The sequence below is a fragment of the Streptomyces sp. NPDC088124 genome, assembly GCF_040685895.1.
Classification (GTDB): domain Bacteria; phylum Actinomycetota; class Actinomycetes; order Streptomycetales; family Streptomycetaceae; genus Streptomyces.
This window is the reverse complement of the sequence record NZ_JBFBJB010000017.1, coordinates 57,672-162,825: the sequence shown is the minus strand read 5'-3', so window position 1 is coordinate 162,825 and position 105,154 is coordinate 57,672. Positions and strand designations below refer to the sequence as shown.

91 protein-coding genes and 4 pseudogenes (1 of these 95 running past the window's edge) are annotated in these 105,154 nt (G+C 71.4%); 39 read left to right on the top strand and 56 right to left on the bottom strand.

Features of this window, described 5'->3' with window-relative positions:
* On the bottom strand, nt 1–1,246 hold a 1,246-nt coding region (locus AB0P17_RS16630), incomplete at its 3' end, for a UvrD-helicase domain-containing protein (RefSeq protein ID WP_365811530.1).
* Nucleotides 1,247–1,570: 324 nt separating this feature from the next.
* Between AB0P17_RS16630 and AB0P17_RS16625 the strand changes: the two genes are divergently transcribed.
* Nucleotides 1,571–2,089: a hypothetical protein gene (locus AB0P17_RS16625; protein ID WP_365811528.1), complete on the top strand. Its 519-nt coding sequence runs from the start codon at nt 1,571–1,573 to the stop codon at nt 2,087–2,089.
* Between the two features lie 78 nt (nt 2,090–2,167).
* Here the strand turns inward: AB0P17_RS16625 and AB0P17_RS16620 are convergent, their stop codons facing one another.
* From AB0P17_RS16620 to AB0P17_RS16590, 7 genes are all read right to left on the bottom strand, one after another.
* Complete coding sequence (locus AB0P17_RS16620) at nt 2,168–3,526, bottom strand: FAD/NAD(P)-binding oxidoreductase (protein ID WP_365811526.1); 1,359 nt, start codon at nt 3,524–3,526, stop codon at nt 2,168–2,170.
* Nucleotides 3,523–5,109, bottom strand: a complete 1,587-nt coding sequence (locus AB0P17_RS16615) for an NAD(P)/FAD-dependent oxidoreductase (RefSeq protein ID WP_365811524.1) — start codon at nt 5,107–5,109, stop codon at nt 3,523–3,525. Before AB0P17_RS16615 ends, AB0P17_RS16620 begins: the two co-directional genes overlap by 4 nt.
* Complete coding sequence (locus tag AB0P17_RS16610; RefSeq protein WP_365811523.1) at nt 5,106–6,551, bottom strand: FGGY family carbohydrate kinase; 1,446 nt, start codon at nt 6,549–6,551, stop codon at nt 5,106–5,108. The genes AB0P17_RS16615 and AB0P17_RS16610 overlap by 4 nt, the downstream gene beginning before the upstream one ends.
* Nucleotides 6,548–8,140, bottom strand: a complete 1,593-nt coding sequence (locus AB0P17_RS16605) for an amino acid permease (protein ID WP_365811521.1) — start codon at nt 8,138–8,140, stop codon at nt 6,548–6,550. The genes AB0P17_RS16610 and AB0P17_RS16605 overlap by 4 nt, the downstream gene beginning before the upstream one ends.
* Before the next feature lie 136 nt (nt 8,141–8,276).
* Nucleotides 8,277–9,041 (bottom strand): DeoR/GlpR family DNA-binding transcription regulator, encoded by a 765-nt coding sequence (locus AB0P17_RS16600; RefSeq protein ID WP_365811520.1) that lies wholly within the window; start codon nt 9,039–9,041, stop codon nt 8,277–8,279.
* Nucleotides 9,042–9,330: 289 nt separating this feature from the next.
* Nucleotides 9,331–9,681, bottom strand: coding sequence for a thioredoxin domain-containing protein (locus tag AB0P17_RS16595; RefSeq protein WP_365811519.1), 351 nt, complete (start codon nt 9,679–9,681; stop codon nt 9,331–9,333).
* On the bottom strand, nt 9,678–10,139 hold the full coding sequence (locus tag AB0P17_RS16590) for a MerR family transcriptional regulator (RefSeq protein ID WP_365811518.1): 462 nt from the start codon (nt 10,137–10,139) through the stop codon (nt 9,678–9,680). The genes AB0P17_RS16595 and AB0P17_RS16590 overlap by 4 nt, the downstream gene beginning before the upstream one ends.
* 218 nt (nt 10,140–10,357) lie before the next feature.
* On the opposite strand from AB0P17_RS16590, the gene AB0P17_RS16585 reads away from it, so the two are divergent.
* Complete coding sequence (locus AB0P17_RS16585; protein WP_365811516.1) at nt 10,358–11,815, top strand: glycoside hydrolase family 16 protein; 1,458 nt, start codon at nt 10,358–10,360, stop codon at nt 11,813–11,815.
* 185 nt (nt 11,816–12,000) lie between these two features.
* Here the strand turns inward: AB0P17_RS16585 and AB0P17_RS16580 are convergent.
* The 11 genes and pseudogenes from AB0P17_RS16580 to AB0P17_RS16530 form a co-directional block, all read right to left on the bottom strand.
* Nucleotides 12,001–12,144, bottom strand: a pseudogene (locus tag AB0P17_RS16580) (AraC family transcriptional regulator); the annotation flags it as partial.
* A gap of 693 nt (nt 12,145–12,837) precedes the next feature.
* Nucleotides 12,838–13,512: a GntR family transcriptional regulator gene (locus AB0P17_RS16575; RefSeq protein ID WP_365811514.1), complete on the bottom strand. Its 675-nt coding sequence runs from the start codon at nt 13,510–13,512 to the stop codon at nt 12,838–12,840.
* Between the two features lie 37 nt (nt 13,513–13,549).
* On the bottom strand, nt 13,550–14,518 hold the full coding sequence (locus AB0P17_RS16570; protein WP_365811512.1) for a D-glycerate dehydrogenase: 969 nt from the start codon (nt 14,516–14,518) through the stop codon (nt 13,550–13,552).
* Nucleotides 14,511–15,422 (bottom strand): CoA ester lyase, encoded by a 912-nt coding sequence (locus AB0P17_RS16565; RefSeq protein WP_365811510.1) that lies wholly within the window; start codon nt 15,420–15,422, stop codon nt 14,511–14,513. Before AB0P17_RS16565 ends, AB0P17_RS16570 begins: the two co-directional genes overlap by 8 nt.
* A gap of 67 nt (nt 15,423–15,489) precedes the next feature.
* Nucleotides 15,490–16,836, bottom strand: coding sequence for a CoA transferase (locus AB0P17_RS16560; RefSeq protein ID WP_365811508.1), 1,347 nt, complete (start codon nt 16,834–16,836; stop codon nt 15,490–15,492).
* 55 nt (nt 16,837–16,891) lie between these two features.
* Complete coding sequence (locus tag AB0P17_RS16555) at nt 16,892–18,280, bottom strand: gluconate:H+ symporter (RefSeq protein ID WP_365811506.1); 1,389 nt, start codon at nt 18,278–18,280, stop codon at nt 16,892–16,894.
* Nucleotides 18,281–18,898: 618 nt separating this feature from the next.
* A pseudogene (locus tag AB0P17_RS16550) lies at nt 18,899–19,117 on the bottom strand (IS110 family transposase); the annotation flags it as partial.
* A gap of 250 nt (nt 19,118–19,367) precedes the next feature.
* Nucleotides 19,368–20,185: pseudogene (locus AB0P17_RS16545) on the bottom strand (AraC family transcriptional regulator); the annotation flags it as partial.
* A gap of 51 nt (nt 20,186–20,236) precedes the next feature.
* Nucleotides 20,237–21,925, bottom strand: coding sequence for a serine/threonine-protein kinase (locus tag AB0P17_RS16540; RefSeq protein WP_365811504.1), 1,689 nt, complete (start codon nt 21,923–21,925; stop codon nt 20,237–20,239).
* Between the two features lie 51 nt (nt 21,926–21,976).
* Entirely contained in the window at nt 21,977–22,168 is a 192-nt protein-coding gene (locus AB0P17_RS16535; RefSeq protein ID WP_365811502.1) for a DUF397 domain-containing protein, read from the bottom strand.
* Nucleotides 22,168–23,046 carry a helix-turn-helix transcriptional regulator gene (locus AB0P17_RS16530; RefSeq protein ID WP_365811500.1) on the bottom strand — a complete coding sequence of 293 codons (879 nt, stop codon included), beginning with the start codon at nt 23,044–23,046 and terminating at the stop codon, nt 22,168–22,170. Before AB0P17_RS16530 ends, AB0P17_RS16535 begins: the two co-directional genes overlap by 1 nt.
* 256 nt (nt 23,047–23,302) lie before the next feature.
* On the opposite strand from AB0P17_RS16530, the pseudogene AB0P17_RS16525 reads away from it, so the two are divergent.
* From AB0P17_RS16525 to AB0P17_RS16515, 3 genes and pseudogenes are all read left to right on the top strand, one after another.
* Nucleotides 23,303–23,578 (top strand): annotated as a pseudogene (locus AB0P17_RS16525) (ATP-binding protein); the annotation flags it as partial.
* Nucleotides 23,579–23,741: 163 nt separating this feature from the next.
* On the top strand, nt 23,742–24,056 hold the full coding sequence (locus AB0P17_RS16520) for a DUF6415 family natural product biosynthesis protein (RefSeq protein ID WP_365811498.1): 315 nt from the start codon (nt 23,742–23,744) through the stop codon (nt 24,054–24,056).
* A 463-nt stretch (nt 24,057–24,519) separates the two neighbouring features.
* Nucleotides 24,520–25,092, top strand: coding sequence for a TetR family transcriptional regulator (locus AB0P17_RS16515; RefSeq protein WP_365811497.1), 573 nt, complete (start codon nt 24,520–24,522; stop codon nt 25,090–25,092).
* A 63-nt stretch (nt 25,093–25,155) separates the two neighbouring features.
* On the opposite strand, the gene AB0P17_RS16510 is transcribed toward AB0P17_RS16515, so the two are convergent.
* Nucleotides 25,156–26,202 (bottom strand): alcohol dehydrogenase catalytic domain-containing protein, encoded by a 1,047-nt coding sequence (locus tag AB0P17_RS16510; protein ID WP_365811495.1) that lies wholly within the window; start codon nt 26,200–26,202, stop codon nt 25,156–25,158.
* Nucleotides 26,203–26,620: 418 nt separating this feature from the next.
* Here AB0P17_RS16510 and AB0P17_RS16505 point away from each other — a divergent pair, with 418 nt between their 5' ends.
* A complete protein-coding gene (locus tag AB0P17_RS16505) occupies nt 26,621–27,799 on the top strand; it encodes a Cmx/CmrA family chloramphenicol efflux MFS transporter (RefSeq protein WP_365811493.1) in 1,179 nt (392 codons plus the stop codon).
* Between the two features lie 90 nt (nt 27,800–27,889).
* Here the strand turns inward: AB0P17_RS16505 and AB0P17_RS16500 are convergent, their stop codons facing one another.
* Both AB0P17_RS16500 and AB0P17_RS16495 read right to left on the bottom strand, forming a co-directional pair.
* Nucleotides 27,890–28,528, bottom strand: a complete 639-nt coding sequence (locus AB0P17_RS16500) for a class I SAM-dependent methyltransferase (protein ID WP_365811491.1) — start codon at nt 28,526–28,528, stop codon at nt 27,890–27,892.
* A 64-nt stretch (nt 28,529–28,592) separates the two neighbouring features.
* On the bottom strand, nt 28,593–29,636 hold the full coding sequence (locus AB0P17_RS16495; protein WP_365811489.1) for an NAD(P)/FAD-dependent oxidoreductase: 1,044 nt from the start codon (nt 29,634–29,636) through the stop codon (nt 28,593–28,595).
* Nucleotides 29,637–29,823: 187 nt separating this feature from the next.
* Here AB0P17_RS16495 and AB0P17_RS16490 point away from each other — a divergent pair, with 187 nt between their 5' ends.
* Entirely contained in the window at nt 29,824–31,062 is a 1,239-nt protein-coding gene (locus AB0P17_RS16490; protein ID WP_365811487.1) for a cytochrome P450, read from the top strand.
* A 67-nt stretch (nt 31,063–31,129) separates the two neighbouring features.
* On the opposite strand, the gene AB0P17_RS16485 is transcribed toward AB0P17_RS16490, so the two are convergent.
* Nucleotides 31,130–31,762, bottom strand: a complete 633-nt coding sequence (locus AB0P17_RS16485; RefSeq protein ID WP_365811485.1) for a TetR/AcrR family transcriptional regulator C-terminal domain-containing protein — start codon at nt 31,760–31,762, stop codon at nt 31,130–31,132.
* 55 nt (nt 31,763–31,817) lie between these two features.
* Between AB0P17_RS16485 and AB0P17_RS16480 the strand changes: the two genes are divergently transcribed.
* Nucleotides 31,818–33,362, top strand: coding sequence for an FAD-dependent monooxygenase (locus tag AB0P17_RS16480; RefSeq protein ID WP_365811483.1), 1,545 nt, complete (start codon nt 31,818–31,820; stop codon nt 33,360–33,362).
* A 133-nt stretch (nt 33,363–33,495) separates the two neighbouring features.
* On the opposite strand, the gene AB0P17_RS16475 is transcribed toward AB0P17_RS16480, so the two are convergent.
* Nucleotides 33,496–34,881, bottom strand: coding sequence for a cation:dicarboxylase symporter family transporter (locus AB0P17_RS16475; protein WP_365811481.1), 1,386 nt, complete (start codon nt 34,879–34,881; stop codon nt 33,496–33,498).
* A gap of 131 nt (nt 34,882–35,012) precedes the next feature.
* On the opposite strand from AB0P17_RS16475, the gene AB0P17_RS16470 reads away from it, so the two are divergent.
* The 5 genes from AB0P17_RS16470 (at nt 35,013) to AB0P17_RS16450 (ending at nt 40,857) form a co-directional block, all read left to right on the top strand.
* The gene (locus AB0P17_RS16470; protein ID WP_365811480.1) at nt 35,013–36,686 is read left to right on the top strand and encodes a sensor histidine kinase; all 1,674 of its coding nucleotides are present in this window, start codon (nt 35,013–35,015) and stop codon (nt 36,684–36,686) included.
* A gap of 5 nt (nt 36,687–36,691) precedes the next feature.
* Complete coding sequence (locus tag AB0P17_RS16465; RefSeq protein ID WP_365811548.1) at nt 36,692–37,393, top strand: response regulator; 702 nt, start codon at nt 36,692–36,694, stop codon at nt 37,391–37,393.
* Nucleotides 37,394–37,646: 253 nt separating this feature from the next.
* Nucleotides 37,647–39,026, top strand: coding sequence for an extracellular solute-binding protein (locus AB0P17_RS16460; RefSeq protein ID WP_365811478.1), 1,380 nt, complete (start codon nt 37,647–37,649; stop codon nt 39,024–39,026).
* Between the two features lie 113 nt (nt 39,027–39,139).
* Nucleotides 39,140–39,973, top strand: a complete 834-nt coding sequence (locus AB0P17_RS16455) for a sugar ABC transporter permease (protein ID WP_365811547.1) — start codon at nt 39,140–39,142, stop codon at nt 39,971–39,973.
* Entirely contained in the window at nt 39,973–40,857 is an 885-nt protein-coding gene (locus AB0P17_RS16450; protein WP_365811476.1) for a carbohydrate ABC transporter permease, read from the top strand. Before AB0P17_RS16455 ends, AB0P17_RS16450 begins: the two co-directional genes overlap by 1 nt.
* A 72-nt stretch (nt 40,858–40,929) precedes the next feature.
* Here the strand turns inward: AB0P17_RS16450 and AB0P17_RS16445 are convergent, their stop codons facing one another.
* Nucleotides 40,930–42,303, bottom strand: a complete 1,374-nt coding sequence (locus AB0P17_RS16445; RefSeq protein ID WP_365811475.1) for an aspartate aminotransferase family protein — start codon at nt 42,301–42,303, stop codon at nt 40,930–40,932.
* A 90-nt stretch (nt 42,304–42,393) separates the two neighbouring features.
* Between AB0P17_RS16445 and AB0P17_RS16440 the strand changes: the two genes are divergently transcribed.
* The gene (locus tag AB0P17_RS16440) at nt 42,394–43,305 is read left to right on the top strand and encodes a LysR substrate-binding domain-containing protein (RefSeq protein WP_365811545.1); all 912 of its coding nucleotides are present in this window, start codon (nt 42,394–42,396) and stop codon (nt 43,303–43,305) included.
* A 16-nt stretch (nt 43,306–43,321) separates the two neighbouring features.
* Here the strand turns inward: AB0P17_RS16440 and AB0P17_RS16435 are convergent, their stop codons facing one another.
* Nucleotides 43,322–44,347, bottom strand: coding sequence for an ATP-dependent 6-phosphofructokinase (locus tag AB0P17_RS16435; RefSeq protein ID WP_365811474.1), 1,026 nt, complete (start codon nt 44,345–44,347; stop codon nt 43,322–43,324).
* A 523-nt stretch (nt 44,348–44,870) separates the two neighbouring features.
* Here AB0P17_RS16435 and pta point away from each other — a divergent pair.
* The 3 genes from pta (at nt 44,871) to pyk (ending at nt 49,796) form a co-directional block, all read left to right on the top strand.
* On the top strand, nt 44,871–46,946 hold the full coding sequence (gene pta, locus AB0P17_RS16430) for a phosphate acetyltransferase (protein WP_365811473.1): 2,076 nt from the start codon (nt 44,871–44,873) through the stop codon (nt 46,944–46,946).
* Nucleotides 46,947–47,025: 79 nt separating this feature from the next.
* Entirely contained in the window at nt 47,026–48,294 is a 1,269-nt protein-coding gene (locus AB0P17_RS16425; RefSeq protein WP_365811472.1) for an acetate kinase, read from the top strand.
* A gap of 74 nt (nt 48,295–48,368) precedes the next feature.
* Complete coding sequence (gene pyk / locus AB0P17_RS16420; protein WP_365811471.1) at nt 48,369–49,796, top strand: pyruvate kinase; 1,428 nt, start codon at nt 48,369–48,371, stop codon at nt 49,794–49,796.
* A gap of 97 nt (nt 49,797–49,893) precedes the next feature.
* Here the strand turns inward: pyk and AB0P17_RS16415 are convergent, their stop codons facing one another.
* The 4 genes from AB0P17_RS16415 to AB0P17_RS16400 all read right to left on the bottom strand — a co-directional run bounded on the left by AB0P17_RS16415 (nt 49,894) and on the right by AB0P17_RS16400 (nt 54,357).
* Complete coding sequence (locus AB0P17_RS16415) at nt 49,894–51,390, bottom strand: hypothetical protein (protein ID WP_365811469.1); 1,497 nt, start codon at nt 51,388–51,390, stop codon at nt 49,894–49,896.
* Entirely contained in the window at nt 51,380–51,958 is a 579-nt protein-coding gene (locus AB0P17_RS16410; protein ID WP_365811468.1) for a DUF6114 domain-containing protein, read from the bottom strand. Before AB0P17_RS16410 ends, AB0P17_RS16415 begins: the two co-directional genes overlap by 11 nt.
* A gap of 97 nt (nt 51,959–52,055) precedes the next feature.
* Entirely contained in the window at nt 52,056–52,694 is a 639-nt protein-coding gene (locus AB0P17_RS16405; RefSeq protein WP_365811467.1) for a DUF6230 family protein, read from the bottom strand.
* A 679-nt stretch (nt 52,695–53,373) separates the two neighbouring features.
* Entirely contained in the window at nt 53,374–54,357 is a 984-nt protein-coding gene (locus AB0P17_RS16400; RefSeq protein WP_365811465.1) for a tetratricopeptide repeat protein, read from the bottom strand.
* Nucleotides 54,358–54,587: 230 nt separating this feature from the next.
* Between AB0P17_RS16400 and AB0P17_RS16395 the strand changes: the two genes are divergently transcribed.
* On the top strand, nt 54,588–55,238 hold the full coding sequence (locus tag AB0P17_RS16395) for a TetR/AcrR family transcriptional regulator (RefSeq protein WP_365811463.1): 651 nt from the start codon (nt 54,588–54,590) through the stop codon (nt 55,236–55,238).
* Nucleotides 55,239–55,307: 69 nt separating this feature from the next.
* Here AB0P17_RS16395 and AB0P17_RS16390 read toward each other — a convergent pair whose 3' ends face one another.
* The 5 genes from AB0P17_RS16390 to AB0P17_RS16370 form a co-directional block, all read right to left on the bottom strand.
* Nucleotides 55,308–55,886, bottom strand: coding sequence for an ABC transporter permease (locus AB0P17_RS16390; RefSeq protein ID WP_365811462.1), 579 nt, complete (start codon nt 55,884–55,886; stop codon nt 55,308–55,310).
* A 68-nt stretch (nt 55,887–55,954) separates the two neighbouring features.
* Nucleotides 55,955–57,691 carry a methylmalonyl-CoA mutase family protein gene (locus AB0P17_RS16385; RefSeq protein WP_365811460.1) on the bottom strand — a complete coding sequence of 579 codons (1,737 nt, stop codon included), beginning with the start codon at nt 57,689–57,691 and terminating at the stop codon, nt 55,955–55,957.
* A gap of 263 nt (nt 57,692–57,954) precedes the next feature.
* A complete protein-coding gene (locus AB0P17_RS16380; RefSeq protein WP_365811458.1) occupies nt 57,955–58,281 on the bottom strand; it encodes a DUF3817 domain-containing protein in 327 nt (108 codons plus the stop codon).
* A gap of 55 nt (nt 58,282–58,336) precedes the next feature.
* Complete coding sequence (locus AB0P17_RS16375; protein WP_365811456.1) at nt 58,337–58,843, bottom strand: MarR family transcriptional regulator; 507 nt, start codon at nt 58,841–58,843, stop codon at nt 58,337–58,339.
* A gap of 21 nt (nt 58,844–58,864) precedes the next feature.
* Nucleotides 58,865–60,202: an MFS transporter gene (locus AB0P17_RS16370; protein WP_365811454.1), complete on the bottom strand. Its 1,338-nt coding sequence runs from the start codon at nt 60,200–60,202 to the stop codon at nt 58,865–58,867.
* A gap of 166 nt (nt 60,203–60,368) precedes the next feature.
* Between AB0P17_RS16370 and AB0P17_RS16365 the strand changes: the two genes are divergently transcribed.
* Nucleotides 60,369–61,409, top strand: coding sequence for a DUF5937 family protein (locus AB0P17_RS16365; protein WP_365811453.1), 1,041 nt, complete (start codon nt 60,369–60,371; stop codon nt 61,407–61,409).
* A 262-nt stretch (nt 61,410–61,671) separates the two neighbouring features.
* Nucleotides 61,672–62,607, top strand: a complete 936-nt coding sequence (locus AB0P17_RS16360; RefSeq protein ID WP_365811543.1) for a glycoside hydrolase family 6 protein — start codon at nt 61,672–61,674, stop codon at nt 62,605–62,607.
* Between the two features lie 81 nt (nt 62,608–62,688).
* On the opposite strand, the gene AB0P17_RS16355 is transcribed toward AB0P17_RS16360, so the two are convergent.
* Nucleotides 62,689–63,693, bottom strand: coding sequence for a helix-turn-helix domain-containing protein (locus AB0P17_RS16355; RefSeq protein WP_365811451.1), 1,005 nt, complete (start codon nt 63,691–63,693; stop codon nt 62,689–62,691).
* Nucleotides 63,694–63,886: 193 nt separating this feature from the next.
* Here AB0P17_RS16355 and AB0P17_RS16350 point away from each other — a divergent pair, with 193 nt between their 5' ends.
* A complete protein-coding gene (locus tag AB0P17_RS16350) occupies nt 63,887–64,318 on the top strand; it encodes a Rid family hydrolase (protein WP_365811449.1) in 432 nt (143 codons plus the stop codon).
* A gap of 36 nt (nt 64,319–64,354) precedes the next feature.
* Here the strand turns inward: AB0P17_RS16350 and AB0P17_RS16345 are convergent, their stop codons facing one another.
* The 6 genes from AB0P17_RS16345 to AB0P17_RS16320 form a co-directional block, all read right to left on the bottom strand.
* Nucleotides 64,355–64,900, bottom strand: coding sequence for a TetR-like C-terminal domain-containing protein (locus AB0P17_RS16345; protein ID WP_365811541.1), 546 nt, complete (start codon nt 64,898–64,900; stop codon nt 64,355–64,357).
* 22 nt (nt 64,901–64,922) lie between these two features.
* Nucleotides 64,923–65,768: an alpha/beta hydrolase gene (locus tag AB0P17_RS16340; protein WP_365811447.1), complete on the bottom strand. Its 846-nt coding sequence runs from the start codon at nt 65,766–65,768 to the stop codon at nt 64,923–64,925.
* 164 nt (nt 65,769–65,932) lie between these two features.
* Nucleotides 65,933–67,912 carry a kelch motif-containing protein gene (locus tag AB0P17_RS16335; RefSeq protein ID WP_365811445.1) on the bottom strand — a complete coding sequence of 660 codons (1,980 nt, stop codon included), beginning with the start codon at nt 67,910–67,912 and terminating at the stop codon, nt 65,933–65,935.
* Nucleotides 67,913–67,915: 3 nt separating this feature from the next.
* The gene (locus AB0P17_RS16330; RefSeq protein WP_365811540.1) at nt 67,916–69,667 is read right to left on the bottom strand and encodes a cellulose synthase catalytic subunit; all 1,752 of its coding nucleotides are present in this window, start codon (nt 69,665–69,667) and stop codon (nt 67,916–67,918) included.
* Nucleotides 69,668–69,868: 201 nt separating this feature from the next.
* On the bottom strand, nt 69,869–70,162 hold the full coding sequence (locus AB0P17_RS16325; protein WP_365811444.1) for an MTH1187 family thiamine-binding protein: 294 nt from the start codon (nt 70,160–70,162) through the stop codon (nt 69,869–69,871).
* Nucleotides 70,159–70,503: a DUF3817 domain-containing protein gene (locus tag AB0P17_RS16320; RefSeq protein WP_365811442.1), complete on the bottom strand. Its 345-nt coding sequence runs from the start codon at nt 70,501–70,503 to the stop codon at nt 70,159–70,161. The genes AB0P17_RS16325 and AB0P17_RS16320 overlap by 4 nt, the downstream gene beginning before the upstream one ends.
* Before the next feature lie 264 nt (nt 70,504–70,767).
* Between AB0P17_RS16320 and AB0P17_RS16315 the strand changes: the two genes are divergently transcribed.
* From AB0P17_RS16315 to AB0P17_RS16300, 4 genes are all read left to right on the top strand, one after another.
* Nucleotides 70,768–71,406, top strand: coding sequence for an AIM24 family protein (locus AB0P17_RS16315; RefSeq protein ID WP_365811441.1), 639 nt, complete (start codon nt 70,768–70,770; stop codon nt 71,404–71,406).
* A complete protein-coding gene (locus tag AB0P17_RS16310) occupies nt 71,406–72,056 on the top strand; it encodes an AIM24 family protein (RefSeq protein ID WP_365811439.1) in 651 nt (216 codons plus the stop codon). The genes AB0P17_RS16315 and AB0P17_RS16310 overlap by 1 nt, the downstream gene beginning before the upstream one ends.
* A gap of 29 nt (nt 72,057–72,085) precedes the next feature.
* Nucleotides 72,086–72,847 (top strand): AIM24 family protein, encoded by a 762-nt coding sequence (locus AB0P17_RS16305; protein WP_365811538.1) that lies wholly within the window; start codon nt 72,086–72,088, stop codon nt 72,845–72,847.
* Between the two features lie 140 nt (nt 72,848–72,987).
* A complete protein-coding gene (locus AB0P17_RS16300; protein WP_365811437.1) occupies nt 72,988–73,464 on the top strand; it encodes a MarR family transcriptional regulator in 477 nt (158 codons plus the stop codon).
* Nucleotides 73,465–73,518: 54 nt separating this feature from the next.
* On the opposite strand, the gene AB0P17_RS16295 is transcribed toward AB0P17_RS16300, so the two are convergent.
* Together AB0P17_RS16295 and AB0P17_RS16290 are read right to left on the bottom strand one after the other, a co-directional pair.
* Nucleotides 73,519–75,063, bottom strand: coding sequence for a HAMP domain-containing sensor histidine kinase (locus AB0P17_RS16295; protein WP_365811435.1), 1,545 nt, complete (start codon nt 75,061–75,063; stop codon nt 73,519–73,521).
* Nucleotides 75,060–75,722, bottom strand: coding sequence for a response regulator transcription factor (locus AB0P17_RS16290; protein ID WP_365811433.1), 663 nt, complete (start codon nt 75,720–75,722; stop codon nt 75,060–75,062). Before AB0P17_RS16290 ends, AB0P17_RS16295 begins: the two co-directional genes overlap by 4 nt.
* 116 nt (nt 75,723–75,838) lie before the next feature.
* Here AB0P17_RS16290 and AB0P17_RS16285 point away from each other — a divergent pair, with 116 nt between their 5' ends.
* Complete coding sequence (locus tag AB0P17_RS16285; RefSeq protein WP_365811431.1) at nt 75,839–76,567, top strand: PepSY domain-containing protein; 729 nt, start codon at nt 75,839–75,841, stop codon at nt 76,565–76,567.
* Nucleotides 76,568–76,699: 132 nt separating this feature from the next.
* On the opposite strand, the gene meaB is transcribed toward AB0P17_RS16285, so the two are convergent.
* Entirely contained in the window at nt 76,700–77,653 is a 954-nt protein-coding gene (meaB, locus tag AB0P17_RS16280) for a methylmalonyl Co-A mutase-associated GTPase MeaB (RefSeq protein ID WP_365811430.1), read from the bottom strand.
* A gap of 103 nt (nt 77,654–77,756) precedes the next feature.
* Nucleotides 77,757–78,959 carry an acetyl-CoA C-acetyltransferase gene (locus tag AB0P17_RS16275; protein ID WP_365811428.1) on the bottom strand — a complete coding sequence of 401 codons (1,203 nt, stop codon included), beginning with the start codon at nt 78,957–78,959 and terminating at the stop codon, nt 77,757–77,759.
* Between the two features lie 222 nt (nt 78,960–79,181).
* Here AB0P17_RS16275 and mce point away from each other — a divergent pair, with 222 nt between their 5' ends.
* The 7 genes from mce to AB0P17_RS16240 all read left to right on the top strand — a co-directional run bounded on the left by mce (nt 79,182) and on the right by AB0P17_RS16240 (nt 88,786).
* Nucleotides 79,182–79,610 (top strand): methylmalonyl-CoA epimerase, encoded by a 429-nt coding sequence (gene mce / locus AB0P17_RS16270; RefSeq protein ID WP_365811426.1) that lies wholly within the window; start codon nt 79,182–79,184, stop codon nt 79,608–79,610.
* 159 nt (nt 79,611–79,769) lie between these two features.
* Nucleotides 79,770–83,492 carry a polarized growth protein Scy gene (gene scy / locus AB0P17_RS16265; protein ID WP_365811424.1) on the top strand — a complete coding sequence of 1,241 codons (3,723 nt, stop codon included), beginning with the start codon at nt 79,770–79,772 and terminating at the stop codon, nt 83,490–83,492.
* A 134-nt stretch (nt 83,493–83,626) separates the two neighbouring features.
* Nucleotides 83,627–84,565: a cellulose-binding protein gene (locus AB0P17_RS16260; RefSeq protein ID WP_365811422.1), complete on the top strand. Its 939-nt coding sequence runs from the start codon at nt 83,627–83,629 to the stop codon at nt 84,563–84,565.
* A 252-nt stretch (nt 84,566–84,817) separates the two neighbouring features.
* On the top strand, nt 84,818–85,738 hold the full coding sequence (locus AB0P17_RS16255; RefSeq protein ID WP_365811421.1) for an ATP-binding cassette domain-containing protein: 921 nt from the start codon (nt 84,818–84,820) through the stop codon (nt 85,736–85,738).
* 2 nt (nt 85,739–85,740) lie between these two features.
* Nucleotides 85,741–86,520, top strand: a complete 780-nt coding sequence (locus AB0P17_RS16250) for an ABC transporter permease subunit (RefSeq protein WP_365811419.1) — start codon at nt 85,741–85,743, stop codon at nt 86,518–86,520.
* 158 nt (nt 86,521–86,678) lie between these two features.
* Entirely contained in the window at nt 86,679–87,833 is a 1,155-nt protein-coding gene (locus AB0P17_RS16245) for an ABC transporter ATP-binding protein (RefSeq protein ID WP_365811417.1), read from the top strand.
* Complete coding sequence (locus AB0P17_RS16240; protein WP_365811416.1) at nt 87,830–88,786, top strand: ABC transporter permease; 957 nt, start codon at nt 87,830–87,832, stop codon at nt 88,784–88,786. Before AB0P17_RS16245 ends, AB0P17_RS16240 begins: the two co-directional genes overlap by 4 nt.
* Before the next feature lie 55 nt (nt 88,787–88,841).
* Here AB0P17_RS16240 and AB0P17_RS16235 read toward each other — a convergent pair whose 3' ends face one another.
* Complete coding sequence (locus AB0P17_RS16235; protein ID WP_365811414.1) at nt 88,842–89,171, bottom strand: ATP/GTP-binding protein; 330 nt, start codon at nt 89,169–89,171, stop codon at nt 88,842–88,844.
* A 210-nt stretch (nt 89,172–89,381) separates the two neighbouring features.
* Here AB0P17_RS16235 and AB0P17_RS16230 point away from each other — a divergent pair, with 210 nt between their 5' ends.
* Nucleotides 89,382–90,410: an LLM class flavin-dependent oxidoreductase gene (locus AB0P17_RS16230; protein ID WP_365811412.1), complete on the top strand. Its 1,029-nt coding sequence runs from the start codon at nt 89,382–89,384 to the stop codon at nt 90,408–90,410.
* A gap of 148 nt (nt 90,411–90,558) precedes the next feature.
* Here the strand turns inward: AB0P17_RS16230 and AB0P17_RS16225 are convergent, their stop codons facing one another.
* Nucleotides 90,559–90,951, bottom strand: coding sequence for an SCO5389 family protein (locus AB0P17_RS16225; protein WP_365811410.1), 393 nt, complete (start codon nt 90,949–90,951; stop codon nt 90,559–90,561).
* 214 nt (nt 90,952–91,165) lie between these two features.
* On the opposite strand from AB0P17_RS16225, the gene nucS reads away from it, so the two are divergent.
* A complete protein-coding gene (nucS, locus tag AB0P17_RS16220) occupies nt 91,166–91,837 on the top strand; it encodes an endonuclease NucS (protein WP_365811408.1) in 672 nt (223 codons plus the stop codon).
* Between the two features lie 162 nt (nt 91,838–91,999).
* On the opposite strand, the gene AB0P17_RS16215 is transcribed toward nucS, so the two are convergent.
* The 3 genes from AB0P17_RS16215 to AB0P17_RS16205 all read right to left on the bottom strand — a co-directional run bounded on the left by AB0P17_RS16215 (nt 92,000) and on the right by AB0P17_RS16205 (nt 96,606).
* Nucleotides 92,000–94,867, bottom strand: coding sequence for an ATP-binding protein (locus AB0P17_RS16215; protein WP_365811406.1), 2,868 nt, complete (start codon nt 94,865–94,867; stop codon nt 92,000–92,002).
* A 248-nt stretch (nt 94,868–95,115) separates the two neighbouring features.
* Complete coding sequence (locus tag AB0P17_RS16210; protein ID WP_066956508.1) at nt 95,116–95,439, bottom strand: STAS domain-containing protein; 324 nt, start codon at nt 95,437–95,439, stop codon at nt 95,116–95,118.
* Nucleotides 95,440–95,757: 318 nt separating this feature from the next.
* On the bottom strand, nt 95,758–96,606 hold the full coding sequence (locus tag AB0P17_RS16205; protein WP_365811404.1) for a 3-hydroxyacyl-CoA dehydrogenase family protein: 849 nt from the start codon (nt 96,604–96,606) through the stop codon (nt 95,758–95,760).
* A 258-nt stretch (nt 96,607–96,864) separates the two neighbouring features.
* Between AB0P17_RS16205 and AB0P17_RS16200 the strand changes: the two genes are divergently transcribed.
* Complete coding sequence (locus AB0P17_RS16200) at nt 96,865–97,437, top strand: cob(I)yrinic acid a,c-diamide adenosyltransferase (protein ID WP_365811402.1); 573 nt, start codon at nt 96,865–96,867, stop codon at nt 97,435–97,437.
* Between the two features lie 12 nt (nt 97,438–97,449).
* On the opposite strand, the gene AB0P17_RS16195 is transcribed toward AB0P17_RS16200, so the two are convergent.
* Nucleotides 97,450–98,037 (bottom strand): hypothetical protein, encoded by a 588-nt coding sequence (locus tag AB0P17_RS16195; RefSeq protein WP_365811400.1) that lies wholly within the window; start codon nt 98,035–98,037, stop codon nt 97,450–97,452.
* A gap of 242 nt (nt 98,038–98,279) precedes the next feature.
* Here AB0P17_RS16195 and AB0P17_RS16190 point away from each other — a divergent pair, with 242 nt between their 5' ends.
* The 3 genes from AB0P17_RS16190 to AB0P17_RS16180 all read left to right on the top strand — a co-directional run bounded on the left by AB0P17_RS16190 (nt 98,280) and on the right by AB0P17_RS16180 (nt 102,189).
* Entirely contained in the window at nt 98,280–99,497 is a 1,218-nt protein-coding gene (locus tag AB0P17_RS16190; RefSeq protein ID WP_365811536.1) for a histidine kinase, read from the top strand.
* Nucleotides 99,494–100,144 carry a response regulator transcription factor gene (locus tag AB0P17_RS16185; RefSeq protein WP_365811398.1) on the top strand — a complete coding sequence of 217 codons (651 nt, stop codon included), beginning with the start codon at nt 99,494–99,496 and terminating at the stop codon, nt 100,142–100,144. Before AB0P17_RS16190 ends, AB0P17_RS16185 begins: the two co-directional genes overlap by 4 nt.
* A gap of 251 nt (nt 100,145–100,395) precedes the next feature.
* Nucleotides 100,396–102,189, top strand: a complete 1,794-nt coding sequence (locus AB0P17_RS16180) for a glycoside hydrolase family 18 chitinase (protein WP_365811535.1) — start codon at nt 100,396–100,398, stop codon at nt 102,187–102,189.
* Nucleotides 102,190–102,345: 156 nt separating this feature from the next.
* Here AB0P17_RS16180 and AB0P17_RS16175 read toward each other — a convergent pair whose 3' ends face one another.
* The 4 genes from AB0P17_RS16175 to AB0P17_RS16160 all read right to left on the bottom strand — a co-directional run.
* Nucleotides 102,346–102,792, bottom strand: a complete 447-nt coding sequence (locus AB0P17_RS16175) for a DUF2550 domain-containing protein (protein ID WP_365811397.1) — start codon at nt 102,790–102,792, stop codon at nt 102,346–102,348.
* A 142-nt stretch (nt 102,793–102,934) separates the two neighbouring features.
* A complete protein-coding gene (locus tag AB0P17_RS16170) occupies nt 102,935–103,309 on the bottom strand; it encodes a F0F1 ATP synthase subunit epsilon (RefSeq protein WP_365811395.1) in 375 nt (124 codons plus the stop codon).
* 122 nt (nt 103,310–103,431) lie between these two features.
* Nucleotides 103,432–104,886: a F0F1 ATP synthase subunit beta gene (gene atpD, locus AB0P17_RS16165; protein WP_365811393.1), complete on the bottom strand. Its 1,455-nt coding sequence runs from the start codon at nt 104,884–104,886 to the stop codon at nt 103,432–103,434.
* A protein-coding gene (locus AB0P17_RS16160; protein WP_365811391.1) for a F0F1 ATP synthase subunit gamma crosses the window boundary here: on the bottom strand, nt 104,886–105,154 show its final stretch. The gene runs 664 nt beyond the window's last position; the window shows 269 of its 933 coding nt (coding positions 665–933); the start codon falls outside the window, past its right edge — the gene reads right to left on this strand; it ends in the stop codon at nt 104,886–104,888. The genes atpD and AB0P17_RS16160 overlap by 1 nt, the downstream gene beginning before the upstream one ends.

The window sequence follows — 105,154 nt, the reverse complement described above, 5'->3', positions numbered from 1 at the left end:
CTCCCGCAACCGCCCGTCGAACACCTTCCGGTCGAGATGCCACCCGGGGCCCTGCGGATCGTTGACGAAGTCCACCGCGCGCAGCTCGTACGAACAGATCGGCGCCGATCCGCTCCGCCAGCTGGGCCGTCAGCGCATCGATGATCCGGAAGGCGAAGGTTGGCCGGGCCAGGTTGTGCGGCAGGCCGGTGTCCCGGGCGCGCTGCCTGGCCTCGTACGCCGTGTCCCGGTCGAGCAGCAGCGTGCCGTGCTCCTCGTGCCGGATCTCCAGGACGGGGTCCGGCAGGGTCTGCCGGTCGCGCAGCTCCTCGGCCAGGACCCGCGCCATCCCGGCCCGGCCCTTGACCTCGGCCGCCTCCGGGGTGTCCGTACCGGTGGCGCGTACGCCGGGGAACAGCTCCCCGGTCGTCGCCAGCAGCACACCGGTCTCGCCGAGCGAGGGCAGCACCTCGCCGATGTACCCGAGGAAGGCCGGGTTCGGGCCGACGATCAGCACGGCGCGCCGGGCGAGCTGCTCGCGGTGCGCGTAGAGGAGGTACGCGGCGCGGTGCAGAGCGACGGCGGTCTTGCCGGTGCCGGGACCGCCCTCCACCACGAGGACGCCGCGGTGCGGGGCGCGGATGACGCGGTCCTGCTCGGCCTGGATGGTCTGGACGATGTCGCTCATCCGGCCCGTACGCGCGGAGTTCAGCGCGGAGAGGAGGACGGCGTCGCCGTCCGGGTCCTCGTACCCGGTGCGGGTGGTGTCGTTGAGATCCATGATCTCGTCGTGGAGCGCGGTGACCGTGCGCCCCTGGGTGGTGATGTGGCGTCGGCGGCGCAGCCCCATCGGGGTGTGTCCGGTGGCGAGATAGAAGGGGCGCGCCACGGGAGCCCGCCAGTCGATCAGCAGCGGCGTCCGCTCGTCGTCGTCACGGCGCATTCCGATGCGTCCGATGTGGTGGGTCACGGTGGACGCGTCGGGGGAATTCCCGGTCGCGGTGGACCCGGCGGGCATGGCGGACGTCTCGTCGTGGAGATCGTTCCGGTCGTGGAGATCGATCCGGCCGAAGCACAGACCGGACTCGACCGCATTCAGGGTGGACAGCCGGCCGGAGTGCTCCGCGACGCGTACGTCCCGCTCGACCCTGGCCTGCCGTACGGTGCTGACCTGGCCGATCGACGCGTCCATGGCCGACTCGGCCTGCTCCCTCAGGGTGTCGAGCCGGTCGTAGAGGAGGGAGACGAATTGCTGCTCGTTCCGCAATTCCTCGGATGATTCGTCGGTTGACAATTCAGCCCCCGTTCGATACGGTGATTCTTGTGAATGTGAATTGATTCCCGCCTCCCGTTCACACGCAAGACACGGAAACAATCAATATACCCAGACTCGCACCCCGGCCGTCAATTCGGTTCCGGGGTATTTTTGTGCCCGCACTCCGGGCCGGTTGGAGCGCCTGACGGACGACCGGCGCCGCATGCGGTTACATCTCTCGAAGCGGATGATCCACCCCCTTCCCCGGCTTTCCCCGGGCTTCCCGGTTCTTCCCGGTTTTTCCCCGGTCCCGCGATCCCTTCGAGAGGCGGCCCCGTGTCCACCAGAGCCCCCGGACCGCTCCCGCCCCGGCGCCGCGGGGAGCCGCTGCAGCGGCTGCTGTTCGGCGGTGTGTACGGGACCGTGCTCGCCAGCGTGCTGGTGGCGGCCCTGGGCCACGACACCGGGCCGACGAGTCCCGGGTACGACGCGGTATGGGTGCTGCTGGCGGCGCTCGCCTCGGCGGCGGCGCACGGTTACGCACACGCCATCGCGCACCGGGCGCCCGGCGAGACCACGGTCACCGTCGGCACCGCGCGCTCGGTGCTGACCGAGTGGCCGCTGGTGGCCGCCGTGGTCCCGACGGTGGCCGTACTGCTCGGCGCGTACGCCGCGTGGTGGAGCGAGGCCACCGCGATCGATGTGGCGCTGTTCCTCAACACGGCCGCCCTGTTCGGGTGGGGGCTGTGGGGAGCGCGGGCGGCGGGGAGCGGGTGGGCGTCGTCCTGCCGGGCCGGCGGGGTGGACATGCTGCTCGGCTTCCTCATCGTGGGCGCGAACGTACTGATCAAGTAGCGCGCCGCGGCTCCCCGTTCCCGTGCCCTCCCGCCGAGTTCCCGTGCCCCCCTCCGGGCGCGTCGCGTCCGCTCCCCCTCAGAGTCCGATCCGTACGGGACCGTTCCGGGGGTCGATGCCGCGCAGCAGGCTCCACGGCACCCGGAACACCCGCCCCGGTGACGCGGGCCAGGGCACCAGCCGCTGGTTGAGGACGCGGGAGCCCTGCCGGACCGTCACCCGGGGCGCCCGGACCAGCCGGTCCGTCCAGAGCAGCAGACGGCCGCGCGGCGGCGCCGGGTCACCGACCCGCAGCAGTCCGGGCGCCACCCAGCGGAACGGCTCGTCGGCGACGATCGGCACGGTGACCGCGGCCGGCACGAGCCCGTCCAGCCAGAGCCGTACCTGCCGGGCGACATGGCTCCCGTCGAGCGCGGCGATGTCGGCGGTGTCGACCGCGTGCAGCAGGTTCCCGGCGGCGAACACCCCCGGGCGGCTGGTCCGCAGCGCGGTGTCCACCAGCGGCCCCTTCGTCCCCGGGTCGAGGTCGAGCCCGGCGGAGCGGGCGAGTTCGTGGTCGGGGATCCAGTCACCGGTGAGGATCAGGGTGTCGCAGGCGACGGTACGGCGCCGGCCGGTGGCGATCTCCTCGATCTCGACCGCCCGCAGCCTGCCGTGCCCGATGATCCGGGTGACCCGGGTGCCGGTCGCCACCGGCACCCCCAGCAGCGCCCGTCCCGGCAGGTGGAACGCCGCGTACGAGTCGGGGGTCGGGTACGTGGTGGTCATCAGCGCCGTACGGCAGCCCGCCTCGCGCAGCGTGAGCACGGCGGACCAGCTCACCGGCTCCGCGCCGACGACGACGGCCCGCCGGCCGACCTCGCGGTGGTGCAGGTGCACGAGGTTCTGGAGCTGCCCCGTGGTGTACACACCGGCGGGCCGGTCCCCGGGGATGAGCCGCGCGGAGCGGGGCCGCTCCCGGGCGCCGGTGGCGAGGACGACCGCGCGCGCGTCGACCCGTACCCGCCCCTGAGGCGTGGTCACGTCGAGCGAGCGGTCCCCCGCCCAGCCCGTGACGGTGGCCTCGGTACGGATCGCCGCGCCGGCCAGCTGGGCACGGCCGACGAGTGTACGGGCGTACGCGGGGCCGGTGAGGCACCGCTTGAGGTCACGGATGCCGTAACCGGTGTGGTCGCTGTGGCGGGGGATGCCGCCGGCGGACGGTTCGCGGTCCAGGACGAGTACGCCGCCGGGGAGGTGCGGAGCGAGACCGGCGGCGGCGGTGAGTCCGGCCGGGCCCGCGCCGACGATGACGACGTCGGGGGTGAGCACCTCGGGCGCCACCGGCGCGGCCGTGAGCGCGTCGGACCCGTGGGGTGTGCGGGACGCGTGGGGCGTACCGGATGTACCTGGCGTACCGGAGGAACCGGCGCCGGCGCCGGGAAGGGGCGTGGTCATGCGGATGTCTCCTGGTCCTGCGTCGGCCGTGGGGTGCCGCGCTCGGCGAGCAGGGCTTCCGTGCGCGCCCCGCAGTAGAAGCCCTGACAGCGCCCGTTCATCACGCGGGTGCGGCGCCGCAGCCCGTCGAGTCCGGCGGGCGGCAGCGGGGAGAGGAAGGCGTCCCTGATCTCGCCCTCGGTCACCCGCTCGCAGAAGCACACGACGCGTCCGTACGCGCTGTCCTTGGCGATGAGCGCGGCGTCCTGGTACGGCCGGGTGAACGCCTCGCCCAGGTTGGGCATCGCGGGCGGCCCCGGCAGGTCGGCGCGCGGCTCCAGGGCGAGACCGGCCTCGGCGAGGACCCCCCGTACGTACTCCGCGATGGCGAGCGACGCCGTGAGGCCGGTGGAGCGGATCCCGCCGACCAGCAGATAGCGCTGCCCGGGGTCCGGCTCGATCAGGTAGTCGCCGTGGTCGGCGGCGGCGCGCAGCCCCGCGTACGAGGCGGTCACCTCCTCCTCCAGGAGCGTGGGCATCAGCCGGGCGCCCTTGTCGAGGAGGAAGGCGAAGCCGGACTCGGAGGTGCCGGTGTCGGTACGGTCGGTCAGGTCCTCGGCGGTCGGGCCGAGCATGACGTTGCCGTAGATGGTGGGGCTGATCAGCACGCCCTTGCCGACCTTGCTGGGCACCGGCAGCACGATGCGGTCGGCGAGCGGGCGGGCCTGCTTGTCGTAGACGAGGAGTTCGCCGCGGCGCGGGGTGACGGTGAACCGGCGGTGGCCGAAGAGCCCGTCCAGGACATCGGCGCCGAGCCCCGCCGCGTTGACCACCCAGCGGGCGGTGACGGGGCCGCGGGAGGTGAGCAGCGTGGTCGTCGGGCCCGTACCGCCGTGCGCGTCGTCAGCGGCGTTCCGCCGTACGGGCCGGTCCCGCCGTACGGACGGCTCCCGCCGTACGGACTCCACCCGGTGGCCGAGGAGCACCCGGGCGCCGCGTGCCTGCGCGTCGGTGGCGAGCGCGAGGGTGGTCGTCCACGTGCAGATGATGGACTCGTCGGGGACGGTGAGGCCGCCCAGCGCGCCGGGGCCGAGCGCCGGGACCTGGCGGTAGACCTCCTCGGCGGTGACGGGTTCGCAGTGCTCGTAACCGTTGGCGACGGCCTTCTCGCGCAGCCCCGGGAGTGCGTCCAGTTCCTCCGGCGTCCAGGCGACGAGGAGCGCGCCGGTGCGTTCGACGGGGATGCCGGTGGCCCCGGCGTACGCGGAGAGCAGGGTGTAGCCGCGCCGGACCAGACGGGATTCGAGGGTGCCGGGCTTGGCGTCGAACCCCGTGTGCAGGATGGCGGTGTTGGCCTTGCTGGTGCCGTCGCCGACGTCGTCGCGGGCGTCGAGCAGCGCGACGGAGAGGGCGTGGCCCGCCAGTTCGCGGGCGATGGCGGAGCCCACGACCCCGGCGCCGATGACGGCGACGTCATACGGGCCCTCGGGGGGCGGCCCGTGCTCCTCGCCGGTACGGGTCGGGGACGTCGTGCGGGTCGGGTCGGTGGTGCGCGCCGGATCGGTCGTGTGAGCCGGGTCGGTCGTGCGGGTCGTGCGTGTCATGCGGTTCCTCCTGCGGGCCGCGGCGGCGCTGTCGCGTCCACCGCCGCCAGCCAGCGGGCACGGAAGTCCTGCGCCCGGTCCTCGGACCAGCGGGGTTCGTAGGTGGTGCCGGGCGTCCACTCCGGTACCGCCTGTTCGAGGGTGAGTTCGGGCTCGATCGCCAGCCGCGCCATGGCCGCCGCGCCGAGCGCCGTGGCGTGCGGCGACGAGTAGACGTCGACCGGCATCCGGGCGAGGTCCGCCTGCGCCTGCATCAGTGTGGCGCACCGGGTGAGTCCGCCGTCCGCGCGCAGCCGGGTCAGCGGGGCGCCCAGGTCGGCGGCGACCAGCCCGGCCACCTCCGCGACCTGGGCGGCGATGCCCTGGAGGACGGCGGTGACGAGGTGTTCCCGCCGGGTCGAGAGTGTCATACCGGTGAGCGACGCCGTGGCGTCGGGTCGCCACCAGGGCGCGGCGAGCCCGGCGAGGGCCGGTACGCACAGGACGCCCGCCGCGTCGCTCGCCGCCACCTGGTCGAGTTCGGCCGCGTCGGCGACGAAGCCCAGGTCCTGGAGCCAGCGCACCGCGGAGGCGGCGGTGTAGACCTGCCCGTCCACGCAGTACGGGGTCCCGCCGCGCGCCCGCCACGCCACGGACGAGGTGAGACCCGAGGTGGACCGGAGCGCGGTACCGCCGGTGTGGGCGAGGAGGAAGGCGCCGGTGCCGTACGTGCACTTGGCCGTGGCCGGGGTGAGGCAGCCCTCCGCGAAGAGCGCGGCCTGCTGGTCGACGATCAGCCCGGCCAGCGGCAGCCGCTGCCCGCCGAACGCGTCCGTCGTACCGACGGTCTCGTCGCACGCGACGATACGGGGCAGTTCCTCCCCGTCGAGCCCGAACAGCGCGGTCAGCTCGGGGTCCCAGTCGACGGCGTCGATACCGAGGAGCAGCGAGCGGCTCGCGGTCGACGCGTCGGTGACGAAGGCCCCGGTGAGCTGGTGCACCAGCCAGGTGTCGGTGGTGGTGACCACCCCGTCGCGGGTGATGTTCTCGCGCAGCCAGGTCATCTTGGGCGCGGAGAAGTACGGGTCGAGTACCAGCCCCGTACGCCGCGCCACCCACTCCTTGGCGTCGGCGCGCTCCGCGCAGAGCGCCTCCGACCTGCGGTCCTGCCAGACGACGGCCGGGGAGAGGGGCCGGCCGGTGCGCCGGTCCCAGGCGAGGACCGTCTCGCCCTGGTTGGCGAGGGCGACGGCCCGCACGGGGCGGCCCCCGGCCTGGTCGACGGCGCGCCGGCCGGCTTCCAGGACGGAGGCCAGCAACTGCTCGGGGTCCTGCTCCACGCCGCCACCGGGCAGGTGGACGGGGGTGACGGGCACCTCGGCGACGGCGACGACACCGTCCGCCGGGTCGACGACGAGGGCCTTGGTCCCCGACGTTCCCTGATCGATGGCGAGCACGGTCACAGCGCGTCGGCCTCCGTGGCGGGCTTCGCGCCGCCCTCGGCGGGCAGTTCGTCGCCGATCAGCCCCTCACCGTCCAGGCTGGGCTGCTGCACCAGCTTCTCGCGGCGGGTGAACCAGACCGACGCGAAGAGCAGACCGCCGACCACCAGGGTGGCCAGGGCGTACTGCTGGGCGCCCCGGAAGTCGGACGGGATCATGAAGATGCAGAGTTCCAGGACGAGCCAGATCACCGCGCCCGCGACGACGGGCTTCTCCCACTTGCCGAGCTGGAAGTCGTCCGGGGCGGGCGTGTACTTCCGGCGCGTGAAGATGAAGAGCGTGACCGTTCCCGCGTACAGGATGGCGGGCATCAGCGTGCCCGCGCCGAGGAGTTGCGGCAGCGCGTCGGCGTTGCCGGAGAAGACCGCGACGATGGCGACGGACGCGAGGGCGACGGTCAGGGTGGCCCAGGTCGGGCCGCCGGTGGGACGCGGCACCTGGCTCAGCGTCTCGGAGAACGGCAGCCGTCCGTCACGGGCCATGGAGTGCACGAGGCGGCTGTTGCTCACCATGATGACCAGGCCGCAGGCGAAGATGGCGATGCAGACGACGACCAGCATGGCGGTGGCCACGGCGCTGCCGACGGTCGACTCGATGATGGAGGCGACGGGCGCCGAGTCGGCGGTGAGCGCGGCGACATTGTCGCCGACGCCCGCGGTGATCACGATGAGGAAGAGCATGCCGATGCCGCCGCTGAGCAGGATGGCGCGGACCATGGCCTGCGGGACGACCTTCTTCGGGTTGTGCGTCTCCTCCGCGAGGTTGGCCGCGGACTCCCAGCCGACGAGGGTGAAGGCGCCGAGCAGCGCGGAGAGCATGAACGGGCCGAGGAAGCCGTAGTAGCCGTCCGCCGGGATCGTGCCGTACGAGCCGAGGTTGCTCCAGTCGCCCTTGCCGAAGAAGAGGACGGCGCCCGCGATCAGCACGGTCAGGCCGACCATGGCGATCACCTCGGCGCCGACCGCCATGTTGTTGACCTTGGTGGTGATGGGCGTGGACCAGATGATCAGCGACATCTGGAGGAGCAGCACGATCACGGTGCCGATGGCGCCGCCGGTCGCGGTGTACGTGATGTCGAGCAGCGGGAAGAGCGCGACCTGGGTGAGCCCGTAGTCGACGGCGACGACGACGATCGCGAGGAACGCGAACGACACCCAGCCGAACCACCAGCCCAGCACGGGCGAGGCGAGCCGGCTGGCCCACTGGTAGCTGTAGCCGGAGATCGGGATACGGCTGGCGAGCATGCCGTACACGAGGGCCACGAGGACCGTGCCGAGGGTGACCAGCGGCCAGGTCCAGATGCCGGCGGGGCCGGCCGAGCCCAACACGGTGCCGTAGGTGGTGAAGAGGCCGGTGGTGATGGAGATGAAGGAGAAGGCGACGGCGAACGACTCGAAGCGGCTGAGCGTACGGGCGAACTGCGGCTTGTAGCCGGTGGCGTGGCCCGTATCCGGTCCCGGGGCGGTCTCTTTTCCGTCATTTCTTGTGGATGTGCCAGGGGCGGACGGGGAAACCGCCGCGTTTTCCGCCGGTGTGGAAGACTGGGGCACGATCGACTCCTTTGCGTTGATAGGTAGGGATTTCGGTCATGGTCGGGTGACGTAGCCGCGTCACCCGACCACCTTTTCCGTTGTCGCCGCCACGCGTTCGACCTGTCGCGCGTCGCGAGGCGTTCCGTGTCCCGCCCTACGCGACGACGACCACACCACCCGAGCGTTCCATCCCCGACTCCAGCGTCGAGGAGGGGCGGGCGTCGGTGATCAGTCCGTCGACGTCCTCCAGACCGCAGACACGGTGCGGCGCGACCCGGCCGAACTTGCTGGAGTCCGCGAGGATGTACGAGCGGACGGTGTTGGCGAGCATCAGCCGCCGGGTGGCCACCTCGTCGAGATGGAAGTCCGTCAGCCCGGCCGACGCGTCCACCCCGCCGGAGCCCAGGAACGCCACATCGGCGCGGAGATCCGCGAAGAACGCCAGCGCCTGCGCGTTCGAGCAGGCGAGATCGCCCCCACGCAGACGGCCGCCGCTGACCAGCACCTCGACATGAGGGCGGCCGGCCAGTTCGGCGGCGACCAGCAGCGAACAGGTGGCGACGGTGCCGCGGTGGTCGGCGGGGAGGGCGCGGGCGACCTCCACCGCCGTCGTGCCGATGTCGATCACCACGGTCTGGCCCGGGCGTACCAGCGCCGCCGCGGCGGCCCCGATGGCCACCTTGGCCTGCCGCTCCATCCCGGACCGCTCGTCGAACGGCGCTTCCTCGCCGAACCCGCCCGCGGTATTGGTCGCCCCGCCGTGCACCCGCACCAGCAGGCCACGGCGTTCGAGGGTGACCAGGTCCCGGCGGACCGTCTCCTGGGAGACGTCCAGCATGCGGGAGAAGTCCTCCGTGGAGACGATCCGCTGTGCGCGCAACGCCTCACAGATACGGCGATGTCGCTCAGCGGGCAGCACGGCGGATGCCCGTTTCCGTGGATTGCTGACCGTTCATGAGGAGGAGTGTGGAGGCTCTTATCGGGGCACGTCAAGGGAGGTTCGGCCGCAACTGAAGCCTCGTAACCATCACTTAATCAGGCGGCCGCCCAACACGCCCGCGCACACCGGTGGAACGCGTCCGGTGGAACGCATAAGACGCACAAGGGGCCGACGGCACCATACCGTCGGCCCCGCCCGAAGTCGGGCCCGAATCCCGCCCGGATCGCGCCGGAGGGCCTGCCCGAAGTCGTCCCCCGCGCGCCCGCGTTCAGCGCAGCGCGTCCGCGAGCTCTTCCAGCAGCCTGCGCTTCGGGCGCGCGCCGACCGTCGACCGTACGGGCTCGCCCGCGCGGAACAGGATGAGCGTCGGCATGGCGAGCACGCCGTACCGCGCCGTGACCACCGGGTTGGTGTCCACATCGATCTGTACGACCCTGAGCCGGCCCCGCTCCTCCTCGGCCACGGCGCTCAGCACGGGCGCGAGCTGCCGGCACGGCGGGCACCAGTCGGCCGTGAACTCCACCAGGACGGGCAGCTCGGCGCCGAGCACCTCCGCGTCGAACTCCGCGTCCGTCACTTCATCGACACCCGTGGCCCTGGCACCTACCGCTTTGGTCATTTCCCTGCCCCTTCGTGAGATGTACGTCCGTGGTTCAGCGCGTCCGTCAGCTCGCACCCCGGCCCGGGGCCGTCCGGCCGTTCCGCCTCGGCGGCGAGACCGGCGCGGGCCGCCTCGGCCCGGTCGAGCTGCTCCCCGACCCGGGCCCGTACGGAGACGAGCTGGTCGATCAGTCCGTCCAGTTCGGTGAGCTTGCGCCGGTAGACCGCGAGCGAGGCGGGGCAGGAGTCCCCGGCCGGATGCCCGGCGCGCAGGCACTCGACGAACGGCCGGGTCTCCTCCAGGTCGAACCCGACGTCCTGGAGCGTCCTGATCTGCCGCAGGAGCCGCAGGTCGGCCTCGTCGTACGCGCGGTACCCGTTCACCGCGCGCCGGGCGGGCAGCAGCCCGCGCGACTCGTAGTACCGCAGGGCCCGGGTGGTCGTCCCGGCCCGCTTCGCCAGCTCACCGATGCGCATGCCGTCGACGGTAATCCTTGACGCCGACGTCAAGGCAAAGCCCGCAGGGAAGCGTGGGGAGCGAAGGGCCCCCCGCCCCATTGACGATCTGCCGGTGCCCCGTTACAAGTCGTACTGAGACCGTGCTGAGAGCGCTCTCAGCACGCTCTGGATCCACGGTCCCTCTCTCGATCGTCTCTCCGTCCTTCCCCGGCACCATCCGCACCGGAGGTGTTTCCTTGAGAACGAGCCGTACGAACCCCGTCAGACGCAGACACCGCACCCCCGTCCTCGCCACCCTCGTCGCCCTCACCCTCGCCCTCGCGGGCTTCGTCGGCGTCACCGGCACCGGCACCGCCCAGGGCGCCATCCCGCCCGCTCCCGACTGGACCCTCCAGTGGGGCGACGACTTCGACGGCGCGGCCGGCACCCCGCCCTCCGCCGCCAACTGGCAGACCGACACCGGTCACAGTTACCCGGGGGGCCCGGCGAACTGGGGCACCGGCGAGATCCAGAACTACACCGCGAACACCGACAACCTCAGCCTCGACGGCAGCGGCAACCTCCGCATCACGCCCCTGCGGGACGGCGCGGGCAACTGGACCTCGGGCCGGATCGAGACCCGGCGCGCCGACTTCAAGGCCCCGGCGGGCGGTCTGCTGCGCATGGAGGGTCGCATCCAGATGCCGAACGTGACCGGCGCGGCGGCCAGCGGCTACTGGCCCGCGTTCTGGGCGCTCGGCGCCCCGTACCGGGGCAACTACTGGAACTGGCCGGGCATCGGCGAGTTCGACATCATGGAGAACGTCAACGGCCTCAACTCGGTCTGGGGCGTGCTGCACTGCGGAGTGAACCCCGGTGGCCCGTGCGGCGAGACGACCGGCATCGGCGCCAGCAGGGCCTGCCCGGGGGCGAGTTGCCAGTCCGCCTTCCACACCTACCGCTTCGAGTGGGACCGCTCGGTCACCCCGAACCAACTGCGCTGGTACGTCGACGACCAGCTCTACCACACCGTGAGCCAGAACCAGATGGACGCCACCAGCTGGTCCAACATGACCGACCACGCCGGGTACTTCATCCTCCTCAACGTCGCGATCGGCGGCGCGTTCCCCGACGCGCTCGGCGGCCCGACCCCGACCGCCGCGACCGTCCCCGGCCGCCCGATGCTCGTCGACTACGTGGCCGTCTGGACCCGGGGCGGCAGCTCCGACCCCGACCCGCCGACCGGCTCCTCGACGCTGTACGCGCGTACGGGCGGCGCCCTCGGCGACTCCACCGGCTCCGCCGCGTCGGTCGCACTCGCCTCGGCGGGCGGCGCCAACCACGACGGCACGGTGACCAATCCGCAGGTCTTCACCTCCGGCGCCATCACCCGTACGTACAACGGCGGCGCCACCCAGTTCGACCTCTTCGTGGACGCGGGCACGTCAGTCGCCAACGGGCAGCAGGTGCGGGTGAGTTACGACCGTACGGGCGACGGCACATGGGACCGTACCGAGACGTACCAGTACTTCGCGACCGATCCGGTCGCCGGCTACGAGCACTACACGCAGGCGCGCGGCCTCAAGTCGTCCACCGGGAGCCACGGCAACCTCGTCAACGGCAAGGTCCGCGTCGAGGTCTGGAACGCCATCGGCAACGGGGCGAGCACCCTCGGCATCGGCAACCAGTCGGTGGTCCGGATCCCGTTCGGCTGATCCCCGTCACCGCACCGGCGGATCCCGACGGACCCGACGGCGCCGGGCGCCGAGGCGGCGAACTGCCCCCCGTGCAGTTCGCTCCCTCGGCGTCAGCGGCCCCCGTACCGTCCCCCGCACCTCAAGCATGCCCGGATACGGTCCGGCCGTGTCCGCACTCCGTCCACAGATTCTTAGCGTTGGGTCTACACCGGAACGGACCGTGCCCGGAGCCGGTATTCCCGGGGCGAGACTCCGTAGGCGGCCCGGAAGGCGCGGCTGAGGCCGGAGGCGCGCGGGATGCCCCAGCGTGCGGCGACGGCATGGATCGGGGCGGTGCGCAGCAGGGGGTTCTCCAGTGCCGCGACCGGCAAGGTTTGCCCGTCAAGGAGCGGCGTCCGGTGCACTGCGCTCGCTTCGCTCGCTCCGTCTCGGCGCACTGAATTTTCCTTCGGATACCGAGCGCAGCCGCAAGGCGGAGGAGGGAGGCGACGCGGGAGCGGATGGGGTCTCCCCTGGTCGAGCGAAACCGAGACCTTGGGGATGAGTGACGACAACGCCGCGGATGTGCGCACCTGACACCTCCCCGCAGACGGGACTTCGGAATGACTCGTCCAGGGCCTGTCCGGCGGATCAGTGCATATCTGCGTGGCAGAGCCGGCGTCTCCGGAATGCTCCACCGGGCAGCCCATTCAGGGTGTCGTCGCCCTCCGGGGCAAGGGTGCGGAACCCCTCTTCTTCCACCAGCAGCCGCACGATGCGATGCGCCACGTCCGACAATTCGCGTGCCTGTCGGGCAGCTGCTCCAAGCGCCACGATCTTGGCGTCGATCCGTCACTGAACCAGTCACATGATCCGCCGGACAGGACCTGGTACTTCAGCAGGACTTCCACGTTTCCGCAGGTCAGGGCCACCGTCGGAACGACGCTCAACTGGCTGCACGTCAGGGACATCGGACAACTGAGTTGCTCTGACCATTCCGCTCCCGAGCGGAGGATCGCACAGCCCGTCGCGAGTCGGGCGCGCGAAATCCTGCTGGAGCACTATGCCTCCGGTGCGCCGATGGCTCGCAGATGTTCCACTGTGGCCTGCTCGGCACGGAGGATGTGCAGGCGCATCGCGGTCGACGCCAACGCGTCGTTGCGGTCGACCAGCGCCGTCGTTACGGCCTCGTGGTCGACGCAGGATTGCTGGCGGCGGTGGATGAACCAGATGGCCTGGTACGGCATGCCGGTCCAGAGCCGGTCGATGAAGTCCTCCAGGAAGGCGGAGCGGGCGGTCGCGTAGATGGCCCGGTGCCAGCGGGCGTTGAGTTCGACCACGGCCGAATTGCTGCCTCCCCGCGCCTTCGCGGCTTCCGCGAACTGGTCGTGCAGGTCCTGTATCTCGCGGAGTTCCTCCTCGGTTGCCCGCTGCGCGGCCAGTTCGACTGCCAGAGGCTCCAAGTGGGCGCGCAGCCGGTACACCTCGCTCGCGCGGAACAAGGTGTACCGGGTCACGATATGACCATGGTGCGGCTTGTACTCGACCAGTCCGTGCGCCTGGAGCACCCTGAGCGCTTCCCTGATCGGGGTGAGACTCATCCCCAGTTCGTCGGAGAGTGCTTGAAGTGTGAGCTTGGCACCGCCGGGGAGGTCACCCGTCTCGATCCGGCGCCGGATGGCGTTGAAGGCCGCCTCCGCTTTCGTCGGCGAAGTCGTCTCCTCCCGCTGCGCCACCAGGCCCCCTCTCGTACCGGCTACACACCTCGCGTGTCTACGCGGACGCTATCAGCACTGGGGTGAGGACCTCCCGCCCGGCGAGCAGCTCGACGACGTTGCGGACGGCGAGGTCGGCCATGGCTCCGCGGGTCTCGGTGGTCGCCGAACCGAGATGAGGAGCGAGGACCACGTTGTCCAGACCCAGCAGTCCCGGGTGTACAAGGGGTTCGTCCTCGTAGACGTCCAGCGCGGCCCCGGCGATGGTGCCGTCGCGCAGGGCGTCGACGAGAGCGCCTTCGTCCACGACGGGACCGCGCGCGGTGTTGACAAGGAACGCTGTCGGCTTCATGCGCCTCAGCCGTTCCGCGTCGATCAGATGGCGGGTCTGGGAGGTCAGTGGGCAGTGCAGGGAGACGACGTCGCTGGTGGTCAGCAGCTCGTCGAGAGCGACACGCCGACTGGCACCCTCGATGTCGGGCTGGGAGCGGGCATGGTGGACCACGTCCATCCCGAAAGCCCTCGCACGGTCGGCCACGGCCCTGCCGATGGCACCCATGCCCACGACTCCGAGCCGTTTGCCCTGCAACGCGCTGCCCAGCATGAAGCCGATGTCCCAGGCCCACGGGGTGCCGGAGCGGATCAGCCGGTCACCCTCGCTCACCCGCCGGGTGACGTCCAGGACGAGGGCCATGGTCAGATCGGCGGTGGCGGCCACCAGGACGCCCGGGGTGTTCGTCACCGCCACCTCGTGCCCGGCGGCGGCCCCCAGGTCGATGTTGTCGTATCCGGTCGCGGTGTTGGCCACGAGCCTGAGGGAGGGGCCGGCCGCAGCCAGCGCCGCGTCGTCCATCCGGTCGTTGAGCGTGCTCACGACCGCTGTGGCGCCGACCACGGCCTCCTGGAGTTCGGCGGCGGTGAGCGGCCGGTCGTGCGGGGAGACCCAGACGTCAGCGAGATCCGCGAGAAGCGCGAGGGCGGGTCCGGGCAGCGCCCGGGTCACCACGACGCGGGGGAGGTCACTCATGACCGGCTCCAGCAGCGGCGAGGAGCGCGCGCGCACGCGAGGCGACCGGATAGTCGACGAAGGTCCCGTCCGCGAGACGGATCGAGGCGACGCCCCGCTCCTCGGCCGCGGTGAACGCCTCGTCCACCCGCCGCGCCCAGTCGATTTCCTCCGCAGTCGGGACGAACGCGGCTGCCACTGGATTGAGTTGCCGGGGGTGGATGATCTGCTTGCCGCCGAAGCCGATGGCACGGGCGCGTTCGGCCGATACCCGGAGCCCCTCGTCGTCCTCCAGGTCCAGGAACGGCCCATCGATCGGGTGGGGCAGACCGGCCGCCGCGGCGGCAAGGACGACCGTCGAACGGGCGGCGAGGAGTTCCGTGCCAGTGGCGGTTGGGGTCACGCCCAGTTCCCGGGACAAGTCCGCCGGACCGAACGTCAGTGTGATCACCCGGGCATCGCCAGCCGCTATGAAGGCCGCTTCGAGTACGCCGCGTGCCGACTCGATCAGCGGAACGATGCCCACGCAGCCGGGCTCAAGACCGGCCTCCGCCTCGGCCGCGTCCAGCAGCGCGGCCACCCGCCGTACATCCGCCGCGCTGTCGCACATCGGTAGAATCAACGCCGAGAGGCGGCCGAGCACCGGGGTCAGGGCCCGTACGTCCTGCTCAGCGAGCCCACTGGCAACGGAGTTGATCCGCACCGTGAGCAGCGCCCCGTCCGGCGGGAGCGCGGCGACGGTCCGCGCCGTGTCCTGGCGGACGTGATCCTTGCGGGACAGCGCGACGGAGTCCTCCAGGTCCACGGCGACGGCCGTGGCGCCGCCTGCCGCCGCCTTGGCGATGCGGTCCGGGCGGTCCCCGGGGACGAACAACAGCACACGCATCCTGCGCGCGCGTTCTGTCCGGGTCTTGGCACTGGTCATGTGGTGGTGCCTCCGTTGTCGTTCAGGGAGAGCCATGTGCTGCGGTGGTTGACGGGACGGGGTGGTTTCAGGGCTGACTCTTGGTGTCTCGGGAATCCGGGGCACGGGCTGTGCGCGGGGCTGCGGCTCCGACAATCCCGTCGGCCTGCAGTCGTTCGAGGTCCGGCGCGCTGTAGCCGAGCTGCTCGACGAGGATCTCGTGGTTGTGCTCCCCGACCTGCGGGCCGACGCGGCGGATGCTGCCCGGCGTACCCATTAGGTTGGCGATGAGCCCCTGCATCCGCAGCGGGCCGAGGACCGGATGGTCGACTGAGGTGATGGTGCCCCGTTCATTGAAGTGTGGGTCCGCGATGACGTCGGCGAACGTGTACACCGGGCCGACCGTGGCGCCCACCGCCTCGAACCGCTGCAGCACGTCCCGCTGGTCGCGCCCGCGCACCCACACCGCGATGGCCTCATCTATCTCGTCGCGGTGGGCGAGCCGCCCCTTGATGTCGCCAAACCAGGGGGCGTCCGCCAGATCGTCACGGCCGACGGCCCTCATGATGCGCTGCCCGGTTCCGGCGGTGGCGCCGGAGAGCGCCACCCACTTGCCGTCACGCGTGCCGTAGCACTCCCGCGGCACGTTGAAACCGGTCCGGCTGCCCTGCCGTTCGGGGACGACGCCCAGTTGGTCGTGGGCGGACACCTGCGCGCCGAGGATCCAGAAGAGCGGCTCGTAGATGGACAGGTCGACGACCTGGCCCTCACCCGTGCGTTCCGCGTGCCGCAACGCGGTCATCGTGGCAAAGGCACCGGCCAGCGCCGCGACACCGTCGGCGAGCGGCCACTGAGGCAGGACGGGCGGTCCGTCGGCGGGCCCATTGGTGTCGGCGAAACCCGACATGGCTTCCGCGAGGGTGCCGAAGCCCGGACGAGTCCGGTACGGCCCGGTCTGCCCGAAACCGGAGACCCGGGTGATGACGAGCCGGGGATTGACCTCGTGGAGTCGCTCAGGACCGAGCCCCCACTTCTCCAGCGTGCCGGGGCGAAAGTTCTCCACGAACACGTCGGCGTCCGCGAGGAGCCGCAGCAGGATTTCGGCGCCGCGTGGATCGGACAGGGAGAACGAGACCCCGCGTTTGTTCCGGCCGGCCACGGCCCACCACAGCGACTCGCCGTCCTTGCGCCACTCCCAGGTGCGCAGTCCGTCCCCCTTCGGGTGTTCCACCTTGACGACGTCGGCGCCGAAGTCGCCCAGCAGTGTGGCGAGCATGGGACCCGCGTAGATGGTCGCCGCGTCGACGACCCTCACGCCGTGCAGCGGCCCGTCGGCCGGTGACGTTGCGGCCTCCCGGTCCTGCAGGGGTTCCGCGCTCTCCGGTGTCCGTGAACGCTCCGGTGCCTTCGGGGGCGTCGAGGCCTCGTACGACATTTGATGAATCCTTTCTGTGACATATCCCGCTGGGGCGGAGGGGAGCCCGGCCGGGTCAGAGCAGGACGGCCTGCGCGAGCAGGACGAAGCCGAGGGCGACGACCGAGATGATGCAGTCCATGGCGGACCAGGACTTGAAGGTGTCCTTGACGCTGATGCCGAGGTACTCCTTCACCAGCCAGAACCCGGCGTCGTTGACGTGGGAGAGGAAGCGGGACCCGGCGCCGATGGCGAGCATCAGCAGCGTGGCCTCAAGGCTTCCCATCTCGCCCGCGATCGGGGCCAGCAGACCTACCGAGGTGACGATGGCGACGGTGCCCGAACCAACCGCGATCCGCACCACCGCGGTGATCAACCAGGCCAACAGGACTATGGGAATGCCCAGTTGCTCGGCGAGCGAACCGATCGCTCCACCGATCCCGGATTCCACGAGGACGCCCTTGAGGCCGCCGCCGGCGCCCAGCACCACGAGCACCCCGGCGATGCCGGGCAGTCCGGAACCGGTGACGGACCCGATAGCCGTGCGGGACATGCCGGTGCCGCGCCCGAGAGTGAGCATGCCCAAGAGCAGACCGGCGAGCAGGGCCACCACCGGGGCTCCGAGAATGGCGGACACCTGCCGCACCGGATGTTCCTCCGGCAGGACGAACTCCATTACGGCGTGGAACAGCATGAGCAGCACCGGCATGAGGAGTGTCGCCAGTGTGGCCCAGAGCCTCGGCTTGCGGATGTCTTCCCGGCCCGGCTTCTCCAGGTCAGGTACGAGGGACACGGGCGGGTTCGCCGAGATGGACGGCGCGACCAGCCGGGCGAACAGAGGGCCGCCGATCGCGATGGTCGGGATGGCGATCACGATGCCGATGGCCAGGGCCAGCCCGAGGTCGGCGCCCAGTCCCGAGACCGCGACGAGCGGTCCCGGGTGCGGCACCAGAAACCCGTTGAGCAAAGAAAGCGCCGTGAGCGCCGGTAGCGCCACGAGCACGGGGGAGGAACCGGTCCGCTTGGCCGCCAGCAGGGCTATGGGGATGATCAAGACGACGCCGACCTCGAAGAACAGCGGCAAGCCGAGAAGGAAGGAGAGACCGGCCATCGCCCACGGCAGCATCGGTTTGGACACCCGGGCAAGCACCGAGTCCACGATCAGGTCCGCGCCGCCGCTGCCGGCCAGGAGCTTTCCGAGCATAGCGCCGAGGGCCACGAGGATGCCGACGTCGGCCATGGTCGAGCCGAAGGACTCGGTAAAGGCCTCCAGGGTTCCGGTCGCACCCAGACCAGAGGTCAAACCGATGTACGAAGCGCCGAGCAGCAGCGCTATGAAGGGGTGCATCTTCACGACGGTGATCAGCAGGATCACGGCGGCCACGCCGGTGCCGGCTGCGATGAACAGCGTGCCGTGGCCGACCTGAGCGATGGGTCCGTCAGCGGCGAGGACAAGGCTGTGCACAGTCGTCCATCCTTTCCGCGAAGTTGCGGCCACTGGGTTCGCCGCTGGACGGGAAGGGCTGCACGGGGCCGGATGGAACGCATGGAGAGAACACGAAGGGCACCTCACGTCTTTGGGGGATGGGCCTTCTCCGCCTCACGCACGGCCGTGAGCGGGGACCACGAGGCGGCTTCCGATCGCGGATCCGCTGGGGCCGCCCGTTTCAGGTAGGCGTAATGGCATGGCAACGTGACAGACGTTTTATCAAACGTGTTCACATCGAGCAAGGCTCTTGCGATCACCGGAAGAGGTCAACGGGATCGAACTCCCTCAGTTACGTGCCCTTATTTACCCATCTGTAACGATTATTGGGTGGTCGATCGGTCCAGGAATTGAGGTGCGGAGCGGGGTCCCGGAGAAGGTGGCAGGCCCCGATTGAGTGAGATTTGATATAACTGCTGGTATCGGTCCGACATCAAGTCGCGCCAAGGGCCGGTCGGGTGTCTGTCCTTGAAGGCGCCCTGCGCTCGGGCCTCCTCGTTCGCACCAGGCGACGGGGCGGGCCCGGGCGTCGCCTCACCCCCGGGGGCTGGCCACCGGTGCCATCTGAGTAGCTGACGCTGAAGCTTCTGTAGCTCGTCAAGCTGTGGGAGACAGCCGAGGTGCACCGCTGAATGCGCTGGTGAGGTGGTGGTAAACCTCGCGCGCGACGAAACGCTTGAGACATCTGAAGATGTCCTTCGTCTCGAGTCCTTCTTGGATGCGTTGTGCTACGTAGTCGCGGGTGCGCGGATCGTGGCGCATGCGAACCAGCACGATTGTGTGCAGCGCGCGGTTGGCCTGGCGGTCTCCGCCACGGCGGGTGGCTCTGCTCGCTTCAAGCGACAGCGTTTGTCGATGGCTTGTGACCGAAGTTGTTGATCGCCAGCTGGGGAGATGTCGCCGCTGCCCCCTCCGAGCAACGAGTCGGCCCCCGGCGCCGGAGCGCTGGAGCCAAGACGGAGCAAGTCCAGTGACCTCTCACAGCGAAGGTTGAGCATTGTCATCGAAGGTTGAGTGATGCGGGTCCCGTCTTGCCTGTGCGGTGCGGCGCGTCCTGCGGCTAGTACTCCAGCCGCCTGTCGCGGATCCAGGACGCGACCGTCACGCCCGGCGACCGCTGTCGAAGATCCGGTGCAGATAGCTGAGCGAGATGTGGTGCGCGGCGGCGATCACCGGCGGCTTCAACTCCGGGTCGTGCAGGTTCCGCTCGATGAACGCCCGGATCCGCTCGGCCAGCGCCTGCTGCCGGGATTCCTGCGGCAGCACCGGTCTCGGCGTCCAGCACCTGCGCCAGCCACGCCGCCGTCAGGTCGAGTACGACCGTGCCCAGGCGCGGCCCGTCGGACGGGCTGAGGGTGTCGGCCTGCCACTCCAGCCCGATGAGGAACTCCGCGAGCAGGGCGCCCATCCCGTCCCGCCCCGACAGTCCCCGTCCCGGCAGCTCCCCCACCCGGTCCGGCGGCAGGGGCAGCAGCGCCCTGGGGAAGTCGACGCCCACTCCTCTGACGGCGCGGCACTCCCGTTCGTTCGCCGACCGGACGTCGTACGGCTGCGAACTGTCGATCACGTGCAGGTCCCGGGGGCCGTACGCGTCGGTCCGCCCGGCGCGGTCGAGCGCCGGTTCGCCGTCGAGGCGCAGCGTCAGGTGGTACAGCTCGGGGTCCGACCGGCGCACCATCTTCGGGCTCCGCCGGTAACGCGTCGGCAGGAACGACGCCGGCCAGACGGTCACCGGCCCCAGCTCCATCAGCCGTATCTCCGCCCGGAAGTCGGAGACATGGGGACTGACCGCGTCACTGGTGCGCGTTCGGCCGATCAGTTCCCGCCAGCAGTCGAACCTGTCACCGGCGGCACGTCCTCACTCCGGAACACGGTCCCGATCACTGCGTCCACCCTCCGTTCTCCCGCCGGGGCGCTCCCGCCGGCGTCCTCACCTCAGTCCGCCGCCGGGTACACCCGCGTGACCTTGCCCTTGCTGTCCGCCTCCAGACGCCCGCCGCCGTACGCGTCCGACAGATAGAGCATCAGGCCGGCGGAGGATCCGAGGAGCGAGTTCGGCGGCTTGACCAGGAGATAGCGCGAGGTCGGCTGCTCCACGTTCAGGTCCTTCTCCGCCCTCTTCAGCAGCGCGGGGATCGCGTCCCAGTCGAACGCGTCGATGCTGAACGGCAGTTGACCGCCCATGAGTGCCCCACTGGCCGGGCCCTTGGTCACGCCCTCGCCCACGCGGTAGGTGTACATGTCGTACCGCGTGTCGCTGCCCTTGACCATGCCCTGCACGGTGATGAAGTCCGGGTACGCGGAGAAGTTGGCCACCTGGTCGGTGCCCATCTCCGCCTTGAGCGCCTTGACCGCCGTACGGACGCCGGCCGTGGTCAGCAGGTCCTTCGCCTCCTCCGGCCGCTCCCCCCGCGCGGAACCCGCCGAGGCGGACGCGTCCGCCGACCGCGAGGCTCCGGGCTCCCCGGACGAGCCGGGCTCGTCCCACCACGTGGTCACGTCGCCGATGCCGGGCAGCGACGTCCACAGCAGCACGCCCGCCAGCGCCGTACCGAGGAGCGAGGCGCCGACCGCGACCCGCCGCCCCGCCCGCGACCGCCCACCACCCGGGGCCGTGCCTGGCTCGGGAGCTGTCCCGGGCTCCGGCTCCGGCGGTACGGCGTCCTGGGGCGTGGTCCGTGGCGGGCTCAGGTGGTACGACGTGGTGGCGGATGCCCCGGAGCCAACTCCCTCCGGGGCCGCCGACGCCTCGGCGGGGGCGGGGCCGGAGGCGGGGGTCGCCGTCCCGCCCGCCACGGCGGCGAGCATGCCGTCCATGGTCTCCGCGTCCGGCCGCTCGGCCGGATCCCGTACGAGCACGGCGTTCAGCACGCCGGTCAGCGGCCCGGCCTTGGCGGGCGGGGGCAGGGGCTCGCTGAGTACGGCGGCGAGCGTGGCCAGCGTCGAGCCCTTCCGCAGTGGATGCCGGCCCTCCACGGCCACGTACAGCATCATCGCCAGCGACCACAGGTCGGAGCCGGGCCCGCCGTCCTCCCCGCTGATCCGCTCGGGGGCCATGTAGTCGGGGGTGCCGATGATGGACCCGGTCGGGGTCAGCGCGGTCGCCTCACGGATGGCGGCGATACCGAAGTCGGTGAGAACGGGGCGCCCGTCCGGCCGCAGCAGCACGTTCGGGGGCTTCACATCCCGGTGCTGGATACCCGCTCCGTGCGCCGCCCGCAGCGCGGCCAGCACCTCCCGCCCCAGCCCGGCCACCTCGACGGGGTCCATCGGCCCCCGGGCCAGCCGGTCGTGCAGCGTCCCGCCGGTCACCAGCTCCATCACGAGCCACGGGTAGGGGTGTTCGGCGCCGTCCACGACATGGTGGATGGTCACGACGTTGGGATGGTCGACCCGCGCCAGGGCACGGGCCTCCCGCAACACCCGGGCCCGCAGCAGCCGCGCGGCCTCCGGGTCGTACTCGGCGAGATCCGGATCGAGCGGCCGCACCTCCTTCAGCGCGACGGCCCGGTCCAGCACCAGATCCCGCGCCCGCCACACCGTCCCCATCCCGCCACCGCCGAGCCGCGCCTCCAGCTCGAACCGCCCGTCGATGACCCGTCTGCCGCTCGCCCCGTCGCTCATGGCGGGGAGCATACGAGACGTGGATGTCCGGCCGGGCAGGGGTTCCCGAGGTCAGCCGCCGATGGCCGCGACGAAGGCGGTCCAGGCGGGGCCGGTGAAAACGAAGGCGGGGCCGTGGGGGTCCTTGGAGTCGCGCACGGCCATGGCACCACCGGGGAGGCGGGCGCCTTCGACGCAGTCGCCATTGTTGTCATTGCTGTAACTGGACTTGAACCACACTTCAGCCACGGTCGCCGTCGGCATCAAAGCTCCTCCATCACGTTCTTGATCAGCTTCAAGGAGTCCTCCGGCCCAGGAGCCATGGCTTGCAGCTCATTGAACGCGTTCTCGTAGAGCTCCACATCAGCCTCGCGCCTCAGTACCCAGTGGTCAGCAAGGTGTTCCAGGTGCACGATCGGCTTGAGAGCAAAGTCGTCTCGGAACCGAAAGGTTGAGAAGGCACCGTTCATGCCTCGATGAACGCCGATCTCAAAGGGGATGACCTGAACCGTGACGTTGGGCGCGGACGCCGCTTCGATGATGTGGGCGAGTTGTGCCTTCATGACGGGCCGGCCTCCCACCTGACGCCGGATAACGCTCTCACCGAGGATCGCGGCGTACCTCAACGGCGGCTTTCGATGGAAGACTCCCTGCCGAGTGATCCTCAGCTCGACCATGTTGTCGATCTCTTCGTCGGAGCGGTCGTAGTTGGCATGCCGGTGGATCACCCTGACGTAGTCCGGCGTCTGGAGCAGGCCGGGAACATACTCCGACTGATAAGTATGCACAGCGGAGGCCGAGGACTCCATGCCGAAGAGCGCCCTGTTGCCGGGGTTGAGGAGTGGCCGAAAGGCTGTCGCCTGCCACCACTCCCGTTTCAGCTTGGTGACGGCGGCGTACTCCTTGAGCTGCGCAGCGATCTCCTCGCCAACCCCGTAGATCTGGCACAGCGCCATGACATCCGCAGGTTCGACTGTTGCGTTCTCTCCCGTCTCCAGCCGGGTCAGCTTGGACGGACTCCAAAGGAGCTTCTGGACGACCTGAGTTGACGTGAGCCCCCTCTTGAGCCGGATTTGACGCAGTTCACTTCCCAGTTGCAGCCTGCACAGAGTGGGGGTTGCCGCCTGTGTGTCCGTCATCATCTGCTGTCCTCTCCTGGCGCCGCCCGGCAGAACGTTCTGCGTTTCAGCGGGAGCTACCGAACTCCGGCGAACAGCTCGCGCAGGAGCAGAAATTCACGACAAAACCTGCTCGCGCATTTTCGCCAGACCACTTCCGGGGCTACCACCACGGTGCGAGGCTATACCCGCCACTCACGCAGCGCGGTCACTCCACTCCATTACGTGAGCAAGCTCGCCCTGCAACGGCGCCCCCAAGGTTCGACCGTAAGGACTCTCGATGCCTCCCTCCACGCAGAGCGCAACGCCCCCTCCTCTCACCTCCGTCGAGATACGGGACACCCTGCGGCTGAGCCTCACCTTCCGCGCTCACCCCCACCGCGTCGCACACATGAGGCACATCACCGGCGCGGTGCTGCGCCAGGACGACATCGGCGGCGAGGCGGCGGCGACCGTACAACTGCTGGTCAGCGAGATCGTCACCAACGCCGTGGTGCACGGCAGGGCCGAGCGGATCCGGTTCTCCCTTGCGTACGACGGGCTCGGCACCGTGCTCATCGAGGTCGACGACCACTCCCCCGCCCCCGTGGCCGCGCGGCTGCCCGACCCGACGAGGAGAGCGGGCGGGGGATGTTCCTGGTGTCCGAACTGGCGGGGGCGTGGGGCAGGCGGGGTTCGTGTACGTGGTGCACCGTCCCCACGCGGGAGGTGGCGGCCGGATGACGCCGGACGTGGTGACCATCTCCCGCACCGTGGACGAAGCCCTTGCCCAGCGGGTCGCGCTGCCCGAGCGGGAGTGGGTGAACACCACCGTGTTTCTTCTGCGCGGCCACCTCGAACTGCTCGTACGGGAGTTCCGGGGCGCCATCGACGCCCCGGCGGTGCGACAACTGCACCGCGATGCCTACAAGTTGCTCGAACTAGGCAGAGGATTTGATGCCGACACACCCTCCCTCCACCTCTTCGAGCTGATGCTCGCCCTGGCCACCACCACCCGTGCGTTCCTCGCCCTGCACCAACAGAGCCCGGCCTGACCACAACGCCGCCGGAGCCGTGGAGAGCACCGTTCGCACGGTCGGGTCGCCCGGTGGTGTGTTGTTCACCGGGCCCGCCCCCTCCCGGGTGTGATGTTCGCGGGTCCGGTGGCGTGAGGCGTAAGGGGTGGGGTGTGCGTGAACTGGTGTGACGGGGGAGGCGACCCGGGGGCGGGCAGACCGGCGGCGTCCTGCGGATCCTTCACCGTGTCGGGCAGCTCGAAGACGGGGAGGCCGTGGAATCCTCCATGGGGGCCAAGATGCTCATGCGCGCCGCTCCGTCGATGCGTGCCGGTGGACACGTCCGCTCGTCGAACGCCCGGCACGGCCCGGCGACCGTGGCCGGGCGGGTCAGTTCCACCAAGCCCTTCCGACAGCACCCGCGTACGGGCGCGGCCCCGGTGCGGGCCCCGGCCAGAAGGCCGCGCTCCGCACGCGGGGGCCGTCGGTAAACTGGCTGCTCGTGTCCCCCGCCAAAGCTGACGCGACCCGCCGCCGCCTCCTCGACGCCGCCACGGCCGACTTCGCCGCCCACGGCATCGCGGGTGCCCGCGTCGACCGCATCTCGGCCGCAGCAGGCATCAACAAGGCGCAGCTCTACGCGTACTTCGGCGACAAGCTCGCCCTCTTCGGCGCCGTCTTCCGCGCACACGCCGACGCCATGGTCGACGCGGTGCCGTTCACGGCCGAGGACCTCCCCGGGTACGCGGTGGGCCTGTACGACGCCTCCGTGCGGCGGCCCGAGCTGGTCAGGCTGGCCATGTGGGCGAGGCTCGAAGGCGTGAGCGCCGACGACCGGGTGACCGACGCGTCGGCGAGCGCCGCCAAGCTCCGGGCGATCGGGGAGGCGCAGCGCGGCGGCTTCGTCACCGCCTCGATCGCCCCGCAGGATGTACTCGGGCTGGTCATCTCCATGGCGCTGACCTGGTCGTCCGTCGGGCTGTCCGGCGCCGCCACGGAGGACGCGCCCCCCGCCGAGCACGAACGCCGCAGGGAGGCGCTGGCCTCGGTGGTGTCGCGGGCCTTTCTCGTGTGACGGGCGCGGAAGGAAGACAGCGCGGCGGTACGCGGCACACCTCACGCAGCACGCGGAAGGCGGTCAGCCGGCCTCGCCGTGCGGGGTGATGACCGTCATGCCCGTGGTCGAGGCGTCGCTCAGGGCCGCGAGGGCGGCCGGGGCCGCGTCCAGCGGGATGGTGGTGGACACCAGCAGGTCGGGGCGGAGCGTGCCCGCGGCGATCTGGCGCATCATCTCGGGGTAGGCGTGGGCGGCCATGCCGTGGCTGCCGAGGAGTTCGAGTTCGCGGGCGACGACGCGGGCCATCGGTACGGGCGTACGGTCCCCCGGGAGCAGGCCGACCTGGACGTGCCGGCCCCGGGTCCGCAGGCTCTCGACGGACGCCGCGCAGGTCACCGGCGAGCCGAGCGTGTCGAGGGAGAGGTGGGCGCCGCCGCCCGTGGCCGCTCGTACCGCCGCCGCGGTGTCGGGCTCCGTACCGGCGTCCACGCACACGGCCGCGCCGAGGCTCCTGGCCAGTTCCAGCGCGCCCGGGGCGACATCGACCGCGACGACGCGGGCGCCCGCGGCCACCGCGATCATGACGGCGGAGAGGCCGACGCCGCCGCAGCCGTGGACCGCGACCCACTCGCCGGGGCGGGTGCGGCCCTGCGGGACGACGGCGCGGTAGGCGGTGGCGAAGCGGCAGCCGAGGGCGGCGGCCGTGGTGAACGGCATGGTGTCGGGAACGGCGACGAGGTTGGTGTCCGCGCGGGGCACGGCGACGTACTCCGCGAACGAGCCCCAGTAGGTGAACCCCGGCTGCTCCTGGCGTTCGCAGACCTGCTGGTCACCGGCGGCGCACGCGGCGCACGTACCGCAGGCGCAGACGAAGGGGACGGTGACCCGGTCCCCCACCCGCCAGTTGGTCACGTCCTGGCCCGCGGCCGCCACGTACCCGGCCAGCTCATGGCCGGGTACGTGGGGCAGGGTGATCCCGTCGTCGTGGCCCATCCAGCCGTGCCAGTCGCTGCGGCACAGGCCGGTCGCCCCGACCCGTACGACCACCCCGGCCGGGGCGGGCTCCGGGTCGGGTACGTCCCGTACCTCCGGCAGCCGCCCGAACTCCTCGAACACCACGGCCCGCACGCACACCACTCACCTTTCCTGTCTCAATCTCACGTCGGTCGCCCATTGGACCACTCAGGGCCTGTGCGACATCGGTGCGGCCGGTCGTCGGCGAGCGCGTAACGGGATGGACAGCACGCACCCGCGCTGTCTAGGGTGCCCGTATGTCCAGCCCAGAGGCGTCAAGACTCTAGCCACCGGCCGTCCGGTGGCGAGTTCGCGGGTGACCGGCCGTGGTGCCGGCACTTTGCCGTGTACCCACGCGTACAGGCGCTTTCGCGACTCCCGCACCTTCACACATCACCGGATCCGCCGGGCCGTGCACACCTGCCATGAATCGGCCGGTGCGCGATGACGTGCGGGTATTTCCGCGCGTTTCTCGCATTCCTCTCATTCCATGCCTTCCAGGCATTCCATGATGTGGCGACGGAGTCTCACGGTGCCTTTTGCTCTCCATCTGCTCGGACTGGCGGTCTTCGCCCAGGGCACGTCCGAGTTCATGCTCGCCGGCCTCGGGCCGGACATCGCGCGCGACCTACAGGTGTCCATTCCGGCCGCCGGCGCCCTGACCTCGGCGTTCGCCGTGGGCATGGTGGTCGGCGCGCCGTTGATGGCGCTGGCGGGCCGGCGCTGGTCGCAGCGTCGCGCACTGCTGCTCTTCCTGGTGACGTTCCTCGTGGTCCATGTCGTCGGGGCGGTCACCACGAGCTACCCGGTGCTGCTCGGCACGCGGTTCGTCGGGGCGCTGGCCAATGCCGGGTTTCTGGCGGTGGCGCTGGTGACGGCGGTCGGGATGGTCGACCGTACGGCGAAGGGCCGGGCCACCTCCACGCTGCTCGGGGGTGTGACCATGGCGTGTGTCGTGGGCGTGCCCGCGGGTGCGGTGCTGGGGCAGGTCTGGGGGTGGCGTTCGGCGTTCTGGGCGGTGGCCCTGGTGTCGGTGCCCGCCGTCTTCGCGATCCTGCGGGCCGTACCGGCCGGTGCGGGTACGGGCGTTGGCCCCGGTACGGGGGTCGGTGCGGCAGCGGAGCTGCGGTCGCTGCGCGCACCGCGGCTGCTGGTGACCCTCGTACTGGGCGCCCTGGTGAACGGGGCGACGTTCTGCACGTTCACCTATCTGTCGCCCCTGGTCACCACCGTGACCGGGCTGGGCGCGGGGTGGGTGCCCGTGGTGCTGGCGCTGTTCGGGGTGGGCTCGTTCGCCGGGGTCACCGCCGGGGGCCGGATCGCCGACGTACGCCCCGTGCCGCTGCTGGCGTACGGGGGCCTCGCGCTGGCGCTCGGCTGGGTGCTCCTCGCGGTGACGGCGGGGAGCCCGGTGGCGGCGACGGTGCTCGTCCTCGTCCAGGGTGCCCTGTCGTTCGCGGTCGGCTCCACCCTGATCTCGCAGGTGATGTACGCCGCGACGGGTGCGCCGACCCTGGCGGGCGGGTTCGCGACCGCGGCCCTCAACGTGGGGGCCGCCGCGGGTCCTTGGTGCGGCGGGCTCGCCATCGCGGCGGGGCACGGGTTCCGCGCGCCGGTGTGGGTGAGCGCGGCGCTGGTGGTCCTGGCGCTCGCCACCGCGGGAGTGGCGGCGGCCTCGGCGACGGTCATGGCGCGCCGGGAGTACGTCTGACGTCCCTCGGGTGCCGGATGCCGGATGCCGGGTGCCGTGCCGTACCGCCGAGCGTGGTGGTACGGCACGGCACCCCGCCTCGCCGGACCGTCAGACGGGCAGGCGGCGGACCTTGAGGGCGTTGTCCGTGCGGGTGATCCGCCGGCCGTCACGGTCGGTCTGGTGGCGTTCGTGTTCCTCGCTCAGCAGCACCTCCCACTCGCCCTCCGGGAGTTCGAGGGAGGCCAGGACCTCCTCGGTGGTGGGGAGTCGCAGGTCCGTCGGCTCGTGGTGGCCCGCGTGGCCGACGATCAGGAGGGTGCCGCCCGGGACCACGGCCGCCGCGGCGGTCCGCAGGATCCGCTCGCGCGGGAAGCTCTCGGTGGGCGCGTGCAGGAAGTGGGCCGAGACGAGGTCGAAGCCGCCCGTCGGGAACGTCACCGTGAGGTCGTGCCACTGGCAGTCGACCCGGTCGGCCACCCCCGCCTCCCGCGCGTGCCGGGCCGCGCGGCCCAGGGCGACGCGGGAGATGTCGGTGGCCGTGACCCGCCAGCCGCGTTCGGCGAGCCAGACCGCGTCGGCCCCCTCGCCGCAGCCCAGGTCGAGAGCGCGGCCGGGCGTCAGACCGGTGGTTTCGCGGACCAGGACGGTGTTGGGTTCACCGCTCCAGATCCGCTCGCTCATCTCGTAACGCCCGTCCCAGAACTCCTCGTGCGACGCGCCCGGGGCGATGGTCCGGTGATCAGTCATGTGACAACTCCGTTGCTTTCAGGGCAAGTTGAGAGGAACCAGGTGGGGTGGGCGGACCGGGCGGTTACGGGACGAGGACCTGGCGCGCGGCCACCGCGCGGGCCGTCTCCTCGTCGATCAGGTCGGCGTTGATCATCGTCGCGGCGCGTACGCCCGCCGCCGCGGCCCCGATGACGGTCTCCGCCAGGTTGGTGACGTTGCCCGCCACCCACGCCCCGGGGACCGCGGTCGCGCCGGACGGGTCGGCCGGTACGGCGCTGCCGATGACGTGTCCGGCCATCTCCTGGTCGACGGCTTCCAGGCCGAGCCCTGTGAGGAAGTCCGCACGGGCGGTGAAGCGCGGGCCGACGACGAGGGCGCGGCGGGGGATCACCCGGCCGCCGACCAGGGTCACGCCGGTGAGCCGGTCGTCGGTCACCTCCACGCCCGTCACCTCGCCCTCCACCACGGCGACGCCCCGGGCCGCGAGCTTCTCGTACTCCTCGTCGGAGGGCTCGGGACCCGTGTGGGTGAACAGGGTCACGTCGTCGCTCCACTGACGCCACATCAGCGCCTGGTGCACGGCGAGCGGGCCGGTCGCCAGGATGCCGATCGGCTCGTGGCGGACCTCCCAGCCGTGGCAGTACGGGCAGTGCAGGACCTCGCGCCCCCAGCGCTCGGCGAGCCCCGGTACCGGCGGCAGTTCGTCCACCAGGCCGGTGGTCACCAGCAGCCGGCCCGCCTCGACCGCGGTGCCGTCGGTGAGGACGACGCGGAAGCCTCCGGTGGAGGACGGGGCGGTCGGGGACGGCGGAGCCGGCAGGCGTTCCGCCGTGGCCACCTCGCCGGTCAGGATCTCGGCGCCGTACCCCGTCGCCTCCTCGCGGCCCAGTTCCAGCAGCCGCGCCGGGTTCGTCCCCTCCCGGCCCAGGTAGTTGTGGATGTGGGCCGCGGGGGCGTTGCGCGGGTGCCCCGAGTCGATCACCAGCACCGAGCGGCGAGCCCGGGCCAGGGTCAGCGCGCCGCTGAGGCCCGCGGCGCCGCCGCCGATGACCACGACCTCGTACCGTCGCGCCCCGCCGGGCCGTTCGGTCTGCCCTTGTGGCTCTGTCACTTCTGGCTCAGTCATGTGCAGTACCTCCGTTCACCGGAGATGGTCCGCCCGTGCTGGAGCGTTCGGCAAACACTCTTGCCGATAACGCAAAAACCGCACGAGGACCGCCGTGGCTATTTCCCCCATAGCAGGCATATACGCGAAACAGGGAGGTACGTATCCCTCGTTGATCTTCCGCCGAGCATCCTCCGTCCCGTCGGGCATGCCGCCGACAGACCCCGCGCTGGAGTACGTGATGACCGAGACCGGTACGACCCCCACCTGCCCGTTCGACTTCAGCGAGGGCCTGGAGTTCGATCCCTCGCTCGCGGAGCTGATGAGCCGGGGACCCGTCACCCGGATCCGGCTGCCGTACGGTGACGACGACGCCTGGCTCGTCACCGACTTCGACGGGGTACGGCGGGTGACGACCGACCAGCGGTTCAGCCGCGCGGGCATCATGGAGCACGACTACCCGCGGATGACGCCGGAGCCGATCGTCTCCGCCGAGTCGATCAATGTGCTGGACCCGCCGCGCTCCACCCGGTTGCGCCGACTGGCCTCGCAGGCGTTCACCAAGGGGCATGTGGACCGGATGCGGCCCGCCGTCGAGGGCGTCGTGGCCGAACTGCTCGATGCCATGGCCGAGCAGGGTCCGCCCGCCGATCTGGTGGGCCATCTGTCGGACCGGCTTCCGCAGGAGACCATCTGCGCGCTGCTCGGCATCGCGCCGCCCGACCGGCCGGCCATGCAGCGTTACGCCCATCAGCTGCTGTCGACGGCCCCGGAGGCGCGGCAGGCCGCCGCCACCGCCAAGAAGGAGCTGCGCGCCTACTTCGGCGGCCTGGTCGCCGAGCGGCGGCGCGCCCCGGGGGACGACCTGATCAGCGCGCTGGCCGCCGCGAAGGAGGGCGAGGACGTCTTCGACGACCAGGATCTGGCGGTCATGTCGCTCACCCTGATGCTGAGCGGCCACGACACGGCGACCTGTCAGATCAGCGACATCGCCTTCCTGCTGCTCACCCGCCCCGAGCTGATGGAGCGGGCGCGCGGCGGCGCGGAGAGCCTGTCCCGGCTCCTGGACGAGCTGCTGCGCTACATCCCGTTCCGCAAGGGCGTCGGCATTCCGCGGGTCGCGCTGGAGGACGTGGAGCTGGGCGGGGTGACGATCCGGGCGGGCGACTTCGTCCATGTCTCGTACCTGACGGCGAACCGCGATCCGGAGCGGTTCGCGCAGCCGGACGTCATCGACCCGGACCGCCCGGCGACCCCGCACATGACGTTCGGCTGGGGCGGCCACCGGTGTATCGCCGCTCCCCTGGCGACGGCGGAGCTGGAGGCGGCGTTCGGCGGGCTGCTGGCGCGCTTCCCGGAGCTGCGGCTGGCCGTGCCGGCCGAGGACCTGACCTGGGACACGGACACCATCCGGCGCTTCCCGCACGCGCTCCCGGTGGCCTGGTAGCGGACGCCCGGGGCAGCGGGCCCCTCGGGGCAGCGGACGCCCGGGGCAGCGGACCCAGGGGGCCGGGCTACCCGCGCTCCCTGAGTGAACGCAGGATCAACCCCAGCCCGTAGTCGAAGCGTTCGTCGAACGTCGCGGCGGCCAGGTGGACCGCCGACCGGCTCAGCTCCGGGTACGCACCGGTGGCGAGCGCCCGCGCGAGACCGGCGGCGGACGCGTCCGCCGCCGCCTGCTCCTCCTGCGTCAGCCCGAGCACGTAGTAGACGAGGGTGAAGCAGGCCCACACCGCGTCGCGCTCCGTGAGCCCGCCCGCGCGCAGAGCCTCGACCAGGGCCTCCGCGCGGCACAGCGTCGCGGGCTCGGCGGCGTACGTGCCCGCCACGATCGCGGCGCCGTCACGGTGCGCGAGCAGCGCGCGCCGGTAGCGGACGACCAGCTCGCGGACCTGGTCGTCCCAGGCTCCCGGCAGCCCGTCCAGGGACATCCCGCCGACGATCGCGTCGGCCATCAGCTCCAGCAGCCCGGCCTTGGTCTTGACGTGCCAGAGCACGGTGTTCATCCGGACGCCCAGCCGGTCGGCGACGGCGCGTACCGACACGGCGTCCGCGCCCCTCTCCGCCAGCAGATCCAGCGCCGCGCGCACGACGGCAGCGCGGTCGAGCCGGGTCCCGCAGGGGCGGTCCGCTTGCTTTTTGGTCACTGACCAAGTCTACTCACCCAAGAGGCATTGGTCAGTGACCAAGAAAGGAAAAACCATGGAACAGGTCATCGTCGTCGGCGGCGGCCCGGTCGGGCTCTGGCTGGCGGCGGAGCTGCGGCTGGGCGGCGTGTCCGTCACCGTCCTGGAGGCGCGGGCGGCCAGGGGGCCGCACTCCAGGGCGCTCACCGTCCATCCGCGCACCATCGAGAACCTGGCCTTCCGCGGGGCGGCGGAGCCGTTTCTCGCGGAGGGCTTACGGATTCCCCGCGGACACTTCGCCGGGCTGCGGGAGCTGATGGACTTCGCGGTACTGGACACGCCGTTCCCCTTCACCCTCGCCCTCCCGCAGACCCGTACGGAGGAACTGCTGGAGGCGCACGCACGGGCGGCCGGTGTACGGATCCTGCGCGGGCACCGGGTGACCGGGCTCTCCCAGGACGCAGACGCGGAAGACGGCTCCGGGTCCGGGTCGGTGACCGTACGGGTCGAGGGGCCCGACGGGCCCTACGTCCTGGAGGCGGCGTACGTCGTCGGCTGCGACGGAACCCGCAGCGCGGTGCGTGCCGCCGCGGGCATCGACTTCCCCGGCACCGACGCGACCGTCCGGGCGTGGCTCGGCGACGTCGTGGTCGACGACCCGCCCGCCGAGCCCGCGCTGAGCGCGTCGGGCCCCCGGGGCGCCCTGCTCGCCGTTCGGCTCCCCGGCGGCGTCTACCGCTTCGTCGGCACCACCCCGGAGGACGTCGGGCCCGGGCCGGCCGGGGCGCCGACCCTGGCGGAGCTGCGCGCCAAGGTCACGCGGATCACCGGGCGGGACTTCGGCATGCGCGACCCGGTCTGGCTCTCGCGGTTCGACAACGCGACCCGGCAGGCCGCGCGCTACCGCTCAGGCCGGGTGCTGCTCGCGGGCGACGCCGCGCACATGCACTTCCCGGCCGGCGGCGTCGGGCTCAACGTGGGCATCCAGGACGCCACCAACCTGGGGTGGAAGCTGGCCGCGGTCGTCCGGGGCATGGCGCCCGCGGCCCTCCTGGACAGCTACCACGGCGAGCGCCATCCGGTCGGGGCGGAGCTGCTGGAGAGCACACGGGCGCAGACCGCCCTCATGACGGCCTTCTCGGCGGAGGGACAGGCGCTGCGCGCGTTCCTGGGCGGGCGGATCGCGTCCGTGCCGGCCTTCTCCAAGGATCTCGCCGAGCGGCTGTCCGGGCTGGCCGTGGCCTATCCGCCCGCGCCGGGCGAGGCCGTACACCCGCTGACCGGGCGGCGTGCCCCCGACCTCGAACTGGACCTGGACCGTACAGACGCCGACGGATCGTCCGGGCCGTCCAGTCTGTTCCATCTGCTGCGCGACGGCCGGCACGTCCTGCTCGACCTCGCGAGCACGGGCCCCGACACCACCCCCGGCACCGGCACCGGCACCGGCACCGGCTCAGCCGCCGCGTACGGCGCGGTCGTGCCGCCCGGAACCGCCGTGTACCGCGCCCGCCTCACCTCCGGCCGCTCCGGCTGGTCCGGGCTGCGCGCTGTGCTCGTCCGCCCCGACGGCCATGTGGCCTGGGCGGCCGACGCCCACGCCGGCCCGGTCACGACCGGGTGAACAGCCGACCGGCCCGTACGGAAGGCGTCTCCGTACGGGCCGGTCATTCGCTCGGCCGGGGTCGGTGGGGCGTGGGGGGGGGTGCCCCCGGCCGTGGTTCCTCGCGGCTCTTCGTGGTGCTACCGGGCGGGGGTCAGACGCCCGCCTTCTCGCCGTCGCGCGGCGCCGCCGGAGCGGACTTCTCCGGCGTGGCGTCGGCCGGCGCGTCGTCCCCGTGTCCGCCGCCGTGGCCGTCGTCCACCAGGGTCTTCTCGTCGAAGGGCCGGTTGCCCGCCAGTACCTGGGCGACCTGCTCCCGGTCGATCTCCTTCGTCCACGTACCGATCAGTACGGTGGCGACCGCGTTGCCCGCGAAGTTCGTCATCGCGCGCGCCTCGCTCATGAAGCGGTCGATGCCGACGATCAGGCCGACCCCGTCGACCAGCTCGGGGCGGTGCGACTGGAGCCCGCCGGCCAGCGTCGCCAGACCCGCTCCGGTGACGCCCGCCGCGCCCTTCGACGCGATGATCATGAAGAGCAGGAGCGAGATCTGCTCCCCGATCGACAGCGGGTTGCCCATGGCCTCGGCGATGAAGAGCGAGGACATCGTCAGGTAGATGGCCGTGCCGTCGAGGTTGAAGGAGTAGCCGGTCGGCACGGTGATACCGACGACGGGCTTGCTGACACCCAGGTGCTCCATCTTCGCGATGAGGCGCGGCAGCGCCGACTCGGAGGAGGAGGTGGAGAGGATCAGCAGGAACTCGCGGCCCAGGTACTTCAGCAGCGAGAAGATGTTCATGCCCGCGACCAGGCGGAGCAGCGCGCCGAGCACCAGGAAGACGAAGAGCGCGCAGGTGACGTAGAAGCCGATCATGATCATCGCGAGCGACTTCAGGGCGTCCAGGCCCGTCTCGCCGACCACCGCGGCGATGGCGCCGAAGGCACCGACCGGCGCGGCCCACATGATCATGGCGAGGATCCGGAAGACCAGGCGCTGGATGTGCCCGATGCCCCGCAGGATCGGCTCGCCCGACTTGCCCATCGCCTGGATCGCGAAGCCCGCGAGCAGGGCGATCAGCAGGGTCTGGAGGACGGAGCCCTCCGTGAAGGACGAGACCATCGTCTTCGGGATGATCCCGAGGAGGAAGTCCACCGTGGACTCGCTGGCACCCTCGGCCTGGGCGGCGCCCGCGCCCTTGTTGGCCTCCGTGATGTGCAGGCCCGCACCGGGCTGCAGGATGTTGCCGACGATCAGGCCGATGCCGAGCGCGGCGGTCGACATCAGCATGAAGTAGCCGAGGGCGAGCCCGCCGACCGCGCCGACCTTGGCGGCCTTCCGGACCGATCCGACCCCCAGCACGATGGTGCAGAAGATGACCGGCGAGATCATCATCTTGATGAGGTTGACGAAACCGGTTCCGAGCGGCTTCAGCTCCACGGCCACCCCGGGAGCCGCGAAGCCCACCGTGATACCGAGCAGTACGGCTGCGATCACCGCTATGTACAGATAGTGGGTACGGTCCCGCTTTGCTGCGGCCACGGGTCCTCCTTGACTCGTCCCTGCGCCCCCGTCCCTGTCCCGGGGGTCCCGGTGACTATCCACCACCGTGTGACACCGGTCACCCTTACGTTCATTTCGTTCATATGAATCAGGCCAGGCATTCTTGTTTCATGCATCTGCCCCGCCCCCGCAGTCTCGCCGCGCAGCTCTTCGCGATGCAGGTCGTCCTGGTCGCGGCCGTCGTCGTGGGGTGCTCCTTCTTCGCGTACGTGACCAGCCGTACCCACGCGGACGAGACCGCACGCAAGCAGGTTCTGGCCACCGCGCACGCGCTGGCCGACTCGCCGTCCGTGCGGGAGGCCATCCGTACGCCGGATCCGAGCACCGCGCTCCAGCCGTACGCGGAGCGGGTCCGGCGCGACACCGGCATCGACTTCATCACGATCATGAACCCGCGGGGCATCCGCTGGACGCACCCCGACCCGGGTCAGATCGGTCAGCGCTTCCTGGGCCGTACGGCGCCCGCGCTGCGCGGCCGGGCGTTCACGGAGACCTACACGGGCACGCTGGGCCCCTCCATGCGGGCGGTGGTCCCGGTCCGGGACGGCGGCCGGATCACCGGCCTGGTCAGCGTCGGGATCACCGTGCAGCGGATCTCCAGCGAGGTGACCCAGCAGGTCAGGGTGCTGGCGCTGGCGGCGGGCGCGGCGCTGGCGCTGGGCGGGCTCGGTACGTACGTGATCAACGCGCGGCTGCGGCGGCACACCCATGGCATGAACGCGGCGGAACTGAGCGCGATGCACGACTACCACCAGGCGGCGCTGCACGCGGTGCGCGAGGGGCTGCTGATGCTGGACGGCGCGCGCCGGATCGCATTGGTGAACGACGGCGGGCGGGAGCTGCTGGGGCTCGACGAGTCCGCCGTGGGCCGCCCCGTCGCGGAGCTGGGGCTGCCCGCGCCGCTGACGGGCGCCCTGCTCGCCTCGGAGCCGCGGGTGGACGAGGTGCACATGACCGCCGACCGGATCGTGGTCGTCAACACGCGTCCGGTGGTCGGCGGGGAGCAGCGCGGTACGGTGATCACCTTGCGCGATCACACGGAACTCCAGGCGCTGTCGGGTGAGTTGGACTCGGAGCGCGGGTTCACCCAGGCGCTGCGCTCGCAGGCGCACGAGGCGGCCAACCGGCTGCACACGGTGGTCTCGCTGATCGAGCTGGGACGGGTGGAGCAGGCGGTGGAGTTCGCCACGGCGGAGCTGGAGCTGGCTCAGGAGCTGACGGACAAGGTGGTGGGCGCGGTCGCCGAGCCGGTGCTCGCCGCGCTGCTGCTGGGCAAGGCCGCGCAGGCCAACGAGCGGGGCGTGGAGCTGGTGCTCGCCGAGGACAGCCGGATCGACGACGGGGTGCTGCCGCCGACGCTGCCGGCCCGTGACCTGGTGACCATCCTGGGCAATCTGATCGACAACGCGATGGACGCGGCGCAGGGCGCCGAGGGCGCGCGGGTGACGGTGACGGCACTGGCCGACGCGGCGGCCGGCGAGCTGCTGCTCGGGGTGCGGGACACCGGGGCGGGGGTCGATCCGGGCGACCACGACGAGGTGTTCCTGCGCGGCTGGTCCACGCGCGGCCCCGGGCGCGGGCTGGGGCTCGGCCTCGTACGGCAGGCGGTGCACCGTGCGCGCGGGACGGTGGAGCTGACGCGTGGCGCGGAGGGCGGCGCGGAGTTCACCGTACGGCTGCCCCTGGGGGCACAGCCCCCAGGGGCGCGGCCGGACCGTACGGACGCGTCGAAGGCGGCCCCTTCCGCCGCCGCTCCCGGCGCGCCCACGGAGGTGTCCCGGTGAGTGCGATGAGCCCCCCGGGCGTGGCGGGCCCGCTGATCCGGGTGCTGGTCGTCGAGGACGACCCGGTCGCGGCCGACGCGCACCAGCTCTACGTGGGCCGCGTGCCCGGCTTCTCCGTCGCGGGCGTCGCCCACTCGCGCGCCGAGGCGGGGCGGCTGCTGGACCGTACGGAGATCGATCTGATCCTGCTGGACCTGTACCTCCCCGACGGGCACGGCCTCCAGCTGCTGCGCAGCCTGCGCGCCGCCGGGCACCACGCGGATGTCATCGCGGTCACCTCGGCGCGCGACCTCACGGTGGTGCGGGAGGGCGTCTCCCTCGGTGTCGTCCAGTACGTCCTGAAACCCTTCACGTTCGCGACGCTGCGTGACCGGCTGACCCGGTACGCCGAGTTCCGCGCGGCGGCGGGCGAGGCCAGCGGCCAGGAGGAGGTGGACCGGGCGCTGGGCGCGCTGCGGGCGCCGCAGCCGTCCTCGCTGCCGAAGGGGCTGAGCGCGCCGACGCTGGAGGCGGTGACCCGTACGCTCCGCGCCTCCGCGACCGGGCTGACCGCCAGCGAGATGGGCACCGAGGTGGGCATCTCGCGGATCACCGCGCGCCGCTATCTGGAACACCTGGTGACCAACGGGCGGGCGGTGCGCAGCCCGCAGTACGGACAGGTCGGGCGGCCCGAACTCCAGTACCGCTGGCTGCCCGCGGCCCACTGAACGGGAGGTCACACCAAGCGTCACACCGGGGGCCGCGCGGGAGGTCACACCGGGGGCCGCGCCGGGTGTCACACCGGGTGTCACACCGGGTGTCACACCGGGTGTCACGCCGGGTGTCACGCCGGGGGGAGCCAACTAATGGCCCCTGCACGGGGATTGACCTTGCGATTGGGCCGGTCCTACGGTCGCCGGGCAGCCCCCCGTGGCGTGGACCGACCGGCAGACGGGGGGCGGTCCTGAGGAGGTCGTGCCCGTGCGCCCCACCGCCCCGCTCATCCTCGCCTCTGTCCTCGCCACCGTCGTCGCGGCCGGATCGCTCACCGCGTGCGGCGGCGGTTCCGGCAGTGATCCGGACACCGTGAAGGTGGCGTACAACCGCTCCACCGACAACAAGATCCGCTTCAAGGACCAGCATCTGGAGGCCGTGAAGCGGCAGTTCGAGAAGGCCCACCCGGGCAAGAAGGTCAAGCTGATCCCGATCCAGGCGCCGGACAACGACTACGCGACCAAGGCGCAGCAGATGATGCGCTCCGCGAAGACCGCCCCGGACCTGGTCTACGAGGACACCTTCCTGATCAACGCCGACATCAAGGCGGGGTATCTGCGTCCGCTGGACAGTTACGTGGCGGAGTGGGACGCCTGGGACCAGTTCGTCGACACGGCGAAGGCGGCGGCCAAGGCCGAGGACGGCAAGACCTACGGCATCCCGGACGGCACCGACACCCGGGGCCTCTGGTTCAACAAGAAGATCTTCGCGCGGGCCGGGCTGCCCGCCGACTGGGCGCCGAAGAACTGGGCGGAGGTCCTGGACGCGGCCCGCACGGTCAAGGAGAAGGTCCCCGGGGTCGTCCCGCTCAACGTCTACACGGGCAAGGGCCCCGGCGAGGCGGCGGTGATGCAGGGCTTCGAGATGCTGCTGTACGGGACGGGCGCCGACCCGCTCTACGATCCGGCCGCGAAGAAGTGGGTGACGGGCGGCCAGGGGTTCCGGGACGCGCTGGGCTTCGTCCGCACGGTGTACGCGGAGAAGCTGGGCCCGGACGTCTCGGACGCGCTGGACCCGAACATCACGACGCGGGTCGCCACGGAACTCCTCCCGGAGGGGAAGCTGGCGATCTCCCTGGACGGCTCCTGGATGGGCCAGAACTGGATCAACAAGGGGCCCAAGGAGTGGCCCGAGTGGTCGCGGGAGCTGGCGCAGACGCCGATGCCCACGCAGCGCGGGCAGGCGCCGGGCGCGGTGTCGATGTCCGGCGGATGGACGTGGGCGATCCCCCAGAAGTCCAACAACCCCGATCTGGCCTGGGAGTTCATCAAGACCCTGCAGACCGCGGAGAACGCGGTCACCTGGGATGTCGCCGCCGCGCAGATCGCCGTACGGAAGGATGTGGCGGCCGATCCGCGCTATCTGCGGTCCATGCCGGGCATCCGGTTCTTCACCGGGCTGGTGGAGTTCACCCACTACCGGCCCGCGCTGCCCGTCTATCCGCAGGTGTCGACCGCGATCGGCGAGGCGATGGAGACGGTGACGACGGGCGGCACCCCCGACGCGGCGGCGAAGGCGTACGACGAGCAGGTGCGGACCATCGTCGACGGCGCGGTCACCGGCGGCGGCGCGGTGACCGGCGAGTGAGTACGGCGGAGCTGCGGGCCGGCGCGCCGGAGGGTCCCGGCGCCCCGGCCGGAGCGGCCGGCCGGCCGCCCGGCCGCCGTGCGGAGCGGCCGCGGGGCAGGGGGTGGCGGTGGCTGCCGCTCGCCCCGGCCACCGTCCTGCTGCTGCTCTTCCTGGCCGGGCCGATCGGCTACTGCGTGTGGATCGCCTTCACCGACACGCAGTTGACCGGCTCGTCCTCCTCGGAGTTCGTCGGTCTCGCGAACTTCCGCCGGGCCTTCGCCGACGACGCGTTCCGCAACGCGGTGTGGCTCACGCTCGTCTTCACCGTCGTCTCGGCCGTCCTCGGCCAGAACACCCTGGGGCTGGCGCTCGCGGGACTGATGCGCGCCGCCTCGCGCCCGGTCCGTACTCTCACCGGAGCGCTGGTGATCGCGGCGTGGGTGCTGCCCGAGATCGTGGCCGCGTTCCTGCTCTACGCCTTCTTCCGCCGCGAGGGCACCCTGAACGCGATCCTGGACACCCTCCATCTGCCGTCCCAGAACTGGCTGTTCACCCTGCCGATCCTGGCGGTGTCGTTCGCCAACGTCTGGCGCGGCACGGCGTTCTCGATGCTGATCTACTCGGCTGCGCTCGCCGAGATCCCGCAGGACGTGACGGAGGCGGCGCAGGTCGACGGCGCGAGCGGGGTGCGACGGCTGTGGCACATCACGCTGCCGATGATCCGCCGCTCCATCGGCACGAACCTGATGCTCAACACCCTCTCCACGCTCTCCGTCTTCGGGCTGATCTGGGCGATGACCCGCGGCGGCCCGGGCAACCGCAGCCAGACCCTGCCGGTGTTCATGTACGACCAGGCGTTCCTGAAGAGCCTGATCGGCTACGGCACGGCGGTCGCGCTGCTCCTGCTGCTGGTCGGGGCGGTCTTCTCGGTGGTCTATCTGAAGCTGCTGAAGGTGGAGGTCTGATGCGCCCACGGTCCCGCGGCCCGGGGCGTACGGAGCGTCCTGGACCGGTGCGGCTCGCGCTCCCGCGCCGTACCCGGGGCCGGCTGGCCGCCGACGCGGCGCTGCTGCTGACGGCGGCGGCCTTCGCGCTCCCCCTCGCCTGGCTGCTCCTGGCCTCCGTCGACGCGGAGGCCGACCTGCGGGTACGGGTCCCCGCCGCGCCGACGGCGGAGAACTTCGGCGCGGTCCTCACCGACGAGATCACCTTCACGCCGATGATCAACAGTGTGCTGCTCTGCGGGAGCGCGACGCTGCTGACGGTGGTCTGCGCGGCGCTCGCCGCGTATCCGCTCTCCCGCTACCGCTCCCGCCTCAACCGCCCGTACCTGCTGACGATCCTCTTCACGACGTGCCTGCCGATCACCGCGATCATGGTGCCGGTCTACGGGCTCTTCGTGCAGGTCGACCTGATCGACACCATGCAGGGCACCTCGCTCTTCCTCGCCACCTCGCAACTTCCCTTCTCCATCTGGCTGATGAAGAACTTCATGGACGGTGTCCCGGTCGTCCTGGAGGAGGCCGCGTGGACGGACGGGGCGTCGAGCCTCCAGACGCTGACCCGGGTGGTGCTGCCGCTGATGGGCCCGGGGCTGGCCGTGGTGACGGTCTACACGTTCATCCAGCTCTGGGGGAACTTCTTCGTCCCGTTCATGCTGCTGCTCACTCCGGAGCAACTGCCCGCCTCCGTCTCCGTCTTCACCTTCTTCGGCAACTACGGCTCGGTGATCTACGGGCAGCTCGCGGCCTTCTCGATCCTCTACTCGCTGCCGGTGCTCGCCCTGTACGTCCTGATCTCGCGCAAGCTGGGCGCCGGGTTCACGCTCGGCGGCGCGGTGAAGGGATGAGCGCCCCGTACGGTGGCGCCCGGCGCCACCCGGCACCGCCCCGCCCGGCAGCGCCCGGCAGCGCCCGGCCGCTCAGGGAGCGCCGCTGACGTCGGCGATCGCCTGGTCCAGCATCGCCAGGCCGAGCGACAGCTCGTCCTCGGTGGAGGTCAGCGGCGGCGCGATCCGCAGGACTCCGCCCATGCCGGGGAGCTGGACGATGTTCATGTGCAGGCCGAGTTCGAGGCAGCGCCCGGTCACCCGCGCGCCCAGCTCGTCCGAGCCCTGCCCGGTCCCCCGGTCCACGACGAATTCGAGCCCGGCCAGCAGTCCCCGGCCGCGGATGTCGCCGACGACCGCGTGGCGCGCGGCGATGTCCTCCAGTCCCCGGCGGAGGAACACGCCGAGCGACGCCGCCCGTTCGTCGAGCTTGTCCGCGGTCAGGACGTCGAGGACGGTGTTGCCGACCGCGGCCACCAGCGGGTCGGACACATGCGTGGTGAAGAAGAGGAACCCGCGCTCGTGCGCCTCCTGCTCGATCTCCGCGGTGGTCACCACGGCCGCGAGGGGAAGCCCGGCGCCGAGCGTCTTGGACAGCGTGAGGATGTCGGGTACGACACCGTCGCGCTCGAAGGCGTACCAGGTCCCGGTGCGGCACAGCCCGGTCTGGGCCTCGTCGAGGATCAGCAGCATCCCGCGTTCCCGGCACTTCTGCCGGAGCGCCGCGAAATACCCCTCCGGCGGCTCGATGACGCCGCCCGAACTGAGGATCGGCTCGACCAGGCACGCGGCGAGGCTGCCGGTGGACTGGGCGTCGATCAGGTCGAAGGCGAGGTCCAGCTGGCGGCGCCAGTCCAGGGAGCCGTCCGCCGCGGTGACATCGGGACGGTACGGATTCGGCACCGGGATGGCGAAGTTGCCGGGCGCGGACGGACCGTACCCCTTGCGCCCCGCGCTGTAGGTGGCGGACGCCGCGGCCTGCGTCATCCCGTGCCAGGAGCGCGCGAACGAGACGACCTCGTGCCCGCCGGTGACGAGCTTGGCCATCCGGAGGGCGGCCTCGTTCGACTCGGCACCGGTCGTCAGCAGCAGCACCTTCTCCAGCGGCGCGGGCAGCGAGTCGGCGAGCCGCCTGGCGAGGTCGACGACGGGCCGGCTGAGCATGCCGCTGTAGAGGTGGTCGAGTGTGCCGACCTGACGCCGGACGGTGGCGACGATCTCCGGGTGCGAGTGGCCGAGGATGGCGCTCATCTGGCCGGAGGTGAAATCGAGGATCTTCCGGCCGTCCGCGGTGAAGAGGAAACTCCCGGCGGCCCGGTCGATGATCTCGCGGGTGAAGGCGGGCCCGTAGCGCGTCAGATGACGCTCGGCGTCGGCCCAGAAGGAGGCAGTGGACGGCGGGGAGGACGGCGCGGTGGAGGGCGGAGTGGACGGCGCGGTGGACGGCGGGGTGGTCGCATCAGCCATGCGGCCGACGGTAGGCCGCGGCCGAGGGGCGCGTCCATCTCACTCTTCCGGACGTGCTGTTCGGCGATTCCGCACAACAATGGCGGCGTGATGAATCCGTGGAGGCTGCGACTGCTCAGCCAGCTGGACACCCTGGGCACCGTCAGAGCCGTGGCGCGGGCCGCCAACCTGAGCCCGTCGAGCGTGTCCCAGCAGCTCGCCGTGTTGGAGGCCGAGACGCGGACGCAGCTGCTGGAGCGGTCCGGGCGGCGGGTGCGGCTGACCTCGGCCGGGCTGATCCTCGCGCGCCGGGCACGGGCCATCCTCGACCACATGAGCAGCGTCGAGGCGGAGCTGCGCGGGTTCGGCGAGGAACCGGCGGGGCTGGTGCGGCTGGGCGCGTTCCAGAGCGCGATCCACACCCTGGCCGTACCGGCGGTGCGCGGGCTGGCGCGCGACCATCCACATCTCGACGTCGAGCTGGTCCAGTTGGAACCGCACGAGAGCATGCCCGCGCTGCGGGTGGGCGACGTGGACGTCATCATCACCACGACGGACTTCGGCGAACTGCCGCTCGGCCCCGACCTCGACCTCGTCCCGCTGGCCACGGACCCGATCGTGCTGGTGGTCCCGCCGGGACATCCGGCGTCCGGCCGCGGGGCCGTGGATCTCGCGGCCCTGGCGGACGAGGCCTGGGCGTTCGACATGCCCCAGTCGTACATGGCCGATCTCGCGCTGCGGCTGTGCCGCCGGTCGGGGTTCGAACCGCGGGTGGTCTGCCGGTTCAGCAACTACATGATGACGCTGGAGCATGTCGAGGCCGGGCTGTCGATCGCCCTCCTGCCCGGACTCGCGGTCGGCCGCACCCGCTACGACATCGCCATCGGGGAACTGGCGGCCCCGGTGACCCGGAACATCACGGCGGCGATCCGCCGCGGCACACCGCCCCACGCGGCGCTGCGCACGGTGCTGGACGCCCTGCGCGACCGTCCGGACCTGCCACGGCCCGGGGCCCGCGAGTGAGCGACCGAATCCGCTTCTAGAAGACCGACTCCGCCTCGAACATCCGGTCCTCCGGCACGGTCTTCAGCCGCGTGACCGCCTCCGCCAGCGGCACCATCTCGATCGCCGTGCCGCGCAGCGCCGTCATCCGGCCGAACTCGCCCCGGTGCGCCGCCTCCACCGCGTGCCAGCCGAACCGTGTCGCCAGGACCCGGTCGTACGCCGTCGGGGTGCCGCCGCGCTGAACATGGCCGAGAATGACCGGCCGGGCCTCCTTGCCGAGCCGGCGCTCCAGCTCCGAGGCGAGGACGTTGCCGATGCCGCGGAACCGCTCGTGCCCGAACTGGTCGATCTCGCCCTTGCCGTACTCCATCGAGCCCTCGGCCGGGTGCGCGCCCTCGGCGACACAGATCACCGCGAACTTCTTGCCCCGCGAGAAACGCTCCTCGACCATCTTCACCAGGCTGTCGACCTCGAAGGGGCGCTCCGGCAGACAGATCCCGTGCGCGCCGCCCGCCATCCCGGACTCCAGCGCGATCCAGCCCGCGTGCCGGCCCATGACCTCGACGACCATCACCCGCTGGTGGGACTCGGCGGTGGTCTTGAGACGGTCGATGGCCTCGGTGGCGACCGTGACGGCGGTGTCGAAGCCGAAGGTGCGGTCGGTGGAGTGGATGTCGTTGTCGATGGTCTTCGGTACGCCGACGACCGGCATGCCCGCGTCGGAGAGCAGCCGGGCCGCGGTCAGCGTGCCCTCGCCGCCGATCGGGATGAGGGTGTCTATGCCGTACTGACGGGCCAGCTCCGCACAGTTCTCGGCGGCCTCGCGCAGCCGGCCGCGCTCCAGCCGGGCCGAGCCGAGGATCGTGCCGCCGCGCGCCAGGATGCCGCTGACCGCGTTGAGGTCGAGGGGGCGGTAGTGGCCGTCGAGCAGCCCCTTGAAGCCGTCCTCGAAGCCGATGACCTCGTCGCCGTGGCCGGTCATGGCGCGGTGCACGACCGAACGGATCACCGCGTTCAGGCCGGGGCAGTCGCCGCCTGCCGTGAGAACTCCGATACGCATCGTGCTGTGTCTCCCGCTCGCTCGTGTCGCCGTGTGCCGCGCCCTCGCTCCGTACCGCTCGTGGCGCCGCGTACCGCGTCGTGTCCGTCACGTCGCGCGCACTCCTTCGTGCGCGCCCCCGGACGCGTCCTCCTGCGCCTCCGATCCTCCCACGGGTGATCGGGGCCACGTACCGGCCATCCGTCTTGTTGACCGCGTCACTGTTCGTTTCGCCCCGGGGCTCCGGGGTAGCCGTCCCAGGCACCTCAAGCAGTCGGCAGAAACGCTCCGACCTGGGCTTTCTTCCGCCCCGTGGCCCACCGTACGCCTCGGGGATCCCTGGGCGCACTATCCATCGCCGCGGGTATTGTCAAGAGGGAATGGCCACCCCAACGGGATCGCGCCATCCACGCGCCATTCACCGGGGGGCGTGAACTCCCCCGGTGCTTCACACGAACCGGGACCCGTCACCCGCGGGCCCACGGGGAGGATCCCCTCACCACGCGCCGCGGGGCGGACCACGAACAGGAACGGGAGAGCACGCGTGACGCGCAGCGTGTACGTGACCGGGACCGACCGGGGCGACGGCCGCCAGGTCGTCGAGCTGGGAGTGATGGAGCTCCTGACCCGCCAGGTGGACCGGGTGGGGGTCTTCCGGCCCCTGGTCCACGACGGCCCCGACCGCCTCTTCGACCTGCTGCGCGCCCGCTACCGGCTGTCGCAGGACCCGTCCTCCGTCTACGGGCTCGACTACCACGAGGCCGCCGCGCTCCAGGCCGAGCGGGGCACCGACGAGCTGGTGTCGCGGCTGGTCGAGCGCTTCCACGCGGTGGCGCGGGGGTACGAGGTCGTCCTCGTCCTGGGCACGGACTTCGCGGCGACCCAGCTCCCCGACGAGCTGTCGCTCAACGCCCGGCTGGCCAACGAGTTCGGCGCCTCCGTGATCACCGTCGTCGGCGGCAAGGGCCAGAGCGCCGGATCCGTACGCGCCGAGGCGCGCAACGCGTACCGCGCGTACGAGGTGCTCGGCTGCGACGTGCTGACCATGGTCGTCAACCGGGTCGCCGCCGAGGACCGGGCGCCCCTCGCCGAGGCCCTGTCCGCGCAGCTCCCGGTCCCCTGCCACGTCCTCCCGGACGAGCCGGCGCTCGCCGCCCCGACCGTCGCGCAGATCACCCAGGCGCTCGGCGGCACGGTGCTGCTCGGCGACGACTCCGGGCTGGCCAGGGACGCGCTGGACTTCGTCTTCGGCGGTGCGATGCTGCCGAACTTCCTGGGCGCGCTCACCCCCGGCTGCATGGTGGTCACCCCCGGCGACCGGGCCGATCTGGTGGTCGGCGCGCTGGCCGCGCACTCGGCCGGCACCCCGCCCATCGCGGGCGTCCTGCTCACCCTCGACGAGCGGCCCGACGACACGGTCCTCACCCTGGCCGCCCGGCTCGCGCCCGGCACACCGGTGATCTCCGTCCCCGGCCGCTCCTTCCCCACCGCCGCCGAACTCTTCGGCCTGGAGGGAAAGCTGAACGCGGCGACGCCCCGCAAGGCGGAGACCGCGCTCGGCCTCTTCGAGCGCCATGTGGACACCGCCGATCTGCTGGCGCGGATGTCGGTGGCGCGCAGCGGGCACGTGACGCCGATGATGTTCGAACACGATCTGCTGGAGCAGGCGCGCGCCCACCGCCGCCGCGTCGTCCTGCCCGAGGGCGCCGAGGAGCGCGTGCTGCGCGCCGCCGATGTGCTGCTGCGCCGCGACGTGTGCGATCTGACGCTGCTCGGCGATGTCGACGTCATCCGCAAGAAGGCTGCCGACCTGGGCATCGACCTGTCCCCGACCCAGCTCGTCGACCCGGCCACCTCCGATCTGCGCCGGGACTTCGCGGAGCGGTACGCACAGCTGCGCGCGCACAAGGGTGTCACGGTGGAGCTGGCGTACGACGTGGTCTCCGACCCGAACTACTTCGGCACGCTCATGGTCCAGCAGGGCCTCGCGGACGGCATGGTCTCGGGCTCGGTCCACTCGACGGCGGCGACGATCCGCCCGGCCTTCGAGATCATCAAGACGAAGCCGGAGGCGTCGATCGTCTCGTCCGTCTTCTTCATGTGCCTCGCCGACAAGGTGCTGGTGTACGGCGACTGCGCGGTCAACCCGGACCCGAACGCGGAGCAGCTCGCGGACATCGCCGTCCAGTCGGCCGTCACGGCCGCCCGGTTCGGGGTCGAGCCGCGGATCGCGATGCTCTCGTACTCGACGGGCACCTCGGGCTCCGGCGCGGACGTCGACAAGGTGCGCGAGGCGACGAAGCTGGTCCGCGAGGCCCGGCCGGAGCTGCGGATCGAGGGCCCGATCCAGTACGACGCGGCGGTCGAGCCCTCCGTCGCCGCGACGAAGCTGCCGGACTCGGAGGTGGCCGGGCAGGCGACGGTGCTGATCTTCCCGGACCTGAACACCGGCAACAACACCTACAAGGCCGTGCAGCGCTCGGCGGGCGCCGTGGCCGTCGGGCCGGTGCTCCAGGGGCTGCGCAAGCCGGTCAACGACCTGTCGCGCGGCGCCCTGGTCCAGGACATCGTGAACACCGTCGCGATCACGGCGATACAGGCGCAGGACGCCCCGGCATGACCACGCCTCCCCGCACTCCCCGTACCACCCCCATCCGTGTCCCCATCCGCGTAACCATCCAGCAGAAGGCCGGCAGCCAGTGACTCCCCGCCCCACCCGTGTCCTCGTCCTCAACTCCGGTTCCTCGTCCGTGAAGTACCAGCTCCTGGACATGGCCGACGGCTCCCGGCTCGCCGTGGGACTGGTCGAGCGCATCGGCGAGGAGAGCTCCCGCCTGGTGCACACCCCGCCGGCCGCCGCCCTCGGCGGGAAGCGCGAGCGTACGGGCAGGATCGCGGACCACGCGGCGGCGCTGGAGGCCGTCTCGGCGGAGCTGGCGCGCGACGGGCTCGGTCTCGACTCCCCCGAACTGGCGGCGATCGGCCACCGGGTGGTGCACGGCGGGCTGAAGTTCAGCGCGCCGACCATCGTGGACGACGCCGTACTGGCGGAGATCGAGCGGCTGGTGCCGGTCGCCCCGCTGCACAACCCGGCCAATCTCACCGGCATCCGGACCGCCCAGCGGCTCCGCCCGGACCTGCCGCAGGTCGCCGTCTTCGACACCGCGTTCCACACGACGATGCCGGAGCACGCGGCGCGGTACGCGATCGACACGGCGACGGCCGACGCGCACCGGATCCGCCGCTACGGCTTCCACGGCACGTCGCACGCGTACGTCTCGCGCCGGACGGCCGAGCTGCTGGGCAAGGACCCGTCCGAGGTCAACGTCATCGTGCTGCACCTCGGCAACGGCGCCTCCGCGTCGGCGGTCGAGGGCGGCCGGTGCGTGGACACGTCGATGGGGCTGACGCCGCTGGAGGGGCTGGTGATGGGGACGCGCTCCGGGGACATCGACCCGGCGGTCACGTTCCATCTCAAGCGGGTGGCGGGCATGTCCGTGGACGAGATCGATGAACTTCTGAACAAGAAAAGCGGTCTGGTCGGCCTCTGCGGGGACAACGACATGCGCGAGATCCGGCGGCGGGTGGACGAGGGCGACGAGCGGGCGCGGCTCGCCTTCGACGTCTACATCCACCGGTTGAAGAAGTACATCGGCGCTTATACGGCGGTACTCGGCCGGGTGGACGCGGTGGCGTTCACAGCGGGTGTGGGGGAAAACGCGGCGGCGGTACGGGAAGCTGCGGTGGCGGGCCTGGAGAACCTGGGTCTGGCGGTGGACGCCGGGCGCAATACCGTACGTTCCGACGAGCCGCGGGTCATCTCACCGGACTCCGCCCGGGTGGCGGTGGCCGTGGTGCCGACCGACGAGGAACTGGAGATCGCGCGGGGGACCTTCGCGCTGGTGGAACGGCCGGTGGAACAGGCGGGCGACGACCGGAAGTCCACCATTCGAACCCCTATCGCCTGAGCGCACACCCGCCCATTTGTACTTTCCACCAGACGGAATATTCCGCATCGAAACAAACCGATAGGATCCGCCTCATGCGCCGTTCCAAAATCGTCTGCACCCTGGGCCCAGCCGTCGACTCGTACGAGCAGTTGAAGTCGCTCATCGAGGCCGGCATGAATGTGGCCCGTCTGAACATGAGCCACGGGAGCCACCCGGAGCACGAGGAGCGGTACCACCGCGTCCGCAAGGCCGCGGAGGACACCGGTCGCGCGGTCGGCGTGCTCGTCGACCTCCAGGGCCCCAAGATCCGCCTGGAGACCTTCGCCGAGGGTCCGGTCGAGCTGGTGCGCGGTGACGAGTTCACCATCACCACCGAGGACGTCCCCGGCGACAAGTCGATCTGCGGCACCACCTACAAGGGCCTGCCGGGCGACGTGTCCAAGGGCGACCAGATCCTCATCAACGACGGCAATGTCGAGCTGCGGGTCGTCGAGGTCGAAGGGCCCGAGGTCAAGTCCATCGTCATCGAGGGCGGGGTGATCTCCGACCACAAGGGCATCAACCTGCCCGGCGCGGCGGTGAACGTCCCGGCGCTCTCCGAGAAGGACATCGACGACCTGCGCTTCGGGCTGCGGATGGGGTGCGACATGGTCGCGCTGTCGTTCGTCCGCGACGCGCACGACGTGCTGGACGTCCACAAGATCATGGACGAGGAGGGCCGCCGGGTCCCCGTCATCGCCAAGGTCGAGAAGCCGCAGGCGGTCGCCAACATGGAGGCCGTCGTCGCGGCCTTCGACGGCGTCATGGTGGCCCGCGGTGACCTGGCCGTCGAGTACCCGCTCGAAAAGGTCCCGATGGTGCAGAAGCGCCTCATCGAGCTGTGCCGCCGCAACGCCAAGCCGGTGATCGTGGCGACCCAGATGATGGAGTCGATGATCACCAACTCCCGCCCGACCCGCGCCGAGGCCTCCGACGTGGCGAACGCGATCCTGGACGGCGCGGACGCGGTCATGCTCTCCGCGGAGTCGTCGGTGGGCGCGTACCCGATCGAGACGGTCAAGACGATGTCGAAGATCGTCGTGGCGGCCGAGGAGGAGCTGCTCTCCAAGGGCCTCCAGCCGCTCGTCCCCGGCAAGAAGCCCCGTACGCAGGGCGGTTCCGTGGCCCGCGCGGCGTGTGAGATCGCGGACTTCCTGGGCGGCAAGGCGCTGGTCGCCTTCACGCAGTCCGGCGACACCGCCCGCCGGCTCTCCCGCTACCGCGCGGAGCAGCCGATCCTGGCGTTCACGACGGACGAGTCGACCCGTAACCAGCTCGCGCTGAGCTGGGGCGTGGAGTCCTTCATCGTCCGCTGGGTGCACAGCACCGACGAGATGGTCGACCTGGTGGACGAGGAGCTGCTGAAGCTCCAGCGCTACAGCGAGGGCGACTCCATGATCATCACCGCGGGCTCGCCCCCCGGTGTCCCCGGCACCACCAACATGGTCCGCGTCCACCACCTGGGCGGCGCCTCCGCCTGACCCGCCCGCACGTCCCGTGGCCCCGTCGGCGCTCCGCCGGCGGGGCCACGGCGCGAGCGCCGGGCGGGAGGGCGGGATCCGGACGGAAGGCCCGGGGTCAGCCCGTGATGTAGTTGTGCAGGCCCTGGAGGGTCAGGGTGCCGCCGAACTGGCCTGCCTGAGTGACCTTGACGTCCGTGAAGAAGGCGAACGGGACGTTCAGCGGGGGCGGGGTCTGCGGGCTGAAGGTGATCGGGATCAGGCCGAAGAGGTTGCCCTTCAGCTCCTCCGTGTACATCGTCACCTCGCCGTCGCGGATCGTCGACGTGGAGCCCGGTGTCGTCTCCACATGGGCGGTACGGCCCTGGGGGTAGACGACGGTCTGGTTCAGATCCTTGATGTCCAGGGACGAGGCCGTGAACTTCAGGACCTTCTTGACCTTGCCGCTGTAGGTCCGTACCTCGACGATGCCCTTGTAGTCGAGACCGTTCAGCGTCAGCAGCGAACTGTGCAGCGTCCAGGGGTCGTCGGGGAGCAGCGGGAGACCCGGCTCCTCCGTGGCCGCGGCGAGGGCGTCGGGGTCGGGCGTCGGGCAGGGGTAGGGTTCCTTGCCGTTCGCGCCCGCCGGGATGTCGTCGTCCTCGCGGGCCGTGAGCCCTTTGGCGTCGTCGTCGAGCTCCTCGACCTCGGCGCCGGCCTTCCGGGCCGCTTCCTTGATCGCGTCCTTCGTGGCCTTCGCGTCCTCGTCGTCGCCCGAGGCGGAGTCGGCGGACCCGGAGTCGTCGTCCTTCGCCGAGCCGTCCTTCTCGTCCTTGTCCTTCTCGCCCTTCTCGCTCTTGTCCTTCTCTTCTTCGGCTTTCCCCTTCGCGGAGGAGTCGGCGTCCGGCGAGGGGCTGCCCGTAGCGGCCTCGTCCGCGTCCTTCTCCTTGTCCTTGTCCTTGTCCTTCTCCTTGTCCTTCTCCTTGTCCTTGTCCTTCTCCTCGTCGCTCTCCTTGTCCTTGTCCTTGTCCTTCTCCTTGTCCTTGTCCTTGTCCTTCTCCTTGCCGGACACCCCGAGGAGATCGCCCAGCGCGTCACCCAGCCCCAGCGGGTCCAGCGGGTTGGTGGACTCCGACGGGGCGGGCGTGGCGGTGGAGTCGGCGCCGTCCGTCGGCTCCGGGTCGACGGGCCGCTGGGCGTCGTTCTCGCCGCCTCCGCCGCCGGAGCCGGACTCCGACGCCGACGGCCCCGGCTCGGCCTCCGCGGTGTCCGAGGCCGAGGGCGAAGGGGACGTGCCGGGCTTCTCCGCGTCGTCGTCCGCGTCCTCGCCCGGCTTCGTCGCGGACGACGACGGCGAGGGCGTCTCCGACGCCGAGGCGGACGGTTCGTCCGAGCGGGTCACGCACGGGCCCGGCGCGAAGGGGATGTCGTCGCTGCCCTCGGCCATCGCGAGCCGCGGGGTCAGCCCCATCCCCACGAAGACCGCCGTCGGCATCGCCGCCAGGGCCATCGCCTTGCCGGCGGGTATCTGGAACTTCGTCAGAAGGGACTTCTTGGGAGCCGCGTGCCGCGGCCCCTTTCTCACCCTGGGGCCATCGCCACCGACCGCGTTGCGCTGAGCGTCGTCACCCCGCACTGTTCCTCCCGCCGTTGGCGTGGGCAGTCGTTTCCGTCACGTTCGGGTCCTCCCCGCCCCGCGAACCGGGGAAGGGGGAGCGGTCGGCGGCGCCGTCCGGCCCCGGCTCCCCCTGGGGAGTGCGCTGCTCGGCGTCAGGAGCGGCCGGTACGCCGGGCATCCAGGAGATCGAGAGCGCGCCGCCGAGCAGGGCGAGCAGGAAACCGATGAGAAAGCCACCGAGGTTGGAGACCGGGAGCGACACCAGGGCCAGCAGGATCGTGGCGACGCCCGCGAACACCCTGACGATCGCGTGGAACCACATCGTCAGACCGAGTGTCACCAGCAGTACGCCGATGATCAGCGACCCGGCGCCGGCCGTCGTCGCCATCGCCAGGGTGAGAGCCCCGATCTTCACTTCCGCGTAAGGGAAGTACGCGATCGGCAGCCCGCTGAGCAACGTGAACAGCCCCGCCCAGAAGGGCCGGGTACCGCGCCAGGCCCGGAAGCGCAGGCGCCAGTACGTGAATGGGCCGGGAGAACCGGGGGAATCCGAGGAGCCTCGGGGATCTGAAGACTCGGCGCTCATGGAAAACAGCTCCCTGGTACCGGTGTTGCCGTGAGAAAGAGTTCGGAGTGGGCGGACGGGCCCCTGCCGTGCCGGAACCCGCCCGCCCGGGCGGTGCCTAGTAGCACTCCTTGACGCCCTTGTGCAGCTTCAGGCTCAGGTTGCTCAGCGTGAAGGTGCCGGCTGTGGTCGCCCATGCCGTCTGCTCCACCCCGGTGAAGGTGGCCTTGGCCGAACGCTGTCCGAAGCCGTACGGGTTGGCCTGGTCACCGGGGTTGATGCCGGTCTTGTTGCTCTTGTCGCCGGCCGCCACGCCGATGTCGATGTTCTCGAACTTGGCGTTTTCCGCGTCCAGCTGGGCGATGTCGATGTAGATGTTGGTCGCCTTGACCGGATTCGTCGCGTTCGTGCCGGCCCGCAGCTCCAGGCTGACGGAGCCGAAGAGCGGCACGTCCGGCGTGACCACCGACTGGCACATGTTGGTGATCGTGGCCGAGCTGAACCCCGAGACGGCGACCGGGTGGGCCGTCTTGTTCCCCTTGAGGTCCGTGCCCGCGTCGATGCTGCCGTACTGAATGAAGTCGTAGCCGACCAGCTGGTCCGCGCTGACCTTGAAGCTCTGGCCCGACACACTGAACGAGGCGGCGAGTGCGCCCTGTGCCAGCGCGACACCTATCGCTGCCGTCGCGGCCACACTCGGCACCATGACGACGGCGAACCGCCTCCATCTGGTCCCGCCACGAACTTGGGACTCCATGAATGTCCTCCTTCTCGGACGTACATCTCCGGATCGGGTGGGAGCCCGTCCTGGGATGGGAGAAGTGCTACGTCCTCGGGAAGGAGAGCGCCTGCTCCGGAGGCGCCAACCGCGTCCGAAATCACCGGCGATCACCCCCGAGCGACAACCACTGGCCACGCGTTCGCGCAACCTCTGGACAGGCCCTGCCGGGTGGGCAGGAACCCCCCTGTCCGGGCCGGCGGCGCTGCCGCCGGACCGCTCGGTGGGGACCCACGGACCGAGGGCGCGACTGGCTGCCGTGCTGATACGGAAATGGACCGAGCGTCGCCGATCGTGGTGCATTCCCGCTGATGACACAAGGGGGTTCGTTACTGGCTAGTAACGGCCTGATAACCGGTACGCGACCAGGCGGTACCGCGCGACCACACAGGGTGCCGCGCGCTGATGCGTCAGAAGCGGTGATTGCCCCCCATAGCGGGACAGAGCAAGGGAGTTGATTTACTGTCGGTAACAGTAGCTGCTTTTACCAAGTTTTGGTAAAGCGTGACTCCTGTTGCCGTTTTGTTGACGTGTTGCCAAATCCGCAGCGTGACCGCGGAGTCGGCCGTCCTGCCGTACGGGAGGCAGGCTCCTCGCTCAGCCCGCCGGCCGTCCCGCTGTACGGGACGGCCGGACCGGACACGTCAACACCCTGGAATCAGAAGAGGACCCGGGCGAGGGCCGACCGCGCCGCGGTCACTCTCGGGTCGTCCCCGCCGATCACCTCGAACAGCTCCAGCAGCCGGACCCGGGCCGCCTCCCGGTCGTCACCGGCCGTACGACGCACGGCCTCCACGAGCCGGCCGAACGCGTCCTCCACATGCCCGCCGACCAGGTCCAGGTCGGCGGCGGCGATCTGCGCCGGCACATCGGCCGGCCGGTCCGCCGCGTCCTTGCGCACCTGCGCCTGGTCCATCCCCTGGACCCGCGCGAGCAGTTCGGCCTGGGCGAGGCCGAGCTTGGCCTCGGGGTTGCCCGGGTCGTCGGCCAGGACACTGCGGTACGCCGCGACGGCGGCGGGGAAGTCATTGGCGTCCAGCGCCTGTACGGCCGTCTCCAGCAGGGCGTCGTACGGCCCTTCCGGTACGGCGTCCTCCTGCTCCGCGCCGTCGTCGCCCGCGCCCTCGGCGTTCGCGTCCACCGCGACCCCGGTGAGCCCGAAGCGCTCCTCACCGACCTGGATGAGCTGGTCCAGCGTCTGACGGATCTGGGTCTCCGGGGCGGCACCCTGGAAGAGCGGCAGCGCCTGCCCGGCCACCACGGCGAAGACCGCGGGGATGCCCTGGATCCCGAACTGCTGCATCAGCATCTGGTTGGCGTCGACATCGATCTTGGCGAGAACGAACCGGCCGTTGTACTCGCGGGCCAGCCGCTCCAGTACGGGGCTGAGCTGCTTGCACGGTTCGCACCACTCGGCCCAGAAGTCGATGACGACCGGGACCTCGGTGGAACGCTGGAGGACATCGCGCTCGAAGCCGGCTTCATCGACGTCGATGACCAGGCTGGACGGGGGTACGGCGCCGGTGCCGCCCTGCCGGGCGGCTTCGGCGCGTGCCTGCTCCGCCTTCGCCTTGGCCTCACCGGCCGCCTTCACCGCGGCGAGGTCGACGACGCCGCTCATGGACATGTTCCTAGGCTGCATGAGTACATCCTCCCCCCTCCGCGCGCACTTGAGAAAAGCGGTGGGCCGACTCCGGCCGCGCACCGGGCCGGGACCCGCCCCGCACCGGCCGCACGCAGGTCGTACACCGGCCGTGTACCGGTCGCGGGCACCTTCCGCTACGAGCCGTAGCGTAACCGGCGGGTCAGCGACGTGTACAGACTCCCCCGGTGGGGCGGCTCATCCCCCTACTGGCCGGTATGGTCGCGGGCATGTGCGCGGACAAAGGCGGCGACGGCTGCCCCGGACACGGCGACAGCCACTCCGGGCCGCGCGGGGGCCGCCCGCGCAGCACCGAGGCCGATGCCGCGATCCTGGAGGCGACCCGGGCGGCCCTGGGCGAGCTGGGCTGGACGAAGCTGACGATGGGCGATGTCGCGGCCCGCGCGGGCGTGGCCAAGACGACGCTCTACCGGCGCTGGCCGTCCAAGAGCGAGCTGGTCCTGGACGCCGTCGCGGTCCTCTTCGACGGGATGGAACTCGCCGACCGGGGCAGTCTGGCCGCCGATGTCGAGAGCGCGGTCCTCCAGTTCGCGGCGCTGCTGGAGCGGCCGGAGAACAAGACGTCCCTCATGGCACTGGTCGCGGAGTCCACCCGGGACGAGGCCCTGCGGCGCCGCATCCGGATCGCGATCGTCGACCGCCAGAAACGCCTGGTGCTGCTGGGCCGCGAGCGCGCCCAGGCCCGAGGCGAACTCCCCCGCGAGCCGGACACCGCGACGGCGGCACGCACAGCGGACCTGATCTTCGACGTGATCGCCGGCGCGGTGGTCCACCGCACCCTGGTAAGCGCGGAACCGGCGGACGAGGAGTGGGCCCGCACCTTCACAGCACTGCTGCTGAACGGCCTGGCCCCGGGGTGACCGGGAACCCCGGGGACAACGGGGCCGGGCCGGGTTCGGTGTGTTGCCGGGCCCGCCCCCACCCCCGAGTCACCTCGCCAGTCGGCCCAGCAGTGACGAGGCCGCCGCGATTCCCAGCGCCGCCGCACCCAGCAGCACCCCGTTGATCCGGCTGACGGTCCGGAGCCAGCCGGGCATGATCGCCACCGGGTAGAGGGCGTTCGAGGCGAAGAACAGCGGCATCGTGATGGCCTGCCCGATGCCCATCAGCCGGTCGCGGGTCAGCACGATCCCGGCGATCGTCATGGACAGGCAGGAGAAGGAGGCCGAGCCGAGGATCACCGCTACGGCCACTCCGAGCAGCCGCAGCGGGTTCCAGGTGAGCCCCACCCCGAGCGCCGCCGCGATGACGATCACCACGACCGCCTGGATCAGCGCCTTCACCCCGGACGCGAACGCCTTTCCGCTGATCAGCGTGGCTCCCGGGGTGGGCGTGACCAGGCGTATCGCGACCACCCGGGCGGGCAGCACCCGCCAGCCGGTAGGGGCCCGCGGCGGGGCCGGCAGCAGGGCGAACCGCCCGGGACCGGGTCCGGAGTCCGGGCCCGCGCCCGCGCGCTCGACCGTCTCAGCCGAAGCGGGACGCGGTGCAGCGGGTCGACCTGACATCACACACTCCGAGGTAATTCACCCGCGCGAGTGAACGGTGTACCCCCGGAAAGGGCGACCGGAGCTTCCTAGAAGCCGGGCGGTTCGGTGTACGTCCCCCACTCGTCCCGCAGTGCGTCGCAGATCTCGCCGAGCGTCGCCTCCGCCCGTACCGCCTCCAGCATGGGGGCGATCATGTTGGAGCCGTCGCGCGCCGCCGCGAGCATGGCCGCCAGCGCCGTGCGCACCCGCGCGTCGTCCCGCGCGGCCCTGCGCGCCGCCAGGACCTGGACCTGATCCCGCTCGACCTCGTGGCTGACCCGCAGGATCTCCAGGTCGCCGGTGACCGAGCCGTGGTGGACGTTGACGCCCACGACCCGCTTGTCGCCCTTCTCCAGCGCCCGCTGGTACTGGAACGCGGATTCGGCGATCTCGCCGGTGAACCAGCCGTCCTCTATGCCGCGCAGGATGCCCGAGGTGACGGGGCCGATCGGGTGACGGCCGTCCGGGTGGGCCCGCAGGCCGCGCTCCTTGATCTGCTCGAAGATCTTCTCGGCGTCGGCCTCGATCCGGTCGGTGAGCTGCTCGACGTACCAGGAGCCGCCGAGCGGGTCCGCCACGTTGACGACCCCCGTCTCCTCCATGAGCACCTGCTGCGTGCGCAGCGCGATCTCGGCGGCCTGCTCGCTGGGCAGGGCGAGGGTCTCGTCGAGCGCGTTGGTGTGCAGGGAGTTCGTGCCGCCGAGGACGGCCGCCAGCGCCTGCGTCGCCGTCCGTACGACGTTGTTGTACGGCTGCTGCGCGGTGAGCGAGACGCCCGCGGTCTGGGTGTGGAAGCGCAGCCACTGCGCCTTGTCGGTGCGCGCCCCGTACACCTCCTTCATCCAGCGCGCCCAGATCCGCCGGGCGGCGCGGAACTTGGCGATCTCCTCGAAGAAGTCGAGATGGGCGTCGAAGAAGAAGGAGAGCCCCGGCGCGAAGGTGTCGATGTCCATCCCCCGGCTGAGCCCCAGCTCCACGTAGCCGAAGCCGTCCGCGAGGGTGTACGCGAGTTCCTGCGCGGCCGTCGCGCCCGCCTCACGGATGTGGTAGCCGGAGACGGAGAGCGGCTTGTACGCGGGGATGGTGGTGGCGCAGTGCTCCATGAGGTCGCCGATCAGCCGCAGATGCGGCTCGGGCTGGAACAGCCACTCCTTCTGGGCGATGTACTCCTTGAAGATGTCGGTCTGGAGGGTGCCGTTGAGGACGCCCGGGTCGATGCCCTGGCGCTCCGCCGCCACCAGGTACATGCAGAAGACGGGGACGGCGGGGCCGCTGATCGTCATCGAGGTGGTGACATCGGCGAGCGGCATGTCCGCGAAGAGGATCTCCATGTCGGCGGCCGAGTCGATGGCGACCCCGCAGTGGCCGACCTCGCCGAGCGAGCGGGGGTCGTCGGAGTCGCGGCCCATGAGTGTGGGCATGTCGAAGGCGACGGAGAGCCCGCCGCCGCCCGCCGCCAGGATCATCTTGTAGCGCTCGTTCGTCTGCTGTGCGTTGCCGAAGCCGGCGAACTGGCGGATGGTCCAGGTCCGGCCGCGGTAGCCGGTCGCGTGCAGGCCGCGGGTGTACGGGTACTCCCCGGGCCAGCCGATCCGTTCGAAGCCGTCGTAGGTGTCGCCGGGCCGGGGCCCGTAGACCGGGTCCACGGGGTCCCCGGAGAGTGTCGTGCGCGTCCAATCTCTCGGGGGCTGCGCCCCCGGCCCCCCGGCCGCGTCACGCTTGCGGGCCTCGTCGTACCGGGCCTGCCAGCGCCGGCGGCCCTCCTCGATGGCGTCAGCGTTCATACGTCCAATTTACTAGGACGTCCAAGTAAATGTCGATGACAGCAGGCGGACGAGGAGAGGAACGACGGCGAAATCACAGGGGAAACGCCGGACAAAAAGCCGGAAGCAGCGACAAAACGGCCGCCGGCAACGAGTGCGGGCGGCCGGTGAGCCGGGTGAGACGGGTGAGCGAGATCAGCGGATCGGCCGGGCGGCCGGCCAGTCGACTGCAGGAGCGCCGCACCCTCAGGCGCTCCACCCTCAGGCGCTACGCCTTCAACGCGCTAAGCCTTCGCGGTCTCCGGGGCGCGGTCGGTCAGCAGGGGCTGGATCTCACGGGTGATCTTCGGCTCGACGAAGAACGACGCGACGGGGATGCAGCCGGCGGCGAGCACCCACAGCAGCTTGCCGAACGACCACTTCGCCTTGGAGCCCAGATCGAAGGCGAAGATCACGTAGACGATGAAGAGCACACCGTGGATCTGCGAGATCACCATCGTGTTGCCGGTATCGAACCCGTACTTCAGGATGATCGCCACGGTGAAGACCAGCAGCCATACGGCGGTGACGTACGCCATCACCCGGTAGCGGGACAGCACATTCGACTTCATGCGGCTGAGCCTAACCGGGCACAAGGGGCGATCTTCCAGCGCCCCTCCCCCACCGTCAGTCCTCGAAGTCCTGGGCGGCCACCCGCAGCGGGCGCAGCATCGCGAAGATCTCCGCGCACTCCTCCGCGTCGTAGACGCCGAGTCCGAAGTCCATCTCCATCAGGTCGAGGGTGGCGGCCTCCACCACCTCGCGGCCCTTGTCCGTGATGGAGGCGAGCGTGCCGCGTCCGTCGTTGGGGTTGGGCCGTTTGTCGACGAGACCGGCGGTCACCAGCCGGTCCACGGTGTTGGTGACGGAGGTCGGGTGGACCATCAGCCGCTCACCGATCTTGGACATCGGCAGTTCGCCGGCCTTGGAGAAGGTGAGCAGCACCAGCGCCTCGTACCGGGCGAAGGTGAGGCCGTACGGCTTGACGACGGCGTCCACCCCGGCGAGCAGGATCTGGTGGGCACGCATGATCGAGGTGATCGCACCCATGGAGGGAACGGGTCCCCAGCGCTGCTGCCAGAGTTCGTCGGCGCGCGCAATGGGGTCGAAAGGCAGGCTGAGCGGCTTGGACACGCCATCGACCTTACCCACTGGTTACTCGCGGGTCAGCACCGTCTCGCCCTTCGGTCGTACGCTCCGCCGCCCCCGGCGGGGCCTGCTCCGCCGGGGGCGGCCCGTCCGTCCGCGCGCCTCCCTCGCCACCGTGGCGCCCGGCCCGGTGCGGTGGACCTCCCGTACCAGGACGAGGCAGCAGAGCGTGCCGAGCGCGCCCGCGCCGGCCACCACCTGAGGTACGGGCAGGAACTCGGCGGCCGCTCCCGCCGCCGCCATACCGAGCCCCTGGAGAGTCATCAGACCGGCCGTGAGCAGCGTCATCGCCCGGCCGCGCAGTTCCTCGGGAACCGCCGCGACGAACCACTGGTCGAGGCCGATGACATACGCGGCCGCCGCCCCGGACAGGGCGAGCGCGGCCAGCGCCCAGCCGAGGCCGGGCTCGGCCGCGTACACCAGCAGGGGCAGCAGTCCGAGGGCGGCGCCCGGCAGGACGACGCGGGAGCGGGCGCGCGGGGAGAGCACCGTACCGACGTACAGCTCCGCCACGATGTGCCCCACGGGCATCGCGCACATCATCAGCCCCAGTGCCGCCGGACCGAGCCCGAGGGAGTCCGCGTACGGGGCGGCCAGGGCCTCGGGCGCGACGACGAACATCGCGGGGAGCCAGAAGAGCAGCAGCAGCGCCCGTGTACGCCGGTCGCCCAGCAGCAGCCGGGCGCCGCCGAGTGATTCCCGCAGCAGGGAGCCGGTGGTCCCCGCGTCACCCGAACGTGGGGTGGCGCGAGCCGGACGGTCCGCCGTCCCGAAGCGCAGCAGGGCGGCCGAGCAGAGGAACGTCACCGCCGTGACACAGATCGCACCGCGCGCGGGCACGACGGCGAGCAGCACCCCGCCCAGCCCGAACCCGGCGAGCTGCGCGCTCTGCGAGACGATCCGCAGCAGGGAGCGGCCGAGTACGTACAGATCGCCCTCGCCGAGGATGTCGGTCAGCGCGGCCATCCTGGTTCCGGTGAAGACGGGCGCGATCGCGGCGACGGCGCAGCGCAGGGCCAGCAGCCCGGCGATCGGCGTGCCGGGCAGCACCATCACCCCCACACAGAGGGCACAGAGCAGATCGCAGACCACCAGCACCCGGCGGGCGGGGTAGCGGTCGGCGACCCCGGCGAGGAGGGTCCCGCCGACGAGGTACGGGAGCAGCCCGAGGGCGAAGGTGAGGGCGCTGAGCAGCGGCGATCCGGTGAGGTCGTAGACGAGGAACGTCAGCGCGATCTCGCTGACGACCACGCCGAGGAGCGAGAGGAGGTGCGCGGCGAAGACGAACCGGAACTCACGGACGGCGAAGACGGCGCCGTACCCACGGGGAGCGTTCTGGGGCATGGAGGCAGACTGACGGGGTAGAAGCCCCGGCCACAGACATTCGGACGAGTCCGAATCTTCGGCCGCCCGCGGCCCGCGGCCCGGAGCGACGGAAGCCTCCGGCGTCAGGGGAACCGGCTACCGGACCATCGGAGCCTTCGGACCGAACGGGGGGACCGCCCGCATCATGCCGTTCCAGCTCCACTTCGACGAGAGCGATCTGCTCCGCTGCCGGTTCGCCGTGTCGCCGCTCTGGGAGACACAGGAGGCGGTACGCACCCTCGCGCGCCCCGAGCGACACGGGTACCACCTGCCATGGCTGCGCCGGGTCCGGGCGGCGGTGGCGGCGATCGATCTCGCGCCGCTGCATCTCCTGATGCCCGAGCACGGGCACAACCCGGACTTCCTGAGCCGCCCGCCGTCGGTTCCGCTCCCCACCTTCGAGGAGGAGATCGCGGCCGTCCGCGCCACCGATCCGGAGCTGGTCAGAACCGACATCATGCTGGCGCTCGCCGACGCCCCGGGCGCCGCGGCGAGCCCCGAGGGCCGGGCGATGGCGGCGGATCCGGTGGGGGCGGTGCGGAGGCTGGCCGGGCTGCTGGAGCGGGTGTGGCACGAGCTGGTGGAGCCGGAGTGGCCCCGGCTGCGCACCCTGCTGGAGGCCGATGTGGCGTACCACTCGCGGCGGTTGGCGGAGAACGGTCTCCAGGGGCTGCTGGGGGAGCTGAGTCCGCAGCTCTCCTGGACGGACGGCTCCACGCTGACGATCACGGGTACGCACGGCAGCCACACGCGGGTACTCGGCGGCGAGGGGCTGGTCCTGATGCCGAGTGTGTTCTCCTGGCCGCGCGTGGTCAGCGGTTATCTGCCGCCGTGGCAGCCGGCCGTGATCTATCCGGTGCGCGGCATCGGCGGCCTGTGGACGCGGCCGTCGGACCGTACCCCCGACGCGCTGGCGCGGCTGCTGGGCCGGGCGCGGGCGGACGTGCTGTGCGCGCTGGCCGAGCCGTCCGGGACGACGGCGCTCGCGCGGCTGCTGGGGCTGGCCCCGTCCTCGGTGTCGGCGCATCTGTCGGCGCTGCGCGGGGCGGGGCTGCTGACGTCGCGGCGGTACGGGCACCAGGTGCTGTACGAGCGGACGCCGCTCGGCATCGCGCTGTCGGCGTCGGCGTCGGCTTCCCTGTCGGCGTCGGCGTCCGCCCCGGTGTCGCAGAGCACAACCGATTGAGCGCTATGTAACGATATGCCGGTCTTGCCATTGCCATCGTCGCCCAGTCGACTTCCGAGGGGGCTGGATGTCCGGCCGCAGACCGCAATCACCGTCTTCATCAGTGCCGGTACCGGTACCGGTGCCGGCACCGGTACCGGTGCCGGCACCGGCACGGCCGTCGCGCCGCACGCGTAGCGCACCGACGACCGTCGTCGCGGCCCTGCTCACCGTCGCCGCGCTCGTGAGCTGCGCCCCGTCCGCGTCCCGGCCCGAGGCGCCGGTGACGCGCGCCGCGCGGACGGCCCCGGCGGTCCAGGGCGAGGCGGCCCCGACGGCGGCGTCACCCTTCTGGATCGACCCGGACAGCGACGCGGCCCAGCAGGCCAGCCGGTGGGAGCGGGAAGGGCGTTCGGCCGACGCGAAGGCCCTCAAACGGATCGCGGACCGCGCGGTCGCCGTCTGGCCCGCCGCCGAGAACCCCGAGCCGCAGATCCGCCGGGCGGTACGGGGCGCGACCGCCGGCAAACGGACGGCGGTCTTCGTCGCGTACAACATCCCGCACCGCGACTGCGGGCTCTACTCGGCGGGCGGCGCCCCCGACGGGCAGTCCTATCGCGACTGGATCGACGGCTTCGCGGCGGCGATCGGTGACGCCGAGGCCATCGTCGTACTGGAGCCGGACGCGGTGCCGCATGTCGCGGACGGCTGCACCCCGTCCGAGCACCACGCCGAGCGGTACGAACTCCTCACCCACGCGGTCGGCCGTCTGAAGCGGCAGCCGCACACCCGTGTCTACGTGGACGCCGGAAACCCGGACTGGATCTCCGACCCGGCCAAGATCGCGGACGCGCTCCAGCGGGCGGGGGTCGGCGCGGCGGACGGGTTCTCGCTCAACGTGTCCAACTTCCAGACGAACGACACCGTCAAGGCGTACGGGACCCGGCTCGCCGGCCTGCTCGGCGAGACCCACTTCACGGTGGACACCAGCAGAAACGGCGCGGGCCCGCTCCCCGGCAACCGCGACGAGGCCTGGTGCAACCCCCCGGGGCGCGCCCTGGGCACCCCGCCGACCACGAACACCGGCAACGAACTGGTCGACGCGTTCCTCTGGATCAAACGCCCCGGCGAGTCGGACGGCCCCTGCCGTGGCGGCCCGGCGGCGGGCACCTGGTGGCCGGAGTACGCGCTGGGCCTGGCGCGCCGCGCGAAGGGCTGACGCAACACGAAGGGCTGACGCGGTACGAAGGGCTGACGCGGTACGAAGGGCTGACGCGCGCCGGATACCTCCTTTCCGGCCTCAACCGCCGTGCGCCTTGCGGTAGGCGCTCGGCGCCATTCCCACGTCCCTTCGGAAAAGGGTCCGGAAATTCGAGGCCGTGCCGAAACCCGTCGCCCCGGCGATCCTCTCGACGGACCAGTCGGATGTTTCGAGGAGCCGGCGCGCGGCGAGAATTCGCTGCGTGGCGACCCACTGCATGGGCGGCATTCCCGTCTCGCTCACAAAACGCCGGACGAGGGTTCTCCGGGAGAGCAGGCTGTGATCCGCCATCCGCTGCACGGTGATGGGCGATCCGATGTTCTCCCGCACCCATTCCCGTGTCGCGCCCAGGCCGGCGCGCGCAGGGGTGGGCACGTCCGTGTACTGCGGCTCGTGCGGGCCGCGGGCGGCGGAGAAGACGACGTCCTTCGCCGCGCCGTCCGCGGCGGTGGTCCCGAAATCGGTCCGGACGACATGGAGACAGGCGTCGATTCCCGACCCCGCGCCGGCGGAGGTGATGACCGCCCCGTCCTCGACGAAGAGCCGGTTCTCGACGACATCGACCTCGGGGTACCCGGCCCGGAGCTGATCGGTGTTGCGCCAATAGGTCGTAGCCGTCCGGCCGTTCAGCGCCCCGACGGCCGCGAGCGCGAATACGCCCGTGCAGACGGCGAGGACCCGCGCGCCCCGTTCGACGGCTGTCCGCAGCGCCTTCAGCTGGTCCTCCGGGACGGGGACACTCAGATCCTCGTAGCCCGGAACCACGACGATGTCGGCCTCCTCCAGGGCGGAGAGGGAGCGGGTCGGCCTGATGTCCGCGGCCACGTCGACGCGCGACGGCACGCCGTCCGCGTCAAGGGCCGGGGCGGGATCGCGATCTCCGCAGACGAAGACCTGATAACCCGGATGCCGGCCGAACACATAGGCCGGGATGCTGATGTCCAGCGGATACGCCCGCGGTACCGCGAGGATCGCGACGACCGTCGTCCCGCCCTCCCCGTTTCCCCGTCCGTTCCGCGACCCGTTCCGCGATCCGTTCCGCAAGTGGACTCCCTCGCCTCCGCCGAACTCCTCGCCGTGCTTCCCGTCCACCCTACGTACGCGACCGTCCGACCGAGCACCCCGGCACTGGCACGATCCTTGCGGTAGCTGGCACAACCGCGCCTGGCCCGCGCCGACATGGCCTCCTATCGTCTTTGCCGTAGCGGCGGAATTCACTTCTGATGATCGGAGCGCCATGAGCGACGCGGATCAGGTCGAAAGCTTCGGAGTCCCTTGGGAAAAGGGTTACGGATACGTGCAGGCGGTCCGGCGCGGCGACACCGTTTACCTCTCCGGCCAAGTCGCCCACGACGGAACGGAACTCGTCGCCCCCGCGCCGGTCGACGAAGCCGGATCGGTCACCGATTTCGCCAACACGGGCGCACAGATGCGCCAGTGCTATGCCAACGCGGCGGAATTGCTGCGGCGTTTCGGCGCATCGCTGGACGATGTCGTCGAAGAAGTCATCTACGCGGTCGATGTCGACGCGGCCGACGCGGCGGCGGGGCCGGTGCGCAAGGAAGCGTACGGCCGGCCGGACCCGCAGGTGGCGAGCACCATGATCGGCACCCCGCGGCTGGCCTTCCCCGAGCTGCTGGTCGAGGTGAGATTCACCGCCCGGGTCTGATCGACCGCCCAGTCCGATCGACCACCCGGGGCCGGCTCACCGCCCGGGTCCGACGGCGCGCAGACCCCGGTCGGCGAAGGCGATCAGCCAGTCGAAGCTCTCGTCGATGTCGGCGCTCCACTGGAAGCCGTTCGCCACCTGCAGCGTGGCGAAGCCGTGGCAGAAGCTGCGGAGCATGCGCAGGGCGTGGTCCACGTCGGGCTCCGCGATGTCGTAGCCGCGCAGGACCGCCGAGAACGCGTCGAGCAGCCGCTGGGCCGCGGCGACCATCGGATCGTCCGGCCCCGTCGGTTCCACGCCGATCGTGGCGGCGTACCGGCCGGGGTGCTCCAGGACGAAGGCGCGGAAGGCGGACGCGGCGGCCACCAGGGCGTCGCGGCCCGCGTACCCCTGGGCGGCGCCGCCGACGGCGTCGGCGGCCTGGCTCAGCGCCAGGGCCGCGATGCGCCGGTTGAGGTCGTCCAGGCCGCCCACGTGCTTGTAGAGGGACGGGGTGCGCACGCCCACCCGTTCGGCCAGCAGCCCCATCGTCAGGTGGGCGAGGCCCACCTCGTCGGCGAGGGCGGCGCCGGCCGCGACCACGGCCGCCGGGTCCAGACCGGCCCTAGGCACGGGCGGTCTCCGACCGGAGGAAGGCGAGCAGGAGGGAGACCACCTCGTCGGGGAACTGGTCGTGCGGGTAGTGGCCGGCGCCCTCGATCATCTCCAGGCGGCCGAGGCCGGGCGGCAGGGCGTCGACGATCGCCGAACCCTCGGCGCCCGGGTCGGTCCAGTCCGGGTCGAGCGTGCCCATCACGACCAGGACCGGGCAGCGGACGTCGCCGAGCCGCGCGCCGGCGTCGGCCGGGTTGGCGCGGCCCATGCCCTGGAAGGCCTTCATCCGGCCCGGCTCGCGCAGCAGGGCGTCGATACGGCCGAGCCGTTCGGTCCAGTCGGCGGGCTTCGGGCCGGGGTAGGCCACGTCGAGGTACGAGCGCCAGAGCGGGGCGCTGCCGAGCACACCCGCGCCGAGCAGCCGCAGCATGCCCTGCCGGAAGCGCCGTACCCGCAGGTCGCCGAGGCGGATGGACTGCTTGCGGGTGAACGGCGCCAGTTCGGCGACCGCGGAGACCAGGGAGGGTTCGCGTGCCGCGGCGATGGTGGCGGCGCCACCGGAGATCGAGTGGCCGACGAGCACCGCGGGGCCGCCCAGGTGGCGGATCACGGCGAGGAGGTCGTCGGCGAGGGCGGTGCGGCTCCAGGCCGGCCAGTCGGCGCTGGACTCGCCGCAGCCGCGCAGATCGACCGCGGCGACCCGGTGGCCCGCGGCCACCAGCTGCGGGACCACCGCGCGGTACGCGGCGCGGTGGTCGCCCATGCCGTGCGCGAGCACGATCAGCGGACCCGAGCCCGCCGCCCCCGCCACCTCGTAGGCAAGAGTGCCGCCGTCGACGGCAAGGTACTCGGTCATGACCCCTCCAGGCCTGGCTAATGGCGTTAGCTAAAAGCTAATCCCATTAACCAGACCTGTCAACGAGGCGATCCTCTCCCCGACTCTCCCCCTGCATCCCCCTGCCTCCCCCTGTCTCCCCCTGTCTCCCGCTGTCTCTCCCTGGTGCCGAACGCCGCCCGCGCTCACTCCACCTTGATCCACTTGGCTTCGGACGGGACGCCCGCCGCGTCCGTGACGAAGAGCATGTACCAGCCGGGCGGCACCAGAGCGCGGTCCTTGGGGACCTCCACCGTCACCGAGTTCTTCGTCTTCACCATCGTGAGGTCCACCGAGCGCTGCTCGACGTCCGTCGTGTGCGTGACCGCGCTCGGGCGCATCAGCCGCGCCGTGGCGATCGCCTCCGGGTGGTCCGTACGGAACGTGGCCCGGCCGTCCGCGCCGACCCGCCGCGCGCCCCCGCCGAGCCTCGGGCGCTTCTCCTGGGCCCGGTCGCCCTGGAGGTACGGCGGGGTGTAGATCTCCACGCGCTGCTCGAACGTGCCGAGCTTGGTGTTGTCCGCGTCGTCGAAGAGCGGGTCGGAGCCGAAGGTCACCACCCGGCCGTCCGGCAGCAGCAGCGCCTCCGAGTGGTAGTTGCGGCCCACGGTCGGGTCGGCGGCGGGGCGGAAGGTGTTCGACTTCGGGACGTAGAACTGCGCCTTCAGGATGTCGCTGGCGCTGCGGCCCCGGTAGTCCGAAGAGCCGCCGGTGGTGAACACCGAGTCGTCCGGCAGCAGAACGCTGCTCAGGTACCGGGTGCCCTGCGGGAGTCTCGGGCCCTCCTGGAAGGCCGGGTTGTCCGCCTTCAGGTCGACCACGGCCGTACGGGCGGTGGCCTTGGAGGACTCGCCGACCCCGCCGCCGCCGAGCACCATCACCCGCTGGTCCTGCACGGGCGGCAGCAGCAGGGACGCCGAGGTCTCGGTCTGGTCGAGGTCGGTGAGCCCGCCGATCCCGGTGAAGGTGTTGGTCTTCACGTCCCACAGCCCCGGTTGGCGGCCCTGGTCGGCGGGGCCGTACCCGGCGTTGGAGCCGGAGTAGAAGAGCTTGCCGCCCTTGGTGAGGAAGAGCGCCGGATAGGTCGGGAAGTAGCGGGTGGGGCCCTTGGACCACTTCTTGGTCTCCGGGTCGTACAGCTCGTTGTCCCCGGTGAGCACGGCGCCCACGTCGTCCAGGCCCGAGACGGCGAGCACCTTGCCGTCCTCCAGGGTGACCAGCGTGGGGTACCAGCGGGCCTCCTTCATCGGGGCGACGGGGATGTACTTCTCGGCCCTGGGGTCGAACTCGTACGCGGCCTTGATGCCCTGGAAGTCCTGCTTCTCCGTGGTGATCTTCTGGGCGAGGCCGTAGAGGTTGTCCGCGTCCTCGCCCTTGAGGCCGACGATCTCGTACTGCGCCGCCTGGGTGGTCAGCGCCCGGGGGCCCTTCTCCGCCGCCTCCACGAAGACGCGCGCCTCGCCGGCCGTGATCTTCGTCTTCCAGGGCAGCATCCGGCCGCCGGCCCCGTACCCGATCTTGAACTCGCGCTTCGCCCTGGGGACGGTGACATCGAACTTGCTGATGTACTCGACGCCCGACGGGGAGCGGAAGCGCGTGCCCTTCCTGAACGTGTGGTCACGGTCCGGGTTCTCGTTCTTGACGCGCATCCCGCCGCCCGCGCGCTCGATCTTGTCGTCGAGCACCTCGTAGCGCGCCGTGCCGCCCGCGACCAGCAGCCGGCCGTCGGGGAGCTGCGAATGGCCCGAGCAGAAGAAGTCCTCGGGGGTGGGGATCTTCCTGAACGAGTTGTCGGCGGGGTTCCACAGGATCGTGTCGAACGACCCCTTGTCGAACTTCTTCTGGTTGTTGCCGGAGCCCGCGATGATCAGGACCTTGCCGGTGTGCAGCAGGGCCGCGTGGATCGCGTTCGTACGGTACTCCTTGGGCACGGCGAGCATTTCCCAGGAGCCGTACTGCCGCTTGTAGCCGGGTTGGGCGATCTTGTACGCGTGGTACTTCTCCTGGGCGAAGGAGACGGCCGCGGGGGCGTTGAGGCCCACGAGCACCACCGCCGCTCCCCCGCCCATCAGGGCCTTCCTGAACTTGTTCGACGGCCGGCGCCGGGGCCGGTACTGCTCGGGCATCTCTCAGTTCCCTCCGGTCGTCGTCTTGGGCGGGATCGCGGGCACCGCCGCGGGCTGGGGCGCGGGCTGCGGGACGTGCCGTGTCTCGGGGGCCGCGAGGGCCATGAGGGTCGTCGCGGCCCGTGCCGTCTCGGCGCGCTCCTGGCGGGCCGTCCACGCCCAGACGGCGACGGGGGCCAGCGCTGTCGCGAGCGCCAGGAGGGCCCAGGTGCGCATCGCCACATGGGTGTGGTCGAGGAGGACGGAGGCGAGGAGCGAGGCGACGAGCACGCCGGCCCAGAAGAAGTGCACCCGGAACGTCAGCAGCCGGTCGGGGCTGGTCTCACCACCCTTGGGGGTGACGACGAAGCGGCCATGGGTACGCAGCACGGCCGACCCCAGCGACTTGAGGTAGATCGGCGCGGAGAGCGCGGACATCGCCATCCCCGCGAGTCCGCCGGAGCCCTCGGGCTCGTGGGGCGAGACGTTGTGGCGCCGGTTCCAGAGGTAGAGGCCTATCTGGAGGGCGGCGGCATCGCTGTAGAGCATCAGCAGGACCGAGGAGGAGACCTGGGTGCCGGAGGCGCCGAGCCAGAGGAACAGGACGCAGCTCAGGATGCCCAGGAACCAGTTGACCGCGGTCATCGGGTAGTAGACGAGCATCATCGTGTAGCTGAACAGCCGTCCCGGCGGCACCCGGAAGGGTGCCTTCCAGTACTGCTTGAAGAGCGTTTCGTACGTCCCCCTGGACCAGCGCAGCTGCTGGGTGAAGAAGTCCGTCCAGGAGGCGGGCCCCTCGCCGACGGCCAGCACGTCGGGGGTGTAGACGGAGCGCCAGAACCGGCCCGTGAGCGGGTTCCTGCGGCGGTGCAGCTCGAAACCGGTGGCCATGTCCTCGGTGATCGAGTCGTACAGGCCGCCCGCCTGCTTGAGGGCGGTGATCCGTACGGCGTTGTTGGTGCCGACGAACATGGGCGCCCGGTAGCGGTTCCCGGCCCGCTGGATCAGCGCGTGGAAGAGGAACTGCTGGGACTCGGCGGCCTTGGTGACCGGCGAGGTGTAGTTCCCGTACACCTGGGGGCCGACGACGAAGGCGACGTCCGGGTCGCGGAAGTAACCGAGCATCCGCTCCAGGAAGTTGGGGAGGGGTATGTGGTCGGTGTCGACGGAGGCGAAGAAGTCGTAGTCGTCGCCGTGCAGCGCGATCCAGGCGTTGTAGTTGCCGTGCTTGGTGCGGGCCTTGTGCACACCGCTCGCGCGGTTCCACTCGGGCACCCCGCGGCGGGTGAAGTGGCGTACGCCCAGCTCCGCGCAGAGCGCCCGGGCGGCGGGGCTGTCGCCCTCGTCGAGCAGCCAGATGTCGAGCGGGCCGCTGTGGCGCAGACGCCCGGCGCCTTCGAGGGTGTCCCGCACCATGGCGAGCGGTTCCTTGCCGGGGACGTACGTGGTGAGGAACGCGACGCGGGTGCCCGTCTCGGCGGGTACCGGCACCGGGTCCTGGGCGACCATCGTGGCGTGGGCCACGGAGACCACGTTGACCAGCATGAAGAAGGCGATGAGCCCGATCGAGCCGAGCATCACCTGGTCGAAGACGATGAGCCAGCGGTCGCCGCCCTCGCGGACGGTGCGGTGGGTGGGCCAGACCAGATAGACGAGGAGGGCCCCGGAGAGCAACGGTGCCAGGGCCATCAGCAGGACGGCACGTATTCGGCGGGGTTCCCGCGAGAGCAGACTCCGGTACTGCACCCGGTAGGCGGTCGTCCGGCCTGGCTCCATGAGGGGGCCGGCCAGACAGCTGTGGACGTCGTAGTCGTACTCGAAGCTCTCCGGGCGCACGATGCCTCCAGCGTTCTCGCGCGGTCGATGCCCCCCACAAAAGGGGACATTTACCGGCGTGTCGACTGGAGGCGTCCGTGCGAGGGGCCGTACGTTCGAGGGTTCGCCCGTACGGAGGTCGCGCCCGGCGGACAGCCCGCGTCAGGCGGAGAGGTGGCGCTCCACCGTCTCGACCTTCGAGGTGAGGCCGTCCGTGACGCCGGGTCTGATGTCGGCCTTGAGGACGAGCGAGACGCGTCCGGCGCGCGCCTCGACAGCGGCGACGGCGCGCTTGACCACGTCCATCACCTCGTCCCACTCCCCCTCGATCGAGGTGAACATGGCGTCCGTACGGTTCGGGAGTCCGGAGGCGCGGACGACGCGGACGGCGTCGGCGACGTACTCGCCGACGTCCTCCCCGACGCCGAGGGGCGAGACGGAGAAGGCGACGATCATGCGTTCACCGTACCCTCGCGGCGGGCGCGGGAGGCGATGACCGCGTCGTCGGCGGCGCGCTTGAGCTTGCGCTCGGCGAAGAAGCCGCCGGCGGGCAGGACGGAGAGCACGAAGTAGAGGGCCGCAGTGCCGAAGGACCACTTGGTGCGGTTCCAGGCGTCCAGCCAGAAGATCACGTAGAGAACGAAGAGCAGGCCGTGGACGGCACCCATCACGGGGACCGCGTTGAACTCCGTCGTCCGCTTGAGGACCGAGCAGACGAGCAGCAGGAGGAAGGAGACGGCCTCCGGCGCGGAGACCAGGCGGAGGCGGTGGAGGGAGGAGGCGGTCTTGATGTCCACGAGGAAGGCACCTTCGTCTTCGGGGGCAACGTGAGGGCAGAAGCAGGCGCTCCGTGGCGCACACGATCTTGTGAATGCGCGCACAAGCGTTTCCTCATTGTGACAGCCCCGCTTTGCCCGACCGTTATCAGGGGTCGGGTCGGCCCCTTTCGGAGCCCGGTCGGGTCGGCCCGTCTCAGGGTCGGGTCGCCTCCGGGACCGCTCCGGGACGTGTCGGGGCCACGGGCCCTGTTCCGTGTCGGCGGCGCCGGATACCGTCGAAGCGTGGCTCAGTTCCGACTGCAAGGCAGCAAGGTGCTCGCCGTCGACCTGACCGGCGACGCCGTGAAAGCGAAGAACGGCTCGATGGTCGCGTACGACGGCCGGATGACCTTCAAGAAGATGACCGGGGGCGGTGACGGACTGCGCGGGATGGTGACGCGCCGCCTCACCGGTGAACAGATGACCGTGATGGAGGTGAAAGGCCAGGGCACGTGTTTCTTCGCCGACCGGGCGAGCGAGATCAACCTCGTCTCCCTCCACGGCGACAAGCTCTATGTCGAGGCGAGCAATCTCCTCTGCACGGACGCCGGACTGCGGACGGGCACGGCCTTCACGGGGCTGCGCGGGGGCGCGACGGGAAATGGCTTGTTCACGACCACGGTCGAGGGCACGGGGCAGGCGGCGATCATGTCGGACGGTGAGGCGGTGGTCCTGCGGGTGTCACCGCAGTACCCGCTGTACGTCGACCCCGGCGCGTACATCGCGCACCAGGGCAACCTCCAGCAGAAGTTCCAGTCGGGGGTGAACTTCCGGACCGTCATGGGCGAGGGCTCGGGCGAGTCCTTCCAGATCCGGTTCGAGGGCGACGGTCTGGTCTATGTGCAGCCGAGCGAGCGGAACACGATCGGGGGCGATGTCTGATGCCGTTCCGCGAGATCAACTCGAAGATGGTCGAGGCGACGGTGGCGCCCGGGCAGAAGCTGTTCAGCCAGCGGGGCGCGATGCTCGCGTACCGGGGCGAGGTCAGCTTCACGCCGAACATCCAGGGCGGCCAGGGCGGGCTGATGTCGATGATCGGACGGCGGGTGGCCAACGAGGCGACCCCGCTGATGACCGTCGAGGGCAGCGGCACGGTGATGTTCGGGCACGGCGGCCACCACATCCAGGTGATCAACCTGGCGGGCGACACGCTGTACGTGGAGGCGGACCGGCTGCTCGCCTTCGACGGCACCCTCCGGCAGGGCACGATGTTCATGGGATCGCAGGGCGGCGTGATGGGCATGGTGCGCGGCCAGGTCACCGGCCAGGGGCTCTTCACGACCACGCTCAAGGGCCACGGCGCGGTCGCGGTGATGGCACACGGCGGGGTGATCGAGGTGCCGATCTCCCCGGGGCGGGACGTCCATGTGGACCCGCAGGCGTACGTCGCCCACCACGGCGACGTACGGAACAAGCTCTCCACCGCGCTCGGCTGGCGCGACATGGTGGGGCGGGGCTCGGGTGAGGCGTTCCAGCTGGAGCTGAGCGGCAGCGGTGCGGTGTTCGTCCAGGCGTCGGAGGAGAAGCTGTGAGCGGCGGAGACACGCGCGCCGGTTGGGGTATCCCCAGGGCCCCTGGGCCCGAGGGGACTTTTGATCCGGTGACGCTGCCGAGCGACGACAACGTCAACGCGTACACCTTCTGTGTGGAGTTGAAGGGGAGCCAGTGGTTCCTCCAGAAGGGCAAGATGATCGCCTACTACGGGCAGATCAACTTCGACGGCATCGGCCACGGCCGATTCGAGCCGCTGGTGCGCAGCAGCTTCCACTCGCCGCTGCACGCGGCGGACTGGGTGGTCGCGGAGGGCAGCGGGAAGATGCTGCTCGCCGACCGCGCCTTCGACGTCAACTCCTTCGACCTGGAGGAGGGCAATCTGACGATCCGTTCGGGGAATCTGCTGGCCTATCAGCCGTCGCTGGCGCTCAAGCAGTCGATCGTGCCGGGCTTTCTGACCCTGATCGGGACGGGGAAGTTCGTGGCGGCGTCCAACGGGCCCGTGGTCTTCATGGAGCCGCCGCTGCGGGTGGATCCGCAGGCGCTGGTCGGCTGGGCGGACTGCCCCTCCCCCTGCCACCATTACGATCATGGCTATATGTCCGGTGTGCTCGGCGGTATCCGCTCGCTCACGGGGATCGGGGGCGTCTCGGGCGAGGAGCATCAATTCGAGTTCGTGGGGGCCGGTACGGTGCTGCTGCAGTCGACGGAGACGCTGATGGCGGAGCAGCCGACGGGCACGGCGCCCCCGGAGCCGGGGATGCCCGGCGGCGGCCATTCCTCCGGACAGGGAGGACTTGGTGATCTCCAGCGCCGCTTCGGTCTGTGAGCGGTAGTCTGCGGAGTGTGACGTCGAACGCGTGCACCCTTCCCGTGGCGCGTCCGCGCGGCCCTTCGGGTGCCTGGCGTCACACGTACCACCCCCTCATATTTCGTCCAGAATTCAACTTCTTAGGTAGAATCGATTACATGGAGACCGAGACGGCCACCCGCTGGCTGAGCGATGCGGAGCAGTGCGCCTGGCGCACCCACCTGGATGTCAGCAAGCTGCTGACGCACCAGCTGGAGAAGGATCTCCAGCCGTTCGGACTGACCATGAACGACTACGAGATCCTGGTCAATCTCTCGGAGTCGGCGGAGCGGCGCATGCGGATGAGCGATCTCGCCGCCATCACCCTCCAGTCCAAGAGCCGGCTCTCCCACCAGATCACCCGGATGGAAACCGCGGGGCTGGTGCGCAGGGAGAACTGCGAGTCCGACCGGCGCGGGCTCTTCGCGGTCCTGACCGACCAGGGCATGGAGACGATGCAGCGGGTCGCCCCGCACCATGTCGAGTCCGTACGGCGCCACTTCATCGATCTGCTCTCACCGGAGGCGCTGGCGGAGCTGCGGACGTCGCTGGCCCCGGTCGCGGAGCAGCTCCGCGGCCGGCGCGGCAAGATCTGAGCCGGCGGGGGCCGGGCCCGGGGCCGCCCCCGTGCGCCGGCGCGCGGCGAAGGCCTACGGGCCGGCCTCGCCCGGGCCGGTCACGGCGGGCAGCCGGAGCTCGAAGAGGGCGCCGCCCGACGGCGCCCGGCCGACGGTGAGGGTGCCGCCGTGCCGCTCTGCCACGTCCCGGGCGATGGCCAGCCCGAGACCGGCCCCGCCGTCGTCCCGGCTGCGGGCGTCGTCGAGCCGGACGAACCGTTCGAAGATCCGCTCGCGCTCCGCCTCCGGCACCCCGGCGCCGTCGTCGGCGACCGCGAGCACCACCCAGGCGCCCACCCGGCGCACCGACGTCTCGACCGAACCGGCCGCGTGCCGCTGGGCGTTGTCGAGGAGATTGCCGAGCACCCGCGCCAGCTGACCGCGCGAGCCCACCACCTCGAACCCCTCCCGGGCCCGCACGGCGACCGGGAAGCGGTCCGTCGCCCGCTGTGAGACCTCCTCGCGGACCAGCGCGCCGAGGTCGGTCCTGGTACGCCCCGGCCGCTCTCCCGCGTCCAGCCGCGCCAGCATCAGCAGGTCCCCGGCGAGCTGTTGGAGCCGTACGGTGTCCGCGACCGCGCCCGGCACATCCAGCAACCCCGGGTGGGCGTGCCCCACTTCGAGCTGGGTGCGCAGGGAGGCGATGGGGCTGCGCAGCTCGTGCGAGGCGTCCGCGACGAAGCGGCGCTGCCGTTCCACCGCCGCCTCCAGCGCGGTCAGCGTCTCATTGGTGGTCCGGGCCAGCCGGGCCACCTCGTCCCGGGTGGCGGGTTCGGGCACCCGCCGCGACAGGTCCTCGGAGGCGGTGATGGCCGCCATCTCGCTCCGGATGCCCTCCACCGGCCGCAGCGCGCGGCGCGTGACCAGCCAGGTCACTCCCCCGACGACCAGCAGCAGGACGGGCAGGCCCAGCAGCATCGCGACGGCGGTCGTGTTGACCGCGCTCCGCCGGTCGGCGAGGGTCGCGCCCGCGTGCACGACGACCGTCCGGCCGGTGCGGTCGGTGGCCTCGACGGTCGCGAAGCGGTAGTCGTCCGCCGTTCCCTCGACCATCGCTCTCCCGTCGCTGTACGCCGTGGTGTCGTCGATCTCCCCCACGGCGGGGTCGTCGTCCCCGCCCTTCCCGCCGCCGTGGTCGTCGCCGCCGTCGTCGTCGGAGTCGTCATCATCCTCGGAGCCGCCGGACCGGTCGGAGCCGTCGGAGCCGCCCGTGCGGGCGGTCCCCGCCGGATCCGGCGGGGACCGCGGCGCCTCGACCGCGGGGACACCGGAGCCGCTGATCCGCTGCAGCCCCTCGCTGAGGGTGAGCAGCCGCCCGTCCTCGTCGGTGACCAGCACGGGGCTGTCCTCGGCGTCCGGCAGCTCCAGCTTGGCGTACGGGGTGCGGTCGGGGGCCTGGGCGGCGATGTCCAGGGCGACCTCACGCGCCGCCCGGTCCGCGGCGCGCTCCGCCTGACCGGTGAGGTTCACGCGCAGCGAGAGCAGGACGGCGACGCCCGCGGCCACCAGCGCCACCGCGACGACCGCGGTCGCGCCGAGCGACGCCTTGGCCCGTACGGACGAGAAGCGGCCGCTCACCGCGCGACCAGCCGGTATCCGGCGCCGCGTACCGTCTGGATGGACGCGGCGCCGAGCTTGCGGCGCAGCGCGCTGACGTAGACCTCGATGATGTTGGGATCGCCCTCGTAGGCGAAGTCCCAGACGTGCTCCAGGATCTCCGGCTTGCCGACGACCTGCCCGGCCCGTACCGCCAGTTGCTCCAGTACGGCGAACTCCTTGGCGGTGAGCGCCACTTCCGTACCGTCGCGGAAGACCCGGCGGGCGGCCGTGTCCACGCTGAGGGCGCCGATGCGCAGCACGGGCGAGGCACCGGCCGTACCGCGGCGGCGCAGCAGCGCCTTGACCCGGGCGACGAGGACGACGTAGGAGAACGGCTTGGTCAGATAGTCGTCGGCGCCCGTGTCGAGCCCCTCCGCCTCGTCGTACTCGCCGTCCTTCGCGGTGAGCATCAGGATCGGTACGTCGTGGCCGGCGGCGCGCAGGGCGGCGCAGACCCGGTAGCCGTTCATGCCCGGCAGCATGATGTCGAGGACGACCAGGTCGTAGACGCCCTCACCGGCGCGGTGCAGCCCTTCGAGGCCGTCGTGTACGACATCGACGGCGAATCCCTCGGCGGTCAGGCCCTTGGCGAGTGACACCGCGAGCCGCTTCTCGTCCTCCACGATCAACAGGCGCATGCGCACAGCTTCGCAAACGGATCCTGAAGATCACTTCAGCTGACTTCAGCCTGGCTTCAGGTTCCGTACGGCAGATTGAAGGCGTTCGACACGGACCGACTCGGGAGGCCCTCCTCATGAAGCGCAACATCGTCATCGCAGCGATCACCGCGGCGGCCCTGATCGGCGGGGGTACGTACACGGCCGCGGTCGCACTCAGCGGCGACCGCGGGAACGACGACGCGGCGCCGGTACTGCCGGTGGTCACCGCGACGCCGTCGCCCTCGGACAGCGCGTCGGACGACCCCGGGGACGACCGCGGCGGCCGGGACGGCGGCGCGGACGACGACTCCTCGCCGGCCCCCGCCCCGACGCGGACGGCGACCGCGGCCCCGGCCCCCGCGCCGGCCGCGCCCCGGCCGGAGCTCTCCGCGGCCCAGGCCGTCGCGGTGGCGCTCGCGGCGCATCCGGGTGCGGTGTCCTCGGTGGAGGCGGACGACGACGTGGCGGCCGGTGCCGCCGACCGGTGGGAGATCGATCTGCTCGCCGAGAACGGCCGCTGGCTGGAGCTGCGGATCGACGCGCGGACGGGGACGGTCCGGGTGGATCGGGACGCCAACAGTGCCGATGACGACAGCGACGACCGTGCTGCCCTGCGCGCCGCCAAGGTCGACGTCCGGCGGGCGATGACCGCCGCGCTCGCCTCCGTCCCCGGAACGGTGACCTCGGCGGAACTGGACGACGACCGGGGCGGGCCCTGGGAGGTCGACGTGCGCGGCAAGGACGGCCGTACGCACGAACTGAACGTCAACTCGACGACCGGCAAGGTGTCGGTGGACCGCGACGATGACGGGGACGACGACTGACGTCGGCGGGCGTCGGCCGGTTGACGGAGAGTCGGCGGGGGCCTTCCGATGCGCCGGACGCACCGGAAGGCCCCGGACGGACCGGAAGGCCCCGGACGGACCGGACGGACCAGGCCGACCAGGCCGACCGGGTTACGAAGTGATCCCCGCGACCAGTTCGTCCGCCGCCGTGTACGGGTCCAGCTCCCCCGCCACGATGCGCTCGGCCAGGGCGTCCAGGCGCCGGTCGCCGTGCAGGTCGCCGATGCGCCTGCGCAGCGCGGTGACCGCGATGGTCTCCACCTCGTGGGCCGCGCGACGGGCCCGGCGCGCGGCGAGGACGCCGTGCTCCTCCATCCAGGCGCGGTGCTTCTCCAGCGCCTCCACCACCTCGTCGATGCCCTCGCCCCGCGCGGCGACGGTCTTCACGATCGGCGGGCGCCAGTCGCCGGGGCCCCGGGACTCGCCGAGGCCCAGCATGTGGTTGAGCTCGCGGGCCGTGGCGTCGGCCCCGTCCCGGTCAGCCTTGTTGACCACGTACACGTCGCCGATCTCCAGGATCCCCGCCTTGGCCGCCTGGATCCCGTCGCCCATGCCGGGCGCGAGCAGCACCACCGAGGTGTCGGCCTGCGAGGCGATCTCGACCTCCGACTGGCCGACCCCCACGGTCTCCACGATGATCACGTCGCACCCCGCCGCGTCCAGCACCCGGATCGCCTGCGGGGCCGCCCAGGCCAGCCCGCCGAGATGGCCGCGGGTCGCCATCGAGCGGATGTAGACGCCCGGGTCGGAGGCGTGCTCGGACATCCGGACCCGGTCGCCGAGGAGCGCGCCGCCGGAGAAGGGCGAGGAGGGGTCGACCGCCAGTACGGCGACCCGCCGGCCCGCCCGGCGGTACGCGGAGACCAGCGCCGAGGTCGAGGTCGACTTGCCGACGCCCGGCGATCCGGTCAGGCCGATGACGTACGCGTTGCCCGCGAGCGGGGCCAGCGCCGCCATCACCTCGCGGAGCTGCGGGGACGCCCCCTCGACGAGGGAGATCAGCCGGGCCACGGCCCGCGGCCGGCCCTCGCGTGCCTGGGCCACCAGCCCGGGGACGTCCTGCATCACAGCTCCGTTCCTGTCGTTCTCCGGTCCGGCCGGCCACCACGTGGCCCGTGCGGGTCACGCTCGTTCGGGTCACGCTCGTCCGCGTACGGCCGACGTCCCGTCAACGGCCCGGCACGCGGACGATCAGCGCGTCCCCCTGGCCGCCGCCCCCGCACAGCGCCGCCGCTCCGGTGCCGCCGCCGCGCCGCTTCAGCTCCAGGGCCAGGTGGAGGACGAGCCGGGCGCCCGACATCCCGATCGGGTGGCCGAGAGCGATCGCGCCGCCGTTCACGTTCACCTTTTCCGGGGACACCCCGAGGTCCTTCATCGACTGCACGGCGACCGCCGCGAACGCCTCGTTGATCTCGATGAGGTCCAGCTCGTCCACGCCGAGACCGGCCTTCTCCAGGGCGTGCCAGATCGCGTGGGACGGCTGGGACTGGAGGGAGTTGTCCGGGCCCGCCACATTGCCGTGCGCGCCGATCTCGGCCAGCCACTCCAGGCCCAGCGCCTCGGCCTTCGCCCGGCTCATGACGACGACCGCGGCCGCGCCGTCGGAGATCTGCGAGGAGGTGCCCGCCGTGATCGTGCCGTCCTTCGCGAACGCGGGGCGCAGCCGGGCCAGCGACTCCACGGTGGTCTCGGCGCGGATCCCCTCGTCCTGCGAGAAGAGCACCGGTTCGCCCTTGCGCTGCGGGATCTCGACCGGGGTGATCTCCGCGTCGAACACGCCGTTCTTCTGGGCGGCGGCGGCCCGCTGGTGGGAGAGCGCGGCGAACTCGTCCTGCGGGGCGCGGGCGATGCCGAGGCGGGTGTTGTGCTTCTCCGTGGACTCCCCCATGGCGATGGACTCGAAGGAGTCGGTCAGCCCGTCGTACGCCATGGAGTCGAGCATCTCGACGGCGCCGTACTTGTAGCCCTCGCGGGACTTGGGCAGCAGATGTGGCGCGTTCGTCATCGATTCCTGGCCACCCGCGACGACGATGTCGAACTCACCCGCGCGGATGAGCTGGTCGGCCAGCGCGATCGCGTCGAGCCCGGAGAGGCAGACCTTGTTGATGGTGAGCGCGGGAACGTCCATCGGGATGCCGGCCTTGACGGCGGCCTGGCGGGCCGGGATCTGCCCCGCACCGGCCTGGAGCACCTGGCCCATGATCACGTACTGCACCTGGTCGCCGCCGATACCGGCCCGCTCCAGGGCGGCCTTGATGGCGAATCCGCCCAGGTCGGCGCCGGAGAAGGTCTTGAGCGAGCCGAGGAGCCGTCCCATGGGGGTACGGGCGCCGGCGACGATCACGGAGGTGGTGGTGTTCGTTCCAGACATGGGACGCGATCCCCTTTTGTGTGCGGCTGCGTGCGGCGTGAGGAGGGAGCTGAGGAGGAAGTTTGCGGGAGAGGACGGAAGGAGGGGGAGGGAAATGAGCGGACAACCGTGTGAACGGCGGTTCACATCAAATGTACTGAGCCACACACCCTCGGGTCACCCGGCGGCGCGTGTGATCGCGCGCACGTTGCGTAATCACCCCCGTACCGCTGCACTGTCACCATGCTGACGCGAATCGACCACATCGGAATCGCCTGTTTCGACCTCGACGCGACGGTGGAGTTCTACCGGGCCACCTACGGCTTCGAGGTCTTCCACACCGAGGTCAACGAGGAGCAGGGCGTACGCGAGGCCATGCTCAAGATCAACGAGACGTCCGACGGCGGGGCTTCGTACCTTCAGCTCCTCGAACCCGTCCGGGAGGATTCACCCGTCGGCAAGTGGCTGGCGAAGAACGGGGAGGGCGTCCATCACATCGCGTTCGGGACCGCGGACGTGGACGGGGACGCCCAGGCCGTGCGTGACAAGGGTGTACGGGTTCTCTACGACGAGCCGCGCACCGGCTCGATGGGGTCGCGCATCACCTTCCTCCACCCCAAGGACTGCCACGGCGTACTCACAGAACTGGTCACCTCCCGCCCGGAGCACTGACCTTAAGGATTCCCGGCCCGGTAGAGTGGCGCTTCCGGGCCGGGGCCGGGCCGGGGCCGCGCCCCTGTCGTCTATCTGTCACCATTCCCCCGGGGGTCCGTTCGCCGAGAACGGTGCCCAATAGGGCAGTTGCGACCAGGGGACGGATGGGACCGCGCAGTGCGGGGCTACGAAAGCCAGCAGGGCCACCGAGCTGAGGACGACCACCTCTCGCGGTTCGAAGCCGAGATGGACCGGCTGAAGACCGCGCGGGAGAAGGCCGTCCAGCACGCCGAGGACCTCGGTTACCAGGTCGAGGTGTTGCGCGCCAAGCTCCACGAGGCACGGCGCGCTCTGGCGACCCGTCCTTCGTCCTCGTACGACAGCGGCGACCTCGGCTACCAGGCCGAACAGCATCTGCGGAACGCCCAGATGCAGGCCGAGCAGATGCGCCAGGAGGCCGAGCGCGAACTGCGGGAGGCGCGCGCCCAGACACAGCGCATCCTCCAGGAGCACGCCGAGCACCAGGCGCGGCTCCAGGCGGAGCTGCACACGGAGGCCGTCCAGCGGCGCCAGCGGCTCGACCAGGAACTGGCGGAGCGCCGGCAGACCGTCGAGTCCCACGTCAACGAGAACGTCGCCTGGGCCGAGCAGCTCCGTGCCCGTACGGAGGCCCAGGCCAGGCGGCTGATGGACGAGTCACGCGCCGAGGCCGAGCAGTCGCTCGCCGCGGCGCGCGCGGAGGCCGCGCGGGTCGCCGACGAGGCGCGGCGCCGGCTGGGTTCCGAGGCCGAGGCGGCCCGGTCCGAGGCCGAGGCGCTGCTGCTGCGGGCCCGCAGGGACGCCGAGCGGATGCTGAACGCCGCGTCCACGCAGGCACAGGAGGCCAGCAGCCACGCCGAGCAGCTCCGCACCTCCACCACCGCCGAGGCCGACCAGGCCCGCCAGCAGGCCACCGAGCTGAGCCGCGCCGCCGAGCAGCGGATGCAGGCCGCCGAGGAGCGGATGCGGGAGGCCCGCGCCGAGGCCGAGAAGGTCGTCACGGAGGCGAAGGAGACCGCGACCAAGCGGCTGGCGAGCGCCGAGTCGCAGAACGAGCAGCGCACCCGTACGGCCAAGTCCGAGATCGCCCGGCTGGTCAACGAGGCGACCAAGGAGGCCGAGGCCACGAAGGCGGAGGCCGAGCAGGCCCTCGCCGACGCCCGCGCCGAGGGCGAGAAGCTGGTCTCGGAGGCCGCCGAGAAGGCCCGTACGGTGGCCGCGGAGGACACCGCGGCCCAGCTCGCCAAGGCGGCCCGTACCGCCGAAGAGGTCCTGACGAAGGCGTCCGACGACGCGCAGGCCACCACCCGCTCGGCGAGCGAGGAGGCCGACCGGATCCGCCGCGAGGCGGAGGCCGAGGCGGACCGGCTGCGCGGCGAGGCGGCCGAGCAGGCCGACCAGCTCAAGGGCGCGGCCAAGGACGACACGAAGGAGTACCGCGCCAAGACGGTCGAGCTCCAGGAGGAGGCGCGCCGGCTGCGCGGCGAGGCCGAGCAGCTCAGGGCCGACGCGGTCGCCGAGGGCGAGCGGATCCGCGGCGAGGCCCGCAGGGAGGCCGTCCAGCAGATCGAGGAGGCGGCCAGGTCCGCCGAGGAACTGCTGACGAAGGCGAAGGCCGACGCCGACGACGTACGCAACGGGGCGACGACCGAGAGCGAGCGGGTACGCACCGAGGCCATCGAGCGCGCCTCGACGCTGCGCCGCCAGGCCGAGGAGACCCTGGAGCGCACCCGCGCCGAGGCGGAGCGGCTGCGCGAGGAGGGCGAGGACCTCGCCGAGGTGATGCGGGCCGCCGCCGAGCAGGCCGCCACGGAGCTGCGCGAGGAGGCCGAGCGGGGTGTCGAGGCGCGCAAGGCCGAGGCGGCCGGCGAGCTGACCCGGCTGCACACCGAGGCCGAGCAGCGCTTCGCGTCCGCCGAGGAGGCGCTGGCCGACGCGCGCGCCGAGAGCGAGCGGATCCGCCGCGAGGCGGCCGAGGAGGCAGAGCGGCTGCGCGCCGAGACCGCGGAGCGCAGCCGTACGCTCCAGGCGCAGGCCGAGGGGGAGGCGGAGCGGCTGCGCACCCAGGCGGCCCAGGACGCCTCGGAGTCCCGCGCCGAGGCGGAAAACGCGGCGGTACGGCTGCGTACGGAGGCCGCCACGGAGGCGGAGCGGCTCAGGACCGAGGCGCAGGAGACCGCCGACCGGATCAGGGCGGAGGCGGGCGCCGCCGCGGAGCGGGTCGCCGCCGAGGCCGCCGAGGCGCTCGCCGCCGCGCAGGAGGAGGCGAGCCGCCGGCGCCGCGAGGCCGAGGAGACCCTGGCGGGCGCCCGCGCGGAGGCGGAGCAGGAGCGCGAGCGCGCCCGCGAGCAGAGCGAGGAGCTGCTCGCGTCGGCCCGTAAGCGCGTCGAGGACGCGGGCACCGAGGCACAGCGGCTGGTCGGCGAGGCCGACTACCGCGCCACGGAGCTGGTGGCCGCCGCGGAGCAGACCGCCCAGCAGGTACGGGACGCGGTCGCGGGGCTGCACGACCAGGCCGAGCAGGAGATCCTGGCGCAGCGGGTCGCCGCCGAGCAGGCCGCGGACCAGCTCAGGGCGGAGACGCGCGAGGAGGCGGAGCGGGTCCGCGCGGAGGCCTACGCGGAGCGCGAGCGGGCCGCCGAGGAGGCGCACCGGCTCCGTACCCGCTCCCAGGAGGAGTCGGAGGCCGCGCAGGCGCTCGCCGAGCGCACCGTGGGCGACGCGATCGGCGAGGCGGAGCGGGTGCGCGCCGACACCGCCGAGTACGCGCAGCGGGTACGGACGGAGGCGTCGGAGGCGCTGGCTGCGGCGGAGCAGGACGCGTCCCGCAGCCGCGCCGAGGCCCGCGAGGACGCCAACCGGATGCGGAGCGACGCGGCCGGGCAGGCCGACCGGCTCATCGGTGAGGCGTCGGGCGAGGCCGAGCGGATGCGCGCGGAGGCCGCGGAGACGGTGCGTGCGGCACAGCAGGCGGCGGAGCGGATGCGCGCCGAGGCGGAGCAGCACAAGCGGGAGAGCGAGGCCACGGCCGAGCGGGTCAGGAACGAGGCGCAGGAGGAGACGGACTGGCTGCTGGACGAGGCGCGCAAGGACGCGGCGAAGCGCCGTGCCGACGCGGCCGAGCAGGCGGACCAGCTCGTCAACAAGGCCCAGGAGGAGGGACTGCGCGCCGCGACCGAGGCCGAGAAGCAGGCAGACGCGCTGGTGGGCGCGGCCCGCAAGGAGGCGGCCCGGATCACCTCGGACGCGACGGTCGACGGCAACTCCCTGGTGGAGCAGGCCCGTTCGGACGCGAACGAGCTGCTGGTCGGGGCTCGCCGGGACGCGACGGCGATCCGGGAGCGGGGCGAGGAGCTGCGCCGGCGCGTCGAGAACGAGATCGAGCAACTCCACGAGCGGGCGCGGCGCGAGACGTCCGAGCAGCTCAGGACGGCGGGCGAGCGCGTCGACAAGCTGATGAAGGCCGCCGACGAGCAGCGCGCCGAGGCCGAGCAGAAGGCCAAGGAGCTGGTCGCGGACGCCAATTCGGAGGCGAGTTCGGTCCGGATCTCGGCGGTGCGCAAGGCGGAGGGACTCCTCAAGGAGGCCGAGCAGAAGAAGGCCACCCTGGTGAGGGAGGCCGAGCAACTGCGCGCCGAGGCCGCCTCGGAGGCCAAACACATGGTGGCCGAGGGCAAACGCGAGCTGGAAGTCCTGGTGCGCAGACGCGAGGACATCCAGGCCGAGATCTCCCGGGTCCAGGATGTGCTGGAGGCGTTGGAGTCGTTCGAGGCACCGTCAGGAGGCGGGAAGGACAATCCCGTCAAGGCGGGCGCAGCGGCCGGAACCACCCGTTCGAGTAGCAAGTCCTCTGACAGTTAGTGCCTCAGGGGGGCGACGTGCCACTCAAAAGGCTGGACATTCTCCATATCAAACCTGCATCGGCTCGATGACACGCCGCTTAGGCCCCTAGGATTCCCCCTATCACCTCACCGGTCTCATTCGACAGGAACCCCATGAGCGACACTTCCTCCCCATTCGGCTTCGAGCTCGTGCGGCGTGGTTACGACCGCGGTCAGGTGGACGACCGCATTACCAAACTCGTCGCCGACCGTGACAGTGCACTGGCCCGCATCACCTCTCTCGAAAAGCGCATCGAGGAACTCCACCTTGAGACGCAGAACGCCCAGGCGCAGGTCAGCGACGCGGAGCCGTCGTACGCCGGCCTCGGCGCCCGCGTCGAGAAGATCCTCCGCCTCGCCGAGGAGGAGGCGAAGGACCTGCGCGAGGAGGCCCGTCGCGCGGCGGAACAGCACCGTGAGCTCGCCGAGTCGGCGGCCCAGCAGGTGCGCAACGACGCCGAGGCGTTCGCCACCGAGCGCAAGGCGAAGGCCGAGGACGAGGGCGTCCGTATCGTCGACAAGGCGAAGGGCGACGCGCAGACGCTGCGTTCGGACGCGCAGAAGGACGCGCAGTCCAAGCGCGAGGAGGCCGACGCGCTCTTCGAGGAGACCCGTGCCAAGGCCGCCCAGGCCGCCGCGGACTTCGAGACGAACCTCGCCAAGCGGCGTGAGCAGTCGGAGCGCGACCTGGCGTCCCGTCAGGCGAAGGCCGAGAAGCGCCTGGCGGAGATCGAGCACCGCGCCGAGCAGCTTCGTCTGGAGGCCGAGAAGCTGCGTACGGACGCGGAGCGCAGGGCCCGTCAGACCGTCGAGACGGCGCAGCGTCAGTCCGAGGACATCGTGGCGGACGCGAACGCCAAGGCCGACCGGATCCGCAGCGAATCGGAGCGCGAGCTGGCGGCGCTCACGAACCGCCGCGACTCGATCAACGCCCAGCTCACCAACGTCCGCGAGATGCTGGCGACGCTGACGGGTGCCGCGGTGGCCGCCGCCGGTTCCCCGGCGGACGACGAGCCGATCTCCCGCGGGGTCCCGGCGCAGCAGTCGCGCTGAGCACCCGGGCCCGCCGCGTACGGGCCCGATCGCACGAAGCCCCCCGTCACTCCGGTGGCGGGGGGCTTCGTGCGCGCTCAGGGCCTGTGTGGAGTTCTCGCGTGGGAGAAGGAGCGGGGTCTGGTGCCTGTGATCGCAAGGCGGAGGAGGGCGGCGATGCGGAGCATCGTCAACCGACGACAACGCCGCGAGCACGGGTGCCAGGGCACGCGACGCCGCGCGAGAACTCCACACAGGCCCTAGGTTGGCCGCATGATCGAGGTAGAGGGGCTGACCAAGCACTTCGGCCGCAAGGTCGCGGTCGATCGCCTCTCCTTCCAGGTCAGGCCCGGAGTGGTGACGGGCTTTCTCGGGCCCAACGGGGCGGGCAAGTCGACCACGATGCGGATGATGCTCGCTCTGGACAATCCGACCGGCGGCTCGGTCCGGATCGACGGAAGGCACTACCGGGAGCTCGCGGAACCGCTCAAGCACATCGGGGCGCTGCTGGAGGCCGGGTCCGTGCACGGGGGCCGCACCGCCGCCAACAACCTCCGCTGCCTGGCGCAGAGCAACCGCATCCCGGAGAGCCGGATCGCCGAGGTCCTCGACGTGGTCGGGCTGACCGCGGTGGCGCGGAGGAAACCGAAGGGGTTCTCCCTGGGGATGGGACAGCGGCTCGGTATCGCGGCGGCGCTGCTCGGCGATCCGAAGATCTTGATGTTCGACGAGCCGGTGAATGGTCTGGACCCCGAGGGAATCCACTGGATCCGCAATCTTATGAAGGCGCTCGCACAGGAAGGACGCACGATCTTCGTATCCAGTCATCTGATGAGTGAAATGGCCCTGACCGCAGATCACTTGATCGTCATCGGGCAGGGCAGACTGCTCGCGAACACCTCGATGGCGGACTTCATCCACGCGAATTCACGGAGTTACGCGCGCGTGCGTTCCCCGCAGCGCGAAGAGTTGAAGGACATGCTGCACCGGGCGGGTTTCCGGGCGCTCGACGCGGGCGGCGGCGGGCTGGAGATCGACGGGGCGACGACGGAGGAGCTGGGCGAGCTGGCCGCCCGGCACGGGATCGTGCTGCACGAGCTGAGCGCCCAGCGCGCCTCCCTCGAAGAAGCGTTCATGCGGATGACCGCGGAGTCGGTGGAGTACCACGCCCGCGGGGCCGGCGAGAGGGGCTGACCATGGCATCGGTTCCCGCGGTCCTCCGCTCCGAGTGGACCAAGATCCGTACGGTCTCCTCCACAACATGGACGCTGATCAGCGCCCTGGTCGTGACGGTGGCCCTGGGCGGGGCGCTCTCGGCGGTGCTGAACTCCCAGTTCGGCACCCTCTCCGAGATGGAGCGGGCGGCCTTCGACCCGACGTACACCAGCTTCTCCGGGATGGTGCTCGGGCAGCTCGCGATGGTGGTCTTCGGAGTGCTGGTGGTCGGCTCCGAGTACAGCTCGGGCATGATCCGCGGTTCGCTGGCGGCCGTGCCGCGGCGCGGCACGTTCCTCTTCTGCAAGATCCTGGTCGCCGGGGTGCTGGCCCTGGTGGTCGGGGTGATCACCGGCTTCGCGGCGTTCTTCCTCGGCCAGGCGCTGCTCGGGACGCACGGCACGGGCATCGGCGAGCCGGACGTCCTGCGCGCGGTGATCGGCAGCGGTCTCTACATGACCTTGATCGCGCTCTTCGCGATGGGGGTCACCGCGATGCTGCGCAGCTCGATCCTCTCGCTCGGCGTCCTGATGCCGTTCTTCTTCCTCGTCTCGCAGATCCTGGCGGCCGTCCCGGGCACCAGGACCGTCGCCCGCTACTTCCCCGACCAGGCGGGACGCCAGATCACGCAGGTGGTGCCGGGCGCCGTGAACTCGTCCGCGGCGCCGTACGGCCCGTGGGAGGGGCTGGGGATCATGGCATTGTGGGTGGTGGCGGCGCTGGCGGGCGGCTATGCCGTACTGAAGAAGCGCGACGCGTAGGGGGCGGGGCGCGGGAGCCGCCGGGGCGGGCCGACTTCTCCGCCGGAACGACTTGGCCGGAACCATCAGCGCGTGGATATCCTCCTTACTCAAACGGGGGCCTTCGGCCCGGACCGGCGACTGCCCCGACGACCTGACCTGTCGATGGGGCTGGAAGAATGATCGAGGCAGTCGGCCTGACGAAGCGCTACGGCGCCAAGACGGCCGTGTACAACCTTTCCTTCCAGGTGCGACCGGGTCATGTCACCGGGTTCCTGGGCCCCAACGGCTCCGGCAAGTCCACGACGATGCGGATGATCCTCGGCCTCGACCGGCCCACCAGCGGCCACGTCACGGTCGGCGGCCACCCCTTCCGGCAGCTCCCGAACGCGCCCCGGCATGTCGGCGCGCTCCTCGACGCCAAGGCCGTGCACGGCGGGCGCAGCGCGCGCAACCACCTCCTCTCGCTCGCCCAGCTCTCCGGGATCCCCGCGGCCAGGGTCGACGAGGTCCTCGGCGTCGTCGGCCTCCAGGACGTCGCCAAGCAGCGCTCCAAGGGCTTCTCGCTCGGTATGGGGCAGCGGCTCGGTATCGCGGCGGCGCTCCTCGGCGACCCTCAAGTGCTGCTCTTCGACGAGCCGGTCAACGGTCTCGACCCCGAGGGCATCCTCTGGGTCCGCAATCTGATGAAGAAGCTCGCGAGCGAGGGCCGTACGGTCTTCGTCTCCTCGCACCTCATGAGCGAGATGGCGGTGACCGCCGACCACCTCATCGTGATCGGCCGGGGTCAGCTCCTCTCCGACATGAGTGTCAAGGACTTCATTTCGGCCAACTCGGCCGACTTCGCCAGGGTCCGCACCCCGGAGGACGACGGGCCCGAGCAGCGGGAGAAGCTGACCTCGGCGCTCACCGGCGCGGGCGGCCAGGTGCTCTCCGAGCCGGACGGCGCGCTCCGGGTCACCGGACTTCCGCTGCCCCGGATCAGCGAGCTGGCGCACGGCGCGGACGTACGGCTCTGGGAGCTCTCCCCGCACCAGGCGTCACTGGAGGAGGCGTACATGCGGCTGACGCAGAGCGCCGTGGACTACCGCTCCACGGCCGACGCCCTCGCCGGCTTCGTCCCGCCGCCCCAGCCGCCCGGCTACGGGCCTCCGCAGGGGTACGGGGCCCCCGGGCCGGGTCAGCACGGCGCCGTGACGCCCGTGGTCCCCGAGGTGCCGCAACAGGGCTGGTTCCCCCCGCCGCCGCCCGGACCGAACCCGTACCAGCAGGACGCCCCGGCCCCCGTCGCGCAGCCGGCGACGAAGCGCGACACCAGCGAGGACGCCCAGTGACCACTCCGCCGACTCCGTCCACTCCGCCGACCCCGTCCACTCCGCCGACCCCGTACCAGCAGCCGCAGCCTCAGCCGCAGCAGCCCCAGGCCCCGGCCCCTCGGCAGCCCGTCCCGTCCCAGGGGCACGTTCCGCACCAGCCGGCGCCGTACGCCTCGCCGATCCCGGCGCGGCGGGCCCACCTCGGCGACGCCCTGGTCTCCGAGTGGACGAAGCTGCGCTCCGTACGGTCCACGATGTGGTCCCTCGGCGTGATGATCCTGCTGATGGTGGGTATCGGGCTGCTCGCGGCGGTGATCGTCGCCGCCACCCGGGACGGCGTCGAGGGAGAGATCAACACCTCCGGTGAGTCCATGCTCACCCTCGGCTTCTTCGGGGTGCTGCTCAGCACGCTCTGCGTGATGACGCTCGGGGTGCTGACCATGTCCTCCGAGTACGGCACGGGCATGATCCGTACGACGCTCACCGCCTGCCCCAGCCGGGGCCGGGTGCTCGCCGCCAAGGCGCTGGTCTTCTTCGGCGTGGTCTTCACGGTCTCGACCCTGACCACGCTGGTCGTCGCCGCGCTCCAGATCTCGATCATCGACGCGTCCGCGCCCGCCACCTCCGAGTGGCTCCGCGCGACGGTCGGCGTCAGCCTCTACCTGTCGCTGCTCGGGCTGCTCTCCATGGCGGTCGGCGCGCTCGTCAAGCACTCGGCGGGCGGGATCACCGTGATGGTCGGCCTGGTGCTGGTGCCGCTCGTGCTCGCGATGTTCATGTTCTCCAGGTCGCTCAGGGGCGTCCAGGATTTCCTGTTCGCGTACTCGATCCCGAGCCAGCTCATCCAGTTCTACGGGGCCGCCTTCGGCGACCGGGGGCCGCACGGCTGGGCCCCGCTGTGGATCATCCTGGGGATGACGGCGATCGCGATGGCGGGCGCGTACTTCTCACTGGACCGGCGCGACGCGTAAGCCCTTCCGGCACGTCGGCCGGTACGCGGCCCAGCAGGCCGACCGGTACGCGGCCCTAGTACTTCGGCGCGTTACGGGACCGCTGCACCCGCGAGGTGCGGCGGTCCTTCGCGTTCCAGCAGGACTGGTGCCAGTGCCGCCGGTCGTCGACGCCGCCGTACTCGGGCCAGGCGACCACATGGGCCACCGCGGAGGGGATCTCCTGGTCGCATCCCGGGCAGCGGTACCGCTTGCCCACGGCACTTGCCCCGGCCACGTGGCGAACTGACCAATTCTCGCCCTGCCAGGTTTCCGATCGCTGGAAGCCGCCGTACCGGTCGCCCGACTCGGCGGCTCGGTCGGTCGGATTCTCGCCGCCTCGGGGGCGGTTGCGACGCGGGGACACGGGACACCTCACGGGGCAGACAGCAGGGACCGATTCCAGCCTACGGCCCGCTCCACCGGGCGGACGCCCTCCGAGACGCCCGGACCTCATCTTCGCAGAAGCCACTTACCGGACAATCGCACGAGTTTTGCGTCCGGCCGTGCCTTTGGCACGTGTCAGGCGTTGTTGCCAGTAGGGGGAGTCGCGTCGGCCGCAAGGAGGCAGTAGGCGATGCGTGTTGGAGCTTTTGTACTGGCCGCCCAGTTCCCGGGCCAGGGACAGGGGGAAGCGCTGCACCGGGCGGTGCGCACCGCGGAGCAGGCCGAGGAGTCCGGGCTCGACGCGGTCTGGCTCGCCGAGCACCACTTCGTGCCGTACGGCGTCTGCCCGTCGGCCGTGACACTGGCCGCGCTGCTGCTCGGCCGTACGCGACACATCCGGGTGGGTACGGCGGTCAGCGTGTTGCCGAACGTGCATCCGGTGGCGCTCGGCGAACAGGCCGCGCTGCTCCACGTCCTCTCCGACGGGCGGTTCACCCTCGGGGTGGGACGGGGCGGCCCCTGGGTCGACCTGGAGGTCTTCGGGACGGGGCTGAGCGCCTACGAGCGCGACTTCCCGGAGGCCCTGGAGCTGCTGCTGCGCTGGCTGCGGGAGCCGCGGGTGGCGGCCTCCGGGGAGCGGTACGCCTTCCGTGAGGTCCCCGTCGTACCGCGCACCGACGAGCTGACGCGCCCCGGCCGGGGACCCGAGACGATCATGGCCTGTACGTCACCCAGGAGCGTGCGGCTGGCCGCCCGGCACGGACTGCCGATGCTGCTCGGCATGCACTGCGGCGACGAGGAGAAGGCGGAGATGGTCGCCCTGTGGCGCACGCACGCGCGCGCGTGCGGCCTGGCGCCCGCCGAGATCGAGCGCGCCCCGCACGTGTCGGCCGGCGTGGCACAGATCGCCGATGCCCGCGCCTCGGCGGCGGAAACGCTGGTCAAGGCGATGCCCGGCTGGCTGCGCCAAGGGCTCGGCGCGCATGTGACGGTCGACGGCCGGGCGCGTTCGATGCGCGACCCGCTGGGGTACACGGAACTGCTCTGCGCCCTGCACCCGGTGGGCTCACCGAGGCTGGCGGCGGACCGGCTCGCGGCCACGGCGGAGCGTACGGGCATCACGCGCTTCGCGCTGCTCGTGGAGGGCTCCGGCGATCTGGCCGCGACGGAGGAGAACGTACGGCGCCTGGGGACGGAGGTGCTGCCGCTGCTCACCTGAGCAGGGAGAACCGGCGGAACGGGGAGGCCCGATGGGGGGAGGACCGGCGACGGCGTACGGAGTACTCACGGGACGTCCGGAACGTCAGGGACGCTGCCGCTCCGGCACCGTGGTCTCACCCACGGCGCGGGAGCGGCAGCCGAAACCGTCAGCAGTCCCGGAGTTCGGGGGACTGGTTGAGCAACTGCGCCCTCACGGAGGTGAAGAGGGCGAGCCGCTCGTCGACCGAGGGGTCCAACGGGAACACCGCGACGCGGTGGCAGTTCTGGAACGCGAGCCGCACTCCGAAGTGACGCTGGAGCGCACCGCGAATGGCATCACTCGCGAGCGCGCGCAGCAGTTGACCACGTGCCTGCTCGTCCGGCGGAGGCGTCTGGTTGTCGGCGAACTGTCCACCGTCCACCTTCAGCTGAGCCACCAGAGAACTGATCATCTCCCATGCGTAGGGCAGGGAGGTCCGGACGCAGTCGACGAATTCCGCTTCGTCGACCTCGCCTCGCTCGGCCTGATCCAACAGTGCCGGTGAGACGTCGAGCGACATGGGTTCTCCTCTCGCGACCCCGCGGGGCACGGGGCCTTACGGGCAGGGAAGGAGGCGACGACGACGCAGCGTGCACGACCGGCGACCTCCCGCATCCACGTTAGGCGCGCCAGGGGGACGGCACCAGGAGAACGGGACCACAACCGGCCAATAACGAACGGGGGCTTCCAGGGCGAATCGCGCGCGGCGGTGGCAGTCGAGTAGCGTGCCGACCATGCGTCTCGTCATTGCCCGCTGCTCCGTCGACTACGCGGGCCGGCTCACCGCCCACCTGCCCTCCGCCCCCCGTCTCATCCTGGTCAAGGCGGACGGCAGTGTGTCCATCCACGCCGACGACCGGGCGTACAAACCCCTCAACTGGATGTCTCCGCCTTGTACGTTGAAGGAGGGTACGGACGAGGACACCGGCGTCTGGACCGTCATCAACAAAGCGGGCGAGAAATTGATCATCACGATGGAGGAAGTTCTCCACGACTCGTCCCATGAGCTGGGCGTCGACCCCGGTCTCATCAAGGACGGCGTGGAAGCACACCTCCAGGAACTGCTCGCCGACCGCATCGAGACGCTGGGCGAGGGGTACAGCCTCATCCGCCGCGAGTACCCGACGGCGATCGGCCCCGTGGACATCCTCTGCCGCGACGCCGACGGCGCCACCGTGGCCGTGGAGATCAAGCGGCGCGGCGAGATCGACGGGGTGGAGCAGCTCACCCGCTATCTGGAGCTGCTGAACCGCGACCCGCATCTGGCGCCGGTGAAGGGTGTGTTCGCGGCGCAGGAGATCAAGCCACAGGCGCGGGTGCTGGCGACGGACCGGGGCATCGGGTGCGTGGTGCTGGACTACGACGGCATGCGGGGCATCGAGGACGACAAGCTGCGCCTGTTCTGAGCCGCCCGGCCGGCCCGTACCCACTCGGACCGGCCCCCGGCAGCTCGCACCGACTCGTCATGCGGCGGGAGGTCCGGCGGGGCGCGCACACCGCGCCCGGCCGGACCTCCCGCCGTTGTACCTGGCGACGTAACAACACCTCACCGCAACGCGGTCACGCCGTCACGCGACGACGCTCGGCTCGGCGGGCCTCTCCTCGCTCAGGCTCGGGTCCGGGCCACTCACCGTGGTCTGCGGGGCCGACGGCGGGGGCGCCGTGTCCGAGTCCGTCGGCTCGCCGGTGGGCTCGTCCGTGGGCGGGGTGGCGGGCGTCGAGGGCGACGGCGCCTCCGAGGACTCGGAGGGCGTGTCCGACGGCTCGCCCGAGGGATCGGCCGGGTCCTCCGAGGTGGACGGGGAGCCGCCGGGGGACGAGCTGGTGTCGTCGGACGGGGTGCCCGAGGGCGACGACGAGTCGGAGGGCGACGCGCTGTCCGTCGGGTCCGTCGGGCTCGGGGACTCGGGTCCGGCCGGGACGCCACCGGGGTTGAGGGTCGAGGTGTCGACCGGCTGCTCGGCGGGCCGGCCGTCGTCGCCGTTGCCGTCGTCCGGTTCCGTGGACTGTTCCGTACGGACCTTGTCCGGCGGCGCGTTGTCACCGCCGGAGGTCGCGCCGAGGGTCACCACCGTGCCCAGCACGGCCGCGAGTACGGCGCCCGCGCCCGCCGCGACCAGGTTGCGGCGGGCACCGCCCAGCGCCGGGCGGCGGCCGACGCCGCCCACCGCCCCGGACCTGGCGGCATGGGCCGGGCGGAGACCCGAACCGGGCGGCAGGACAGGGGTGTCGCGCCGGGTCACCAGCGTCATGTTCTCGCCGGAACCGGTCCCGGAACCGGCTCCGGACGCGGCGACCGCCCCGGTACCCGACGCCGGAGTGGCGCCCGGCCCGGAACCGTGGCCGGCGGCCGGTCCCGTCCCCGGGTGCGCGGGCTTCGACAGCCCCGGCAGCTCGGGGAGTCCGGCCGCCCGCGCCGTCGACTCCTCGTGCCGTACGGGCGGGACGGGTACGGCCGGCTTCGCCCCGGACAGCGCGGCCTCGCGATCGGTGACCAGGGCCAGCGCCCTGCGCCCCGCGACCGTGCCGATCTTGTCGGCGAGGGCGCCGCGCATCCCGATGGACGCCTCCAGCTCGGCGCGGGCCCGGTCCAGGTTGCCGACGCAGAGCGCGAGCACGCCCAACTCGTGGTGGAAGTACGCCTCTTCCGCGACCTCTCCGGCCATCCTGGCGGCCTCGGAGCCGGCCCGCAGGGCCCGTTCCCAGGCGCCCCAGTGCAGCCCCGCGAGGAACGCGGGCGCCGCGCTGCGGGCCAGCAGGACCGCGGCGCTGGGGTGGCCCGCCTCCGTGCCGGGCACCAGCGGCCCCATCGCGGCGAGGATGGCGTCCGCCTCGGCGGCGGCGCGCTCGGGGGTGACCGAGGGGTGCCCCGCCCACCAGGCGTAGTGCTGGGCGGCGGTGAGGGCATGGGCCACGGCGTCGTCGCCGTACCCCTGCGCCTCCAGCTGTGCGGCGACTCCGGGCGCGAGCCGGTAGCGGCCGCCGACCGGGGTGAGCAGCCCGCAGCTCATCAGCTCGCCGAGGGCGGCGTCCGCGTGGGTGTCGCCCACCAGCGCGGGCAGGTGCGCCTGGTGCGGGACCTCGCCGCCGAGCGCGACCGCGAAGCGCAGTGTGGCGCGCGCGGACTCGCTCAGCCGGGCGGCGAGCGGGATTGCGGGCGCGGCCCCCTCGCCGAGGGTCGGCAGCGGGATGTCGTAACCACCGGGGACGGCCGGCCCGGCGGGCGGCGTGCTCCCGGCGCCCGGGGCGCCGGACGTGCGCTCCGGCGTGCGCTCGAAGGGGCGCACGAAGGGCTCGAACTCGTCGACAGCGTCCGCCCCGGCGCGCACCAGGTCACGCTGGCGCAGCAGCGCGCCGGCCTGGACGAAGCGCAGCGGCAGCCCCTCGGACTCGAACCAGAGGTCGCCCGCCCAGTTGGCCTCCTCGTCGGTGAGGGGCCGTTCGACGACATGTTCCAGGAGTTCCAGCGAGGAGCCGCGGCCCAGACCGCCGAGGACGACCTCTTCGAGGCGGGCGTCCGGCGAGGGCACGGCGGTCTCGGGGGTGGCGGCGCACAGATAGGCGCACTCCGGGGTGGCGGCGAGGAGTTCGTCCAGCGCCTCGCCGCCCAGTTCCAGATCGTCGAGGAGCACGATCGCGCCGATGTCCCCGACGCGTGCGAGGAGTTCGGCGCGGTCGGGACGGACGAGCGGTGAGTGGTGGACGGCCGCGTACAGCTCGTACAGCAGCTCGGTGGCGGTGCGCCGGTATCCGGAGAGCCGTACGACGCCGTCGGGCGCGAGGTCCGCGCACTCCGCGCCCACCGCCTCGATCAGCGCGGTGCGCCCGGAGCCGGCAGGCCCGGTGAGCCGTACGGAACGGCCGCGCCCCAGCAGCTCCGCCAGCCTCGCGCGCTCCTCGCGCCGCTCCAGCAGCGGGAGCGCGGGCGCGGCGGGCCCCGGCGGCACGGGCGGCCGGCCGGCCCGCTGGACGTCGGCGCGCTCCTCGGCGGTGCGCCGGGCGGGGGCGGTGTGTTCCCGTCCCGGCGGGCGGAGTTCGATCTCGCTGCCGTCGACGGGGTTGACCGTCAGAAGGAGGTCGCCCGAGACGAGCTGGACCGTACGGACGGGCTGCGCCGGAGTGATGGGGCCCGCGCCCTTGATGTGGGCGACGGCCGGGGGCGGGCCGGGCGCCGGGGCCGGGGGGACGCCGGGCGTGATCTCCAGGCGGGGCGGGCGCGGCGGCTCGGCCACCGCGCCGCCGGTCCTGGCGGATTCGCCCTCGTGCACGCTCACCTCGGCGCGTTCGGCGCCGTACCGCCCGTCGCCGGACATGTGGTCACCCGTCGCGTTGTCACCACTCGGGGTGTCGTTCCGTACGCCGTCGCCGTGCCCGTCGTCGTCACGCGCGACGTCGCGACGGCCGTGCTCCTCCGGCCCCCGGTGTATCGGGTCCATCGGGTCCATGGTGAAAAGCCCCCCAGATCATGGCGTGCCGTCGCCCCCGGCCTCACACGCCCATCTGCTGCTTCTGGTCCGGTGCCTGCTCTGTAGGGTCCGTCGATCCGCTGCCGCCGGCCCTAAACCTCCGCCCAGTATCTACGAACAGCCGGGGTGGCACCGTGTTCTGGACATCACGGTCTCGTGAGGATTGTGCGTGGGGTGGTCGCGCGTCCCGCCGGGGACCCGGCCGGTGTGGGGCCGGGTCAGACCCGAGGGAGCGATTCCGCGGCGATGCCGCCCTCGATGGCGAGGATGCGGTGCAGTCGGGTGGCCACCAGCAGACGCTGCATCTGCGGCGGGACACCCCTCAGCACAAGCCTCCGGCCACACCGCCCGGCGCGTCGGTGGGCTCCCATGATGACGCCGAGTCCGGTGGCGTCCCAGGAGTCCAGTTCGGTCAGGTCCAGCACCAGATCGCCGGCTCCGTCGTCGACGGCCGAGTGCAGGACCGTACGGGCGTCCGCCGCGCTGCGTACGTCGAGGCGGCCCCCGACGACCAGCTCGGCGTGGTCGCCCCTGATGTGCATATGCTCTCCCCGAGGATGCTTCCGTGCTCCGGTCGGTATCTGTCTGTTCTGTTCTGGTCTTGCTTGCCCGGTCTTGTTCTACCCGGACTGGTCTTGCCCGGTCTTGCTCTGCCCGGTCCTGCCCGGTCCGATCCTGCGGTTCCGCTCCGGTCCGATCGTGTCCCGCCCGAATCCTGCGGTTCTGTTCCGGTCCCCCAACAACTGACTGCGGGACGGCCCGAGAAGTTGCCGTCCGTTGGCGAACCGATACCGAATTCACCCCGTGGGGTGAGGGGAACGGCCGACGCGGCCGGCGCCGTGCCCGGCGCCGGCCGGACTTCAGTGCTTGTAGAAGCCCTGCCCGCTCTTCCGGCCGATGTCACCGGCGTCCACCATCCGGCGCATCAGCTCCGGCGGGGCGAACTTCTCGTCCTGCGTCTCGGCGTAGATGTTGCCCGCCGCGTGGAGCAGGATGTCGATCCCGGTCAGGTCAGCGGTGGCGAGCGGGCCCATGGCGTGGCCGAAGCCCAGCTTGCACGCGGTGTCGATGTCCTCGGCGGACGCGACGCCCGACTCGTAGAGCTCCACGGCCTCCATGACGAGCGCGGAGATGAGCCGGGTGGTCACGAACCCCGCCACGTCGCGGTTGACGACGACACAGGTCTTGCCGACCGACTCGGCGAACTCCCGCGCGATGGCGAGGGTTTCGTCGCTGGTCTTGTAGCCGCGCACCAGCTCGCACAGGCGCATCATCGGCACCGGCGAGAAGAAGTGCGTGCCGACGACGCGCTCCGGGCGCCCGGTGACCGCCGCGATCTTGGTGATCGGGATGGCCGAGGTGTTGGAGGCGAGGACGGCGTCCTCCCGTACGAGCTTGTCGAGCGCGCGGAAGATCTCGTGCTTGACGTCGAGCTGTTCGAAGACGGCCTCGACCACGATGTCCGCGTCGGCCACGGCGTCCAGATCGGTCGTCACGGTGATCCGGGCGAGCGCCGCGTCGGCGTCGGCCTCCTCCAGCTTGCCCTTGGCGACGAACTTGCCGTACGAGGCCCGTATGCCGGCCACGCCCTTGGCCAGGGCCCCATCGGTCACATCACGCAGCACGACGTCCCAGCCCGCCTGAGCCGAGACCTGCGCGATACCGGACCCCATGAGTCCGGCTCCGATGACGGCGAGCTTCCTGGCCACAACGCACCCCACGTTTCCCGTTCGGCATCTGTTCAGCTTTAGCGCATATTTACTTACGCTGTCCCTGCCGGAGGTTAGCGGTCACGGAGCGCCGTGTAACGGCGAAGAGATGCGCGTCACGTCTCACATGACGGACATCACACCGACGCACCCCGTCCGCGCACACCGTCCTCACACTTCCGCCCGGCGCGCGCCCCCATCACAGGGCGCGCGCGGCGTACTTGAGCGCCGGGGCCAGCGGCTGATTAGGCTGGCCGAATGGTCAAACTGACGCGCATCTACACCCGTACCGGCGACCAGGGCACGACGGCGCTCGGCGACATGAGCCGTACCGCCAAGACCGATCCGCGGATCGCCGCGTACGCCGACGCCAACGAGGCCAACGCCGCCATCGGCACCGCGATCGCCCTGGGGCAGCTCCCGGAGGAGGTCGTGAAGGTCCTGGTCCGCGTCCAGAACGACCTCTTCGACGTGGGCGCCGACCTCTCGACGCCCGTGGTGGAGGCGCCGGAGTTCCCGCCGCTGCGGGTCGAGCAGGCGTACATCGACAAGCTGGAGGCGGACTGCGACCACTTCCTGGCGGGCCTGGACAAGCTCCGCAGCTTCATCCTCCCCGGCGGCACCCCCGGCGCGGCGCTGCTGCACCAGGCCTGCACGGTGGTGCGACGGGCCGAGCGCTCGACGTGGGCGGCGATGGAGGCGCACGGCGAGGTGATGAACCCGCTGGCGGCGACGTATCTGAACCGCCTCTCCGACCTCCTGTTCATCCTGGCCCGCGTGGCCAACAAGGAGCTGGGGGACGTGCTCTGGGTGCCGGGCGGCGAACGCTGACGCGCCCGCGGGTCAGCGTTTCGTCAACCGCTCGGGGCGCTCCACCCGGGTCGGCCCGCCGGAGTCCACCGGGGGCTTCTTCGGCCACAGCACGTACGTCAGGGCGATCACGCCGTGGATCCCGGCCGCCCGCAGCGCGGTGCCCTGCCAGGCGGTCAGGGACCCGGTGTCGTTGGCGTCGCCCACGTACCCGATCGCGAGCTGGAGCAGCCCGATCGCGACCGCGGCGCCGAGCAGCGTACGGAGCCACAGCATGGCCTCGTGACGGGCGCGGGCCGCGCCGTACCGCGGCGGCTTCGGCGGGCGCGGTGCGCCCGCGAGGCGGTGCGCGGCATGGCCGTCGAGCCACCTGACCGTGTAGTGGCCGTAGGCGACGGTGTAGCCGATGTAGAGCGCCGCGAGACCGTGTTTCCAGTCCGGTTCCGCGCCGTTCCTCAGGTCGACGGCCGTGACGACGAGCAGGACGACCTCCAGCAGCGGCTCCAGCAGCAGGACCGCCGCGCCCAGACGCCTCATCCCCGCCAGGTAGCGCAGCGCGAGCCCGCCGGCCAGCAGCACCCAGAAGCCGACCTCGCAGATGATGATCAACGTGACGATCACGGTGGTCTCTCCTTTCCTCGTCCCTCCCAGCTTCCCGGCGCGCCCCGCGCCCCGCGTCGTCGCCGGTGACGAGAGGGGACTGCATCCTTCGGTGTACGCCGACGCGTCGCGGGCTCCGCCGGTGTGTGGAGGCCGGGGCGCGGCGGGCCGTGTTTGATGGAGGGGTGATCGCCTCCCCGTCCCGGCCCCGCTCCCCCGGGCGCCGCCCGCCGCGCGTCCCGCGACCGCACCGCCATGACGTGATGATCGCCGCGGCCGGGCTGTGCGGCGGTCTCGTCCTGTGGGGCATCGGGCTGGACACGAAGGCGGTGGGGCTGCTGCCCGGGGCGTGGGTGCTGGTGCCGCTGGTCGTGACGGCCGGCCTGGAGCTGCTGCGCAGGACCGCGCCCCGGCCGGCGCTGATCCTGGCCACGGTCGCCCTGGTCGCGGACCAGTTCACGTCGGGCAGTGTGGCGACGGTGCTGATGTTCACGGACATCATCTACGCGGCCGTGCTGTACGGGACTCCGGCCGCCGCCCGCCGTATCCCCCGTACGACCGTGTACATCACCGTGGCGATGACCGTCGGGTTCACCGCCTGGCTCCAGACGGTGGAGTCCCTGCTCATCGGTGTGGCCACCGCACTGGTCGCTTTCGCCCCCGCCTCCACCGGCGCCCTCGTACGCAATCACCGCGAGGCCGCCGAGACGGCCCGGCTCCGGGCGGAGCAGACCGCGCTGCTGGCCGAGATCGACCGGACGCAGGCGGTGACCGCCGAGCGCTCCCGGATGGCGCGTGAACTGCACGACATGGTCGCCAACCACCTGTCGGCCATCGCGATCCACTCGACCGCCGCGCTCTCCCTCGACGACGCGGGCACGAGCAGGGACGCGCTCGCCGTCATCCGGGAGAACAGCGTGGCGGGGCTCGCCGAGATGCGGCGGCTGATCGGACTGCTGCGGGAGGGCGACGGGGAGCGCGAGCCGGCCGCCGCGCCGACCCTGGACGCGCTGGACACCCTGCTGGAGCAGGCCCGCACGAACGGTGCCTCCAGCGGGCTCGGCTTCACGCTGACCGACCGGCGCGGCACCGCGCCGGCCGACGACGAGGACGCGGGCCACCCCAACACGCTGCCCGCGCCGGTCGGGCTGGCCGCGTACCGCATCGTCCAGGAGTCGCTGACCAACGCGCTCAAGCACGCGGTGCCCGGCACGGTCGCCGTCGAACTGGCGCTCACGGACCACACCCTGGCCGTAACGGTCACCAGCCCGTTCGGCGACCGGCCCGGACCGCGCGCCCCGGGGTCCGGCGCGGGCCTGGTGGGGATGCGCGAGCGGGTCGCCCTGCTGGACGGGGTCTTCGAGGCGGGCCCGGTCACCGCGGAGGACGGGGCCGGCGGTACGGACAAGGTCTGGGTGGTACGGGCGGACCTGCCGGTCGCACCGGCCGGACGGGCCGGGGAAGGGGACACGACGCGATGACGATCCGGGTTCTGGTCGCGGAGGACCAGTCGGCGGTACGGGCGGGGCTGGTGCTGATCCTGCGCAGCGCGCCCGACATCGAGGTGGTCGGGGAGGCCGCGGACGGCGAACGGGCGGTCGCGCTCGCCCGTGAGCTCCGCCCCGACCTGGTGCTGATGGATGTGCAGATGCCGCGCCTCGACGGGGTGTCGGCGACCCGGCAGGTGGTCGCGGAGGAGCTGGCGGACGTCCTCGTCCTCACCACGTTCGACCTGGACGAGTACGTCTTCGGGGCGCTGCGCGCGGGCGCCTCCGGCTTTCTGCTGAAGAACGCCGAGGCGGGTGAACTGCTCACCGCCGTACGGACGGTGGCGCGCGGCGAGGGACTGATCGCGCCCGCGGTCACCCGGCGGCTGATCGCGGAGTTCGCCGCGCCCCGGCCGGTGCGGGCGCCCGGCGGGCCCGATCCCGCGATCCTGGACGTGCTGACACGCCGGGAGCGCGAGGTGCTCTCCCGGCTGGGCGAAGGGCTGTCGAACGCGGAGATCGCACGGCGGCTCGACATGGCGGAGGCCACGGTGAAGACCCATGTGAGCCGGGTCCTCGGCAAGCTGGAGCTGCGCAGCCGGGTCCAGGCGGCCGTGCTCGCCCAGGAGTTGGGCGTCTGAGGAACCCCGGCCGGCGGATGCGTCGAGACCTCTGCTTTGGTCTGGACCTATTGACGAGTGGTCCAGACCTTCCTACTCTCACCGCACACACTGCGGTGAGCCCTGCGGTGTGTGCTCACGTCCCGTACGTACTCCGGTCCTCACCCCAGGAGCACGCCTTGAACACCCGACGCATCCCCCATCCCCACAGACCCGGAGAGAGAGACCGGGGCAGAGACAGAGGCAGACGCGGTTCCCGCGGCGTCGCCGCCCTGACCGCCCTGCTGCTCCCCCTCGCGGCCCTGGTCGGTCTGGCCACCCCGGCCCAGGCCGCCACCTCCGCCACCGCCACGTACACCAAGGTCTCCGACTGGGGCACCGGCTTCGAGGGCAAGTGGACGGTGAAGAACACCGGAACCACCGCCCTCAGCTCGTGGACGGTGGAGTGGGACTTCCCCTCCGGCACCGCCGTCACCTCCGGCTGGGACGCCGACATCACCGGCTCCGGCAACCACTGGACCGCGAAGAACAAGTCCTGGAACGGGACGCTCGCGGCCGGCGCCTCGATCAGCTTCGGCTTCAACGGCTCCGGCACGGGCTCCCCCACCGGCTGCAAGCTCAACGGCGCCTCCTGCGACGGCGGTCCCAGCGTGCCCGGCGACAACCCGCCCTCCGCCCCGGGCACCCCGACCGCGAGCGACATCACCAACACCTCGGTCAAGCTGAGCTGGAGCGCGGCCACCGACGACAAGGGCATCAAGAACTACGACGTGCTGCGCGGCGGCGCCAAGGTCGCCACCGTCACCGGCACGACGTACACGGACACCGGACTGAGCGCGGGCACGGACTACTCGTACACCGTCCAGGCACGGGACACCGCCGACCAGACGGGCCCCGTCAGCGGCGCCCGCGCGGTCCGTACGACCGGCTCCACCGACCCGGGCAACCCGGGCGCCAAGGTCAAGCTCGGCTACTTCACCGAGTGGGGCGTCTACGACCGGAACTACCACGTCAAGAACCTGGTGACGTCGGGGTCGGCGAGCAAGATCACGCACATCAACTACTCGTTCGGCAACGTCACCGGCGGCAAGTGCGTCATGGGTGACAGCTACGCCGCGACCGACAAGGCGTACACCGCCGACCAGTCCGTCGACGGCGTCGCCGACACGTGGGACCAGCCGCTGCGCGGCAACTTCAACCAGCTGCGCAAGCTCAAGGCCAAGAACCCGAACATCAAGGTCCTCTGGTCCTTCGGCGGCTGGACCTGGTCCGGCGGCTTCGGCCAGGCCATGCAGAACCCGGCCGCCTTCGCGCAGTCCTGTTACGACCTGGTGGAGGACCCGCGCTGGGCCGACGTGTTCGACGGCATCGACCTGGACTGGGAGTACCCGAACGGGTGCGGCCTGTCCTGCGACACCAGCGGTCCGGCCGTCTTCAAGAACATGATGCAGGCGATGCGCGCCAAGTTCGGCGCGAACAACCTGGTCACCGCCGCCGTCACGGCGGACGCCTCGGCCGGTGGAAAGATCGACAAGGTCGACTACGCGGGCGCGGCCCAGTACATGGACTGGTTCAACGTCATGACGTACGACTTCTTCGGCGCCTTCTCCGCGCAGGGCCCGACGGCCCCGCACTCCCCGCTCACCTCGTACCCGGGCATCCCGCAGGCGGGCTTCAACTCCGCCGAGGCGATCGCCAAGTTCAAGGCGCAGGGCGTGCCGGCGAAGAAGCTGCTGCTCGGCATCGGCTTCTACGGACGCGGCTGGACCGGGGTCACCCAGGCCGCCCCGGGCGGCACCGCGACCGGACCGGCGCCCGGCAGGTACGAGGCGGGCATCGAGGACTACAAGGTGCTCAAGACCAGCTGCCCGGCCAACGGCACGGTCGGCGGTACGGCGTACGCGTACTGCGGCACGAACTGGTGGAGCTACGACACCCCGGCGACGATCCGGTCCAAGATGGCCTGGGCCAACCAGCAGAGCCTGGGCGGCGCGTTCTTCTGGGACTTCACCGGGGACACGGCCGACGGTGAACTGGTGACGGCGATCAACAGCGGACTCGGCTGACCGCTCGATCGCACGGAGGACGACCACGCACCACAGGGGCGGTGCCGCGCACGCGGTGCCGCCCCTCTCCCACGCCCGTGGAGCGACCGTCCGCACGGGCGACGTCCTGCTCAGGCGCCCACCGCTCCGGTGCCTTCCGCACCGGCGACGTCCTGCTCAGGCGACGTTCACACGCTGTCCCGGCGGCGCCGCCTCCAGCCAGGCCAGAAAGCCCGTGAGCGCGTCGTCACTCATCGCCAGCTCCAGCTTGACGCCGTCGTGCGTACAGCCCAGGATCACCGCGTCGGAGAGGAGCGCCAGCTCCTCCTCGCCCTCGGGGGCGCGGCGGGCCAGCACCTCGATGGCGGAGCGCTCCAGCGTACGGCGGGGGCGCGGCGCGTACGAGAAGACCCGGAACCAGTTGATGCGGTCGCTGTTGTAGCGGGCGACCCCGTACACCCAGCCCTTGCCGGAGAGATCCGGCTCCTCTGGAACGTTCCACCGCAGACTGCAGTCGAAGGTGCCACCGGAACGCTGGATCAGCCGCCGGCGCAGTCCGAAGACGAAGAGCCCCACCGCAACCAGTACGACGACCAGTCCGCAGACAAGCAGAGCGAGGACCATCAACACCGACCTCCTCGCCTCATCCAGTTACCGGAACAGGAACCGCATACCGCTGTACCGCACCCGCATCGCCTCAGCCGCGACCCGGTCCGGAGGGGTCCGGAGCGAGCCGCGGCTGAGGGTGAATCCGTTGCGACGACCCTTAATGGGCCGCCACCGCACGCAGCCGGACGGCGGCGCGACGCTCGGCGGCGTCGTCCTCGCCCGACTTGGCACGCTCCAGCGCCAGCTCCGCGCGCTGGGTGTCGATCTCGTCCGCCAGCTCGGCGATCTCCGCGAGCAGCGAGAGCTTGTTGTCGGCGAACGACAGGAAACCGCCGTGGACAGCCGCCACGACCGTTGCGCCGTCACTCGTACGAATGGTCACCGGGCCCGACTCCAGCACACCGAGCAGCGGCTGGTGACCGGGCATGACGCCGATGTCGCCGGAGGTGGTACGCGCGACGACCAGCGTGGCCTCGCCGGACCAGACACTGCGGTCCGCGGCGACCAGCTCGACATGCAGCTCAGCAGCCATGGGTGGCTCCTCGGGTCACCACCCGGCCGTATCGCCGGGTGTTGGCTTCAATTCTATGGGGTGTCGATGAGGGCATCGGAGGGGGGGCGGGACGAACCCGCCCCCCTCCCTGAACCAGAGGCTCAGGAAACGCCGAGTTCCTTGGCCTTGGCCTTCAGGTCGTCCAGGCCACCGCACATGAAGAACGCCTGCTCGGGGAAGTGGTCGTACTCCCCTTCGCAGATCGCGTTGAACGCGGCGATCGACTCGTCGAGCGGCACGTCGGAACCGTCCAGGCCGGTGAACTGCTTGGCGGCGTGGGTGTTCTGCGACAGGAAGCGCTCGACGCGACGGGCACGGTGGACGACGAGCTTGTCCTCCTCGCCCAGCTCGTCGATACCGAGGATCGCGATGATGTCCTGGAGGTCCTTGTTCTTCTGCAGGATCCCCTTGACGCGGCTGGCCGCGTCGTAGTGCTCCTGCGAGATGTACCGCGGGTCCAGGATGCGGGACGTCGAGTCCAGCGGGTCCACCGCCGGGTAGATGCCCTTCTCCGAGATCGGACGCGACAGCACGGTCGTCGCGTCGAGGTGCGCGAACGTCGTGGCCGGGGCCGGGTCGGTCAGGTCGTCCGCGGGCACGTAGATCGCCTGCATCGAGGTGATCGAGTGACCACGGGTCGACGTGATGCGCTCCTGGAGCACACCCATCTCGTCCGCCAGGGTCGGCTGGTACCCCACCGCGGACGGCATGCGGCCGAGCAGCGTGGAGACCTCGGAACCGGCCTGGGTGAAGCGGAAGATGTTGTCGATGAAGAGCAGCACGTCCTGCTTCTGCACATCGCGGAAGTACTCCGCCATGGTCAGCGCCGAGAGCGCCACCCGCAGACGGGTCCCCGGCGGCTCGTCCATCTGGCCGAAGACCAGCGCGGTCTTGTCCAGCACGCCCGAGTCGGTCATCTCGTCGATGAGGTCGTTGCCCTCACGCGTGCGCTCACCGACACCGGCGAACACCGAGACACCGTCGTGCAGCTTGGCCACACGCATGATCATTTCCTGGATGAGGACCGTCTTGCCGACGCCCGCACCACCGAACAGACCGATCTTGCCGCCCTTGACGTACGGGGTCAGCAGGTCGACGACCTTCAGGCCGGTCTCGAACATCTCGGTCTTCGACTCGAGCTGGTCGAAGGCCGGGGCCTTGCGGTGGATCGGCCAGCGCTCGGTGACCTGCGCCTCGGCCTCCGGCTCGTTCAGGATCTGACCGAGGGTGTTGAACACCTTGCCCTTGGTGATGTCACCGACGGGCACCGTGATGCCGTTGCCCGTGTCGGTCACCGGGGCCTGGCGGACCAGACCGTCGGTGGGCTGCATCGAGACCGCGCGGACCAGGCCCTCGCCCAGGTGCTGGGCGACTTCGAGGGTCAGCGTCTTGAGCTTGCCGTCCTCGGCCGGGTCGGCCACCTCGACGTGCAGCGCGTTGTAGATCTCCGGCATCGCGTCGACGGGGAACTCCACGTCGACGACCGGGCCGATGACCCGGGATACGCGGCCCGCGGCCGTGCTCCCCGGGGTGGCCGCCTCAACTGTGGTCGTCATTAATTTTCACTCCCCGCGGTCGCGTCGGCCAGGGCGCTCGCGCCACCGACGATCTCGCTGATTTCCTGGGTGATTTCGGCCTGGCGGGCCGCGTTGGCAAGCCGGGAGAGGCTCTTGATGAGATCCCCGGCGTTGTCGGTCGCCGACTTCATCGCGCGACGGGTGGCAGCGTGCTTGGAAGCGGCGGCCTGGAGCAGCGCGTTGTAGATACGGCTCTCGACGTAGCGCGGCAGCAGGGCGTCGAGGACGTCCTCCGCCGACGGCTCGA

Bases quoted from the DNA above. Each gene is read 5' to 3' on its own strand.
- AB0P17_RS16340 (WP_365811447.1), bottom strand. From the start codon at position 65,768: ATGACCGAGTACCTTGCCGTCGACGGCGGCACTCTTGCCTACGAGGTG.
- AB0P17_RS16470 (WP_365811480.1), top strand. From the start codon at position 35,013: ATGCATCTGCCCCGCCCCCGCAGTCTCGCCGCGCAGCTCTTCGCGATG.
- AB0P17_RS16450 (WP_365811476.1), top strand. From the start codon at position 39,973: ATGCGCCCACGGTCCCGCGGCCCGGGGCGTACGGAGCGTCCTGGACCG.
- AB0P17_RS16405 (WP_365811467.1), bottom strand. From the start codon at position 52,694: ATGGAGTCCCAAGTTCGTGGCGGGACCAGATGGAGGCGGTTCGCCGTC.
- AB0P17_RS16275 (WP_365811428.1), bottom strand. From the start codon at position 78,959: ATGTCTGGAACGAACACCACCACCTCCGTGATCGTCGCCGGCGCCCGT.
- AB0P17_RS16570 (WP_365811512.1), bottom strand. From the start codon at position 14,518: ATGAGTGACCTCCCCCGCGTCGTGGTGACCCGGGCGCTGCCCGGACCC.
- AB0P17_RS16170 (WP_365811395.1), bottom strand. From the start codon at position 103,309: ATGGCTGCTGAGCTGCATGTCGAGCTGGTCGCCGCGGACCGCAGTGTC.
- AB0P17_RS16175 (WP_365811397.1), bottom strand. From the start codon at position 102,792: ATGGTCCTCGCTCTGCTTGTCTGCGGACTGGTCGTCGTACTGGTTGCG.
- atpD (WP_365811393.1), bottom strand. From the start codon at position 104,886: ATGACGACCACAGTTGAGGCGGCCACCCCGGGGAGCACGGCCGCGGGC.
- AB0P17_RS16435 (WP_365811474.1), bottom strand. From the start codon at position 44,347: ATGCGTATCGGAGTTCTCACGGCAGGCGGCGACTGCCCCGGCCTGAAC.
- AB0P17_RS16445 (WP_365811475.1), bottom strand. From the start codon at position 42,303: ATGGCTGATGCGACCACCCCGCCGTCCACCGCGCCGTCCACTCCGCCC.
- AB0P17_RS16410 (WP_365811468.1), bottom strand. From the start codon at position 51,958: ATGAGCGCCGAGTCTTCAGATCCCCGAGGCTCCTCGGATTCCCCCGGT.
- AB0P17_RS16290 (WP_365811433.1), bottom strand. From the start codon at position 75,722: ATGCGCCTGTTGATCGTGGAGGACGAGAAGCGGCTCGCGGTGTCACTC.
- AB0P17_RS16365 (WP_365811453.1), top strand. From the start codon at position 60,369: ATGCCGTTCCAGCTCCACTTCGACGAGAGCGATCTGCTCCGCTGCCGG.
- AB0P17_RS16535 (WP_365811502.1), bottom strand. From the start codon at position 22,168: ATGCCGACGGCGACCGTGGCTGAAGTGTGGTTCAAGTCCAGTTACAGC.
- AB0P17_RS16260 (WP_365811422.1), top strand. From the start codon at position 83,627: ATGAGCGACACTTCCTCCCCATTCGGCTTCGAGCTCGTGCGGCGTGGT.
- AB0P17_RS16400 (WP_365811465.1), bottom strand. From the start codon at position 54,357: ATGCAGCCTAGGAACATGTCCATGAGCGGCGTCGTCGACCTCGCCGCG.
- AB0P17_RS16325 (WP_365811444.1), bottom strand. From the start codon at position 70,162: ATGATCGTCGCCTTCTCCGTCTCGCCCCTCGGCGTCGGGGAGGACGTC.
- mce (WP_365811426.1), top strand. From the start codon at position 79,182: ATGCTGACGCGAATCGACCACATCGGAATCGCCTGTTTCGACCTCGAC.
- AB0P17_RS16615 (WP_365811524.1), bottom strand. From the start codon at position 5,109: ATGACACGCACGACCCGCACGACCGACCCGGCTCACACGACCGATCCG.
- AB0P17_RS16350 (WP_365811449.1), top strand. From the start codon at position 63,887: ATGAGCGACGCGGATCAGGTCGAAAGCTTCGGAGTCCCTTGGGAAAAG.
- AB0P17_RS16310 (WP_365811439.1), top strand. From the start codon at position 71,406: ATGCCGTTCCGCGAGATCAACTCGAAGATGGTCGAGGCGACGGTGGCG.
- pyk (WP_365811471.1), top strand. From the start codon at position 48,369: ATGCGCCGTTCCAAAATCGTCTGCACCCTGGGCCCAGCCGTCGACTCG.
- AB0P17_RS16395 (WP_365811463.1), top strand. From the start codon at position 54,588: ATGTGCGCGGACAAAGGCGGCGACGGCTGCCCCGGACACGGCGACAGC.
- AB0P17_RS16185 (WP_365811398.1), top strand. From the start codon at position 99,494: ATGACGATCCGGGTTCTGGTCGCGGAGGACCAGTCGGCGGTACGGGCG.
- AB0P17_RS16380 (WP_365811458.1), bottom strand. From the start codon at position 58,281: ATGAAGTCGAATGTGCTGTCCCGCTACCGGGTGATGGCGTACGTCACC.
- AB0P17_RS16440 (WP_365811545.1), top strand. From the start codon at position 42,394: ATGAATCCGTGGAGGCTGCGACTGCTCAGCCAGCTGGACACCCTGGGC.
- AB0P17_RS16335 (WP_365811445.1), bottom strand. From the start codon at position 67,912: ATGCCCGAGCAGTACCGGCCCCGGCGCCGGCCGTCGAACAAGTTCAGG.
- AB0P17_RS16370 (WP_365811454.1), bottom strand. From the start codon at position 60,202: ATGCCCCAGAACGCTCCCCGTGGGTACGGCGCCGTCTTCGCCGTCCGT.
- meaB (WP_365811430.1), bottom strand. From the start codon at position 77,653: ATGCAGGACGTCCCCGGGCTGGTGGCCCAGGCACGCGAGGGCCGGCCG.
- AB0P17_RS16255 (WP_365811421.1), top strand. From the start codon at position 84,818: ATGATCGAGGTAGAGGGGCTGACCAAGCACTTCGGCCGCAAGGTCGCG.
- AB0P17_RS16480 (WP_365811483.1), top strand. From the start codon at position 31,818: ATGGAACAGGTCATCGTCGTCGGCGGCGGCCCGGTCGGGCTCTGGCTG.
- AB0P17_RS16190 (WP_365811536.1), top strand. From the start codon at position 98,280: ATGATCGCCGCGGCCGGGCTGTGCGGCGGTCTCGTCCTGTGGGGCATC.
- AB0P17_RS16490 (WP_365811487.1), top strand. From the start codon at position 29,824: ATGCCGCCGACAGACCCCGCGCTGGAGTACGTGATGACCGAGACCGGT.
- AB0P17_RS16495 (WP_365811489.1), bottom strand. From the start codon at position 29,636: ATGACTGAGCCAGAAGTGACAGAGCCACAAGGGCAGACCGAACGGCCC.
- AB0P17_RS16620 (WP_365811526.1), bottom strand. From the start codon at position 3,526: ATGACCACGCCCCTTCCCGGCGCCGGCGCCGGTTCCTCCGGTACGCCA.
- AB0P17_RS16285 (WP_365811431.1), top strand. From the start codon at position 75,839: ATGAAGCGCAACATCGTCATCGCAGCGATCACCGCGGCGGCCCTGATC.
- nucS (WP_365811408.1), top strand. From the start codon at position 91,166: ATGCGTCTCGTCATTGCCCGCTGCTCCGTCGACTACGCGGGCCGGCTC.
- AB0P17_RS16465 (WP_365811548.1), top strand. From the start codon at position 36,692: ATGAGCCCCCCGGGCGTGGCGGGCCCGCTGATCCGGGTGCTGGTCGTC.
- AB0P17_RS16245 (WP_365811417.1), top strand. From the start codon at position 86,679: ATGATCGAGGCAGTCGGCCTGACGAAGCGCTACGGCGCCAAGACGGCC.
- AB0P17_RS16230 (WP_365811412.1), top strand. From the start codon at position 89,382: ATGCGTGTTGGAGCTTTTGTACTGGCCGCCCAGTTCCCGGGCCAGGGA.
- AB0P17_RS16385 (WP_365811460.1), bottom strand. From the start codon at position 57,691: ATGAACGCTGACGCCATCGAGGAGGGCCGCCGGCGCTGGCAGGCCCGG.
- AB0P17_RS16565 (WP_365811510.1), bottom strand. From the start codon at position 15,422: ATGACCAGTGCCAAGACCCGGACAGAACGCGCGCGCAGGATGCGTGTG.
- AB0P17_RS16520 (WP_365811498.1), top strand. From the start codon at position 23,742: ATGACGCCGGACGTGGTGACCATCTCCCGCACCGTGGACGAAGCCCTT.
- AB0P17_RS16330 (WP_365811540.1), bottom strand. From the start codon at position 69,667: ATGGAGCCAGGCCGGACGACCGCCTACCGGGTGCAGTACCGGAGTCTG.
- AB0P17_RS16250 (WP_365811419.1), top strand. From the start codon at position 85,741: ATGGCATCGGTTCCCGCGGTCCTCCGCTCCGAGTGGACCAAGATCCGT.
- AB0P17_RS16300 (WP_365811437.1), top strand. From the start codon at position 72,988: ATGGAGACCGAGACGGCCACCCGCTGGCTGAGCGATGCGGAGCAGTGC.
- AB0P17_RS16595 (WP_365811519.1), bottom strand. From the start codon at position 9,681: ATGACCAAAGCGGTAGGTGCCAGGGCCACGGGTGTCGATGAAGTGACG.
- AB0P17_RS16530 (WP_365811500.1), bottom strand. From the start codon at position 23,046: ATGATGACGGACACACAGGCGGCAACCCCCACTCTGTGCAGGCTGCAA.
- AB0P17_RS16590 (WP_365811518.1), bottom strand. From the start codon at position 10,139: ATGCGCATCGGTGAGCTGGCGAAGCGGGCCGGGACGACCACCCGGGCC.
- AB0P17_RS16225 (WP_365811410.1), bottom strand. From the start codon at position 90,951: ATGTCGCTCGACGTCTCACCGGCACTGTTGGATCAGGCCGAGCGAGGC.
- AB0P17_RS16200 (WP_365811402.1), top strand. From the start codon at position 96,865: ATGGTCAAACTGACGCGCATCTACACCCGTACCGGCGACCAGGGCACG.
- AB0P17_RS16390 (WP_365811462.1), bottom strand. From the start codon at position 55,886: ATGTCAGGTCGACCCGCTGCACCGCGTCCCGCTTCGGCTGAGACGGTC.
- AB0P17_RS16560 (WP_365811508.1), bottom strand. From the start codon at position 16,836: ATGTCGTACGAGGCCTCGACGCCCCCGAAGGCACCGGAGCGTTCACGG.
- AB0P17_RS16215 (WP_365811406.1), bottom strand. From the start codon at position 94,867: ATGGACCCGATACACCGGGGGCCGGAGGAGCACGGCCGTCGCGACGTC.
- AB0P17_RS16540 (WP_365811504.1), bottom strand. From the start codon at position 21,925: ATGAGCGACGGGGCGAGCGGCAGACGGGTCATCGACGGGCGGTTCGAG.
- AB0P17_RS16210 (WP_066956508.1), bottom strand. From the start codon at position 95,439: ATGCACATCAGGGGCGACCACGCCGAGCTGGTCGTCGGGGGCCGCCTC.
- AB0P17_RS16500 (WP_365811491.1), bottom strand. From the start codon at position 28,528: ATGACTGATCACCGGACCATCGCCCCGGGCGCGTCGCACGAGGAGTTC.